Here is a 106,069-nt window from a genome sequence, read left to right as displayed (position 1 = left end):
GAAGCGGAGCAGGGAAAAGTCGCTGGTGCCGCCACCGAAATCGCCCACCAGCACCGTGGCGGCGCGGTCCAGCGTGGAAGCGAAGCGGGTGCCGGCGGCCTCGGGCTCCAGCGCCACGGTGATGTCGGGCCAGCCGGCGGCGGCGAAGCCGGCGCGCAGCCGGTCCTCGCCCAGGGCGTCGTCCGCCGTCTGTCCGACGAAGTGCACGGGGCGGCCGGCGACCACGTGGCTGGTGTCCGGCAGCGCGCCGCCGGGCAGGCTGCCCCGCGCGCTGTTCAGCAGGTCGCGCAGCAGCAGCGACACCAGCTGGTCCAGCCCGAAGGAGCGCCCGAGCACGCGGGTTTCCCCCAGGGAACGCTGCGCCAGGTAGCTCTTGATGGACATGATCAGCCGGGAACCCAGCGGGTCGTCCAGGTAGGCCTCGATTGCCCGTGGCCCGGCGGCGTGGCGCAGCAGGCCGCGCCCGCCCGGCCCGTCCTCCGCCCAGAAGCAGAGCACGGAGCGGAACACGTCCAGTTCGGCCGCGCCCACGGCGTAGCGCGCCGTGGCCACGCGGCCGTCGGGAAGCAGCGCGGCCACCACGCTGTTGGTGGTGCCGAAATCGATGCCGATGACCTGGGGCAAGAAAGGACGTCCGGGGAAAGGGCGGGGCGGCGGTTTGCCCCGGTCGGCCGCCGCGGGCAAGGCTGCGAGGCCGCGCGGCCGTTGCGTCCCGCGCCCGAACCGTCGCAAACACCCAACCCACCGAGCGGAGACGAGAAGCGGCATGAGCAACAGCGTGGCCCCTACCCCCGGCGCAGCCGTGAGCCAGGACCGGCAATGGGACCGGCTGATGCAGATGGCCGAGATCGGCGCCATTCCCGGCGAGGGCGTCAACCGCGCCTGCCTGACGCCGCTGGACCGCGAAGCGCGCCGGCTGCTGATCGGCTGGGCCCAGGCGATCGGGCTGAGCGTCTCGGTGGACCCGATCGGCAACCTGTTCCTGCGCCATGAGGGCAGCGACCCCGAGGCCGCGCCGGTGCTGACCGGCAGCCACATGGACACCCAGCCCAATGGCGGCCGCTTCGACGGCATCTGGGGGGTGATCGCAGGTCTGGAGGCGGTGCAGGCGATCCGCGAGAGCGGCACACCCATCCAGCGCCCGATCGAGATCGTCGCCTGGACCAACGAGGAGGGCGGCCGCTTCGCCCCGGGCTGCATGGGCTCCATGGCCTGGTCCGGCGACAAGCCGGCCAACACCTGGGACGCCGTGACCGACCCGCAGGGCGTGACCTTCAAGCAGGCACTCCTCGAGCACCAGCAGGCCGAGGCCGACCTGCCCCGTCGCACCCTCGGCCCCGCCGCCGGCGGCCCCAAGCCCGCCTTCTACCTGGAAGCCCATATCGAGCAGGGCCCGCGGCTGGAAGCCGAGGAGATGGATATCGGCGTGGTCACGGGCATCCAGGGCTCGCGCTGGTTCGTGGTGGAGCTGCGGGGCGAGACGGCGCATGCCGGCACCGCGCCGCTGGGACTGCGCAAGGACGCCGTGCAGGACATGATCCGCGCGATCACGGCGCTGAACGCGCTGATGACCGACCCGCAGGACGTGCTGCGCTTCACCGTCGGCCGCATCGAGGTGAGCCCCAACACCTCTAACTCGGTGGCCGACCTCGTGCGCTTCACCATCGACTTCCGGCACCCCGACAAGGACGTGCTGCTGATGAACGGCGACGCGGTGGAGAACACTGTGCGCGGCGCGGTGAAGCACTGCGAAGTCACGGTCACCGAGCGCTTCCACGCCCTGCCGGTGGAGTTCGATGCAGTGGTGCAGAACGCGGTGGAGGATGCCGCCACGGCTCAGGGGCTGAAGACCCTGCGCCTGCCCTCGGGGGCCTTCCACGACGCGCAGTTCATGGTGCCGATCTGCCCGACGGGCATGCTCTTCGTGCCCTGCCGCAAGGGGATCAGCCACAACCCGGCGGAATATTCCTCGCCCGAGCAGCTGGCCGCCGGCGCCCGCGTGCTGGCCGCCGCCCTGGCGGAACTGGCCAACCGCTGAACACGCCGCGCCGCGGGGGCCCGCAGCGCGGGTCCGCGCGGCGCGAAGCGGGCGCCGCTTCTTTTCAGCGTCCCGGCACCGTCGCTTCCACCTCGATGGAATTGTACCAGGCGGCGAGGTCGCGAATCTGCGCCTCGTCCAGCGTTTCCGCCACCACGCTCATCTGCTCGTGCCGGCGCGTGCCGTCGCGATAGGCACGCAGCTGCGCGGCCAGGTAGCTGCGGTTCTGCCCGGCCAGGCTGGGGGCGTCCGGCTGCACGGCGATGCCGTCATTGCCGTGGCAGGCGGCGCAGGTGCCGCCCGCCAGGCGCCGCCCGGCGCGCGGATCGCCCGCCGGGTCCTGCGCGCGGGCCGCCGGGGCGGCGCCGAGCAGCCCCAGCAGCAGCAGCGCGCCGGCCTGCCTCAATTCCGCTCCCCGTAGGAGATGCGGTAGATCGCGCCGGCGCTGTCGTCGGACACCAGCAGCGACCCATCGGCCAGCATGGCCACGTCCGCGATGCGGCCCATGTACTCGTTGTTCTCCTCGTCCAGCCAGCCTTCCGCGAAGGGCCGGCTCTCGCGCAGGGAACCGTCGGGGTTCAGGAAGCTGACCATCACCCGCGCGCCCACCGCACGGGTGCGGTTCCAGGACCCGTGCTGCGCGTCGAAGATGGCGCCGCGATAGGCTTCGGGAAACATGCGGCCGGTGTAGAACACCATGCCGAGGTCGGCGGCATGCGGCGCCATTTCCGCCACCGGCGGCACGGCGTCGGCGGGCGGCGTTTCGCGGGCGTATTCGGCCGTGCGCACGGTGCCGCCGCCGTACCAGGGGAAGCCGAAATTCTGCCCGGCGCGGGTGGCGCGGTTGATCTCGCCCGGCGGGCGGTCGTCCCCCATGCCGTCCACCTGGTTGTCGGTGAACCACAACTCGCCCGTGCCGGGGCGGAAATCCATACCCACGGAGTTGCGGATGCCGCGGGCGTAGACCTCGCGCTCCGAGCCGTCGCGGTTCATGCGCACGATGCCGCCGATGCCGTGCCGGTCGAAGAGCTCCCGCTTGGCCGGGGGCGGCACGTTGAAGGGCTGGCCCAGCGCGACGTAGAGCTTGTTGTCCGGCCCGATGCGGCAGACCCGCGCGGAATGGTTGAAGCTTTCCTCCGACGGCGGGATCAGCTGGCCCTGCGCCACCACCGTTTCGGCGGCCACGTCCGGCCCCTCGTAGAAGAACTCGGCGGCCGGGAAGGCCAGCACGCGGTTGCGCTCGGCGACGTAGAGCACGCCGTCGGCCGAGAAGCAGACGCCGTTGGGGATGGAGAACGGCACGGAGGGCGCGAAGACCTTCACCTCGTCGGCCACGCGGTCGCGGTCGCGGTCGGTGACGGCCCAGACGCGCTGCTTGCGGGTGCCCACGAACACCACGCCCGAGGACGGTCCCACCGCCATGTGCCGCGCATCCGGCACCACGGCGTAGAGCTCGATGCGGAAACCCTCCGGCAGGCGGATGCGGCGGAGGTTGCGGCGCAGCTGGTCGGCGCGGCGGCCGTCCTGCGGCACGGTCTCGATCTCGGCGGAGGTGCCGGTGGTGCGGAAGCCCTGCAGCCGCTCCAGGTTGGCGCCGTTTCCGGCCGCCGGTGCCGCGCCCGGCGTTCCCTGGGCCGGCGTTCCCTGTGCTGGCGTTCCCTGGGCCAGCGCCCCCGGCACGCTGCCCGGCAGCGCCGCGCCCAGGCCGGCCGCCAGCAGAGCGGCCGCGGCCCGCAGGCCGGTTCCACGGAACTTCGAGGTTCTCATCCGCCCGTTCCTCCCCGCCGCCCTTTCAGCAGCGGGCGGCTTGCCGCGAAGCCTGCGCTCGGCTGCCCGGCCGCCGCAAGCATCGCGTGCATTCGCGGGGTGCGGCGAAGCGCTCCCCTGGGCAGCGGCGAAGCGCACCCGCGGGGCGCAGCGGACTTCCCCCGTGGAGGGCGGCGACGGCGTCCGGGCCGGCGGCTCAGCCGTCCTCGCACCAGGATTCCGGGACGTGGCGGAAGGGCAGCGCGCGCAGGTCCAGCGTGGCGGGGCCCGGCGTGTCGCAGGCCACCATGGCCGAGCAGAGCGCCGCGAAGTTGTTGCGGAACTGCCCCTTGCCCTTCACCGCCAGCAGCCGCAGCTCGCCCGGCGCAATCCCGTGCAGTTCCAGGAAGGCCGGGTCCAGCGTGGCCGCCCGGCGGCTCGTGACCACGACGCGCAGTTGCCCCGCCCGCAGCAGGGCGGTGTTGCCCAGCTCCACCGTGGCGCCCCGCTCGAAGGAGCCGGTGTTGGTGAAGCGCCCGTCGGTCAGCCGCTCCACGGTCGCGCACAGCGGCACGGGGGGGCCGTAGGCGGGTGAGAGCCGGGCGCCGAAGCCGCGCTCCACCACCCCGCCTACCCCCGCCGCCTGCGCCGCCGCCACCGCGTTCGGGTCATGCAGGAAGGCGAAGAGGCTGGGAACCTCCGGCTGCACCTCGGCCAGGGCCCGCAGCAGCCCGGGCGTGTCCGCGCCGCCGCCAGAGCCGGGATTGTCCGAGGGCTCCAACACCGCCACCAATCCGGGTGGCCCGGCCAGCGCCTGCCGCAGCGCCTCCTGCGGGCCGGGCAGCCGCTCGGTGAAGCGGGTGCGGCGATCGGCGATCAGGCCGGCGAGGTGGTCGGCCCATTCCTCCGCCAGCGCCCGCCGTTCCGCCCAGACCATGGCGCCCGGCCCGGCATGCGGGCTGTCGCACCAGGGAAAGCCCCCCAGCACGGAAGCGTCCAGCAGCCCGTCCCGGCGCAGCGTCCGCGCCTCGGCCCAGACTTCCGCCATGGGGCCGGAATCGCTCTGCATGTGCAGGCTGCGCAGCAGGAAGGGCAGCTTGGTCAGCACCCCGTGCGGCCGCGGCATGCCCATCAGCCGCCGTTCCAGCATCTGCAGGGCGCGGTGCGCGGTTTCCGCGAGGTCGGTGTGCAGGTAGGCGCGGCAGGCGCTGGCCCCGTCCAGCAGCGCCATCGCATCCTCGCCGAGGTTGGCGTGCAGGTCGAAGCTCGCCACGATCGGCACGTCGGGCCCCACCGCCTCGCGCAGCTCGCGCAGGATGGTCAGCTCCACCGCCGGGTCGGACACACTGGTGCAGGCGCCGTGCAGCGCCGCGTAGACGCCGTCCCAGCCGCCGCTGCGCAGCCCCGGTAGCACGTCGGCGAACCAGGCGTGCAGCACCTCGTCCCCCAGCGGCCCGCCAGCCAGGGCCGAGGCGCAGCGCAGCACCCCTGCCTGCCAGTCCGGCCGGTAGCGCAGGAACTGCACCAGCCCGCCGAGCTCCGTGGCACGCCCGGCGGCCCGCGCCAGCGCGTCGCGCCCTTCGCACCATTCGCGCGCCCGGAACGCGTCCAGCCCGACCGGACCGGCCGCGAAGCTGTTGGTCTCGTACCAGAAGCGAACAACGGCGACGCGGGGCATGGTTCCGGGCCCTAGGGTGGGGAAGTCGAGGGCACCAGGGCCGGCAATCCTTGCGGCCAGGGTGCGTCGTCCCGCGTCGCGCGGGTGGATGGGGCCGGGCTACGGCGCGCCCCGGTGCTTCGCGTGGCTCAGGGCTGCTGCACCCCGAAGGTGTCGCAGCTCTGCACCGTGCCGCCCTGGAAGCCGCGGCGGAACCAGCGTGCCCGCTGGGCTGAGGAGCCGTGGGTGAAGCTTTCCGGCTGCACCGTGCCGCGCGACTGCCGCTGCAGGCGGTCGTCGCCCACGGCGGCGGCGGCGTTCAGCCCTTCCTCCAGGTCGCCCTCCTCCAGGATGCGACGGGCGCGGTCGGCCTGGTTGGCCCAGACGCCGGCGAAGCAGTCCGCCTGCAACTCGATCCGTACCTGCACCTGGTTGGCTTCCACGCCGTCGCCGTAGCGCTGCTGGATCTGGTTGGCACGCTGCAGGATGCCGAGCTCGTTCTGCACGTGGTGCCCGACCTCGTGCGCGATGATGTAGGCCGCGGCGAAGTCGCCCTGCGCGCCCAGCCGGCGCTGCAGCTGCGCCATGAAGTCCAGGTCGATGTAAACGCGCTGGTCGTTGGGGCAGTAGAAGGGGCCGGTCTGCGCCTGCGCCGCACCGCAGCCCGAGCGCGTGGCGCCGGAAAACAGCACCAGCGTCGGCTCGTGGTAGGTGCGGCCGGCACGGGAAAACTGTTCGCGCCAGACCTGCTCGGTTTCGCCCAGCACCTGGCCCACGAAGCGGCGCCCGGCATCCTCCTGCCCGGCGTTCTGCCCGGCATCCTGTCCCGGCGCCTGGCTGCGCGGCACGCCGGGGTCGACCCGCCGTTCCCGCGGCGCCGGCTGCACGCCGGGATCATCGCCGCCGCCCACCAGCCCGGTGAGGTCCACGCCGAAGAACAGGCCGAGCAGCACGATCACCACGCCGCCGATGCCGAGCCCGCCACCGGGCACGCGGAAGCCGCCGCCCCCGCCGCCGAAGCCGCCCCCGAAGCCGCCGCCCTGGCCGCGGCGATCCTCGACGTTCTGACTTTCGGGCCCGTCCAGGCGCATCCACCATCTCCCCAACGCGATCCGGCAACGTGCCGACACCCTGGGGGGTTGCCGCCGGCCGCCCGCCCCCATTCGCGCTGCCGCGAGGATCGCGGCCGTGGGCACGAGGACCGCTGCCGAAGCCTTGCGGACCTCTGCCGGACCGCATGATCGCCTCCGGGGTCGCGCGGCCCCGGGGCAGGGGTCCGCAAGGATCGCCGCTCCCGGGAGGCGGCGCTAACCTCGTCGCATGCCCAACCTGTTCCTGCTCATCGCCATCCTGGCGGAGGTCGCCGCCACCACAGCCCTGAAGCTGTCGGACGGGTTTTCCCGCCCCCTGCCCGCGGCCGTCACCGTGGCCGGCTACGCGGTGGCCTTCTTTTTCCTGTCGCTCTGCCTGCGCAGCATGCCGGTGGGCGTGGCCTACGCGATCTGGAGTGGGGTGGGCATCGTGCTGGTGTCGCTGATCGGGCTGTTCTGGTTCGAACAGCGGCTGGATGGGCCGGCGGTGCTGGGCATGGCGCTGATCGTAGCGGGGGTGGCCGTCATGAACCTGTTTTCCCGCAGCACCGGCGGCTGACCCCGCCCGGCGCGCCCCGCGGCGCCATCCGTCGCGCGAAGCCCTCCGGCGCCAGCCTGTGGCCCGGTCAGCCCTTTCCCAGGAACGGAAACTCCCCCGCCGCTTCCCACGGCCCGCCGCGGTAGCGCCACAGCAGCAGCCCCTCGCCGCGCATCTCCCAGGGCGTGAAGCCGCTCTCCAGCGCCGCCAGCAGGGCGCGCGCCTCGGCCGGGTCGACCTTGTTCTGCACCGTGACGTGCGGCCGGAAGCCCTGGCGGTCCTGCGGGGTCAGCCAGCCGTGCCAGGCATCGGCCAGCATCCCGCGCAGCTTGGGCAGCGCCGCGCCCTCCACCACGAAGGCCACGCCGCGCCCCAGCGAGCGCAACCCGGCCACCCGCAGCGGCATCGGCGCGGTGCCGGCGCAGAGCGTGCCGAGGTTGGCCGCCACCTCCGCTTCCGCATCGCCGGGCAGGGCGTGAAACAGCGTCAGGTGGGCGGAAAGATGGTTGCGCTCCGGCGGGAAATGCGCCCGCCGGAGCGCATCCAGCCGCGCGAAGCTGTTGGTGTCCATTCGCAGCGTCAGGATCAGCGGCGCCGGGCCTCGGCCCTCGTCCATGGGTCGGCGCTCACTTGCCGCCGTTCACGTTCAGCACCTCGCCGCTGATCCAGTCCGCCAGGGGACCTGCGAAGAACAGCACGGCCTTGCCGATATCCTCCGCCGTGCCGAGGCGGCGCAGCGCGATGCCTTCCACCAGCCGCGCCTTGCCGTCCTCGCCGTAGGATTCCAGCTGCGCGATCGAGGACGGGTTGGTGGGCGCGAAGCCCGGCGCCACGGAGTTCACCGTGATGCCGTAGGGTCCCAGCTCGTGCGCCAGCTGCCGCGTCAGCCCGACCAGCCCGTGCTTGGAGGCGCAATAGGCCTGGATCCCCGTGAGGGATCGTTGCAGCCCGGCGCCGCTGCTGACCGTGACGATGCGCCCGCGCCCCGCCCGCTTCATCCCCGGCGCCGCCGCCACGCACAGGTTGAAGGCGGCGTGCAGGTTGATGTCGAACAGCGCGTGCCAGTCTTCCTCCGGCACGTCCTCCACCGGGCGCATCACCTGGCCGCGCACGCCGCCGGCATTGCACACCAGCACGCCGATCGGCCCGCCGCTCGCGGCCTCCACGCGGCCGATCCAGCCGCGCGCCGCACCGGGGGCGCAAAGGTCGAAGGCTTCGGCCGTGATGCCGGTTCCCTCGGCCGTTTCCGCCAGTTCCGCCGCCGACAGGTCGCAGCCGAAGACGCGCGCGCCCAGTTCGTCGAAGGCGCGGGCGATCCAGCGGCCGAAGCCGTGCCCCGCGCCGGTCACCGCCACCGTGACGCCATCGAAGCGCAGATTCATCGGGAAAGCTCCAGCAGGTTGTTGTCCGACATCGGGCGGCGCCCGTCCTCGCATTCATGCACCATGGCCACCAGGGCCGTCACCGCCGGGCAGGCAATGCCGTGCTGCGCGCCGAAGCTCGCGATGGGGGCGATCTGCACGTCCACCTCCGTGCGGCGGTGCCGCACCCAGAGGTCGCGCCACACGCCCGAATGCGTCTTGGCGTTGGGACGGTTGAACGCCACCATCGCCGCCACGCTGTTTCGCGCTGCTTCCTCCGAGGCGCCGGGGGCGAAAGCCGCCGGGTCGAAGCCGTTGAAGCCCATCGGCCGCACGCCCTGGGCCTGCGCCACCGCCACGGCCTCGCCGCCCAGGCGGCGCCACAGCGGCAGCAGTTCCGGCCGCGCCAGGCAGTCGGCGATGCCGGCCTCGCCCAGCGCCTGGGCAAACAGCATCGCGCCGTAGCCCAGCTTGCCCCACAGGTAGCCCCAGATTTCCGGTGTGGTGATCGCCCCCGGCTCGAACTCGCTGAGGATCGCGTGCAGTTCGCGCAACCGCGGCGTGACCGCGCCGTCCAGCTCGCCCAGCACCATGGCGCCGCGGCCGCCATAGAGGATCAGCCCCGGCTCGATCCAGTCGGCGGAGAAGTTCACGAAGGCGCCCACCGTGCGCGCGCGGCCCACCACGCCTTCCAGGATGGTCTCGCACAGCCCGTTCTGCAGCGACAGCACGAAGCCGTCCTCGGCCAGATGCGGCAGCAGCGCGCGGGCTGCGGCTTCCGTGTGGTGGCCCTTGACGCACAGGAAGACCCGGCGGAAGCGGCCGCGCAGCGTGTCCGGCGTGTCGGCCGGCGCGTGCACGGTGAAGTTCTCGATCGGCCCCTCGATGCGCAAGCCACGCGCCGGGTCGGCAATGGCGGCGACGTGCGCGGCCTCGATGTCCACGAAATGCACGGGATGGCCGGCGCGCCGCAGCGCGGCGCCCACCGTGCCGCCGATCGCCCCCGCGCCCCAGATCAGGATCGGCTCGCTGTCCGCCATCATGCTCCCTTCCATTCCCAGCCACGGCAAGTGCCGTGGCGACCGCGGCGCTTGCCGTGGCGGCCCGGGCCACCGATGCTGCCGGCCGATGCAACGCTGGGGCCAGCCGGGGAATGACGTCAATGCGCGCCGCGGGCACGGCGCCCACCGAGCCGGAGGCGGCGCGGCGGCGCGGCAACCTGCGCGGCGCGCTGCTGATGTGCGCCGGCGCCCTGGCCTTCGCGATGGAAGCGCTGTTCGTGCGCTGGATGAACGCGCGCGGCATTCCCACCGCCACGCAGGTGCTGGCGCGTGCCACGGGGCAGCTGGTCTGGGTGGTGCCGGCGTTGATCGCGGCGGGGCCGGCGGTGTTCCGCACGCGGCGGCCGTTGCTGCACCTGTTCCGCGGCATCTCCTCCATGTGCACCTGGGGCCTGTACTACATCAGCATGGGGCTGCTCGACCTCGCCACGGCGACGGTGCTGTCCTTCACCAACGTGCTCTTCTCCACCAGCCTCGCCGGTCCGCTGCTGGGCGAGAAGGTGGGCGCCGCGCGCTGGGCCGGGGTGGTCGCGGGGCTGGTCGGGGTGGCGGTCATGCTGCGGCCCTGGGAAGGGGCGGAGAGCGGCATCCCGCCGCTGGGCGCCGCGGTGGCGCTGCTGGGGGCACTGACCTGGTGCAGCATCAGCCTGTCCTCGCGCACGCTGACGCGCACGGAACCCACCGTGACCATCGTGGCCTGGGTCGGGCTGGTCACCACGCTGGGCTCCCTGCCCTTCGCGATCTGGAGCTGGGAGCCGCTGGCCCTGGGAGATTGGGGGGTTCTGCTGGCCTTCACCGTGCTGACGCCCAGCCTGCTCTGGCTGCTGACGGAGTCCTACCGCTACGGCGAGGCCAGCGCGGTGGCGCCCTTCCAGTACCTGCGCCTGCCCGTGCTGGCGCTGGCGGGCTGGTGGCTGTTCGGCGAGGTGCCGGACGCCTGGGGCTGGGCCGGCTCCGCGGTGATCCTGTGCAGCGCCTTGCTGGTCACGGTGGCCGAGTTGCGGCGGCGCGGATAACGGTCCACCCGAAATGAGCAACCGCGACGCCCGCCGCCACCTCGCGGCCGATCCCGTGCTGGGCCCGGTGGTCAGGCAGGTCGGCCCCTGCCGCCTGAAGCCCGCCCCCGGCCGCGAGCCCTACGAGGCGCTGATCCGCGCCATCGGCCACCAGCAGGTGCATGGCCGCGCCGCGGAGGCCATGCTGAACCGGCTGATCGCCCAGACCCCGCACCACCCCTTCCCGCCACCCGAGGCGGTGCTGGCCCTGCCGGAGGGCGCGCTCCGTGCCTGCGGCTTCTCGGGCGCCAAGCAGGCGGCGATCCTGGATATCGCGCACAAGGCGGCCGCCGGCTGGGTGCCGACGCGCCGCGCCGCCGCGCGCATGACGGACACGGCGCTGATCGAGCGGCTGGTGGCGCTGCGCGGCGTCGGGCGCTGGACGGTGGAGATGCTGCTGATCTTCACCCTCGGCCGCCCCGACATCCTGCCGGTGGATGATTTCGGCGTGCGCGAAGGCTATCGCCTCGCCGCGGGGCTGCCGGCCCAGCCGAAGCCCAGGGAACTGGCCGCGATCGGGGAAGCCTGGGCACCGTTCCGCTCGGCGGCGGCGTGGTACCTGTGGCGCGCCGCCGACCTGTCCAAGGAAGGGAAGTTCCGGGCGCCGCAGGCGATTTGAGCCGGGCGGCGGCAGGTCTGTAGTGACGGTTCGCCTTACTTCCTTACTTCCGCTCGTAAACCCAAGGCGATACGGTCTGAAGCTGAGAAGGCCCAAGCCGAGCGTTTCATAGAGGCTGCTCGGCTAGTTGGTGTTGACCAAACCGAAGAAGCGTTTGAGCAAGCCTTCCGCAGAGTGACTGCGTCTCCTACGGAAGGGTCGGTGCCTCCGATAAGCGGGAAGAAAGGTGGTTCATAAATGTGCGGACGTGCTCGAGGACGCTGCGTGCCTGATAGGCGTCGTATTGCGCGCGGTTGTGGGAGACGTGGTTCCGCCAGCCATCCTTGAAGTAGGCGAACTCCTTGGCTGCTTGTGCAAGGAACTCTAGACGCTCGTTCTTCAGCGCCCCCTTGGGCAGGGTAGCCGCCTCCTTCTTTATGGCGCTCTCGATCTCGTTGATGATGTTATACCACTGCTGAAATTCGAAGGTCAGGCCAAGATCATCTGCAACGGTCCTAATGCCGTGTTCAAGAACCCGCATTAGGTGGAACACCGCCGCAGTCGGGTGGTGTAGCGCCCAAAGATCCACCGCAGCCTTGATCTCATGCTCGGCCGATGGGAAAGCCCGCACCGTGGGCGCCCATTCATCTGTCCACGCGAGTAGGACGGCGCCCTGTTCTTTCGGGTAGCGATAGATCAGGTGCCCCGACATTTCCGACTTGATGGTTTCCAGAAGCACGCGCGCCTCAGTCGCGAAGTCGCGCTGTGTAAATCGGTGATTGAGACGCTTGCGTATAACGGCGATGCGGGCCGGGACCGCCGACCACTCGAAAGGCCTGCCGATGCTCTCCGCGATACCCAGCCAGCCAAGCAGCTTCTCTCGCTCTACCGCCGTTATCTCCCCCTCAAGTTCGTCCAGGCTAATTGGGGCCACTCGCGCACGCACGACACTCTCAAGCATCAACTGCGCACACAACTCGCATAGACCGGAAAGCGACCCGTTGATCACGTCGGCAAGGCTCCACAACCAACCCAACTGAAATTCGCGCGACACAGCATCGAACATTGGCCCGCCCGTCTTATCCCTCCCTACGCGACTGCGCTACGGCAAGTGCAGTATTAGGAAGATAGTCTTAAAACAAGGCGTTGCTAGTCAAGGCGGCGCATGTGGCAGCCTCTGGGCTCCCTGACACACCCGGCCGGAAGTGCCACGGATGATCGACGGGATTCCGCGTCGCGGCGGCTGTCGGACCGCCACGGACACGCGGCGCGGATTCGCGACCCGAGCGCCCGTTGGGCCAGCGCCAACTCCCGAAAGAAGATGATGGTGGGAGGTCCGGAGGGAGGAAGAATTCCTTCTTCCTTCCTCCGGGCAGGACGGGCCACCGGCGGGCGTCAGCCCTCGTCCAGGAAATCCTGCACCAGTGCCTGGAACCCCGCCGGGTCCTCCACGTGCACCCAGTGCCCCGCCTTTTCCAGCACGGCGAAGCGTGCCTGCGGAAACAGCGCGCGGAACGCCGCCTCGTGCTCCGGCCGGATGTAGTCGCTGCGGCCGCCGCGGACCACCAGCACGGGGCCGTCGTATCGGGTGCCGGCCGGCAGCGGCGCCCAGTTCTCGATGTCGGGCAGGGCGGCAGCGATTTCCTCCAGCCCGATGCGCCAGCGCGGCGGTTCGGCGTCCAGCCGCAGGCTCTGCAGCAGGAAGCCGCGCAGCATCGGGTCGGGCACCGCGGCGGCCAGGGCGGCGTCCGCCTCGCGCCGGGACAGGCCGGGGCGCAGCGGTACGCCGCGCATGGCGTCGATGTAGTCGCGGAAGATCGTGGGCGGGTTGGGCACGGGCGCGATGTCGGCCACCAGCAGCCGCGACACCGCCCCCGGATCGGTCAGCGCCAAGCGCATCGCGATCTTGCCGCCCATGGAATGCCCCACCAGCGCCGCCGGCCGGGCGCCCAGGCCCCGCAGCGTTTCCGCGGCATCCGCGGCCATGGTGTCGAAATCCATCCCCGCGTCGTGCGGGCTGTCGCCGTGGTTGCGCGCGTCCATCGCCAGCACGCGGTGCCGCGCCGACAGTGCCCGCGACAGGGCGCCGAAATTGCGCGCCTGGCCGAACAACCCGTGCAGCAGCGCCACCGGCGGCCCTTCGCCGCCCTCCAGCACGTTCAGGCGCATCGCGTCCTCCTCATCCCCGCAGGGCCACCACCATGCTGAGCAGGATCAGCACCGCGCCGGCCGCGATGTCCCAGCCCAGCGGCTCCCCCAGCCATAGCGCCGAGGCCGCCAGCCCCACCGCCGGCACCAGCAGGAAACCCACCGCCGCCACCACGCTGGGCAGGCGCCGTCCGGCCTCCACCACCGCCCAGGTGCCGATCGGCGCGGCGAAGAGCCCCACGAAACCCGCCGAAACCCAGGCGCCCGGCCCGATGCCGCCCGCCGGTTCCCGCCACGCCGCCAGCGCCGCGACCAGCACCCCGCCGAGCCCGAAGGCGAAGGGGATCAGTTCCAGCATCGGGCGGCGCGGCGGCCGGGCGCGCACCGCCAGGATCGCCAGGCTCCAGCACAGTGCCGCGCCCAGCAGCAGCAGGTTGCCCGCCACCTGCGCGCCGTCGCGCCAGTTCACTGCCCAGGGGCCCAGCATCGCCAGCGCCCCCGCCAGCCCCAGCCCCGCCGCGAACCAGCGCTGCCGCGACACGCGCTCGCCCAGGATCAGCACCGATAGCGGCACCAGCCAGAATACCGTCAGGTTGCTCAGCACCGCCGTGCGCCCGGCCGTGACCAGCGACAGCGCGAGGTGGCTCAGCGCGAAGAAGGCGCCCAGCTGCAGCCCGCCCAGCGCCAGCACCGCCGGCCAGTCGCCCCGTTCCGGCCAGCGCAGCCGCCCGCGCCAGGCCACCAGCAGCCCCGTCACCACTGCCGCGAGGCCGGAGCGCGAGGCGGCGAACCACAGCGGCGTGGCATCCGCCAGCGCCACCTTGGTGATCGGCCACACACCGCCGAACAGCACCACCGCCAGCAGCAGCAGCCGCAGGTCGGCCCAGCGCAGCGCCGGGGCGTCAGCCGGCAGAACGGCCGTCCCGCCCGCACGCGGTTCCCGCCCCCGGCCGGACCCTGGCGGGCGCCACCCTGCCGAGGGGGCCGGGCCGGGCGGCGGTGCGCGTCATTCCGCCACCGTCAGCACGATCTTGCCGATATGCGTGCTGCTTTCCATCAGCGCATGCGCCTCGGCCGCGCGGGACAGCGGGAAGGTGGCGTGCACCGGCGGCAGGCAGCGGCCCTGCCTCAGCAACGGCCAGACCTGCTCTTCCAGGGCGCGGGCGATCTCGCCCTTCTGCGCGGTGGTGCGCGGCCGCATGGTGCTGCCGGTGACGGTGATCCGCCGCACCATGATCGGGCGCAGGTCGACCTTTTCCGCGGTGGTGCCGCCCAGGAAGGCGATCATCACCAGCCGCCCGTCCAGGCCCAGGCATTGCAGGTTGCGGGCGAAATAGGGCGCGCCGACCATGTCCAGCACCACGTCCAGCCCGCGCCCGCCGGTGAAGTTCTTCACCTCCGCCACGAAGTCCTGCTCGCGGTAGTTGAAGGCCGCCTTGGCGCCGAAGCGGCGGCAGGCTTCCACCTTGTCGGCCGACCCAGCGGTGGCCAGCACCGTGGCGCCGAAAGCTTCCGCCAGCTGGATCGCCGTGACCCCGATGCCGGAGGTGCCGCCATGCACCAGCACGGTCTCACCCGCGCGCAGCCGGCCGTGGCCGAACAGGTTGGCCCAGACGGTGAAATAGGTTTCCGGCAGCGCCGCCGCGCGCAGGGTGTCCAGCCCTTCGGGGATCGGCAGGCACTGCGCTTCCGGCGCCACGCAGTATTCCGCGTAGCCGCCGCCATTGGCCAGGGCGCAGACCCGCTCGCCGACGCGGAAGCGGCCGGTGCCGGCGCCGCAGGCCACCACCTCACCCGCCACTTCCAGCCCCAGCACCGGGCTGGCGCCGGGGGGCGGCGGGTAGCTGCCGCCGCGCTGCGCCACGTCCGGGCGGTTCACCCCGGCAGCCAGGACGCGGATCAGCAGCTCGTCCGCCTTGGGCTCCGGCACCGGGCCGCGGGCCAGGGCCAGCACCTCCGGCCCGCCGCCCGCGCCGTGCGCCACGTAGCTCATCTCCTGCGGCAGCGTCGCCATGGCCGGTTCCCTTTCCCCGAAGCGGCGGCAAGGTCGGCGGCGCGCCCGGGGGCGTCAAGGCGAGCCGCCCTGGCACACCGCCGCCCGCCCCGCCGGCGGGACCCCGCGGCGCCGTGCCGCCGGCGCATGGCCGCGCCCGCCCCCCCCCGCGCGGACAGGCTTGCACGGGGCCCGCGCTTCCGCTTGCATCCGCCCCGCCATGGAGGCCCGCGCGGGCCGGGGAGAACCGGCCATGCATCCCGTCGCGCGCCGTCCGCTCCTCCTCGCCGCCGCCCTGGGCGCCCTGTGCCCGGACCTCGCCGCGGCGCAGGGTGGCGGCGACGGCCGCGCGGAATGGCGCCTGGGTGCCCTGTTCCCGTTTTCCGGCCCGCTCTCCCTGCTGGGCGACGAGAGCTTCCGCGGCCTGGAACTGGCCATCGAGGAGCGCAACGCCGCCGGCGGGCTGCTGGGCCGGCCGATCCGCCTGCTCAAGGGCGACGCGGCCGACCCCACCCAGGCCGTGGCGGAGGTGCGCCGCCTGACCGGGGCGGAGCGCGCCTCGGCGGTGTTCGGCACCTTTGGCAGCGCGCTGGCGGCCGCTGCCTCGCAGGTCGCGGATGCCGGGGGCGTGCCCTACCTGGAGCTGGGCGCGGTGGCGGACGAGCTGTCCACCCGCGGCTATCGCTGGTTCTTCCGCTCCTGCCCGCGCGCGGCGGAGATCGGGCGGCTGGCCGCCGATGCCGTGCCGGAGGTGCTGGCGCCGGGCTGGGGCGTGCCGCCGGCCTCCCTGCGCGTGGTGCTGCTGCACGAGGACGCCCCCTTCGGCGCCAGCGTGGCGGAGGCGCAGAACGCCCGGTTGCGCGAGCGCGGCCTGCCGGCGGTGGAAAAGGTCGCCTATGCCCCGCGCTCCTCCGACCTGTCGCCGCTGGTGCAGCGCCTGCGCTCCCTGGGCGCGGAGGTCGTGCTGCACACCGGCTATCCCAACGAGGTCGTGCTGCTGTTCCGCGCCTTTCGCGAGGCCGGCTGGCGGCCGCGGGTGGTGGTGGGCGCCGGCGCCGGCTACAGCCTGGCCGACACCGCCCATGCCGTGGGCCCGGAATTCGAGGGCACGCTGAACGCCGCCTTCACCCAGTTCGAGGTGAACGAGGCCGCCGCCCCCGGGGCCCGGCCCTTCGTGGACACCTACAAGCGCCGCTACGGCGCCGAGCCGCGTTCCGGCCACAGCCTGGCCAACTACGCCGGCGCGGGGATCTTCCTGGATGCCATGACCCGTGCCGGCGGCACGGACAAGGACCGGCTGCGCGCGGCGATCCTGGCCACGGACATCGCCCCCGCCGACACCGCCACCGGCTGGGGCGCCCGCTTCGACGAGCGCGGGCAGAACACCCGCGGCCGCCCCTTCCTGTGCCAGTGGCAGAACGGCCGACAGGTCACGGTGTTTCCCGCCGCCGCCGCGGTGGCACCGCTGCGGCTGCGATAGCGCGTCACCCCTGGCGCGTGGCCCCTGGCAGGGGCGCTCCGCGCCGCTGGGCCGCGGGGTTCACTCCGCCTTGATGCCGGCCGCGCGGATGATCGGCTCCCATTTGTTCAGCTCGCTGTCCAGCCACTGCTGCGCCGTGGCCGGGGTGGTGTCGGACCGCGTGGTCATCGCCAGGTCGGACAGGCGCTGCTTCACGCTGTCCTGCGCCATGACGCGGTTCACCGCCTCGTTCACCGAGCGCACCACCGCCTCCGGCGTGCCGGAAGGCGCGAACACCATGTGCCAGGTATAGGCCTCGAAGCCCGGCACCCCGGCTTCCCCCACGGTGGGCAGGTCCGGCAACTGCGGCAGGCGCTGGGTGGCGGTGACCGCCAGCCCCTTCACCTCGCCGCGCGTCACGAAGGGCAGCGCGTTGTTGGCGATGGAGATCATCATCGCCACCGTGCCGTTCAGCAGGTCCGGCATGGCCGCGGATTCACCGCGATACGGGACGTGGTTCACCTTCAGGTCGCCGGCCTGCCGCAGGAACAACTCGGTGGCCAGGTGCAGCGCGGCGCCGTTGCCGGTGGAGGCGTAGTCGTACTTGCCCGGATTCGCCTTGAACAGCGCGATCAACTCCTGAAGGGAGTTCACCGGCAGGTCCTTGTTCACCATCACCAGCATCGGGATCACGCCGGTCAGCGCCACGGGGGTGAAATCCGCGATCGGATCGAAGGGCAGGCGCGGGAAGATGGCGCGCAGCGTGGAATGGGCGATGGTGGTGTAGAGCAGCGTCTGACCGTCCTTGGGCGCCTTGGCCACGAGGTCGGAGCCCACCACCACGCCGGCGCCGGTGCGGTTCTCCACGATCACGCGCTGCGGCAGGACCTTGCTCAGTTCGTCCGCCAGCAGCCGGGCGGGGATGTCGGTCGGGCCGCCGGCGGCAAAGGGCACCACCAGCCGCACCGGCTGCGTCGGCCAGGGCGCGCCCTGCGCCCGTGCGATCCGCGGCAGAACCAGGGACGAGGCGGCGGTGGCCAGCAGGGTGCGACGGTTCATGCAGGGATCTCCGCCCGGGAACGGTTCCGGGAAGGAAAATTACTGGACTTCCATTATCCCGGCGTCAACGGAAGGCGGCTGTGCCCCGTGCCGGACGCGTGCCGCGGCCGGCGCGGGCCATCGCAGCCCCCTGTTGCCGCCCACCTCGATGCCGCCCGCCCCGTCCCGCCGCACTGGTTCCGCTGCGCCCGCTCCCACGGCACGCATTCCCGCCGCGCCCGGCTTTGGCCCTGCCCCGGCTTCGCCGTCCTGACACGGCCCTGACATCGAAGCTGCACAGTTCGCCGCTAGGTTGCGCCGCCATGATCCGATACCGAATGCTTCCCCGTCCTTCGGCGCAGCGGCCGCGGGTGATCGGTGGCCAGACCTACTGGGTGCAGCCGGCCGGGGAAGCCGCCGCCCCCTGGCCCGGCCCGGCGCCGGGCCGCCCCAAACGGGCCGCCGCCAGTCGGCGCGAGCGGCCCCCGCCCGCCACGGCAGGCGCCGCCCCGCCCGCCCCCCTCGACCCGGTGCGGCCATGACGGCGAGCGCCTTCGGCTGGACGGTGGGTCAGGACCCCGGCGCCGGCTCGTGCTTGCGGCAGAAGGCAGCGATGTCGAGGTGGCGGAAGTCGTGCAGGGCTTCACGCAGCCGGTCGTGCGGCCAGTTCCACCAGGCGATGCGGTTCAGGGCGGCGATCTGCTCGGGCGCGAAGCGGAAGCGCAGCACGCGGGCCGGCACGCCCACGGCGATGGCGAAGTCCGGCACGGGTTTGGTGACCACGCTGCCGGCGCCGATCGCCGCGCCGTTGCCGATCGTGACGCCGGGCAGCACCACCACCCCGTGCCCGATCCAGACATCGTGCCCGAGCGTGACGTGGTGGTCGCGCCGCCAGTCGAAGAAGCCCAGGTCGTCGTCGCCCAGCCCGTAGGCGGAGGAGCGGTAGGTGAAGTGGTTCAGCGCCACCCGTTCCAGCGGGTGGTTGCCGGGGTTGATCCGCACCTGCGCCGCGATCGAGCAGAAGCGGCCGAGCGTGCTGTAGATGATGTCGCTGTCGTTGCCGACGTAGCTGTAGTCGCCGAAGCTGCTCTCCGCGACCTTGGTGCGCGGGCCGACCTCGCAGTAGCGGCCGAACCGGCTGTCGCGCACCTGCGCCGTGGGATGGATGGCGGGCTCGAAGCCCAGCTGCTTGTTCGCGGTGGCCGGATCGGCGCGGGGCGGCAGGAGGTCGGTCATCGGGTTCAGCCCCAGTTGCGCGCGGTGAAGTCCATGGCGAAGGACTGCGACGGCTTCCAGCGCAGGTCGCGGCGCATGCCCGTCAGATTGGCGGTCTGGTGCAGCACGGTGTAGGCGGGGTCCTCGCGCTCGCAGATCTCCAGCATCCGGCGCAGCGCCGCGCGGCGGCGGTCCGCGTCGGTGGAGGATTGCAGCGCGTCCAGCACGGTGGCCGCCTCGTCGTTGCGCCATTCGCCGCTGGCCCATTGCTGGCCGCTCGGCCCGAAGGCGGCCATGGCGCCCACGGGGTCGTTGAAGAAGGCGGTGTTGGAGTTGTCGCGCACGCCGCGCCCTTCGCCGGGCGCCAGGATCTGGCTCCAGTTCTCCTGCATGGCGATCTGCACGTTCAGCCCGACGGACTTCCAGCCTTCCGCCAGGATCTGCGCCGTGGGCGTCTGGTTCGCGTAGTAGTTGTTCAGCAGCCGGTAGGGGATCGCGTCGCCCTTGTAGTTGGCCTCGCGCAGCAGGCGGCGCGCTTCCTCGGGCTCGAAGCGCGGCACGTCCCAGTCGGCCAGCAGCAGCGGGCCGTAGAACTCGAACTGCATGCCCTTGGGCACGGCGGTGCGGCCGTCCCACAGGCTGTCCACGATGGCCTGCCGGTCGATCGCGTGCGTCATGGCGCGGCGCACGCGCGGGTCGCGCAGCACGGCGTGCGTCTTGTCGAAGGCCGTCACGCGGTGGTTGGCGATGCGCGCGCCGGCCACGAGGTGCCGCCCGTCGCGCTCGATGCCGGCGATCTGGTCGGGCGGGATATCGCAGGCGAAGTCCACCTCGCCGGCCAGCAGCGCGTTGACGCGCGACGCCACCTCGGGAACCTGCACGAAGCGGACGGAGCGCAGCGGCGGCCGTCCGGCCCGATGCTCGTCGAAGGCTTCCAGCAGCAGGAAGGAATCCGGCCGGTACTCGGCGATGCGGTAGGGGCCGGTGCCGACCGGGCGGCGCGCCCAGGAAAGCCAGTCCGGCGCCGCCGCGAAGGCGCGCTGCGACACGATGGAGCCGGCCGGGCGTGCCAGCCGCCCTTCCAGCGTCACGTCCGGCACGCGGTTCACCAGCCGCACGGTGCGGCGGTCCACGATCTCCATGCGCTCGAAGCCGGGAAAGGCGAGCTTCGCGATGGCGGGCACTTCGGCCGGCGGTTCCCGGGTGCCGCTGCCGGCGGTGCGCGACACGAACATGCCGCCGGCGGGGGCGGCGGTCTCGCCCGTGCCCCACATGTGTTCCGGCCCGAAGGAGAAGGCCACGTCCTCCGCGGTCACCGGCGCGCCGTCGTGGAAGCGGGCTTCGCGCAGCCGCAGCTCCAGCGTGCGCTCGTCCACCCGGCGCCAGCTTTCCGCCAGGGCCGGGCGCAGCCGCATGTCGCCGATCCAGTCCAGGTCGATCAGCGGCTCCAGGAAGCTGGCCACCACGCGGGTCATGACGTTGGACTGTTCGCGCAGCGGCTCCAGCGTGTTGGAGGTGCTGATCGACTGCACCGCCACCGTCACCGCCGGCCGCGCATCGGCCTGGGCCACCGCGAAGCGCGGCAGGGCACCCAGGGCGGCACCCAGGGGCAGGCCGAGGGCCAGCCGGCCCAGGCCGCGGCGCGACGGGCCGGCGGCACGGCGGGGCAGGTGGAGGCGGGGGGTGGTCATGGCGGCAGCGGCTCCCGGCGGCGACGGGGCACGACCCTAGCCCGGGGCGGCGGGCAGCGCGGATTGCAATCGGATGAATTCTCGCCGTCCGGCCCCGATCAGACGGAGCCCTCGACATTCATCCGAATGTCATGCCAGTTTGTCCGGATGATTGTATCCTCCCTCCCCGTCGGATCGGCATGGCCATGAAGCAGAACACCCGGTCCTCCTGGCGAAAGGTCGAAACGGTGCTGGACGCGGATATCCGGGACGGGAGGCTGGAAGCGGGCCAGCGCCTGCCGCCGGAGCCCAAGCTGATGGAGCGCTTCGGCGTCGGCCGGCACAGCGTCCGCCGCGCGGTGGCAGAGCTGGAAGCGCGCGGGCTGCTGCGCGTGCAGCAGGGCAGCGGCACCTTCGTGCGCGACGCCGGGATGCTGGACTACCGCCTGAGCGAGCGCACGCGCTTCTCGCAGAACCTGCTCGACCAGGGGCGCGAGCCTTCCGGCATCACGCTGGAGGAGGAGGAGATCGTGGCGCCGCCCGAGGTGGCCGAGGCGCTGCGCCTCGCCCCGGGCGAGCTGGTGTACCGCTCGCTGCGGCTGGGCCTGGCCGACGAGGTGCCGGTCAACATCTCCAACGCCTATTACCCCGTGCGCCGCTTCCCCGGCATCCTGGAAGCCCGCCGCGGCCGCCGCAGCCTCGGTGCCATTCTCGGCGCCTACGGCGTGGGCGACTACGTGCGCCTGCGCTCGGCCATCACCACGCGGCTGCCCACGGCGGAGGAAGCCCGCCACCTCGACCAGCCGCGCACGCAGCCGGTGCTGGTGGTGCGCAAGGTGGATGCCGACCTCGACGGCATTCCCGTCACCTGCTCCGAATCCGTCTGGGCCGGCGAGCGGGTGCAGCTTTCCGTGGACAACGCCCCGCCGCGGCCCCGGCGCGACGCCGCGCCGCGTGCCGAGGGGGCCGAACCGCATCCCGCCGCGGCGCAGGACGCCGCCGGCGCGCGCCCCGGCACCGTCGCGGCCGATGCCGCGCCGCAGGCCGGCACGGCCGGGAACGCTGCCGGGCGGCGCCGCGGCACGGCGGGGGAGGAGGCCGGGCGGCGGCCCGGCGCGCCCCAGGACAACCGCCGGTGACGGCATCTTCCAGCAGGCAGGACCCCATGTGGCTCACCGATTTCCAGCTCGTTCTGCCGGACCGGGTGATCCCGCGCGGCGCCCTGCGGATCGAGGACGGCCACATCGCCGCGGTGGTGGAAGGCACGGCGCCGGAGCCCGGACTGAACGGCGGCGGGCTGCTGCTGATCCCCGGCCTCGTGGACCTGCACGGCGACATGATCGAGAAGGAGGTGGAGCCGCGGCCCAACGCCGCCTTCCCGCTCGACGTCGCGATCCATGAGCTGGACAAGCGCCTCGCCGCCTCCGGCGTCACCACCGCCTATGCCGGCGTGTCCTTCGCGCAGGCCAAGACGCTCGGCCACCTGCGTTCGGAGGAGCGCGCCCGCGGCATCATCGAGGCGGTGGACCGGCTGCGCGCCGAGCTGCTGGTGGAGCTGCGCGTGCATGCCCGCTTCGAGGTCACCAACGACCGCGCCGGGCCGGTGCTGCGCGACCTGATCGCCCGGGACATGGTGCACCTGGTGTCGCTGACCGACCACACGCCGGGCCAGGGCCAGTACCGCCACATCGAGCAGTACGTCGCCTACCAGGTCGCCGCCTACGGCCGCGACGTGGCGGAGGTGGAGGCCCATACCCGCGCCCGCATGGCGGAACGCGAAGCGGCGCCGCTGAGCTGGGAGATCGCGCGCGACGTGACGGAACTGGCACGCCGGCGCGGGCTGGTGATCGCCTCGCACGACGACGACACGCCCGACAAGGTGCGGGTGATGCACGCGCTGGGCGCCACGGTCAGCGAGTTCCCCGTCACCGTGGCCGCAGCGGCCGAGGCGCGCCGCCTGGGGCTGAGCACGGTGATGGGCGCGCCCAACGCGCTGCGCGGCGGTTCCATGACCGGCAACATCGGCGCCCGTACCCTGGCGGAGGCCGGGCTGCTGGACGCGCTGGCCGCCGACTACCACCAGGGCGCCATGCTGCCGGCGGTGTTCAACTTCCACCACGACGGGCTGCTGCCGCTGCACGAGGCGGTGGCGCTGGTGACGCACAACCCGGCGCGCGCCGCGGGGCTGGAGGATCGCGGTGCGCTGGCGGTGGGGCAGCGCGCCGACCTGGTGATGGTGCAGCCGCCGGCGGGCGCGGGCGGCGCGCCGCGGGTACGCGCCACGCTGCGCGACGGGCGGCTGGTCTTCTCGGACGGCACGCGCCCCGCCGCCCGGCTCGCGGCCTGAGGAGGTGAAGGGCATGACGGCGGAAACCTCGACGGCGGAGGGCGCGGGCGGCATCGCGGCGCGCCAGCGCTGGATGGCGGTGCTGGCGCGCGCCGGCGGCGCGGCGCTGGCGGCGCGGCTGGAGCGGCTGCCGGCGCTGCCGCCGCACGCGCGGCTGCGCGGGCCGGAGATCGGGCTGGTGATGGTGCGCGGCCGCGCCGGCGGCGACGGCGCCGCCTTCAACCTGGGCGAGATGACGGTGACGCGCTGCACCGTGCGCGCCGCCGACGGCACCCTGGGCCACGCCACCGTGGCCGGGCGCGACCTGCAACAGGCGGAGCTGGCGGCGGCGCTGGACGCCGCGCTGCAGGACCCCGAACACCGCCCCGCCCTGCTGCGCGAGGTGGTAGAACCCCTGGCCGCCGCCCAGGCGGAGGCGGCGGAGCGGGAGCGCCGCAAGGCCGCGGCCACCCGGGTGCAGTTCTTCACCATGGCGAACATGCGATGAGCGGCCTCGACACCCCCGCCGGCCTGCTGCCCGGCTTCGCCGACCCGGTGCTGGATGCCCAGGGCTGCTTCCGCGCCGTGCTGGAGGCCATGTCGCGGCCCGGCCGCGTCGCGCGCCTTGCCGCGCCGCCGGCGCCGCCCGCCCCGCTGGGCGCCGCGGCCGGCGCCGTGCTGCTGTGCCTGGCCGATGCCGACACGCCGCTGTGGTGCGACGCCGGGGCGGCGGCAGAGAACTGGCTGCGCTTCCACTGCGGCGCGCCGCTCACCGCCGCCCCCGGCGCGGCCGCCTTCCTGCTGGCCTGCGGCGTGCCGCCGCCGCTGGCCGCCCTGGACCCCGGCACGGACGAGGACCCGCAGCGTTCCGCCACGCTGGTGCTGCAGGTGGCCGACCTGCGGGAGGGCGCGGGCTGGCACCTGCGCGGCCCGGGGGTCGAGCACGAGCACCGGCTGCAGGTGTCCGGCGCGCCGGCGGATTTCGTGCAGCAGTGGGCCGCCAACGCGGCGCGCTTCCCGCGCGGCGTGGACGTGATCCTCTGCGCCGGCGACCGGCTCGCCGCCCTGCCCCGCACCACCCGAATCGAGGAAGGCTGAACGCCATGGCCTATGTCGCCGTGAAGGGCGGGGAGCGCGCCATCGCCAACGCCCATGCCTGGCTGGCTGAGCTCCGGCGGGGCGATCCCGCCGTGCCGGAACTCGGCGTCGCGCAGGTGGAGGAGCAGCTGTCCCTCGCCGTGGACCGGGTCATGGCGGAGGGGTCGTGCTACGACCGCGGCCTCGCGGCGCTGGCGATCAAGCAGGCGCGCGGCGACCTGATCGAGGCGGTGTTCCTGCTGCGCGCCTACCGCACCACCCTGCCGCGCCTCGGCGCCACGACGCCGGTGGACACGGGGGCGATGCTGCTGCGCCGGCGCATCTCCGCCACCTTCAAGGACCTGCCGGGCGGGCAGATGCTGGGCCCGACCTTCGACTACACGCACCGGCTGCTGGATTTCTGCCTGGCCGCCGAGGGCGCCCCGCCGCCGCCCGCGCCGGAGGAGGCCGCGGCGGAGGATGGCTGCCCGCGCGTGTCCGGCCTGCTGGAAGCCGACGGGTTGATGCGCCCCGAGCCGGAGGGCGCCGCCGAACCGGCCGACCTGACGCGCGACCCGCTTGAATACCCCGCCGACCGGCCGCTGCGGCTGCAGAACCTGGCGCGCGGCGACGAGGGCTTCCTGCTCGGCCTCGGCTACTCGACGCAGCGCGGCTACGGCAACGGCCACCCCTTCGTGGGCGAGCTGCGGCAGGGCGAGGTCGCGGTGGAGTTCACCCCGCCGGAGCTGGGCTTCCCCGTGGAGATCGGCACGGTCGCCGTGACGGAATGCCAGATGGTCAACGAGTTCTCCGGCTCCCGGCACGAGCCGCCGCAGTTCACCCGCGGCTACGGCCTGGTGTTCGGCGCCGGCGAGCGGCGCGCCATGAGCATGGCGCTGGTGGACCGCGCCCTGCGCGCCCGCGAGCTGGGCGAGGACGTCGCGGCCCCGGCGCAGGACGAGGAATTCGTGCTGAGCCATTCCGACAATGTCCAGGCCACCGGCTTCGTGGAGCACCTGAAGCTGCCGCACTACGTGGACTTCCAGAGCCTGCTGGAAACCGTGCGCGCGGTACGCCGCACCGCCTTCGCCGCGTCTGCCGCCGCAGCCGCCCCGGCCGACGACGCCGCCCCCATCGCCCTGCAGGAAGCCGCGGAATGAGCGCCACCACCGCCGAGAGCCGCGCGGGCGGTTACAACTTCGCCTACCTGGACGAGAACACCAAGCGCATGCTGCGCCGCGCCATCCTCAAGGCGGTGGCGGTGCCGGGCTTCCAGGTGCCCTTCGGCTCGCGCGAGATGCCGCTGCCCTACGGCTGGGGCACCGGCGGCATCCAGGTGACGGCCAGCATCATCGGCCCGGACGACGTGCTGAAGGTGATCGACCAGGGGGCCGACGACACCACCAACGCCGTATCCATCCGCCGCTTCTTCAACGGCGTCGCGGGCGTCGCCACCACCGAGCGCACGGCGGAGGCCACGATCATCCAAACCCGCCACCGCATCCCCGAAACGCCGCTGCGCGAGGGCCAGGTGCTGGTGTACCAGGTGCCGATGCCGGAGCCGCTGTTCAAGCTGGAGCCACGCGTGGCGGAAAGCCGCCGGCTGCACGCCACCGCCGATTACGGGCTGATGCAGGTCAGCCTCTACGAGGACGTGACGAAGCACGGCCGCGTCGGCAGCGGCTACAGCCACCCGGTGATGGTGAACGGGCGCTACCTGATGTCGCCCAGCCCGATCCCCTCCTTCGACAATCCCAAGATGCACCGCTCGCCCGCGCTGCAGCTGTTCGGCGCGGGGCGCGAGAAGCGGCTCTACGCCGTGCCGCCGTGGACGGCGGTGCGCTCGCTGGACTTCGACGACCAGCCCTTCGTGCCGCTGCGCGCCGACGGCACCTGCGCGCTGTGCGGCAGCACGGACAGCTACCTGGACGAGGTGCTGACCGACGACCGCGGCGGCCGCCGCTTCATCTGTTCCGACACGGATTACTGCGCCGCGCGGCAGGACGCCGCCGGGGCAGCGGGGAACGCCACCACGCGGGAGGACGCCGTGACGGCACCGGAAGACGCCGTGACGGCGTCGGGGGACGCCATGACGGCGTCGGGAGATGCCGGCCGGGCATCGGGCAAGGCCGCGCCGGAGCAGGCGGCATGAGCGGCCCCATCCTCTCCGCCCGCGACCTGCGGCTGTTCTTCGGCCCGGTGCCGGCGCTGGACGGCGTGTCGCTCGACATCTGGCCGGGCGAGGTGCTGGCCATCGTGGGCGAATCCGGCTCCGGCAAGTCCACGCTGCTGCGCGCCCTGGCCGGCCAGGTTCGGCCCGAGAGCGGCCAGGTGCTGTACCGCGACGCGGCGGGCGAGCTGGCCGACGTGCACGGCATGGGCGAGGCGGCGCTGCGCCGCCTGACCCGCACGGAATGGGGCTTCGTGCACCAGAACCCGCGCGACGGCCTGCGGCTGACCGTGTCCGCCGGCGGCAACGTGGGCGAGCGGCTGATGGCCGTGGGCGCCCGCCACTACGGCGAGATCCGCGCCGAGGCGATCCGCTGGCTGCGCCGCGTGGAGATCGACCCGGCACGGGTGGACGACCTGCCGCGCACCTTCTCCGGCGGCATGCAGCAGCGCCTGCAGATCGCCCGCACCCTGGTGACGCAGCCGCGGCTGGTGTTCATGGACGAGCCCACCGGCGGGCTGGACGTGTCCGTGCAGGCCAAGCTGCTGGACCTGCTGCGCGCGCTGGCGGCCGATCTCGGCCTGGCCGTGGTGCTGGTGACGCACGACATCGCCGCCGCCCGGCTGCTGGCGCACCGGCTGATCGTGATGCGGCGTGGCCGGGTGGTGGAGCACGGCCTGACCGACCGCGTGCTGGACGACCCGCAGCACGCCTACACGCAACTCCTGGTTTCCTCGGTGCTGGCGGCATGAGCGACGATCGCGATTGGGCGCTGCGCGTCCAGGGGCTGGGCAAGCAGTTCCGGCTGCACCTGCAGGGCGGGCTGCGCATTCCCGTGCTGGGTGGCGTGTCGCTGGACGTGCGGCCCGGCGAATGCGTGGCGCTGTCCGGACCGTCGGGGGCCGGCAAGTCCACGCTGATGCGCTGCCTCTACGGCAATTACGGCGCCGGCGAGGGCAGCATCCTGCTGCGCCACGGCGGCGAGACCGTGGACCTCGCGGCGGCCGACGCGCGCACGGTCACCGCCGTGCGGCGCGACACGCTGGGCCATGTCAGCCAGTTCCTGCGCGTGATCCCGCGCGTGCCGGCGCTGGAGGTGGTGGCGCAGCCGCTGCTCGCCCGCGGCATGGCGCAGGAGGAGGCGCTGGGCCGCGCCGGGGCGCTGCTGCACCGGCTCAACCTGCCGGAACGGCTGCACGGGCTGCCGCCCGCCACCTTCTCGGGCGGTGAGCAGCAGCGGGTGAACCTCGCCCGCGGCTTCGTCGCCGACTACCCCGTGCTGCTGCTGGACGAGCCCACCGCCAGCCTGGACGCCGCCAACCGCGCGGTGGTGATCGCGCTGATCGCCGAGGCCAAGGCGCGCGGCGCCGCCATCGTCGGGATATTCCACGATGCCGAGGTGCGCGACCGCGTGGCCGACCGGCTGTTCGAGGTGGCCCCGATCCGCGAGGCGGCGTGAGCGCGCGGCCCGGCAGCGCGGCGCCCACCCTGGCAGAGGTGGCCCGCGACGCGCGCCGCGGCGCCGCCAGCCGCGCGGAACCGGCCGGCGGCCCCGCACCGGATGCCGCGGCGCCGGCACCGCGCGGCTGCCTCGTCGCGGTGGTCGGCCCTTCGGGCGCCGGCAAGGACACGCTGTTGTCCGCCGCCCGCGATGCCCTGGCCGGCGACCCGCGCTTCCTGTTCCTGCGCCGGTGCATCACCCGCCCGGCCGAGGCGGGCGGCGAGGAGCACCAGCCGCTGTCGCGCGAGGCCTTTCTCGCCGCGCGCGAGGCCGGGCAGTTCGCCCTGTGGTGGGAGGCGCACGGGCTGTTCTACGGCATTCCCCGCGCGATGGAGGCCGAGTTGGCCGCTGGCCGCGTGACCGTGGCCAACCTGTCCCGCCGCGTCCTGGCCGAGGCCGCCACGCGCCTGCCGCTGCACGTGCTGGACATCACCGCCCCGCCGGACCTCCTCGCTGCCCGGCTGCGCGGCCGCGGGCGCGAGGACGCGGCCGACATCGCCCGCCGCCTGGCCCGCGAAGCGCCGCTGCCGGCCGGCCTGCCGGTCACCCGCGTGCTGAACAACGGCAGCCCGGCCGAAGGCGCCGCCCGCGTGCTGGCCGCCCTGCGTGAGGCCGCCGACCGCCTGGCCGCACCGGCCTGATCCGGGGGGCCACGGTTCCTCGCTTCCGGCCGGCGCGGCTGGTTCCTCGGTGTTCAAGCGTTGGCCAGGGGCGCTGCCCCTGGTGCCCCACCGGACCTGCGACGCCGCTCAGAACACCCGCGCACCCCCGCGCCAGACCTGCCGCACCACGGGCATGTCGCCGGCCAGGCGGACGCGGACGAGGTCGGCGCGGCGGCCGGGGGCGATCTCGCCGCGGTCGTGCAGGCCCGCGGCCCGGGCCGGGGCGCGGGTGACGGTGGCGACGGCCTGCGGCAGGGTCATGCCCGGCACCTGCTCCGGCAGGCCGAAGGCGGCCAGCAGCAGGCTGCCGGGCACGTAGTCGGAGGACAGGATGTCCAGCATCCCCTCCGGCGCCAGATCCGCCGCCGCGACGTTGCCGGAATGGGATCCGCCGCGGATCAGGTTGGGGGCGCCCATCATCACCTGGATGCCGGCGTCGCGGCAGGCCGCGGCCGCTTCGGCGGTGGTGGGAAATTCCGCGAGCGCGACGCCTTCGGCGACGGACTGCGCCACGTCGTCCAGCGTGGTGTCGTCGTGGCTGGCCAGCGCGACGCCGCTGTTGCGGGCGAAGTCCAGCAGCGCCGGGCGGTTGGTGGCGGACCAGGCGCTGCCCTCGGCGATCTTGCGCGCCGCCAGGGCGCCGATCTCCGCCGGCGGCCGGCCGGAACGGCGGGTGTAATAGGCGTGGTACTTGTCGAGGTCGCGGAACTGCCGCTGCCCGGGCGTGTGGTCCATCAGCGACAGCAGGTGAACCGGGAAGCGCGCGGCGAAGCCCCGCAGAACGGGCACCACGTCCGGGGCCGGGACCTCGCAGCGCAGGTGCAAGCGGTGCTCGCAGCGGAACAGCCCGGCCTCCCGCGCCTGCGCCAGGGCTTCGGCCAGCCGCAGCAGCTCCGCCCCGGCACCGCCGCCGTCGCTGTCGGACCCGGCGCGCAGGGAGTCGAACACGGTGGTGATGCCCGAGGCCGCGATCTGCGCGTCATAGGCCAGCACGGCGGCCAGCGCGTGCCAGCGCACCCCGGGGCGCGGCGTGTGGTGGCTTTCCAGATGGTCGGTGTGCAGCTCCACCAGCCCCGGGAGGAGGAAGTCGCCCTCCAGGTCGAGGCCGCGCTCGGGCGGGCGTCCCTCGCCCAGTTCGGCGATGGCGCCGTCGCGGAGCGCGACCCAGCCGCGATGCACGCGGTCGGGCAGGATCACGGCGGCGTTGCTGAGCAGGCTGGGCTGGTCGGGCATGGTGTTCCCTGGGGTGGCGCCGGTCGCGGCGCATTCGGGTGGCGGAGGATGCGACAGCTGCCGCCGCGCGGCAGCGCCGGCGGGTCGCGGGGCTGACGGAGCGGCACCGGGGGCGGCGCGATGGCGCCCGGAGGCCGTCTCCCAGGGGGCGACGTTGGCGCGTCCCGCTCTCAGGAACCGGGTGCGGCGGCACCGTGGATGATCGCCGCCCGCAGCCGCGTGGACAGGGCGTCGATCGCCACCACCGTAGCCAGGATCAGCAGCACGATGGAGCTCACCGTCGGCCATTCCAGGGTGCGGATCATCTCCGACAGGTAGAGGCCGATGCCGCCCGCGCCGACGATGCCGATGATGGTGGAGGAGCGCGTGTTGGACTCGAACTGGTACAGCACCTGCCCGGCCATGATCGGCAGCACCTGCGGCAGCACGCCGAAGCGCACGCGGTGCAACCCGCCGCCGCCGGCGGAGGTCACGCCCTCCACCGCACGGCGGTCGGCGGCCTCGATGGCCTCGGAATACAGCTTGCCCAGGGTGCCGATGTCGGAACAGGTGATCGCCAGCACGCCGGCAAAGGGGCCGAGGCCGACGACGCTGATCCAGATCAGCGCCCAGATCAGCGCGTCCACGCCGCGCATCCCGTCCAGCGCCCGCCGCGACAGGAAGTGCACCACCCCGTGCAGCGTGGTGTTGCGCGCCGCCAGCAGCCCCAGCGGCAGGGCGATCACCGCCGCCACCAGCGTGCCCAGGAAGGCGATCGCCACGGTTTCCGCCAAGCCGTGCAGGATCAGCCCGGCCCGCGCCCAGGAGCCGGGGTCGGGCGGCAGCATCAGGGTCAGGAAGTGCAGCAGGTGCCCGAAGCCGCCGATCAGCCGCGCCGGCGACACCTCCAGCCGCCAGAAGCCGAAACCCAGCAGCGCCAGCCCGGCCAGCAGCGCCGCGCTCCCCGGCAGCCCGCCCAGCGGCGCGGCGCGGAAGCCCTGGGGATGCCGGGCGCGCAGGCCGGGAAGGTCGGCCAGGGCGGCGGCGCGCAAACGGCCGCTCATCGCCCCGCCTCCGCGCCGATCAGGCGATGGCGCAGCTGCTCGGTGACGAGGTCGATCGCCACCACGGTCAGGATGATGATCAGCAGCAGGGCGGACACGTCGTTGTAGTAGAATTTGCGGATCGCCTCGAGCAGGTCCTGCCCGATGCCGCCGGCGCCCACGAAGCCCATCACCGAGGCCTGGCGGACGTTGATCTCGAAGCGCAGCAGCACGTAGGAGCAGAAGTTCGGCAGCACCTGCGGCAGCGCCGCGAAGCGCACGATGGCCAGCCAGGAGGCGCCGGCGGCCGCGGCGGCTTCCAATGGGCGGGGGTCGACGTTCTCCACCGCCTCGGAGAACAGCTTGCCCAGCGCGCCGAAGGTGTGCAGCGCGATGGCCAGCACGCCCGGCAGCGGCCCCAGCCCGAAGGCGATCACGAACACCAGCGCGAACACGATATCCGGCACGGTGCGGCAGAATTCCAGCAGCCGGCGCGCGGCCCCCCGCAGCCAGGGGTCGGGCACCAGGTTGCGCGCCGCGGCGAAGCCCAGCAGCGCCGCGCCCACTGCCCCCAGCACCGTGCCGAGATAGGCGATCAGCAGCGTGTCGGCGAGCAGCAGGCCCCACTTCTTCAGGCCCCAGAGCCACTCGGCCGGGTCGGTCCAGACGCGCTGGCCGGGAGCGTTCTCCAACGTGGTGATGCGATCGAAATAGCCGAAGAAGCCGCCGATGTGCTGGAGGAGGCGCGACGGGTCCACCTCCGCCACGCGGGCGCTGAGGATCGCCAGCGCGAGGATGGCCAGCGCCACGAGCAGCGCGCGGCGCTGGCGGCCGCGCACCGCCGCGCCGTAATGGCCCGACAGCGCCGCCAGGCGGTGCTTCGGGGCGCTCGGCAGGGAAAGGGCCATGCGGGGGATGCCTGAAACAGGGCCGCCCGGGACGCGCGCGTCCCGGGCGGCAGCCAAGACGTTACTGGCGGCGCAGGCTGTCCACGAAGCGGTTCAGCTCGATGATCGGGTCGTAGGCCTTGTTGTCCACGGCCTGCAGCGGGCCCTGCTTGCCCTCGTAGATCGCGTTGAACACGTCCGGGGCGCGCTGCGGCATGTCCAGCACGGCGGTGCGGATGGCGGTGCGCAGCTCCTCCGGCAGGCTGTCCAGATAGGCCATGGGCGAGTTCACGATCTGGTCGGACTTGAAGATGATGCGGAAGTCCTCGGCGCGGACCATGCTCTTGCGCGCCATGCGCAAAAGGTTGCTCTCGTTCTCGTCGTTCCACCAGTTGGCGGCGATGTCCACCGTGCCCTGGTTCAGCGCGATGATCGCGTTCTCGTGGGAGCCGGTGTAGACCACGCGGCCGAAGAACTCGTCCGGCTTGATGCCCATCTTGTTGAGCGCGAAGCGCGGCACGTTGTTGCCGGAGGTGGAGTTCGGGTCCACCAGCCCGAGATTCTTGCCGCGCAGGTCCTGCACCTGCTGATAGGGCGCGTCCTTCTTCACGTAGAAGACGGAGAAGTAGCCCTTGGTGCCGTCCAGGTTGGTCTCGATGGCGAAGGCGGTGATCTTGGCCCCCGTCATCAGCGCCCGCGCGAAGGAGGAGGGGCCGTAGGAGGCGATGTGGATGTTCTCCGCGCGCTGTCCCTCGATCACCGCGGCGTAGTCGTTGGCGATGCGCAGCGTCACCTTGGTGCCGAGGCGCTCGCTCATGTAGCGGGTGAAGGGCGTGTAGCGGTCGGTGACGCCCGAAGCGTTCTCCGACGGGATGATGGCGAAGACCAGCTCCGGATAGCGCGACGCCCAGCTGTTCTGCGCCCGGACCACGGCCGGGGTGGCGAGCAGGACGGTGGCGCCGAGGAGCGCGCGACGGTGCAGGATCATGGTGGTTCCCTGTGTGGGGTGTGGGGTCAGTGCAGCAGGCCGGCGGGCGCCAGGCCGCCCAGCGGCGGGACGGCCGGGCGCGCGGCGGCAGCGGCAGCCGCGCCGACCACCTCCTCCGCTTCCAGCCCGTAGAGGCGGCGCGCCTCGGCCTCGCCGAGTTCCGCGGGCGTGCCGTCGAACACCAGCCGTCCGGCGGCGAGGCCCACCACGCGGTCGCAGTACTGCCGCGCCAGATCGAGCGAATGGAGGTTGCACAGCACGGTGATGCCGTAGTCGCGGTTGATGCGCGCCAGCGCGTCCATCACGATGCGGGTGTTGCGCGGGTCCAGCGAAGCCACCGGCTCGTCCGCCAGGATGAGCTCGGGCTCCTGCACCAGGGCGCGGGCGATGGCCACGCGCTGCTGCTGCCCACCCGAGAGCTGGTCGGCGCGCTGCGCAGCCAGCCCGGCGATGTCGAACTGTTCCAGCGCGGACAGCGCCACGGCGCGGTCGGCCTCCGGCCAAAGGCCCAGCAGGGAACGGTGCAGCGGCACGGTGTTCAGCCGGCCCATCAGCACGTTGGTCAGCACGTCCAGCCGGCCGGCCAGGTTGAACTGCTGGAACACCATGGCGCAGCGGGCGCGCCACTGCCGCAGCTCGCGACCGCGCAGGCCCCTCACCTCCGTGCCGTTCCACAGCACGCGGCCGGCGCTGGGTTCCACCAGCCGGTTGAGCATGCGCAGCAGCGTGGACTTGCCGGCGCCGGAACGGCCGATCACGCCCACGAAGGCGCCGGGCGCCACGGCCAGCGATACGTCATCCACCGCCGCGCGGCCGGAAAAGCGCCGCGACAAGCCCTCGATCTGCAGCATGTGCGCCCCGCGCCGTTCGACCTCCCCTTAGCGGCAGGGGCTGACGGATCGGTGACGCGCGCGTGACAGGTTGGAGACACCGGCGGCCGGCACGGGAAGGCGCGACGGTGCGGGCATCGGCAGGCCGATGCTCAGGCGCTCGCGCGCCGGAGCTCAGCCGGCGTCGGTGACGCCTTCCGTGCCGAAGAGCAGCACGCGGCTGCCCCCATCCAGTTCCAGCGCGGCCCGCGCGGCGGGATCGCGCGCGGCCAGCAGCAGCCCGGCCATCCCCGCCACCGCGCTCTCGCCCGCCAGCACCGGCGGCTGCCGACCGGCCAGCGCGTCGCGGCACCACAGGGCCGCCGCGTCCGGCACCGCCAGGAAGGCATGCGCCGCGCGTTCCAGCTCGGCCCAGGCCAGCAGCGAGGGCTCGCCGCAGGCCAGCCCGGCCATGACGGTGTCCAGCGCCCCGCCCACCGTCACGGGCGCCCCGGCGACCGCGCTGTCCAGCAGGCAGGCGGCGGCCTCCGGCTCCACCACCGCCAGCCGCGCCGCGCCGGCGCCCAGCATCCGCCGCGCCTGTACCGACACCGCCGCGGCGGCACCGCCCACGCCGCCAGGCACGAAGAGGTGGCTGGGCGGGGCCGGCATCGCCGCGATCGCCTCCTCCGCCATCAGCCGGTAGCCCTGCATCACGTCGCGCGGCACTTCCGTGTAGCCGGGCCAGGAGGTGTCGGAGACCACGAACCAGCCTTCCCGCTCCGCCACCTCCGCCGCCGCGCGCACGGCGGCGTCGTAGTTGCCGGGCACCTCCCGCACCTCGGCGCCCCAGCGGGCAATGGCGGCGCGGCGGGCCGGCAGCACGCCCGGATGCACGACGATGACGCAGCCGCAGCGGAAGCGATGCGCGCCCCAGGCCACGGAACGGCCGTGATTGCCGTCGGTGGCGCAGCACACCGTCAGCGCCCGCGTCGCCTCCTCGTGCGCGCCGCTTTCCAGCGCCGCCGACCCGGCCGCGCGCGCCACGCCCCGCCGCGCCAGCTCCGCCCCCAGCACCCGCGCCACGGCATAGGCGCCGCCCAGCGCCTTGAAGGAGCCCAGGCCGAAGCGCCCGCCCTCGTCCTTGTAGTGCACGCTGGCTACCCCAGCCGCGGCGGCGACCTCCGGCAGTTCCACCAGCGGCGTCGGGGCGTAGCCGGGCCAGGCCGTGATCTCCTCCCGCGCGCGGCGATAGCCGCCTTCCGGCAGCACCACGGTGCCGGGCACGCCGGGCTGCGGGTTGCGGTGCCAGCGGAACGGCCAGTGGACTGAGTGGACTGAAAGGTCGGGGATCATGCCGGCGGCGTATTGCACCGCGCCGCGCCCCCCGCCACACCCCTGGCGACGGTGTTTCGCGGGGACGGCGCAGGGCATGCAAGTTTCCATCCTGGGCGGGGGCGGCTTTCTCGGCCGCAAGCTGGCGGCGCGGCTGGCGCGCGACGGCGCGATCGGCGGGCGCCCCGTCACCGCCCTGCATCTTTTCGACCTGCACCCGCCGCCGGTGCCGGACGCCGCACCCTTTCCCGTCCGCGCCCTGGCCGGCGACCTCCTGGACCCGGCGGCGCTGGCGGCGGCGATGCCGCCGGGCACGGGGGTGGTGTTCCACCTCGCGGCCGTGGTGTCGGCCGCGGCGGAGGCGGATTTCGACCTGGGCATGCGGGTGAACCTGGACGGCACCCGCGCCGTGCTGGACCGCTGCCGCGCCCTGGTCGCCACCGGCGAAGCCCCGCCACGGGTGGTCTTCACCTCCTCCGTGGCCTCCTTCTCCGGCGGGCAGGATGGCGTGATCCCCGCCGATGGCCGGCAGCTGCCCGCCAATTCCTACGGCGTGCAGAAGGCGATGGGCGAGCTGCTGCTCGGCGACGCGTCCCGACGCGGCTTCCTGGATGCCGTGTGCCTGCGCCTGCCCACCGTGCTGGTGCGCCCGGGGCGGCCCAACCGCGCCGCCTCCTCCTTCGTGTCGGCCATCCTGCGCGAGCCGCTGCTGGACCTGCCCGCCACCCTGCCGGTGCCGGAGGATTTCGCCCTCTGGCTCTGCTCGCCCCGCCGCGCGATGGACTGGCTGCTGCACGCGGCCGCGCTGGACAGCGCGTCGCTGGGCCTCGACCGCGGGGTGAACCCGCCCGGGCTGACCGCCCGCGTGTCAGACATGCTGGGGGCGTTGGAACGCGTCGCCGGCCCCGCCGCCCGCGCCCGGGTGCAGCCGGCCCCCGACCCGGCGGTGGCCGCCATCGTGTCCGGCTGGCCCGCCGCCTTCGACCCTGCCCGCGCCCTGTCCCTGGGCTTTGCCCCGCAGGAGCCGCTGGAGGAAATCCTGCGCGCCTTCGTGGCCGACGACCTGGACGCGACGCGGGCGGAACGGGCCGCCGACCGCCCGCCTGCCGGCTGACGGCAACAGGCATTCACAGCCCGCCGGGTGACGCGGACGTGTAACAACCCTTCGCGATCTCGCTTGCTGCGCGTGGCCCCGGCGGCCCATATTGCACTGCACCATAATAATGCCCCCGCGGAACTGCGGGAAAGCAGAACCGGGAGACCAGCCGCCGTGGACCAGCCGCTTGATCGAGACCTGAGCGGCCCAGCCCGGGCCGCCGCGGCGCCGCCCCTGCCCGGAGCCGTGCCGGAAAACGGCGGCACCGTGCGCTGGCAGCCCGACCGCAGCGTCCCGCCCAACGCGCCCGACCCGTTGCCGCCCTTCTTCACCGCCCTCGGCCGCGGTGCGATGAACCGCTGCCCAGTTTGCGGCGTGGGCAAGGTCTTCGCCGGCTACCTGCGCGTGGTTCCCGCCTGTTCCCATTGCGGCACCCCGCTGGGCGAGCTGCGGGCGGACGACGCCCCGCCCTATTTCACCATTTTCATCGTCGGCCACCTGCTGCTGCCGCCCGTCTTCTGGGTGGAAGCCGCCTATGAGCCGCCGATGTGGGTGCACATGGCCATCTGGCTGCCGCTCTTTGCGGCCGCCTGTACCCTGCTGCTGCGGCCGGTGAAGGGCGCCACGGTGGGGCTGATGCTGAAGCTCGGCTTCGGTGGCGGCGAAAAGGTGAAGGCCGAGCTGGAAGCCGGCGAAACCGGCCCGCTGCGCGAGCCCCCGCCCCGTGGCTGAGGCCGGCCTGGCCAGGGCAGAGATGGCGACCGCGGAGATGGCGACCACGGACGGTGCCCCGCAAGGCGCGGCCAAGCAGGGCGCGGTTGCGGCCGGGCAGCGGCTCGACCGCATCCTGCTGCCCCCCAACCTGGTGCCGCACAGCCCCTATGCCGAGGCCGACCGTTCCCAGGCCGTGGCCGACCTGCTGGCCGAGAACAGCTTCGACCCGCCCGGCCTGCCGCCCGGCCCCTATGTCCTGCACCTGGACATCCGCGAGAACCGGCTGTGGCTGGACATCCGCGACAGCGCCGACGCCGCGCTGCACGCCTTTGCCCTGGCGCTCAGCCCCTTCCGGGGGCTGATCAAGGACTACCTGATGGTGGTGGAAAGCCACGAACTGGCCGTCACCCAGGACAGCCACGACAGCCGCATCCAGGCCATCGACATGGGCCGCCGCGGCCTGCACGACGAAGGCGCGGAACTGCTGCGCGAGCGCCTCGCCGGCCGCGTGTCCCTGGACTTCGGCACCGCCCGCCGCCTCTTCACCCTGGTCTGCGCCCTGCACAGCCGCGCCTGATCCGGGTGGCGTCGGCAGTGGTCCGGGGCGCGGGTGGCGCGGGTCGGGCCTGAATGTTCGTGCTTGGGCCAGAGGGGCGCCGCCCCTCTGGACACCCCGCGAGGAGCTTAGGCTCCTCGTGTCTCATGAGTGCCTCCGGCGGGGCGGGCCGGACACCGTTGTCCCCCATGACTACCGTCAGCCATCCCGCCCCCGCCGGAGGCACTCAACGTGGGGTCCGGGGAGTTCGTAACTCCCCGGCGGGGTCCAGGGGCAGCGCCCCTGGCCACGGTCGAACAATCTAGGCCCAACCACCCACCTGCTTCCGGAACCGCGACACCGCCCTGACCGGGCGGCACGGCGGCCTGGACGGCGGCGCATATCTCGCGGGGGCGTGATGGGCCATATGCACGGGCATGAAGATCGCCGGCATCCCCTATCGCAGCGTCTGGGTCGACGAGGCCGACGGCTGGAGCGTCCACGTCTTCGACCAGACCAAGCTACCCTGGTCGCTGGACATCCTGACCCTCACGGATGAGGCGCAGGTGGCCGAGGCCATTCGCTCCATGCAGGTGCGCGGCGCGCCGCTGATCGGCGCCGTGGCGGCCTATGGCCTGGCGCTGGCGATGCGGCGCGATCCCTCGACCGAGGCGCTGGAAGCCGTGGCGGCCGCCCTGGGCGAAACCCGCCCCACCGCGATCAACCTGCGTTGGGCGCTGGACCGCATGCTGGACGCGCTACGCAACCACCCGCCGGAGCGCCGCGCGGCGGCGGCCTATGCCGAAGCCGCGGCCATCGCCGACGACGACGCCGAAACCTGCCGCCGCATCGGCCAGCACGGCCTGCCGCTGCTGCAGGAGATCGCCGCCCGCAAGAAGCCGGGCGAGCGGATCAACGTGCTGACCCACTGCAACGCCGGCTGGCTGGCCACGGTGGATTACGGCACCGCCCTGTCGCCGATCTACCAGGCGCACGACGCCGGCCTGCCCGTGCATGTCTGGGTGGACGAGACCCGGCCGCGCAACCAGGGCGCCGCGCTGACCGCCTTCGAGCTGGGCGCGCACGGCGTGCCGCACACGGTGGTGTCGGACAATGCCGGCGGCCACCTGATGCAGCACGGGCAGGTGGACATCGTGATCGTCGGCACCGACCGGGTGACCCGCAACGGCGACGTCGCCAACAAGATCGGCACCTACCTGAAGGCGCTGGCGGCGCGCGACAACGGCGTGCCCTTCTGGGTGGCCATGCCGCATTCCACCTTCGACCCCGCGGTGGGCGACGGCGTGGCCGAGATCCCGATCGAGGAGCGCGCCCCCGAGGAGGTGACGGAAATGACCGGCCGCCTGCCCGACGGTAGGGTCGCGACCCTGCGCGTGGTGGCCGAGGGCAGCACCGCCGCCAACCCCGCCTTCGACGTGACGCCCGCGCGCCTGGTCACCGGGCTGGTCACGGAACGCGGCCGCTGCGAGGCCAGCGAAGCCGGGCTGGCCGCCCTTTACCCGCCGAAGTGACGGCGCGCTGCCCCGCCGCATGAGACGGCGGGACGGCACCTCTGCCAGGCGGCACAACGCGAACGGCCGGCCGTCCCTTCGGACCGCCGGCCTCGAACCCTGTATCTCGGAATGGCTGCGCCGGGCTGCCCGGCGGGAACACAATGCGGCGGCGCTGGATGGTGGCGCCCGGGATGCCCGGGCGCCGGGGCGCCGCGCTCAGGCCCCGCGCTGCGGGGCCCGCGGCCGCATTCAGGCCGTCAGGTAGGGACGGCTGACGTCCTGGGCGCGCCGCTCCAGCAGCACCAGCCCACCCACCAGGGACGCGCAGGCGGCCAGGGCGCCCAGGGCGGATGCGAAGGCGAGGCTCTCATCGGCGACGGAGCCGCCGAGCATGGACCCCACCAGGGCCAGGATCAGGCTGAAGCCGAGAACGACGAGAAGAATGGCGAAACGATTCATGCTGGCCTCCTGGTGGCCGGAAGCGCCGCGACACCGCGGCCTTGGCAGCATGAAGCTCCCCACTCGCGGCGCTGTGAGGACGGATTTGTGGCACGAATGGGGCTTTCCCTCGTGCCTGCTTTTTTCCGTCCGGCCCTGCCTCAGCCGCCGGAAGTGGCTGCCCCGGCTCCCTCCGGCGAGCGGCGTTCCTGCCCGGTCGGGCACAGGTCCAGCAGCACGCAGCGGCCGCATTGCGGGTTGCGGAAGAAGCAGCAGCGCTGCCCGTGCAGCATCAGCACCTCGTGGTTGTCGTAGACCTGCTGCGCGTCCCATTCCTCCGGCAGCATGGCTTCCAGCACGCGATGCGACGGCCCCACCGCCAGGGAGGCCGGGATCAGCCCCAGCCGCGTCGCCACCCGGTGGTGGTGGCTGTCCACCGGCAGGGCCCGCCGACGCAGGCCGCTGAAGGACAGCACGGCGGCGCTGGTCTTGGGGCCCACGCCCGGCAGCGCTTCCAGCCAGGCGCGGGCTTCCGCCACCGGCATCCCGGCCAGTTGGTCCAGCGCCAGCTTGCCGCAGCGCTCCGTCACCGCGCGCAGGGTGCGCTGCAGCGCGGGCGCCTTGGCTTCCGGCCAGGTGCAGGGGGCCAGCGCCTCCTGAACCGACTCCACCGGGGCGTCACGCACGCTTTCCCAGTCCGGGAAGCGCTCCCGCAGGTTGCGGAAGGCGCGGGCTCTATCCGCTTTCCGTCCCGTGCGGCTCCACGGGGACCCAAAAGCCTTGATGGCGCCTCGCGTTTCGGCCATTCGGTTGTCCCATCCGGACCCGCCGGACCCGGGTACAACCCACGGCGCGCCGGGTATTTTCCCGGGTACGACAGCGGAGAGAGGACAGCATGCTGACCGACAAGCAGATCCGCGCCGCCACGCCGCGGGAGAAGCCCTACCGGCTGGCCGATGGCCAGGGGCTGCACCTGCAGGTGATGCCAGGCGGGTCGAAGCTCTGGCGCTACCGCTACGAGATCGCGGGCCGGGAGAAGATGCTCGCGCTGGGGAAGTACCCGGCCGTGAGCCTCGCCGCGGCGCGCCAGGCCCGCGCCGACGCGCGCGCGACGCTGGACGCCAGCCGCGACCCCGCGGTGGAGCGGCGCGTGGAGCGGGCCGGGCTGGCTGGCCAGGGCGCGACCACCTTCGAGACGGTGGCGCGCGCCTGGCACACCCAGCAGGCGCCACGCTGGGTGCCGAAGCACGGCGCCATCGCGCTAGCCAGCTTGGAGAACGACGCCTTCCCCTCCCTCGGCCGGCTGCCGCTGGCGAAGATCACGCCGCCCCTGGTGCTGTCGACATTGCGCGCGGTGGAGAAGCGGGGCGCCAACGACAGCGCCCACCGGCTGCGCCAGCGGATCAGCGCCGTGTTCGTCTACGCCATCGCCTCGGGGCTGGCCGAGAACGACCCGGCCGCGGTGGTCACCAAGGCGCTGGCGCCCATCGAGAAGGGGCGCCGGCCGGCGGTGGGCAGCCTCAAGGATGCCCGGGAAGTCCTCACCGCCACCGAGGAGCAGGACGCCTTCCCGGTGACCCGGCTGGCGCACCGCTTCCTGGCCATGACCTCCGTGCGGCCGGGCGAGCTGCACGGCGCGGCCTGGGGGGAGCTGGAGGGCATGGACGGGCCCGAGCCGCTGTGGCGCATCCCGGCCGAGCGGATGAAGATGAAGAAGGAGCACTTGGTCCCGCTGACCCGCCAGGCGGTAGAGCTGATCGGCGTCCTGCGACCGCTGACCGGCCGCTTCCCCTTCATGTTCCCGCACGCCTGGGATGGCGCGAAGCCCATGGGGGCGGACGCCCTGACGCGGCTGCTGCACCGCGCCGGCCTCCGGGACACCCACGTCGCGCACGGCTGGCGCGCGGCCTTCTCCACGGTGATGAACGAGCGCTTCCCGGCCGACCAGCCGATTATCGAGCTGATGCTGGCGCACTCGAAGCGGGACAAGGTGGCCGCGGCCTACGACCGGGCGCTGCACATGCCGCGGCGGCGGGAACTGGCGCAGGCCTGGACTGACCTGCTGTTGGAAGGGCTGCCGGGGCCGGAAACGCTGCTGGCCGACCGGCAGGTGGTGCACGGGGAGACGGTGGAGCGCTTGCACGCTCCGCCGTCAGTTATGCTCCGGGTGCCGCTTCGGATGCGGTCGCCGGTGCGGAAGAATGCGGTGCTGCGGCGCAGTTAGTGCGTTACAGATCTACCCTGCATCTACCTGCACCTTGATTGCGGCCTCCCAAACACCGGCCGACCTCTGCCGGGAACGCGGCGCCTCGTACAGGGGCGCCGTGTCGGCTCGCTCAGGCGCCTAGCCAAACCCAAGCATCGTGGGTGGCGTCAGCGGTGTTGAGGCGGTTCTCCGGGCTTTCGGAGAAGCCTATCAGCACGGTCTCGCGCGTCACCCCCTGGTTGAGCAGATCTACGTAGTACTTCAGCTCCGTCACTATCGGATCACGGCCGAGCACGTTCTCGTAGAGCAGGTCCACGAACTTGGCGCTGTCGAGGGCACCGTAGCGACCAGTAAACTCGGGCGAAGTGGTGAAGCTGCGGGCGATCTCCTGCAAGCTTTCGCCCGCCTGGAGGCGACTGACGTAGAAGCCCACGCCGCCCGCCTCTGGTGTCCGGTTCAACGCCGCCTCGTACAGCCGGTAGGCGCGTCCATAGTCGAGATCGCCGGCGGTACCGAGGTTGCGCTCGATATACTCGGGGCTGTCAGCAAAGTTGAGCAGCACATCGCCGCGGGTTGCGCCGCCGGCCAACTGGGCGAGGTAGTAGTTGGTTTCGATGACCGAGGGCGCACGATCGAGCACGTTGAGGTAGAGCTGCCGGACGAAGCTGGGATCGCCGAGCTGGCCGTAGTTGGCAAGGAATTCCGGTGAATTGGTGAAGTTCTGGGCCACTTCGTGCATCGTGCTGGTACCGCCATCGAGGCGATCGACGTAGAAGTCCAGCCCCGCCGCTTCGGGACCGCGGTCCAGGGCGGCGTGGTACAGCCGCGTCACGTCCTGGGCGACGCCCGAGGCGTCGAAACGAGCGACACCGTTGGAAAATAGCACGTAGGTTGCATCGAGGAAGGCGCTAGCGCCATCGCGGCCGCCCACCGTATCCTGCAGAAAGAGTGAGCCCTGCGGCGTGATTGAGATCTGGTACTCGTCGCGCGTGCCGACGGTGAAGACGTCGCTGGACAACCCGCCACCGTTGCCCAGGCCAACGCCGACGCTGAAGCCCCCCTGCCCGTCGCTCTGGAAACCGAGTGCGGTGCCGTTAGCAAAGGCGTCGGTGGACACGCCTACCGAAGCAACGACCTGGCCCCCGTTCAGCAGCTGGACGCTGTTATTCTGAAAGCGTGCGGACGTAGCAGCGTCGACGCCTTGGAAGGTGATAACGTCGTCGTTGTCGAAGCCGGCGATGCCCGACAGGAAGTTCGCCCCCGGCGTGGTCCCATGCCCCAGTTCCTCACCCACCACCAGTCGGCCACCCGTGCCGGTGAAATTGATGTCGAGGATGAGGTGCGTGCCGAGGGTGTCAGAGATCTCCAGAATGCCCTTATCGCCGATTTCCAGACGCACCGGCAGCGACTGCGAAGCGGTGCCGTCGAGGTCGAGGTAGGCATTGCGGACGATGGTGATCCCGGACAGGCCCAACGCAGCGCTTTCGAGCTGCACCGTGACCGGATCGTCCGCCGCAGTGCCAGCGTTGCGCTCGACGATGAGGATGCCGAGCGCACCACTGCCAATGGGGAAGATCCCGGAGCCGTTCTGCACCGTGGTGCCGGAAGAACTGAGCCGCAGCTCGGACAAGCTCGGCACCAAGAGGCTCGACGGACCGCCGATGGCTACGAGGTCGCCTACCACCCGCACGCCCGAGGTGCCGTCGCGCAGCTCCCCGGTAACAAGGTCGCGCACGAGGCCGGTGGCAGGATCGGTGAGGGTATTGGCGCCCGCGTCGAGCACCCGCCCAGCAGGGAGAGCGAACTGGCCTGTCGTGGGATTGCCGAGAGCGGTCAACAGGTTGGTAAAGGTGCCGAGCAGGCTTCCGGGGTCGTTGAGCAGGTTGGTGCCAGGCTGGATCAACCCACCGGCCGGGTGGAGCACGTACCCGGTGATCGGGCCGAGCAGGCCGTTCACTCCCGCGTTGCTCGGCACCACCGGCAGCAGCAGGCCGGTCACGGGATCAAGCAGGCCGGACACCGGCGTACCCGCGGGTAGTGAAGCAAGTGGCGTAATGACGCCCGTGACATCGACGATCCCAGTGATCAACCCGACCACGCCCGTGGCGGGGTTCAGGATGTTGCGGAGTGGCGCGGCAACCGTGCCGATTGTTCCTGACATAAGACGACCTTCTCTCGGCCGACGCGCAGCCGGGACATGCCGACAAAGCCTCGGATTGGGACGAGCTGACGATGCAGAGCATGACGGACGGGCACTTTGACGACCCGGTGGACGCCGCCTCCCGCCGGGCTAAAGCCGTTGCGAAACGACGGTTCGGAGCTGTATCGGCTTCGTTATGCAACGTCTAGTAGTAAAATTAACTTCTTTACCCGTCGTGATATACCCATGCTGTTACTTAGCAACTACGCACGATTGCTGCAGTGCGAGCGGTAATCCCTCTTGCCAGCGGGTCACCTCGGATTGTGGCCAGCGCACCTGCCCTGCCCCAAGGGCGCGCGGTGCAGGGAACGTCCCCTCCTTGATCCGCCGATAGATCGAGGACCGGGTCAGCCCGGACTGCTTTTCGACCTCGGCGATGCGCAGGAGGTAGTCGACCTCAGCTTTGGCCATCCTTCCCCTCCCCCTTCCGTTCCGCGTGCTGTCGCTCAAGATCGGCCAGCCGCGCCTGCTGTTCCGGTGTCGGGTTCTGGATGTGGCGGTAGTAGCCCAGCAGCAGGCCCGCCCCCAGGGCGTCAGGCTCCATGGCCGCCCTCCAAACTCTTCGCGAGAAGTCCGAGGTGAGCCAATCTGCCGAGGCTCAAACTAGGGAGAGTGCGTTGCGAAGGTCTATCATGGGAGTTCTGGCGGCCGGACTGGCTGGCTGTGTCGCTCAGCCACCCAGTCAGCAAGGGACAACTGCCGCGGTCACATCGCCAACGAGGTCTGATTTTGTGACCGAGCGAGGACAGCTGACGCCGGTGCTGCGAGCCATGGACGGGCGCAGCCAGGAGTGGGTCACAACAACCCGAGTTATTTACTTTGCGACGGCCTGCGACCTTCGCACACAAGCATGGAGTACCGCTGCAATCAGCGGGCTCACCGACCAAGTAGCCGCCGTAGCCGTTCGGGCTGGCGCAGGTGATACACAGCTCATCAAAGAAGCCTTCCGCTACGGCATGGGCATAGTGATGGGCGCCCATCAAACCATGATGCTCGAGTACCCTTCTCGCGATGAACGCGCTTGCCTCGACACGGGCAGATCTGCGTTGCTCCGCACGATCGACACTGCCCTCGGAGTGCCGGGAGCCGGTCCGCGCACTTAGCTCAACTTTCACGCCGCCACCGCCTGGGCGCGCAGCTGCGCCTGCACCTTGCGACCCATCTCCGTGAGGCGGCAGCGCGCCGGCTGAAGCTTGCCGCGCACGTAGCCGGAGAGCTGCACCTCCTCCACCAGTTCCACCGTCACGCCCGCCTGCAGCTTCACGGCTCGCATGCAGGAGGCCGATACCTGCGGGCGAAAGCCGGAAACCTCGCCCGGGCTGCCGTCCCCGGGCAGCGCCAGCAGCACCTGGCGCTGCAGCGGCGGCAGACGCTTGATCACCAGCCGGGCCAGATGCGCGTCGAAGTCGGCAGCCTTCATGCGGGGCTCAGGCATGGCCACGCAGCTGCTGCAGCAGTTCCCGGGCAGTGGTGAAGCAGGGGCAGTCCAGCACGTCGCCCTTGCAGCCACTCTGGCAGCCGCTCTGCGCCTGGATGACCTGCAGGGCGCCCTGCCCGTGGGCGTCGTCCAGTTCCTGGGTCGGCGTCGCGTGCGGGACGAACACCATGCTCTGGTGCCCGAGCCGTGACACCAGGTAGAGCCAGCCACCCGGGACCGGGGCGCGCCAGCCTTCCCCTGCTCTGTCCGGGCCTTTGCCAAGGCTCTGCCAGTCCAAGCGATCACTCATATCCGCCCTCCCGGCGCTTGCGCAGCTCATCCAGCAGTCGGTCCATGGTCTGCCAGAGCGGCTCATCGCCCTGCTTCTCGCGGTGGACCAAGGCGGCGGCCTCGCGAGTGACGTTCAACGTCGCCCGCGTACGCTCCGGCCGCGGGGTGCGCAGCGCCAGCAGGGCACGGTCCACCGCCGCCACCGGCAGGGACAGGGTCGCAGCGATCTGCGCCGGCTCCTGACCCTTCTTTCGCTCGCGGCGGATGGCGGCGACCACCTCCTCGGCCAGACCCAGGTCGGGGCGCAGGCGGATGGTGCGGTGGGACGTGTCGCCGGCGTGGTGCCCGGGCGGCGTGCTGGTGAAGGTGTCAGGCATCAGTGCATCTCCCGCTTCGAGGGCATGACGGGGTGCGCCCCGCCGGGCGGCGGGATCAGGTTCACCACTGGCAGGCGCGGCCGCAGCTTGACCACCAGGGCCAGCCACGCGGCGTGGTGCCGGTACTCGCACTCGATCACCAGGACGCGCGACTTCATCTGCGCGGCCATGACCATCATCTCGTAGTGGAATGGCTGTCCGCCGGTGGCATGGATGAAGACGTGCTCCGCCCAGCGGATCAGCTTGCGGGCCTGGGGCCAGCCGTCCGGGCCGCGGTCGGTCGGCGTGTCGCCGGCCAGCAGCGCGACCACCGGGCGACGCGTGTCTTTGAGGTAGCGCATCAGCATGGGCTCGCCGTCGGTGGCGGCGACCAGGCTGACGATCTTCTGGCGCGCCGCCTGGAACAGCGGGATGCGGTAGGTCTCGCCGGCGGCCTGCAGCTTGGCGATCAGATCGGCCATCACAGCGTCGCCAGTCAGCTCCACAGCGTTGCCGAAGATCCGGGAGCCCGGCACGGTCTCAACCATTCGAGGTCTCCTTCGGGTTCCAGTCGGCCGGCGGCTCCGGCTTCGGGTCGATCGGGCCGAGCCAGGTCACGCTGTCGGGCAGTCCGTGGAAGGCACGCCAGCGGGCGGCGCGGCGCTCGCGCTCCTCGGGTGTCATGCTGGGCGGCAGGGGCCTGGTCGGCTTGCGCGGCCAGTGGCGGGGCGTGCAGGCGGAGCTCACGGCCGCACCTTCCGGTGCAGGCCCAGCACCACGCGCTCGATCACCTCCCCGAGCGGCTGAAACGGTTCCGGCGCCTTCCAGTCCGGGCAGAGCGTCAGCGGCTGCGCGCTGAACTCCGCGTCGTCTTCCTCGTCGGGCTCGGGCTCCAGGTCCTCCGCCCCGGCGTCCAGCGCGTCGAGGCGGTCGATCAGGCGCTCGATCTGCGCCTCCAGGCGGGCACGGCGGCGCGCCAACTCCATGGACATGCGCATCAGGCGCCTGCCAGCCCGTCGCGGTGGCTTTCGTCCACCGGCACACCCAGCACGGCGTTCACATCAATGCCGTGCAGCCCTGCTAGAAAGCGCACGGACCGAAGCAAGCCGCGCATGGCATTCAGCCACCGTGTCTGGACCCCTGGGTCAGCTTCGAAAGCGTCGAGCAGGTCCAGTTCCTGCAGCGCTTGGCACGCGATGGCGACCGCCTCGGTAGCGTTCGTCGGAACCGCCTGCACGAACTCCATCTCGGCGGCCCACATGGCCTGCTGCGTGGCGAGGGTGCTGTCCTTGCCGCCTTCCCGCTCGCGCCGTTCCTCCTGGTGCAGGCGGACCAGGTCGGCCAGCATCTGGCCGGCGGGCGATGGTTTCAGAGCGGCCGGCAGCGCGATCGCAGGCACCGCTTCGCTGGCCAGGCGCAGCAGGTCGTTGACCAGGTCCCAGGCCCAGTACTCGGCCGGGGTGTTGTCCGGGTTCTCGTCCCCGCGCAGCCCCCGCGCCTCGGCCTTGGCCGCCCGCGCTTTGGCCAGCATGCCCGCCAGGGTCTGCGGCACGGCGGCATGGATGGCGTCGCGGGTCCGCTCGTAGGCCTGCCACAGCGGATCGACCTCGTATTCGAGGATGCCGCCGTCGCGGTTGTAGTTGTCCATGTTGGTGATGTGCTGCGCGCAGAGCGCGACCAGCTCGGCGTCGGCGTCGGCCGGCGCAGGCGGCTTGAGCTGCGCGACGAGCTCGCGTTCCACGCGCCGCAGCACGGCCAGGATCCGCGTCGGATGGGGGTAGCCGTTGCCCCGCACACCATGGTCGTCGCCGACGAGGCGCAGCATGCGCTGCATGTCGCGCGGCGACAGGTCCGGCGCCTTGGCCAGCTTGCGCAGCAGCCGCGCCTCGATGTCGTTCCAGCGGTCGGCGGCGGCGTCGGCGGCCTCGTTCGACGGGTAGTCGTTGCAGGACGGGTCGGGGCCGATGAAGGCCGCCAGCTCGTCGAAGCAGGCCCAGATCTCGGCCGCCGTGGTGGCGTGGCGGGACGCCTTGTCCACCGCCCGTAGCCGCGGCAGCGGGTCCCACTGCTTGGCCTTCCGGCGCTTCGGCAGCAGGTGCGCGACGCCGGACTGGCGGATGGCCTGCTGGCCGTCGGTGCCGACCGGGGCGAAGCGCTCCACGATGGCCTGGACCACCGCCTTCTTCGCCTCGCCCACCCGGTTTGCGACCCCGAGCTCGACGTCCTCGCCGCCGAGGGTGACGCCGTAGTGCGCCTCGTCGAAGGTCGGGCTGCGGACCCAGGCGGCGTAGCCCGCGACCGCGGCGCGCGTGGCGTCCGTGGCGTCGAGCCGCGACCAGGCGCGCTCGGGGATGACGGGGAGCGGCTGGGCGGGTGCCGGGTCCAGCGCCGCGCATTCCTTCTCGAACAGGGCGCCGGCCGCGTCCGGCGCCATGCCGCCGGCGACGCGCTCGGCCAAGTTGGCGAGCGCGTGGACCTGATCGGCCGACATGGTGCGCGCCAGGCTGAGCAGCTGCTCGCGGCGCGTGGCGAGGTCGGGGGTGGGGGCGAGGCCCGCCGCTACGGGGACCGGCGGGGGCGGAGTGAAGGCGGCGGTCGGGGTGGTGAGGACGGTTGACACAGGTGGCTCCCTGGGGTGGGTGCCACCTCATAACCGTGAATTGCGGCTAGTTCAACCGCTATTACCGGTTAGAAAATCATGCTCGAGCCTTTTGATGAGGTTTGACAGGCGATCCCGTTCACGCCGGACCAGTCTGTCGATCGTTGAGGAAATCTCGTGTGCAGGGATGTCAACCGTGATCTCCCTGAGCAACTGCATGCCTACAGTAGTGAGTACTGGCACTGGTAGTCGTACTCCCTCCCTAAACGACGCAGAGTAAAGTCGCACAACGAGTTTATAAAGTATGCTGTCGGTCGCAACGACTTGCTGAAGCGCCTCGAGATCTTTAGTCGCGAACTCTGGGTAGTCACCAACATCAAGATTAGGCGATGGCCTTCCGAACACGATGTCTGCTGGATGCACAGACAGTACTTCAGCAATTTTCCTCACAACATCGAACGTGGGCTCGGATCTACCGGTCTCATAGTCTGCTATCGCTGACTGCGACACACCTGCGGCATCCGCAAGTTGAGCTTGTGACAGCTTGGCTTCGGTTCTCAGGTTAGCCAAACGGATAGACCATTCCGGTCTTGGCCCCCGAGTGGTTCGCCTACTTTCTTTGGATACACTCATCTACCTTGCCTAACCGGCAAAGGCGGTTGACGTCCAACGGCGTATCGCGGTAACGATCAACCGTGATGTCCCATGAACGAACAGCTGTGTCGGCAATCATTGCCGCGTTTGGCGGCCAGAATGCCTTGGCACGCCAACTTGGCCGGCGACAGTCGGTGGTCTGGGGTTGGGCCAAGAATGGCCGAGTGCCCTCGAAGCGCATTCCCGAGATCATCGCTGCTGGGCTCTCTCTCAACCCGCCAGTTCAACTTACCCCCTCCGACTTCTTCGACCTTCGGGGAGTAGAGGTTCCGCAACAGCCGTGAGCGCCTCGCACACCACGTTGGTGGCTCTTGCACCCACCCATCCCGCTCCCGGGTGCATCACCGCGAGCATCACGCCCTCGCCGTCGCGCTGCACGTGCCACCCCGTCCCCACCGCGATCCGGCTACCGTCGAACATCACCGGCAGCCGCCGCGGCACCATTGCGGCTCGGCAGGCGGCGAGGTCCCAGATCAGCGCCTCCACCTCGGCCGCGTCGAGCCGCACGCCGGCGACGCTGGCGCAGGTCCCGTCGCGGCTGACGAGGCAGGGGATGGCTCTGGAGGCCATCTACCCCTCCCCGTCCCGCTCGCGCGGCCCGTCCAGTGCTCTCGCCAGCGCCGTCACCATCTCCAACGCCAGCTCCTGGGCCAGCGGATCGGGGTGCATCGGCGGCTCGGTGCGCAGCAGGTCCGCCACCTCGCCCGCGTCCACCACGTCGGCGTCGTCCAGCACCAGCACCAGCGCCGCCATGGCCAGCGTCACCGCCAGCGGCAGCGCCGTGTACGCCTCCGCCAGCAGCGGCACCCGGTTCAGGTTGCGCAGCACGCGCAGCCTTCCCTGCCTAGGCCGCGGCACGACGGCGCACCTCCACCCCCGGTGCCACCCGGGAGCAGAGGCGTGCCGTGCCAGGGTCCGTTCCGTCTCCTCCGCATCCGTTCGTCACGTGTCCGGTCCTCACACCCGGAACAGTGGCGAGGGGATCGTTCGAGGTGTCGAACAAGTCGTTTCAGAGGTCAGACATGTCGTGTTCAGCCGCGCATGAGATGCACGAGCTGGTGCACGAGGCCGCCCGGCCTGCCGTGCCCGGGGAGCGCGTCGGCGCGGCCATCGCCCGGGCCGCCAAGGTGCTCGGCCTGCCCTACGCGCGGGCCCGGGCGCACTGGTACCGCCTGGCGCGGCAGGTCACGGCCGAGGAGGCCGACACGCTGCGCGCGCGGCGGCGGCAGCTGATGATCGAACGCGCCCAACAGCTCGAACACGAGGCCGCGGCGCTGCGCGCCCGGTACAGCCAGCAGGATGCTGCATGAAGGCATGGATCGGCTTCGCGCTGGAGCGCGCCTGCGACTGGATCGGCCAGCGGCGGGCCGCCCGCAGCCAGCAGGACGCGCGGGAAGCGCAGGCCTGGTTCCGGCGCGCCGAGCGCTGGCGCCAGTGGCGCAAGGGCGGCTGAACCATGACCGGGCGTGACGACCTCAGCACGGCCATCCGGCTGCGGGTGCTGGAGAACGGCTACACGCCCATCCCCATCACGGCGCCGGATTACCAGCACCCCAAGGTGAGGAGCCCGGGGAAGCAGCCGTTTTTCCAGAAGTGGACGGAGGTCAGCCGCGAGACGGTGACGCCGGAGGTGGTGCGCGCCTGGCCGAGGGTGATCCACAACCATCCCAACACCGGCCTGCTCTGCGGCGAGATGATCGGCGTGGACATCGACGCCCTGGTGCCGGCGCTCTCGGCCGAGCTGCAGGCGCTGGCCGTGGGCATGCTGGGGACGACGCCCATGCGCCGGATCGGCAAGGCGCCCAAGGCGCTGTTCGCCTATCGCGTGGCCGCGCCGATGACCAAGAAGGAAACGCCGGAGCTGGTCCTGCCGGACGGCACGGTGGCCCAGGTCGAGGTGCTGGCGAAGGGGCAGCAGTTCGTCGCCTACGGCGTCCACCCCGACACCGGGCTGGAGTACGAGTGGCCCAACACCGGGCCCGACGTTCTGCCGCTGCGCGACCTGCCGGTCACCGACGAGGAGCGCATCGGCACCTTCCTGATCGCGGCCGAGGCGGTGATCCGTCGTGCCGGCGGGCGAACCAGGAAGGAGATCGAAGCGGCCCAGGCGCCCGCTCAGCCGGCGGCGGCACCGCGCCCCGCCACCATCGGGAACAGTCGCCCAGGCGGCTCCGGCAACGAGTTCTTCCTGGCGGTCAATGCCCGCGCCGCGGCGGATATCGGCCGGTGGATGACGGCGATCTTCGGCGCGAAGGCCAGGGAGCAGGCCGGCACCGGCGCCTGGCGCGTGTCCTCCGCCGACCTCAACCGCGGGCTGGAGGAGGACCTGTCCTACCACCCCACGGAAGGCGGCATGGACTGGGGCACGCGGGAAAGCTGCAGCCCGATCGACATCGCCATGCAGCACGGCGGCGCGCCGGATCCGGCCGCGGCTGCCCTGTGGCTCTGCGAGCAGCTGGGCGTGGCACCCGAGAGCCTGGGCTGGCGGGGGCGGCAGGGCAGCCGGCCGGCACCCGGCGCCGAGGAGGCCGAGGAGGCCGAGGAGGGCTTCACGGCCCCGCCGCCGGGCGAGGAACAGGCCGGGCGGGTTCAGGGGCGCCGGCCGGCTGCCGGCTCCGGGCCGAGCTGGCAGGCGCCGATCGACTTCCTGGCCGAGGACGAGATCACCGGCCCCCCTCACCTGCGCCAGGAGCACATCCCGGCCGCCCTGTGGGGCTTCGTGAAGGACACGGCCGAGCGCATGGGCGTGGACCCGGCCTCGGTGGCCCTGGTGGCCATTGTCACCTGTTCCGCCGCGGTCACGGATGACTGGGAGGTGCAGCCCAAGCGCCACGACACCCAGTGGACCGAGCAGCCCCGGCTCTGGGGCGGGATCGTCGGCTCCCCCTCCGTGCTCAAGACGCCGGTCCTGCGGGCGTGCACCGGTCCGCTGGACAAGGCGGAGATGCTGGCCCGCGAGATCTTCGAAGGGGCGATGGCCCGGTACAAGGCCGACCACAAGGCGTGGAAGGATGCCAAGGGCGAGACCGTCGACGAGCCGAAGCGGCCGCGGGCCACGCGGTGGGTGGTCGAAGGCACCACCGTGGAGGCGCTGAGCGAGGTGCTGCGCACGGACGGCGAGGCCAAGTACGCGGCACCGGCCAAGAAGGTGCTGGTGCGTGCCGACGAACTGGCCGAGCTGATCGGCAGCTTCGACAAGTACAAGGGCGGCGGCAGCGGCAGCTCCGACCGCGGCGCCTACCTCCGGCTCTACAACGGCGGTCGGTACAACATCGACCGCGTGATGCGCGGCTCCTTCCCGATCCCGAACTGGTCGGCCTGTATCGTCGGCGGGATCCAGCCGGACCTGTTCCGGTCCGTGGTGAAGGAGGCCAAGGAAGACGGCCTGATGCAGCGGTTCATGTTCTGCGTGCCCGGCGACACCGGCACCGGCGTGGACCGCGTGCCCGACGCCGGGGCGCTGCAGCGCTACGCGGAGCTGATCAAGGCCCTGACCGCGCTGACGCCCGCGCGGACGCAGCTGGGCAGCGTCACGGGCCCCGTGGTGCTGCACGGCGACGCGCACCAGCACCGGGAGGGGTTCAACGACCTGACCCGGGCGCTGAGCGGCATGCCGGACACGCCGGGCCGGCTGGTGGCCGCCTACGGCAAGTGGACGGGCCTGTGGGCACGCCTGGCGCTCACCTTTCACCTGATTGAGGCGGCCGACGTGATCGCACGCACCGGTGAGCGGCCGCCGATGCAGGTGCTGAGCGAGGCGACGGCCAGGATGGCTTCCAACTACATGGAGGACATCCTGCTGCCGCACCTGCTGCGGGCGGATGCGCTCCTGTACGTCACGGAACAGAGCGGCCACGCGCACTGGATCGCGAAGTTCATCATGGCCCAGGGCAAGCCGCGGGTCACGGCCCGCGACGTGGTGCGCGCCTACGGAGCACTGCGGGCACCGGAGCAGCGCCGCGAGCTCGGCGAGGTCATGACCGGCCTCGTCACCTTCGGCTGGCTGTTACCGGAGCATCCCGACCTGCCGGCCCGCGAGGAAACCGCCTGGCTGGTCAATCCCATGGTGCTGGAGCGGTTCGCCGCGCGCGGTGCCGCGGAGCGGGAGCGGCGGCAGCGGACCCGCGAGGAGATGGGCGAGCTGATCAGGAAGCGACAGGAGAAGCGGCGATGATGTCGCAAGTGTCGCAGGGGGGTTCGCGACAAATCCGACAGGAGGGAGCCGCAAAAATGGCGGATATCCGCCAACCAGCTTTCGTTTGCCCCGCGATGTCGCAAATGACGCCTCGTTGCGTAGAGAACAGAAGCATTTCTCCTCCTCCTCTCTCTTATTTTTCCTGTTTTTATATGCGGAGCCCGTTTCCTAACGACAGTTGCGACATGGTTGGCGAGGGCTCGCTGTGAGCGGGCCGTCTCGGGCGTGGCGGCTCAAGCGTGAGGCTGCTATCGCGGCTGCCTTGCCGCGCATCTGGCAGGTGGCCGCTGTCGGCTCTCTCAAAGGTCGCGGTGCAGCCGTGCAGGCGAAGGTCATCGCCGCTCTCCTGGAGAACGGCCATCCCAAGGCGCGCTCATACAGGGTGGCATCCGTACTCATCAGCCAAGTGCGCGCCGATGCCCGCGCCGGCAAGCCTGCCCCACAACCCAGCCCGCAGCTGGTCAGCCGAAAGGACGTGACATGACCCTGACCCTCCTGGGCCAGCAGGTGCCGCTTGCCGACATCCAGGCCAACGCCCTGGCCATCATCGAGCGCCATCGGGACGAGGAGCCGATGCTCTATTGGGGCGGGCTCTACGACATGCGGGAGAACCGCCAGCGGGCGTGCCGTGACGGCCTGACAGCGGAGGAGCGGCTGGCGAAGCTGCGGGCCGAGATGACCGAGGCCTGGCCGGTTGCTCAATTGATCCGAGCCGCCGAGTTCATCGCGCAGGCCCCGCGCATCGCCAGCATGAACCGCAAGCGCGGCTCCTACGGCTGGAAGCATGTGGCGGAGCGCTTTCACAAGGCGCGGGACCGCAGTGCGGACTACTACGTCGGCGAGGGCATGTTCATCATCGCCGCCAAGGCGATGGGGCTGCGGATGGAGCAGCCGATCGGCCACCAGCACTTCCGCTTCAACCTCAGCGAACGGTCGGTCACCAGCATTCCGGAGGTGCGGTACGGGTGATGGTGGAACTGGAAAAGCCGGAAAGCCGAGTTATCGCCTCTGTCCTGGCGCCGGAGTTCCGGGCGGCGCGGGTGGAACGCGAGGCGGCAGCCATCGAACGCGCTCGCCGTGTTGCTCCGCTGGAAGGCCACCCTGAGCATAAGATCGAGGAGCTGCGCCGCGGCGACCAGGGCCCGGTGCACCAGCGGAACCGCAGAAGGCTTGAAGTGGTTGACGCCACCGACCCCGTGGCCGGAGTGCCGATCCGCCGCGCCAGGCTGCGGGACCCGATGCGGCGCCTCGTGCTCCGCGACCACTGGCCGTACCGCCTCTACGTGGCGGCCGCGACCTTCCGCGACGACTGTGAGGTGGCGGCTGGCGGCGGCGCTGGCAGTCTGGCCGATGCCCTGGACAAGGCGCGCCTCGGGCTGCCGATCGTCACCACCTCGCTGCCCTGGCAGCGCAGTAACGCCGAGGCGCCTGGACAGATCGCAGCCCAACAGCGGTTGAAGGAGGCGTGGCGCGTGGTCGGCATCGTTGCTGGCGGCGTGTTCTCCTGGGTGGTCGTGAGCAACGGGTCGCTGGCCGACTACGACGAGTGCAAAGGGCTGAGGAAGGGCGAGGGCGGAAAGACACTGAAGGCCGCGCTGGAGCGGCTGGCGGATTTCTACGACGTGGGTGATGTGGAGATGCCCCCGAAATGGGATTGACCGCCGGGGTCATACTGTGCCAGGAAACGTCATCCTGTGTAGTTGCGCCCCGGCGGCTTCGGCTTCCGGGGCGCGGTGCGTTTTGGGGGTGTAGGCGCTAATTCGCTCGGTCGGGGCCGTATGCAGCGATCAGTTTCGCGCTGTCCCAGTAGGACCGATGGAGGCGGATCAGCCCCTCCTCGATCCTGAAAATCGTGCATCCTTCCAGGCCGACGGGATCCTGCCATTCGATGGCGGCCCACTGTCCCATGTAGATTTCATTGCGGATCAGGAGAGACATGCCGAGGGTGGCGAACGTCTTCGCGAGGCGGCTTCGAATTTCGTTCACGCCGAAGCTGGTGCCACCCGGAGCCAGTTCCATAACGGCGTCCGGGGAGTAAAGGTGCATGATCTCCCCTAAATCCCGCCTGTTATAGGCCTGTACCCAGAGGCGCACGGTTGTAGTGGCGGCCACGAGCAGCGTCCGATCGCGCGGGCTTGGCTGAGCAGGATGCGCTGTCCCGCGCCCTGGCGGGCAGTGTGACAGTTACGGTGCAGGACCGATTAGGTTGCAGGCGCAGGGTAAGCGGGCCGAGGCGGAGCCCAGGAGTGACTTATGCCGAAGCCCAAGGCTGCGAAGCTGAGCTTCCTGGCGCCGCGGCTCACCGCCATCGACACCCGCACCGCGCAGCCCGCACCCAAGGTCGCCGACCCGCACTACGCCACCCCTGAGCACCAGGCATGGCGCGCCGCCGTGATCCGGCGCGCGGGCGGCATGTGCCAGGCGCCCGGCTGTGGCCGCACTGGAGTGCGCCTCTTCGCCGACCACGTCCGCGAGCTGCGGGATGGCGGCGATCCCCTCGACCCCGCCAACGGCCAAGCGCTTTGCGGGGCGCATCACACGGCCAAGACGGCGTCCGAGCGGGCGCGACGGCAGGGCGAGCGGTATCACCGCCCCCGACCCGCCTGAGCCCCCCCCCGGGGGGGGGTATCGAAAGTCTGGCGGCCGAGGGGGTCCCTAACCGCACCGGGGGTCACGCAGAGAATTTTTCCCCTGCACATGGATTTCGGGTGCGAACCAGCGGTTCGCGGGAGCCACCGATGACCGACCGCGCCGAGACCGACTGGGAGGCGGTCGAAGCCGAATACCGGGCTGGCCAGCGGGCTATCCGTCAGATCGCCCGGCGGCACGGCCTGTCCGACACGGCCATCCGCAAGCGGGCCAAGGCTGGCGGATGGGTTCGCGACACTGCGAACCTGCCTGTCGAGGCCGAGCAGGAGCATATCCCGGCGAGGGCTGCGGTGGCATTCCAGCCCCCGGCGCCGCGCTCTGCCGTCTCCTTGGACGGCGGCGGCGATGAGGCACTTGCCCTTGGCGCGGATTTGGCTCTCCGGCTGCTGAGCGAGCTCGATCTGGCGACCTCGTGCCAGGACGAAATCGAGGACGCGATCAACGACGAGACGCGTAACGACAAGGACGGCCAGCGCCGCGCCTTGATGATGAAGGCGGTCAGCCTTCCTGCGCGGGTCATGACGCTTAAGACGCTGGCGCAGGTGGTGGCCGTCCTTAGGGACGCCGGCCAGGGCGCCGAGAAGGGCAAGAAGCAGCAGCGGCAGGAGAATGCCCAGAAGGCAGCCTCCGGCCGCTTCGCGCCGCCCGCCCCGCCTAAGCTGGTGGTGAACAACGGTTCATGACGCGGCCGACCTGGACCACGTCCTGCCCGGACTGGCCAAAACGCATCGTCGCCGGCCGCTCGCTTATCCCTTTCGCGCCCCTGAACAAGGCCGAGGCGGACGCGGCATTGGACGTATTCAGGTCGCTCCGCGTGGTGGACGTGGCGGGCTCCCCGACCTTTGGCGAGATCGCCGACCAGTGGGTCCTAGACTTCGTGGCCGCCATCTTCGGCGCGGTGGACGAGAGCGGACTGCGGCTCATCCGCGAGTTCCTACTGTGCATTTCGAAGAAGAACGGCAAGAGCACCCTGGCTGCCGGCATCATGCTGACGGCGCTGATCCGAAACTGGCGCCTGTCGAACGAGCTGTTGATCCTGGCCCCGACCATCGAAGCCGCGCAGAACAGCTTCAAACCGGCAGCCGACATGATCCGGCACGACCCGGAACTACACGCGGCGGACGGCGGGTTCCTGCACATCCAGGACCACATTCGCACCATCACGCACCTGACGACCAAAGCGACCCTGAAGGTGGTAGCGGCGGACGGCGCGACGGTAGTGGGCAAGAAGGCCGGCTTCGTGCTGCTGGACGAGCTCTGGGAGTTCGGAAAGAAGGCGCACGCTGACGGGATGCTGCGCGAGGCGACGGGCGGGCTGATCTCGCGGCCCGAGGGCTTTGTGATTTCGATCACGACCCACTCTGACGAGGCGCCGGCCGGGGTGTGGAAGGACAAGCTGACCTACGCCCGGAAGGTCCGGGATGGGGAAGTGAAGGACCCGAAGTTTCTTCCGGTCCTGTACGAGTTCCCGCCAGCGATGCTCAAGGCCGAGGCCTACCTGGACCCGACCAATTTCTACGTCACGAACCCGAATATCGGCAGTTCGGTCAGCCAGGAGTGGCTGGAGGATGAGCTTCGCAAGGAGATGGAGAAGGGGCCGGACACCCGGAACACCTTCCTCGCGAAGCACCTGAACATCGAAATCGGCGTCAAGCATGCCTCGGACGGCTGGGCTGGCGCGCGGGTTTGGACCCGCGGCGAAGGCGGGCCACGGACGCTGGAAGAGCTGGTCGAGCGTAGCGAGGTCGTAGCGCTTGGCGCCGACGGCGGTGGCCTTGATGACCTTTTCGGCTTCGGCGCCGTCGGGCGTGAGAAGGGCACTCGCCGCTGGCTTGGCTGGGCACACGCGCTGATCTCGCCCGAGGGATGGGAAATCCGCAAAGCGAACCGCCCACACTACGAAGACTTCGTACGTGAGGGCAGTCTGACCCGAGTGGATGGTCTGCCCGACGACCTGAACTGGATCGTGGCGCAGGTCGAGATGGTCAAGGACGCAGGCGTGCTGACGATGCTGGGCGTAGACCCGGCCGGCATTGGCGGCTTGGTCGAAGCCTTGGCTGAAATCGGCGTAACCGAGGAAGCCGGCACCTTGGTGGGCATCGCGCAAGGTTTCCGGCTGATGAATGCGGTGAAGACCGTCGAGCGAAAGCTGGCCGATCGAACGCTCGTGCACTCTGGGTCGAGCCTGCTCGCTTGGTGCGCGGGCAACGCGAAGGTGAGGCAGACCTCGACGGCGATGCTCATCGAGAGGGCGGCGTCCGGGTACGGGAAGATTGACCCGCTCATGGCGCTTTTCGATGCCGCGGCGATCATGAGCAAGAACCCGGAAGCGGCCCCACCCCTCGATATGGCGGCCATGGTCGTCTGATCGGAGCTTCAATGCAGCACCGCACATCGGTTTCGGACGGCGCGGGACTGGATTTCGTCATCTCCGACGGCAGCCGCGACCGGCACGGAACGCGGATAAACCCAGCCGGCTGGGAACTGACCAACTTTCAGCGCAACCCGATCGCCCTTTTCGGGCACTCCAGCGGGTTCCCGATCGGGCGCTGGGAGAACATCCGCATGGAAGGCGGCAAGCTGCTCGGCCGGCTGGTGCTGGCGTCCAAGGGCACGAGCGCCCGGATCGATGAGCTGGTGAGCCTGGTCGAGCAGGGCATCCTGCGCGCCGTCTCGGTGGGTTTCTCGGTCCTGGAATACGGCGTCCCGGGCAAGAGCCCATACGACTACATGAAGCAGGAACTCGCAGAGGTCTCGCTGGTGTCGGTCCCGTCCAACACCAATGCGCTCGCCAGGGCGCGCGGCCTGAACATCTCACCCGAAACGCTGTCCCTGGCCTTTGGCGAGCATGCCGATGCCGGCCTGGGACGCTCTGCTGACGGCGGGCACGCCGAACTCGAAACCGCGGACCGGAAGCGTGCCCGAGCGGGCCTTCCGCCGCTGCCGAAGGCACCCACGATGAACACCATCTCCCAGCGCGTTGAAGAGGCGCAGCTGCGCCTTGTCGCGCTCCGCGACCAGCTCACCGACCACCTCGGCTCCATCGGCGGCGAGCCCGACGACGCGGCCATGACGGTCACCGAGGACCTGAACGGCCGCATCGCCGCGCAGGAGCGGACCCTGGCCTCGTTCAAGGAGGCCGAGGCGCGCCTGGCTGCCACGAGCGAGATCACGACCCGCGAGAACGAGCCGCGCCGCCCCTTCGCCGCCCCCGCCGCCCCCAAGGTGCCGCCCAAGAGCTACGCCTATCGCGCCGCCACCCTGCGGGTCCTGGCACATGTGACGCGCCGCCCGATCGATGAGCTGCGGCAGGAGCGGTACGGCGACGATGAGCCGACCAAGATCATCACCGACGTACTGACCCGTGCGGCCAGCGCGCCGGCCACCACCGCCACCTCGGGCTGGGCCTCGCAGCTGGTGACGACGGTGAACGCCGACTTCATGCAGGACCTGATGCCGGCCTCCGTCTACCCGGGCCTGTCCGCCCGTGGCCTGCGCCTGAACTTCGGCCGCGCGGGCGTGGTCAACATCCCCTCCCGCAGTGCGACGCCGACCGTCGCCGGGTCCTTCGTGGGCGAGGGCTCTGCGATCCCGGTGCGCCAGGGTGCCTTCAGCTCGCAGAGCCTGACGCCGAAGAAGATGGCGGTGATTTCGACCTTCACCCGCGAGATCGCCGAGCACTCGACCCCGGCCATCGAGGGCCTGATCCGCGATGCGATGCAGGAGGACACGGCGGTCGCCATCGACACCGTGCTGCTGGACGCGACCGCGGCTTCCACGATCCGCCCGGCCGGCATGCGCAACGGGGTGACTGCCATCACGGCCATGACCGGCGGCGGTTTCACGGCGCTGGTGGCCGATGTGAAGGCGCTGATCGGCGCCCTGATCACCGCCACGAACGGCAACGTCCGCGCGCCGGTGTGGATCATGAACCCGGTGCAGGCCGTGTCCATCAGCCTGACGCAGAATGCCGGCGGCGACTTCCCCTTCCAGGCGGAGCTCTCCAACGGCCTGCTGCAGGGCTACCCCGTGATCCAGTCGCCGACCGTGGCGGCCGGCATGGTGCTGCTGGTGGACGCGGCGGACTTCGTCAGCGTCACGGGCGACGAGCCGCGCTTCGACGTGTCGGATCAGGCGACCCTGCACATGGAAGACACCACGCCGCTGGCGATCAGCGCGACCGGCACCCCGAACACGGTGGCCGCGCCGATCCGGTCGCTGTTCCAGACCGACACGCTGGCCGTCCGCATGATCCTGCCGATGAACTGGACCCTGCGGCGCGCCGGCGTCGTGGCTTGGACCCAGAGCGTCAGCTGGTAGCCGACGCGGGAGGCGGGGCTTCGGCCTCGCCTCCCTGATCTCCCGCACCCCTGAATGGAGGCTCAGACCATGCTGGACGAACCCGAAGACCTCACCCCGACCCCGACGCAGGCGGAGAACGATCGCGCCAAGCTCGCCGGGCGCGATCCTGCTGCGGCCATGGAGCCGCCCAAGGCCGATCAGGACAAGCCCAAGGCGGAGACCGGCGCGAAGGCCAGCCGCGAAGCCAAGGCCGAAGGCGGCGCGAAGTACGAGACCCGCTAAATGGCCGGCTGGCTGACGCGGGCGGTCCAGTCGCTGACGCGGTCGGGGGAGGGCGCCTCTCGCCCGGGCCCGTACCTGCTGAAGGATGGCTGGCTGTCCGCGACGGCCGGGCGGTACCTCAACTTCTGGCAGACCGGCTACTCCGTCCAGCCCTATGGCGAGGGCGGTGCCATGGTGGAGGCCTGCGTCTCTGCTTATGCGCAGACGGTAGCGATGTGTCCGGGCGACCACTGGCGCAAGCTGGAGAATGGCGGCCGCGAGCGCGTCGCCGGTTCCGCGCTGAGCCGTGTCGTCCGCCGGCCAAACGACTATCAGTCGATCTCCGACTTCCTGCTGAACCTGACACGGCGCCTCTACGCCCAGGGCGAGGCCTTTGCGCTGGGCGTGCGGAACGAGCGGGGCGAGATCGCCGAACTGCACTTGATGCGGCAGGGCACCGCACTGGTGGCCGAAGATGGGTCGGTCTTCTATTCCCTGAGCGGCAACGAGGTGGCGGAGCGCCGCTTCGACCTCTCGGCGCCAGTCCCTGCCCGGGATGTCCTGCACGTCCGGCTGCATACGCCGCGGCACACACTGAAAGGCGTCAGCCCCATCCTGGCGACCGCCCTGGACCAGCAACTGGCCGGAGCGGCGCTGAGCCAGCAGGTCGCCTTCTACCTCAACCAGGCGCGGCCCAGCTTCATGCTGGAAACCGACGAGAAGCTGACCCGGGAGCAGGCGCGCGACCTGCGCGCCGGCTGGGATGAGCAGACCAAGGGCGAGAATGCGGGCGGTACCCCGATCCTTTCCTGGGGCCTCAAGGCCAAGGCAGTCACGACTTCGGCGAAGGATGGTGAGCTCGCCGAGATACTCAGGATGAGCGAGCAGAACGTCGCCCTGGCTTTCCGCATGCCTCTGCAAGTCCTGGGGCTCGGTGGGACGACCTTCGCCTCGACCGAGCTGCTCATGCAGTCCTGGATCGCCTCCGGCCTGGGCTTCGCGCTGAACCACATCGAGGAGGCGTTTGGCCTCCTGTTCCGCCTGCGTGGCATGCCGGACGAGTATCTGGAGTTCGACACACGCGCGCTGCTCCGCAGCGCCTACCGGGACCGGATCGAGGCTCTCTCTCGCGGCGTGCTGAGCAGCATCTACAGCCCCGACGAAGCCCGGGCCTCCGAAGACCTTCCGGCCGTCCCTGGCGGCCACGGCGCCATGCCGCGCGTGCAGCAGCAGGTCGTCCCCCTGAGCTACGGCACCGACATGCGCCCACCGCAACCCGCATCGGCCCCGCCGACGCCTTCCGACGAGGATGCCGATGCAGCAGGCCGCGACTTCGGCGGGCTCGACCGCAGCCTCGCCGCCGAGCTTCTTACCGCGGCAGACGAGGCAGATCGACGTGTCACTGCCTGATGCGCTGCGGGACGCTCTCGGGCAGGTCATCGCGAACGAGCGCCGCGAGTGGCGCCGCGAGCGCGACCTGATCGAGGCGCAGGCGCGGGCCGCCATCGCGGAACTGCGGGCTGAGACGGTGGCGCTGCGTGCGCAGGTGGAAGAGATGGTTTCCGCACGCCTCGCGACCCTGCGGGACGGCAAGGATGGCGCCGACGGCCGGGACGGCAAAGACGGCCGGAATGGTGTGGACGGCAAGGACGGGCAGGACGGTCCTCCGGGTCGCGATGGTGCGGACGGGCGCGATGGCGCAGATGGGCCGCCGGGCGAGCCTGGTCAGCCCGGCGCTCCCGGTGAACCGGGAAGAGACGGCATCGATGGCAAGGATGGCCGCGACGGTGTTGACGGTGATCGCGGTCCACCAGGAGAGCCTGGTATCGCCGGTGAGCAGGGCCCGCGTGGTGAGGACGGGGCGCCGGGCCGAGATGGCGCTAGTGGCGAGCCTGGCCCCAAGGGGGAGCCCGGCGAACGCGGCCAGCCCGGCGAGCGAGGCGAAGCGGGCCAAGAAGGCGCACCGGGTCGGGACGGGGTCGATGGCCGCGATGGCCAGGACGGCGCCCAGGGTGAGCGCGGCGCTCCTGGCCCGATAGGCAAGCTGCCAACCGTCCGCGCATGGCGCGATGCCGTGCACTACGAGGGTGACGTGGTGACCCTGGGAGGCTCGGTCTATCAGGCGCAGCGGGACACCGGCCGCGAGCCGCCGCACGAGGACTGGCTCTGCATTGCGGCGGCCGGCCGCGATGGTGCGGATGGCCGCACCTTCACCATCCGCGGCACCTGGGCCGAGAGCGAAGCCTATCGGCACCTCGACGTGGTGGCGCTCAACGGTGCCTCTTTCGCGGCGCGCCGTGACGATCCCGGGCCGTGCCCTGGCGAGGGCTGGCAGATGATCGCAGCGCAGGGCAAGCGCGGGCAGTCAGGCGAACCGGGCCGCGCCGCGCGTGGAGAGCCCGGCCCGCCCGGCCCGCCGGTGGTCGCACTGGACGTGGACGCCGAGGGCATGCTGACCTTGACCAACGCGGACGGGTCGGTCGCGTCCCTCGACCTCTATCCTCTGCTCAGCAAACTGGCCGGCTGATGCTCACCATCGTCACCCCCGCCAGCAACCGCAAGCTGACGACGGCCAGCACTCTCGCTGACGAACTTGGTAGCGTCAGCGTGGTCGAGTTCGTGCGGATGGATCGCCTGATCGAGCGCGCTTCGGCCATGATTTCCCGCTACTGCGACCGCGGTTTCGCTCGCGAGGTGCTGCGGCAGGAGTTTCGGCAGCCGCTTCCGAACAGCATCCGCCTCGCCAGAAACCCGGCTGCGGTGACGGCCGTGGCCATTGATGGCGTGGCTCTGGCATCCAGCGACTGGCGTTTGGATGCTGATGCGCAGGTGCTCTACCGCGTCTCGCCGCAAGGCGCCGAGGTCAACTGGTGCGGCTGGCGGACGGTGGTGGATTACACGGCTGGCTATGTCCTACCTGGCGATCCCGGGTACGCCGCCGCTCCGCCCGACGAACGCCTGCCGGCCGATGTGGAGCACGCCTGCATCATGCTCTGCACTGCGCTTCGCTCCAGCGCTGGCCGTGATCCCATGCTCAGGTCCGAGAGCACCGAAGGGGTGGGCTCCACTTCCTGGATCGCGACCGCCGAGATGGGCGCGTTGCCGCCGCAGGTCGCAGACATGCTGGCGCCGTACCGACGCCTGACGGTCGGCTGACCATGAGCCACCACCTTGAAGCCCGCCGGCGGACGATCCTCACCCGCGGTCGGCCCATGACGCTGCGCCGCGAGCGCGCCGGGCAGGCTGCCCTCGTGGTGGAGGTGACCGGCTTCGCCCGCGCCTACCGCCCCGAGGAATTCCAGGGCGGTGTGCAGGCCAACGACCAGCAGGTGGAGATCCTGAACGACGAGATCGCGGCCGCGGGCTGGCCAGCACCGCCGGGCAATCCCGACCGGCTGGTGATGGACGGCCGCACCAGCACGGTGAAGGGCGCCCGCCCGGTCTACGCCGGCGCCGAGCTGATCGGCTGGTCGCTGTGGGTGAACGGGTGATGGGTGACGCGCACGCCATGGACGATGCGGCTATGCGAGAGCAGGCCGGCGCACCGATCACCGAAATCCGCGACCTCTACGATGTAGCCACCTACCTACGGGAGGAGGCGATGCTGGAATTGAACAACTGGCCCATTTCGACCGACGAATGGTCGCGCAAGAAGCGGGCGGCGGCGCTCCTGGCGATGCTGGGTGTGGTTGAGGCGGCAATCGACCGATGAGCAGCCCCGAGGTCTGGGCCGATGCTCGCGTGCTGATCACGGCCGGCGCCGCGGCGCTGAGCCTGCCCGTGGCCTGGCCGAACGAAACCTTCTCGCCCCCCGAGCCGCTCGGCCCCTTCCTGGCGGTGGAGGTGTCCGGCGACGGCGCCGAGCCGCTGGAACTGGGCGGCGGCGTCTGGGTCGAGGATGGCGCGATCCACCTGCACGTCATGGTGCCGACCGGCTGGGGCATCACGCAGGGCCTGCAGCTGCGCAAGGCGCTGGCCGACGGGTTCCGCGGCCTGCCGCCCCGGGCGGTGGTCTACGACCGCTTCACCCTGGACCCCGGCGGCATGGACGAGGACGGCAACTGGTTCCGCCTCAGCCTGCGCGTCGCCTACCGCTACCAGGACATCGGCATTCCAGCCTGACGGAGGGCCCCATGGCCAACAAGCGCACCACCGACACCCCCGCCGAAACCCCCGCCCCCGAGCCAGCGCCCCCGGTCACTTTCGCCATCTACGAGGGCGACAAGAAGGTCGGCGAGCAGACCCTCGACGCGGCCTTCGCACCGGTCCTGCTGGCCGGGCAGCGCGCCGAACTGGTCGAGCCCAAGGCGGCCGACTGATCCCGGGGCCGCCGGCCTCATCCCCCACCACCAGGGCGCTTCGGCGCCCTTTTTCATGAGGGCATGCCGCCATGGTGGCCACCACCTCCTACCAGGCGGGCGTCGAAACGTCGCTCGTCCAGATGGCTTACGTGCAGGAAGCCGCCTGGGGCGTCACGCCCACGGCCAAGCTCCAGCAGATACGCTTCACCGGCGAGAGCCTGCGGGGGCAGAAGACCCGCCAGCGTCCGGACGAGATCAACCCGTCCCGCGTGCAGTCGGCTCCGGTCACCACCGAGGAAAGTGCCTCCGGCGGCATCAACTTCGCCCTTAGCTACGGCACCTACGATGACCTCCTGGCCGGCCTGCTGTGCAACGATTGGGCGACCAACGTCCTGACCAATGGGCTGCTGTTCAAGTCCTTCCTGATCGAGAAGAGGTTCTCGGCGACGCAGCTGCTGCAATACAGCGGCGCGATGGTGGGTAGCGGCACGCTGGACATCCGCCGCGGCGCCTTCGTCTCCGGCTCGCTGAACGTGATGGCCAAGGAAGAGAAGAAGGCCATCACCTCCGCCTCCACCGGCGGGACCTACACCGCGGCCACCACCGGCCGCGTGGTGGACCCGGTGGGCGGCATCCGCGACGTGCAGATCGACGCTTCCGCGATCCAGGCCGTGTGCAACAGCATCTCGCTGAACATCACCAACGACGGCGCTGCCGCCGACTACGGCCTGGGTTCGGCCGCGGCTCAGGGTATGCGCATGGGCACCTTCGGCGTGAGCGGGTCGGTGGAGTTCTACTTCCGCGACTTCACCCTCTACGACCGCTTCAAGGCCGAGACCGCAGGCGTGTTCTCCTGGCGGACGCTGGACGCCGCCGGCAACGCCTACAAGTGGGAACTGCCCGTCGCGACCATGATGAACCCGACGGTGAATGCCGGCGGGCCGAACCAAGCGGTGATGGCGCGCTACGACCTGGAAGGCTCTGCCGACACCAACGGTGTGGCCCTGCGCATCACCCGCACGCCGATCACCTGATCGCTGCCCGGGCGCCGCGGCGCCCGTATGGCGTAGGGGCCGGCGATGCCTGCGGGGGCTCGCCGGCCCCGCCTCCCCGCATTCCCCGCACCTTCCCGCAGAGGATTTCCACCATGGCCACCCTTGCCAGCCTCACGGCCGCCGAAACCGCTGATCCGGAAGGCGACTGGATCGCCCCCGGCGGCGATGCCGACGACATCGAGGTGCGTACCGTCGGCTTCTCCGACGCCTACACCGATGCCCAGGCCCGCCGCCACCGCCGCCTGGCGCAGGCCTATGGCGGCGATGTCACGGCCGTGCCGGTCGCGCTGATGCGCAAGGCCAATCTGGACTGCCTGCTGCAGCACAGCGTGTTCGGCCTGCGCAACCTCAAGGGCGAGGACGGCCAGGACCTGCCGTTCGAAGAGGTGAAGCGCATGGTCTACGAGCCGCGCTTCCGGCCGCTAGCCGACGCCATGTTCGCCGCGGCCCGGCTCGCCACCGCGCGCCGCAAGGCGGATATCGAGGACGCGGAGGGAAACTCCGAACGGCTCTCCGGGAACACCTCGAATGGAGCCAGTACGCCGACCTGATCGGCGAACTGGAGGAGGACGAGCGGCCGGCCCTCACGGAGGTCGAGGGCTGGCTCGCCTGGGTGTGGCGGGCCTGGCACGCGCTGCACGATGAGCGATCAACCACGGTGAGCGGCGTTGCGGCGCCGATGGGCGGAATGATCCTGAAATCCCGCCCGGGACGCATTCCCTGGTCGGCGGTGGACCGCTGGTGCCGGCGGCAGGGCTACGGCCGCGAGGACCAGGACCTGCTGTGGCGCCTGCTGCGCGTCATGGACAGCGAGTTCCTGGCCTGGTGGACGGCGCGGGAGAGCAAGGTGTGAGCGGTTCGGTGTTCCGGCGGCAGGTCAGCGTGTTCGTGGACCGCAGCCTGACCCCGGCGGCGCAGTCCGCGCGCCTCGCCGCGGTGGCGATCGAGGGCCGGGAAGAGCTGATCCGCTCCGGCCGGGCCTCGCCCTCCTACAGCACCACCGTGGACGGCCGCGAGGGCGCCCCGGAGGCGCAGGTGCGGCCGGACGGGCGGATCGTCTACCGCTTCAACCTGCTGGGCGAGGCGGCGGTGTTCGCCATGAGCTTTCTGCGCTCCCGGGCGCCGTCGCGCTCGGGCCGGTTCAAGGACAGCTTCGTCTACGCGGTGGGAGAGGGCTTCACCGGCGGGCCGGCGCGGGGCACTTGGCACAACGGCGCCAAAGTGGCGGCCAGCTACGGTACGGCCCGGATCATCCGGACGGAGAGCTTCGACCCGCAGCGGCTCGATGCGGCGGAGGTGCTGCTGTTCAACCAGCAGCCTTACAGCCGCAAGGTGGACGTGCAGATGGCAGGCAGCAGGCGGCTCCGCTTTGAGGTGCCGCCGGGGATGTTCGATGACGCGGCGGCCGCGGTGCGGCGCCGGTTCCCGACGATCGACGCGCGCCGCATCTACACGGTGCTCTTCCCGGGCGGCTGGCGGCTGAAGACGGGCCAGAACGCTGGGAAGCAGGTGCAGAGCCCGGCGCTGGTGATCAGCACGCGGGGGTAGGGACGCGAGCGGCTTCCGAGGCTGGTGGCGCAGGCGATGGTGCGGGAGGGTTAGGTGGGCGGGTCATAAGAAGCAGGGCCGGGCGGCCTGTGCCCAGGGAGTTAAGGCTGGCGGCATAGGGTCGTTCCTTGCCTAGGCGTCTCAAAACCAGCAGCATCGAGTTAACTTGCTGGTCAACGGAGGCGTCACCATAGTGCGCGCGACAGACAGGGGGAGCCATGGCCGACACCAAGCCTCGCTCCGGCAAGAAGGTGCCTCAAACGATCCAGGAAGAACTGCTGGACGTCCTCGCCGAGGTGCCGGCCGCATTGCGGGAAGCGCACGACCGATCCAAGGCTGCCCGCGAGCAGCACGCGAAGCGTGTGGAGGAAAGTCGTGAGTGGATCAGAGGAGGCTCAAGGCCCCTCAAGGGCCGTTTCCGCTTATGATTTTCTCTATCACGACGCGAGGCGCGTAGGTTCGTTTCTCGCACAGTTCTCTGACGAAGGCGTTCTTCAGCAGGCTAAGATGATGCGGAGTAATGCCACCACCACAGGAAACAAGCGTACCGGTGGCGGCAAATTTTCGGTCAAGGTTATCTCCGGCTCTGGAGGTTTCGAGGACGTCGAGGGGTCTGAGGAGAGGGAAAGTGCTGAGCGGGTTTATGATCCGCTTTGGGCAAATGCGCTCACATTACTAGAATTTTTAACTGACAAAGGGTTTATGCGCAGAGGTCTGATTGACGCAAAAATCGGCGATGTAGTTCTGGTCACAGGTCAGCTAATTGTAGCTGATATGGCGCTGGTCAAAACTTTGTACGCGATACCGGAAGTGCGTGAAAATTTCATTAAAAGCACCCTCGCTTCAACGCCGGCGGAGGCGGCTGGAGACGACCCGCAGCGAAACGCCGAGGTGGTTTTTAAGATAGTATCCCAACTGCCCTACGGAACTCAGGCGCGAGTTATTACAGTTGACAGACAAGTTGTGTGGGCGCCGTTGCGGAGCGAGGCTCTGGTAACGAGCGCTACAGATCTTGCTCTGTCACATGGGCTTCGAGTGGCTGGCACTTGGGCAATGCTGGGCATTTTGGATGCTCTTCCCGAACACGAGACGCCCTTCGAAGCTGAGGCTCCGCAGCCTGATGCGATTACCGAGTATGGCCTGCTTGGCGGCCCGCAAATTAGGGATCTCTTGTTGATATCGCCAAATTTGCGTTCGCTTGGCCGGCCATTTCACGCGTACGGAATGACACCGATCCTGATCTTTCGAGAAGTTCAACCAGTGTCCGCTTGATACAAGGACAGGGAATACCGGGCGGAGAGTTAAGGCGCCGGCCTGCTCTGTAGGTAAGCGTTGATGCAGTTCTGACGCGCTTGCGCACCGGCGACGGAAGCTTCCAGGTTTAGGATCGACCGAGGATTATAGTAGGCCGCCTCGATCTGCGCTCCCTGCGCGCGGCACATGGCCTCAGCCTGCACGTCTCGTTGCCGCTGCCCCTCGCGCGCTTGGTTGGCCAACTGCCCTCTGCGCCGGGTCTCCACAGCTTGGGAGAGCCGAGCCTCCTCCGCCGCGATCTGTTCCTCGGTGGGCCTCCGTGTCGCGCTCGTTCGGCGCCCCGGGGCGGGTTAGGGGCGTGGTGGTTAGTCGCAGCGGAGTGGGACGGGAAAGCCTGCCCTGCTCAGAATACCCACCAGATGACAGCGCCGATCATGACCCACAGCAGCACCGAGATAGGCAGCGCGTAAGCAAGACCCCGGGTTAAGGACCCGGCGGGTTCAGCTTTCTGCTCAGCGGGCGTGCAGCTTTGAGGGAGAGCATCGGGGCGCGATGGTTCGCCGAGCGTGCTGCTGACCGGCGACGGCATCCTGGCACTCTCGCTCTGTTCCCTGTTCCTTTGAAATTAGTTGTGCTGCGTGGCTGTCAATGCAACCCGAAACGGTGTCGCGCTACCCGTGGCTCATCGTGGTGCTGGTCTGAGGCGCGGGTGCAGTGGGGTGGGTTAGGGACCGAGGTGCGCCATTATTCGTCCCACGCTTCCGGCCTCGGTGCCGGCCGCTCTCGGGGAAGAGTTGGATCTCGACGCTGGACAGGCTCGGCGCTGGGAGTGGTGACTTCGTAAGGGGCCGCTGAAGCGGCGCGACGAGTTAGGTTGGCCGGCCTGGAAGGTTGGTCAGTTCCGGCACTCAGACCTATGGCCCGAAGGTCCAGCAGAAGATCAAGGACCGCCATGAGCCCGAACAGAGCTGCGGCGGTGGCAGCTGCATAAATGCCCGCCACCAGAGAGGGGATGTTCCACTCGCGCCAGGCGGCAGAGCCTTCGCGGATCGACTGTACCAGCCCGGCTGGCGCTGCGGCGTAGAACTGCATTCCGGCGTAAACAGCGAGGGCGAGTGCCGTGAGCAGCAGCAGCCAGTAGGCCAGAGGTCTGGGGATGGTCACGTGGTGCTCGCTTGCTGGAGGGGTGGCGGGGTCGGTTAGGGGCGGTCAACTAGCCCGGCGGGAACGCAGCGACATTCGACCCAGGTTGGTCTGCCGAACCGTTGCCGCCGGCGGAGGGATACCCCCTCTGGACCACCTCCAGAATGTACGAACCGTGCTCCCTGGCTTCCTCGGGAAGCAGGCTGTTGGCGAGATGGAAAACCTGCTCGATGTCGCCGGCCGACAGGACGCCTCTTTCCTGCAGCGTGCCGGTCAGGACGCCCAGGTAGGAGGTCAGCGCCACGAGCTGCTGGGTCTGCTGAGACCATTCGGACATCGGGCGGGCTCCGGGGTAGGGGGGCTGGGGCTAGGGGCGGAGGTCGGCTCAAGGTGAGTTATTCTTTGTCGCCGATGCGACTGGCTGCGATTGCAGTCCTCTAAGGTCCGAGTAAGCCAGCATTTCTGTTGTGATTAAGGTCTCTGCATCTTTATAGAATGCAGCTAAAGAATATTCTTCTTCGGGTATTTCCTTGGCTTTGCCGCGGAAATAACGCCTGCGAAGAGCCCGAAGTCGCAGAAACGCGCTCCTGTTATGACGCCACACTGAGGCCGGCCGAAAATAACTGTCGCAGGTGGTAAGGATGGCGACAGCCGTTGCAACGATGGTTGTGACCGCAGTCCACTTGCCTGGCAAAGAACTAGCCGTTAATGCCGGCACGATAGCGCTCAAGATAATTAGAGCAAGTCGCAGGATAGTATCTGTCTTTCGGTGCTTTGATGCTGCCTTGTCAAAGAAATTTATATAATCATCTACGAATGCGAGAACCTCAGCTTCCCCCATCGGTTTCGCTTCCGGAGCTACAGCCATCGTTAAGTTTCCTTCGTCTGGTTGTGCCTGATAGCGCCGTCTGAGGGAGGCGGGGTCGGGTGGGTTAGGCTAGGGGCGATGCGTCTCGACCTGCCGGGTGTCTCGGTGACCGCATCGCTCGCAAACGATAGTGTGGACCTTGGTTCCGAAGATGCCGAATGTCGGGTCATCTTTGACCTCAATCACCCGCATTGGCGAGCCGCATAGCGGGCAGTGATCTGGTGGCGACTTCCGCCCTTCGAGGGTAGCAACCTTCGCTTCCAGTTCCGCGACGCGGCTCCGCAAACGCAGCAATTCCGCCCACTCGGGCAACTCCTGAAGGGCCTTCCGAATGTCCGAAGCTGAGACCACAGCACTCGCACCTCATCGTTGGTTCGTGGGAGAGAATGGCCTGACCTGCTGGCGGGCGGAAATGACCCGCATCGAGGTGGTCAGGACGGCTGAGGGTAAGACGTTGCGGCTGCTGCGCGATGGTGACGTGCTGGCCAGCGCGCAGCTCACCGTGGAGGGGGCCAGGGCGCTCGCTAGGCTGCTGGCGGACTAGGTGGGCGGGGGCTGCTCGGCTTTGCGGGCTTTCAGTTGGCCAGGCAGGGTGAAGGCGTAGGTCAGGAACACTTCGGTGAAGGCTTGGAGGGCTTTGGCCTCGGCTTCGGTGAACTCTGTTTCCTCGTGTGCGGCGTCGTTGCCAAGGGACCGAATTTCATCGGCCCACTCGCGCATCGTTGGTGTTACGCCAGTCTCAATCGGTAGGTTTTCAATCCTCCTCTGAAGGGTGCCTTTCCCTTCAGGGTGAAGGAGTTTAAGGCCGTTTTCGAGAGATTTTCTGAACATGATGCCGGCGGCTTCCCAGTGACGGCGCAGAATATTGTCTTGGGCTTGCGCGAAAGCGCGCTTCACATTTTCTGGTAAAAACTTTGGCAAACTGGGCTCTTCCGGCTCAGGCCAATACCGAACGAGCCGAGCATCACTCTTGTGGCTGTTAGCGCCTATCCAATTCAAAATGCTTGCGCCCTGAACTAGCGCAACCACTCCTGCATCACAGTTTCCGCAAACCATTAGGGCATTGAAGATGTTGTGGCCTTTCTCCTTCTGCTTCGCCGCGACAACGTTGAAGCCGGAGGCTTCAGTCCCGCAAAATGGGCAGTGCGCGCTGAAGGTGGCCGGCATGGATCGTCCTTGCGATAGGGCGTAGCAGGGTGGGGTGGGCTAGGGGCGGGCTAGAGTGCCGGCCTGCTCTGTATGTAAGCGTTGATGCAGTTCTGACGTGCTTGCGCACCAGCGACGGAAGCTTCCAGGTTCAGGATCGACCGAGGATTATAATAGGCCGCCTCAATCTGCGCCCCCTGCGCGCGGCACATGGCCTCAGCCTGAACGTCTCGCTGCCGCTGCCCCTCGCGCGCTTGGTTGGCCAGTTGCCCTCTACGTCGGGTCTCCACAGCTTGGGAAAGCCGGGCCTCCTCCGCCCCGATCTGTTCCTCGGTGGGCCTCCGCGTCGCGGTCGTTCGGCGCCCCGGGGCGGGTGGAGGCATCTCCGCCTCGATGTTGGCCACGGCGGCGCGACGCACGGCAGCGGTGTAATCGGGCGATCCAGTGAGGGCTCGCTCTAGCAGTTCGTTCTCACGGGCCGCTTTGGCGGCTTCCCGCTCCCGACGGGCGCGCTCTTCGGGGGTATTCGCCCGCTCTGCCGCCTCTGCCTCTCGCTGACGACGCGCGTCAGTTTCCGCCCGAAGTGCCGCCACTTGCTCCGCAGTCATAACGTACAGAGGCGGCTGTGCTTGGGGCGCGCACGCTACAACGGCGACGCACACCACAGTGACGCTCAACAGTTTTCGCACCTTCGCCTCCATCCCGGAGACGAGACGCTACTGCGAGTGAAGGTTGTGTGCGAGGCGCTAGCGTTCGCTTCGAAAGGGCTTGCCGTCCTTGCGAAGCAAAATTCGGGGTCCCGGTTTCTTTGGGGTGACTGCTGGGTCAGGAGAGCCGGGAGGCTTAGGCGGCGGTGGAGCGTCAGCTTCGGCAGGCTGCCCCAGCTTCATTCGCACTTGGTCAGACGGCTCGCGATCCTCACTGTGGCTGATGAGACGCGACATACGATCTTCGAAGTTTCTGATCTCCTGCTCTGCGAGTTGCTTAACGAGCCGCCACTTTCGTAGATCTTCTGGGTTAGTCATCAAGCGTTCTAGCGTTTGCGTCGCCTCAATGAGGTGGCCGGCCAGATACAAAAGGCCGTTTTGCTGCGTCATTATTAGGGTTCGTTGGATCTCGATCATCTCTCCGGGGGCAAAGGAAGCCTCTAGTCGCGCCACTACCTCAGCATTGAGTGTTCTGGCTTCCACTGAAGCTTGGCCGAGCAAGCGTTCATGCAGCTCTCGTGGGAGGCGAAACGTAACTCGGTGTTGGCGGTCGTCGCTCTCGCTCATGCAGCAGACCTACGTCACATTGCTGTCGATTTCTATTGTGTGAGCCCTGCTGTCGATGTAGCGTCCGAATGACAGCAAACGGCTGTCAGAAGAGGAGGCCATGCAGCAGGACCGTCACCGACTACAGCTTCGGGTCCCGCCCCATCTTCAAGAGTGGATCGCGGGGCAGGCGGCTCGAAATTTCCGAAGCGTCAATCAGGAGGTTGTCGCCCGCCTTGAACGAGAGCGGGAGCAGGACGCTCAAGCTACCCGCCCCGAAACGGGCGGTCAGTCGGCGGCAGGGCAAGCTTCGCGGGCGTAGCCCGCCGCCGACTTCCACACTCTGCCCACACCGTGTCTCACCGCGGTGTTGGGCCTCACATCGAAAGGGATCTTCGACATGAGTTCAGCGGAACATAGGGGCCTTGTCCCCGTGATGGAACAGGTGATCGGGGGAGCCCGCGTCCAGACGGTGGACGCCCGAGACCTTCACAGCGCCCTGGGGGTGCGGAAGCGCTTCACAGACTGGGCGAAGCAGCAGATCAATCGTCTGAGGCTTCACCCGGATCGCGACTATCGAGGTGAGGTCAGTCCCCTGGAGGGGATTAATTCGGGGCGCGGCCGCCCCGAGGCGACCTACTGGTTCACCCTCGACGCGGCGAAGCACGTTGCCATGATGGCTAACACCGAGAAAGGCTTCGAGGTCCGAGAGTACTTCATCGAGTGTGAGCGGCGTGTCCACGGCGAGGCGATCATTCCGCCAGCGCAGGCGGTGGTGGACCCTCTACCCAGCGCCATCGCACAGGACCCGGCTTGGGCTGCGTGGCTCTCGCTGCCGAAGGATGAGCGGACCTGCCGTCAGCAGGATGTGAAGCTTTACCGCCAGATGGGTGGCCCCGCTCTGATGCGCTGGGCGGCCTGGAACTGCGGCCTTCCGATCCCGCCCCACTACCTCCTGGGCGTGCGAGAGCAGTTCGAGATGGAGTTGCAGCGTCGCGCTGGCGGGCAGGGGAGTTCCATCCTGATCTCGGTGAACCAGGGTGGGGGGAACGCCTGATGGCCCCGGACCCGAAGCTTCAGTCCCATCAGCGGCCGGACGGCATTGTGCCGTGTGCGCTGCAGGCGGCTAGCGCGCCGCCGAAGACAACGGAGCCCTCGAAGGAGCCGACGCTGCCGCCTGTGCCACAGCCGGACAAGCTGCGGGCGAAGCTGGTGTTCGGTCTCATCGCGACCAGCTCGACCAGTATCGTCGCCGGCCTGCGCGCGGACGGCCTCATCGCTGATGCGGAGAAGCTGGCACGCTACATTCTGACTGGAGAGATGCCGGCTTCCGCCAGGGAGGACGCGCACTGATGCCCGCCCTGTCCCGCCGCGCCGCCCTGACCGGGGCGGTTGCGATGGTGCCGGTCGCTATGGCGAACGCCGCCCCGCCGCTGATCTGGCCCGAGACGCGCACGCTTCGGGCGGCGGACGACAGCATGGCGCCGTTCATTCGCCAGGGTGACCTCGTGGTGGTCACCTCCGTCGAGAGCTTCCGGTGGGATGGCTGCTACACCCTGCGGGAGGAGAGGGGCGCCGCCGACGTGTGGCGGTGCCAGTCTGTGGGCCGTCAGGGCATTCTGGTGAAGAAGGACAATCCGGATCATCCGTATAGCCGGGTCGTCATGAGCGCCGCGGAGTTCGCGGCGGCCGTGGTGGGGCAGGTCGGAGCCGTGGGCCGGATCACCGACGCTTCAGTGTTCTGTCAGGCCTGAGCCGAACCACCATCGCTGAGTAAGGAAGGGCGCCTCCGGGCGCCCTTTCCGTTATCAGGCCGTCTCGCCCCCAAGGTGATACGGCCGCAGCAGAACTTCCGCCGGGATGTGCCACTCGTTCGCGAGCCTCCAAGCCTGCTCCATGCTCAACGGGCGCTTGCGGCTGAGGAGTTCGGAGGCGCGGGAGCGGGAGCCGAGCAGACGAGCCAGGGCGGACTGGTCGTAGCCGGCCTGCTCCATGCGGAACTTGATAGCATCCACGGGGTCGGCGGCTTCGATCGGCCAGCGCTTCGCCTCGTAGCTCTCGATAAGGGCGGCCAGAACGTCGAAGCGGTCACCCTCGGGGGTGCCGGGCTCAGGCTCCTCTGCGAAGTAGCGCTCGATCTCCTTGAGCGCCCAATCGTAGTCGGCTTCGGTCTTGATGGGGCGGATGTCCATTAGACGGTCTCCGGGTTGATGCGGTCGTACTCGGCGTGGGTGCCGATGAACTTCACCAGCACGCGCTGGAAGCGGTACGCGACCATGACCACCAAGCGGTACTTGTTCCCGCCGATGTCGAAGATCACGCGGTTGTCGGCCACGAAGTCGGCGCTGCGGAACATGGCTTTCACGTCGGCCGGGCCGGTCCAGGTGGCCTTGTCCACCAGGGCATACCAAGCGCGAAGCGGACCCTCAGCCTGCGGGTGGGTTTCCCAGAACTCCCGCAACGTCCGCTTGGCGATGATCTGCATGGGCACCTTGTAGCATGCCGTTCCCAATCAGGGAACAGAAATGTTCCCTATTCGGGAACTACCTCGCACAGACACCCTGAGCCGAGGAGGACCGCATGGCCGCTGAAGCCCTGTCTGCCCTCCTGAGCCGGCCCCACCCCAACCGAGAGGAGGCGTAGACCATGGCGACCGTCTCCCAGGTCACCGAAGCTGCGTTCGTGGCCCGCTTCGATGACGCAATATCGGCTGGCGCCAACGCCGCCACCGCGGCCATGGCCAAGCTGGCCAGTGCCACCGAGGCTGTCGAGGAGCGGGTTACCCGATCTGAGCGCAGTGCCCGCTCGTGGGTCGGCCAGAATGACCTCGTCACGCAGGCCGCCAACCGCGCCGCCAAGGCTGAGCGGGACCTTACCTCCGCCCGAAAGGCCCTCGCTGACGACCTCGCGGCCGGAGGGGACAAGGCCGCAGCTGCGACCCGTGCGCTGGGTGCGCTGAGCGAGAAAGCGGCGACGGCACAGAGCCGTTACGCCGCCCTGCGCAGCGCCGGGTCCGACGTGACCAAGGGGATGGAGGAGCAGAGCGCCGCCGTAGTGAAGGCCACCAACGCCTTCGGCTTGGCCGGCTATCAGATCCGCAACCTAACCGCCCAGGCCGTGGATTTCGCTGTCCAGGTCGGTTCCGGCGGTGGCCTGTTCACGCCTTTGCTCCAGCAGGGCCCACAGGCCGTGGACGCCCTTGGCGGCGTCAGCAAGGCCATCTCCATCCTCGGCCAGGTCCTGACGCCGACGCGCCTCCTGGCCGCTGGCTTCGCTGCGTCGCTGCTCCTGGCTGTCACGGCGGGCGAGAGCCAGGAGCGGGCCATGGCGGCCCTGTCCACCCGGCTCAAGGCGACCCGGGCTGACTATGCCGCGCTCACTCAGTCGATCGAGAGCAATGCGCGGGCGCTCGCCGGCAGCACCGGGCTCTCGACGGCCGATGCGCGCGAGGCAGGTGCGATCCTGGGCGGCGTCAGCACCTACAGTGGCACCCAGCAGGACCTTCGGCGCCTTCAGACCGTGGCAGGCGACGTTGCCGCCATGATGGGGGTTACCGTCCCCCAGGCCGCCGAGAAGATGGCCGCCGGTTTGCGTCGGCCGGGCGAGGCGGCCCGTCAACTCGCCGCGCAGGACCTGCGCACCCTAGACGAGCGCACGCTGCGCAGCATCGAGAGCCTGGACAACCTGGGGCGGCGCGCCGAGGCCAGCGCGCTGCTGATGGATGCGCTCTCCCGCGCCGCTGGCAACGCCCGGGACGCGCAGACGCCGTTCCAGCGGGCGCTGAGCGACCTCGACGCTGCTGTGACGCGAGTGTGGAACGGCATCCGCCCACTGATTGCCGGTATCGGCACCGAGTTGGTGAACGGCATCGCCGCCGCGGTGGATGGCATCGCGAGGCTGATCGGCCAGATCGACAGCCTCGGCCGCGCCTTCGGCGAGAGTGCCATCGGCCGCTTCCTGCTCTCCACCGACAGCGGCCCGGCCGCGCTGCTGAACGGCCTCGGGCGGGTGCAGGCCAACGTCGCATCCTCCAACAGCGGCCCGCTGGTAAACACTGCTTCCGCCGCCGAGATACGGGCTCGGGTGGAGTACGATGCAGCTCAGCACAACGTCCCGCGCGATTTTGCGCTCGCTGTCGCCGGGCAGGAAAGCAACTTCCGGCAGATCGACAGCAGCGGTCGGACGCTGACTTCTTCGGCTGGCGCTCTCGGCACGATGCAAATCATGCCGGCCACGGCGGCGGCTCTCGGGATCGACGCCAACGATGCCGCCCAAAACATCGCTGGTGGCATCCGCCTTCTGGCTCAGCTGCTGGAGCGGTATGGCGGCGATCAGAGCCTCGCTGCCGCTGCCTACAATGCCGGTCCGCGCCGGGTAGACAACTACATGGCCGGTCGTGGCAGCTTGCCGCAGGAGACCTGGGACTACATTCGCCGGGTGGCGCCCGATCGCACCCAGAATGGTCAGGTCGTAGCGTCGGGCGGTGTTCTCGCGTCGCGTGCCGAGACACTAGGAATTGCGGACGAGCGGGCGCGTGCCGCCAACGTTGTCTCCGATCAGACCCGAAAGATTAGTGAGCAAATCGCGCAGACCCGCGCAGCGCTCGCGGTCCCTAATCTCGACCTCGATAGTCAGGAGCGTCTGAATGGGCTGCTTCGTCAGCAGCTGGCCTCTTACGAAGCATTGAAGTCGCCAGAGCAGCGCCGCCGCGAGCAGTTCCAAGACTATGTCGACGTGATGACCTTGGCTGAGGGGGCGTCGCGGACCCTGCGCCAGGCGGAGCTTGAGGAAGCGCGGGCCGCGCAGGCGGAAGGTCGCTCGCCGAACCTCACTCAGGCACGCGCTGACGCGCAAACAAAGCTGAACCTCGCGCTTTCCGAGACGGTGGCACATCTCAACCGCGACACTGATGCTCAGCAGGCGCGAAACGAGGCGGGCCTGCGAGGCATCGCCGCTCAACGTGACGCTGAAATCGCCACCAAGGCGCAGGCAGAGGCGGTGAACTACGCGGAGCGGACGGGGGCGAACTACACGGCCACCGTCGCGCAGCTCACGCAGGCCTACAAGGACCAGCAGGCCCAGGCCGGCGCTGCCTCCCTCGTTGGTTCCGTGCAGGATATGGAGGCCGCGAACAAGCAGCTCCAGCTGGAAACCAGCCTGATCTCGGCTTCCACGGCGGAACGCGAACGCGCCCTGGCTGTGGCGCAAGCACAGCGGCAGATCGACAAGGCAGGCGCCGACGGCACTGACGTGGCCGACCGGATGCGCGCCGCTGCCGCCGCCGGTGCTGACTTGCGGAGCGAGAACCGCCAGCTGACGAACAGCTGGAACGCCCTGGCCAACATCGGCGAACAGGCCTTCGACCGCATCGGCGACGCAATCACGCAAGCCTTCGCCAACGGCAGCCTGAAAGCGATCGACTTTCGCAACGTCGCCAAGGCGGTGCTGAGCGAGATCATTCAGCAGGCGTTGCGCCTGGCGGCGATCAACCCGTTCCTCAACGCCACCTTCGGCGGCGACCGCGCCACGCTGGGCGGGATTGCGACGGTGGCGGGTGGCGAGCAGGGAGGTGTTGCTGGCGGCGGCTCGGGCGCCGCCGGCAACGCCCAGCAGGCCAGCACCGCCTACAGTGCCTATAACCGGCTCAGCGGCATGAACCCCGGCGATTACATCAGCGGGGCCAAGTCGTTCAACACGGGCATCGGCTTCGCCGACAGCTTCCTCAACACCCCGATCGCCGGCTACAGCGCGGTGTCGGGCATCGGCGCCTCCTCGGCGGCGGCAAACGGTTTCGGCTACGCAGGCGGGGCCACCGCTTCTCAGGCGGGCGTGGCTGCGGTCCCAGGCGGGCTTTCCAACGCAGGAACCGCGGCCTCGGCGGGGGCGACTGGTGGGCTCACCTACGGCGCCGCCGCGGCTGGTGCCCTGGGCATCGCGGGCGGTGCCTACGGGGTCTACAGCGGCCTTCAACGCGGCGGCCCGGGCGGCTACACTTCGGCCGCCGGCGGCGCCGCCACGGCAGGCCTCAGCGCCGCCGCTTTGGCCGGCATGGCCGTGCCGGTCTACGGCTGGATTGCCGCAGCTGTCCTGACCATCATCGGCGCCCTGCTGCCCGGGCAGAAACCCTCCAACCGCGAGGGCAACTCCTGGGTGGACCTGAACGGCGGCGAGAACGGCGCGACGCAGTTCGTGGCCGGCGGGGCCACGGGCAAGAAGCTCTCCGAGGAGAACCGCGCCCAGGCAGCGGCCGCCTCCAAGGCCTTCTCCGACTTCGCGGACCAGCTCGGCACCAAGCTGGGCGGGATGAACATCGGCGGCCAGTTCAGCGTCGGGTTCGGCGACCGGGACGGCATCTATGCCAAGTTCGGAACCGAAAAGAAGGAATTCGAGGTCAAGGACGGCGACGAGAAGGCCGCCTACGAGGAGATGGCCAAATACGTCATGCAGCGGATCGTGGGCCTCGCCCGCGAGCAGGCGACCGGCGACTACAAGGCCATCCTGGACCGCAGCGGTGACGACCTGAACGAGTTGCAGAAGAACCTCGACTTCTACGAGGGCGCCTACAAGCAGCTGAGCAAGACGGCGGAGGAGGCCGCCTCTACCACCACGCAGTTCGCCCAGGCCCTGGACGCCACCCGGGCGCCCTACGCTGCAGCCATCGAGGAAGCGTCCCGGCTGGGCTTGAGCATCGACAAGCTGGCCGACCGCCAGTCCGAGGCGGTAACCAAGCTCCTCGACCAGCGCCTGGACGCGATCATCGGCATCCAGAACACCGACCGCGACCGGGTCCTGGCGGCCGGCGGCGCCTCCTCCACGACCATCGCCCTGCAGTACCGCAGCGAGGCGGTGACGGCCGACATCAAGAACCTCACCGAGCAACTGCGGCAGATGGGGCTCTCCGCGGACGAAAGCGCCGAGACCATCGCAAAGCGGCAGGGTGCCCTCGACGCCGAGACGGCCGCCATGCAGCGCCAACTGTCGATGGCTCGGGTCACCAACGACAACGGCCTATGGGATCGCATCCAGCAGGCCAGCGGCTTCGGCGACCAGCCGGACCAGATGGCCTGGGCCTACGAGCGCAAGGCTGCCCTGGAATGGCAGCAGGCGCAGGTGGACGGCATCACCGACCTGACGCTGCTGTCCCGCGCGCAGGCGGAGGAGCGCTTGCAGATCGAGCGGGACGCCAACGCCCGACTGCTTCAGGCGGCGCGCGATGCTGCGGCCCAGCAGATCAGCGCCACCAGCAGCCGTTACTCGCTGGTGGATCGCTTGCAGAACGCGCTCTACGGCAGCGACGATCCCGCGGTGCAGTTGGAGCAGTTCGACCGGCGCGCGGCGCTGGAGCGCTGGCAGGCGGCGAATGACGGGGCCGCCGACCTCGTGCTGCTGGAGGAAACGCTGGCGGCAGAACGGCTGGTCGTGGCGAAGCAGGGCGGTGCCCAGCTGGCGGCGGAACAGAAGGCACAGCAGGACCGCGCCGCGCAGGCGGTGACCGGCGTCATCTCGTCCCTGGCGGACTACGCCCAGAGCTTGCAGACCTCCGACGCCTCGCCCCTGTCGGCCCGGGACCAGTACGACCTGACGGTGGGCCAGTTCAACGCCGTCTCCGGCGCGGCCATGGCCGGCGACTACAACAGCCTGTCCAAGCTGCAGGGCTACAGCGAGAGCTTCCTGGCTGCCTCGCGGGCGGTGAACGGATCGGGCGCGGCCTACGCGGCCGACTTCCAGCGGGTCGTTTCCGCACTGGGCGAGGTGGGGAAGGTCAGCCCCGACACCCTGACGGCCTCCTTCATGGCGACCGAGACCAGGGCACAGACCGACACCCTCAACACCACCCTCACGGACGGCTTCACCAAGCTCGTGGACCGGATCGCGAAGCTGGAGGCGGTGTTGATGCAGGCAGGTAACCGGCCGGTGCGCAACGTGGCATGACCGCCCTTCGCCCCCTCGGCTCCGCCCCCCTCGGCGCCCGTCTCCGTCGCGACCCGACCGGCCGCCCGGTCGGCGTGGCCGGGCCGGAAGAAGGCCCCCTGTTCTTCGCGGTGGAAATCGAGGCGCTGCAGCCCGGCACTGCTGCGGTGGCGGAGAACCGCGGCATGGCGGCTCGGCCCATGGGCGCACTCGCCCGGCGGCTCGCGTCGCGCGAGGTGACCACCACCCTGCGCGCCTCGGACGTGGGCTACCGGACCCGCGCCGCGGATGCCCCGGGGGTGGTGGTCTATCCGCCTCTGTTGGACAGCGGCTTCCAGGTGGATCGCGAACTGGGGCTGGCCCCGGCGGAGGCGGCGCAGAGCTTCGCCTGGGGCACGGCCACCCTGATCAACGCCGAGCGGCGCTGGGATGGCGTGGCGCGGGGCTTCAACGCCGACGGTCGCCGGGCGCGCGTCCTGGCCGGGCGCCGCACGCTGGATCCGGTGCGCGAAATCTGGCTCGACCCACCCTATGCCGAGATGCGCGAGGTGTTCGCCGGCATCGCGCAGCCCTGGAGCCTGACCGAAGAGCAGTTGCAGGTGCCGCTGCGCGATGCCGGCTACTGGATCGAGCGCCCGCTGCAGATGGCCCGCTACGCCGGCACCGGCGACTACGAGGGCACCGCCGATATGGCCGGGCAGCTCAAGCCCAAGGTCCGGGGTGGAGCTCCCGGCGCGCCGGTGCGCCAGGTCACGCCACGGCTGATCGACCCGGTGCGGCAGATCTACCAGGTCAGCGACGGCCCGATCACGGTCGCGGCCCTCTACGAGGCGGGCGACCCCACCAACATCACGCTATCTGGCGATGTGTCCGACCTGCTGACCGGGCAGCCGCCGCTGGGGCAGTACCGCACCTGCAACGCCCGTGGCTGCTTCCAGCTCCGCTCCAAGCCGGCCGGCCCGATCACGGTAGACTGCACCGGCGCCTTCCCCCTCGGCGGCATGGCGAGCACCGCCGCGGCGATCGCCCGGTTCCTGCTGCTGGAGGAGATGCAGCTGCCGGCGGCATTCCTGGACGAGGCCTCCTTCCTCGGCCTTGACGCCGCCTTCGCCTTCCCGGCCGGCTGGTGCTGGACCGAGGAAACCGATGGTGCCCAGGCCGTGGCGCTGCTGCTGGCCTCGGTGGGCGCGCGCATGGCGCCGACCCGCACCGGCCGGTTGCGGGCGCTCCCCCTGGCCCGCCTGCCCGCCGGCGCCCGGCCGGTGGCCACCTATACGGCGACGGAGATCATCAGCGTGGTGCCGCGGCCGCTGCCGGCACCCCTCTGGCCACCACCGGCCGCTTGGCAGGTGGGCTGGGGGCGAAACTTCACGGTGCAGAACACCGGCCTGGACCCGGACGTGCAGAACACCACGCTGGCAGCCGACTTGGCGCAGGAATGGCGGCAGGCGAGCGCCTCATCCACGGACGTGCTGCTGGGGTGGCGCCGGCCGAGCCAGCCGCCACTGGTGCAGACGGCTCTGACCCGCTTCGACGGCGCCGGTGCGCTGGCGGCTTCCCTGCGGGACCTGTGGTGCCAGCGCCGGCCGGTGGAAGCCTACGACGTGACCCTGCCGGCGGGCATGGCGCTGCGCCACGAGCTGGGTGAGGCGGTGGTGATCGCCTACCCGCTGGGGGACCTCGACGGCGGGCGCCTCGGCCAAGTGGTGGGCGACAAGATGCGTGCCGGAGAACCCACCGGACAGTTCACCGTCCTGCTGGAACCGCGGGCCTAGGAGACGAGCACGCATGGCGATCGCGGGGCTGGGCTGGACCGACCGCAGCCGGACGGGCCGGCTCACGGCCAGTTCCGAGGTGAGCGGCCTGGGGGTCGGCAATCTGCAGAACGACCACGGGTCGGCTTCGATGGGCTGGCAGACGGTGGGAACTTCCGGCTGGTTTCGCATCGAGACGGACAGCGCCGATAATGGCTGGCAGGCATTCCTGCTGGCCCGAACCAATCTAACGCCTTCGGCCACGGTGCGGTGGCGCGTCGGCAACGATCCGACCTTTGCGACGTGGAATTGGGATACCGGCGTGCAGCCGGCAGGCGTGGCGCGGGGCATCGGCCAATCTCTCACCGTAGCGCCGCTGCAGCTGGTCACGCAGGTTCCGGCGAGCCTGGGCCTGCTGACGGAGGACGGCTCGGTCATCGTGACCGAGGCGGGCGGGACTATGGCCACGGCACTGCGCGGCCGGTACTGCCGCTGCGACATTGCCGATACAGGCAACCCCGACGGGTTCCTCAACGTGCCGCTGGCCTATGCTGGTCTGCTGGTGCAGCCACGACGCAACATTGGCTGGGGTACCACGCTGGGCCGCAACCAGGCAGGTAGCACGGTACGCAGCCGCGGCGGCTCCTCCTTCACGGAGTTGCAGTGGATGGCGCGGCGCTGGGCCGTCGAGTTCGCCTCGCTCGGCCCGAGCGAGGTCTGGCCGTTGGTGATGGACCTCGACGGCTACGCCCGGCGTGGGAGGAACGTGCTGTTCGTGCCCGACCCGGACAGCCCGGACCGCAACCGAGAAGCCGTGTTCGGCCAGCTCACACCCACCGCCGATGTGGCCTTCCCCTTTCAGACGATGGAGCGCCGCAGCTGGCGCGCCACCATCGAGGAGCGCCTGTAGCATGCCCCGCAACCTCGTCCTGGAGACGGCGAACAGCCCGGGAAACAGCACCGCCATCGCCCTTGCCGGCGCGCCCACAGGCTACCGCCCCTGGCTCGTCGGCGCCGGCGCGGGCGCACGCGAGGACTACGTCATGCGTGGTGCCGATGGCCTGTGGGAGGTCGGCAGCGGATATGTCACCGCCGGATCGCCCAACACCTTCACCCGCGAAACGGTGATCGACGGCTCCGCGGGGCCTGGCAACCGGGTGAACTTCACGGGGCAGGTGGACATCTACTCGGACCTGGTCGCCGGTCCGGACGGCAAGCTGCGCAACGCGGTCCTGCCCGAGCCGCTGCTCACGCAGCTCAACCTCACCGTGGCGCAGAGCATCCCGACCGGCGTCGAGACGACGGTCTCCTGGAACAACGCGCCCTTCAACACCCTGGGCGGCGTGAATGGCGCTGCGCCCTATACCGCCGTCACCGTCCCGGCCGGCGGCACCGGCTGGCACAGGGTGACGCTGGTCTGCAACTTTGACCCAGCCACCGCCGGCACGGTGCGGCGGGTGAAAGTCTTTCGCACCACGAACGGCACCCCTGACGCGGTTCTGCTGGGCGAGACCCCGGCCTCGTTGGGCACGGGCTGGCTGCCGGTTCTGACGCGGCCGCTTCAGCTGGTCGTAGGCGAGGTCATTTCCGTGACAGCGTTTCACGACCGCGGTGCGGCGCTCGCCTTCGTGGGCAACCTGACCTTGGAGCGCATCCGGGGATGAGCGACCACCTGGGCTGGGCGTCGGTCACCGCCCCGCCGGAAGCCGACCTTCCGGCCATCGCGGCAGCTGCCGGCGGGACGCAGCGGCTGCGCTACGAGGGTGGCCAGCTCTACGTCGAGGGCGTGGAGCAGGCCGCGCTGGACGCCGCCCTGGACAGCGTCGGCACGGACCCGCCGAGCATCGCATCCCCGGTGCGCACCATCAGCCCCCGCGAGTTCCGGCTGCGCTTCACGCCCGCCGAGCGCGGCGCGGTAACGCTGGCGGCATCCCGCGCGCTGGAAGCCGACGATCCGACCCTGCAGGTGTTCCTGGACGACCTCGCGGCCTCCTCGGTGGTGGAGCTCGATCACCCCGACCTCGCCGCCGGCATGGACGCCCTGGTGGCGCGCGAGCTGCTGAGCCGTGCGCGGGCCGACGAGATTTTGGAGTAGCGGCATGGCCGATGTGAAGATCAGCGACCTGCCGGAGGCGGCGACGGCTGGGGATGCCGACCTGCTGCCCATCGTGCAGGGCGGCATCACCAAGCGCAGCCTTGTGGCGAAGCTCCGCGCAGGCCTGGCGCTGCAAACGGACCTCGCCGGGGCGCTGGCCAGCATTGCCACGCTCACCAGCGCGCAAAGCGGTCTCGCAGCCAGGCTGGCAGCGGCCGAGACGGCGATTGCGTCGATGCAGGATGGTGGTGGCACCGCGCCGCAGCCCAGCGGCTGGCAACTCATCGCCTCCCGCACCGGCACCCAGGTCACCACCCCCGTCGCGGTCACCAACTGGATGCCCACCGGCGCGGTTGGCATGGCCATCCTGATCAACGAAACCATTACCGGCACGGTCCAGAACGTCTCGGAGCAGGTGCGGGTCCACTTCGAGCAGACCGACGGCGGCCGGCTCAACGTCTGGGCCAATAACAACGGCAACGGGCACGACCTCATCGGCTTCGTGAGCACCGGCCACGACAATTACCAGGACGGCGTTGGCCCGGACTACGTGGTCGGGCAGACCCGCCGGATCGCCATCTTCGTCTCGGCCACGCAGGCCTATTTCGGCCCGCAGTTCTTCAACCCAAGCGACGAGTTCGGCTACGAGACGCGCAATCTCGTCTCGCCCGTGACCCTCACCCTGGGGCACCCGAGCTACAACGCCACCATCGAGGTCCGCACCGCCCCCCTCTACGTGATGCCCACGAAGCAACAGCGCCTGGCGGTGTATGCGCAGGGCACGGCCGGCTATGCCCCGCCCGGGCCGGAAGCGGTGGACACGACCCCGAACCCGCCCGTGGTGAACGGCGATTTCTCCACGCTGGCGGTGAACTACGACATCCTCGCGCCCTACGTGCAGACCGCGCGCCACCCGACCGGCACGACCGATCCGACCGCCTCCGTGCTGCCGCTGGGCGTCACTGCCGGCACGGGCGGCCTGACCAACAAGCTCAACGCGGTGTTCACGCCCGGCGGCACGATGGACACGCGCGCCAAGCTGGAGGCGCGCACCGAGTTCCTGGGCATCTTCGGGGACCTCAGTGGCCCCTTCGCGGATGGCCGAGATGGGAACTACGGCAATTATCGCGCTCGGTATCGCGAGTTTCCCGAGAACGACCCCCGCAACCTGCACGTCTTCACCTCCCAGGGCTTAAAGCTGAAGGCTCGCGGCACGGGCAAGAACTGGGCGAATGTGGGTGACGGCGGCGAACTCGAAGCTGCCTGCGTGCGCTTCCTCACCAAGTTCACCAAAGGCAGCATCATCGAGTTGCGAGCGCGGTTCCCGGTTGCGGCTGGGAACTGGCCGGCTGGCTGGTTCGTGCCGGGCGAGCAGGAGCCGGTCAGCAATCCGACCGACTACCCGACCGTGCGCTATCAGGACGGCTACAATGCGGGTGCCGCGGGTAAGCCGTTCTTCGAAGTCGACATCTTCGACAACTTCGGTTGGGACGGCGAGGACAGCCGCTTCCGCTACTGGTTCATGACCCCGGGATATGCCCCGAGCGGCCAGCCGAATTACCACCAAATGGCCGAGCCCTACGCCACCAGCAGCGGCATCGCGACGAAGGATACCACCGGCAAGGGTGGCTTCATCCTGAACTATGACAACAGCGCGGCCATGCACACCTACTCGGTGGAGTGGCGCACCGATGACCTCCTGATCCTGCGCATCGATGGCGTGGTGGTCTGCGTGAAGAAGTATGTCACCGAGCCCATCGTCAACAGCCACCTGATCCTCAGCAACGAGGCCGGGCCGAAGTTCAACCCGCAGATTATCGCCAATCTCGTGAACAACGGCGGGATCGAGGACGGCTGGTCGTACACCTACGAGCATGCCCGGATCTGGTCGGGCAAGAGCAACATCGTCCTCTCCGGCGCGCCCTACAACATCTCCGGCGCCGCCTGACCGCTTAGCGGGGGCGCTCCGCCCTCACCCTTTCGCATCCGTGCCACCAGCCCTGCCATCGCGGGGCACTTCCGCTTGGAGAGCCACCATGGCCACCGTGACGGCGCTGGGCGGCGCGGCGCCGGCGCCTGCCGAGCCGACCTTCGTGCGCGGCCGGTTCGCTCTTCCGATCCGGGCTAGCGGCGAGACCCGGCCGACCGTCAGGAGCCGCGGCTGGTTCGTCTGTCCTCGCCCAGGAGTGTCCGCCTTGAGCCTTTCGATCGTGACACGGGTCTACCAGGGGCAGTCCGTCACCCGGATCGCGACCTTCGTGGACGCGGCGAATGCCCCCGTCGACGTGACCGAGCCCCGCTTCTTCTGGACCAGCCCCACCGAGATCATGGTGGTGACGCCGCCCGAGGCGGTGGTGCGCCTGGGGGTCGGCACCTACGCCTCGGCCATGTGTCCGGTCCTGGCTGGGCGCTGGTCGGTGGTGGCACGCTGTACGGGGCCGGCTGCGGCGGTGGATCTCGGCCTGATTGAGGTGGTGTCGATCCCTGCGGGGGCGCTGCCGCCGCCACAGCCCTTCGTCACCACCGACGACAGTCTGTTCCTGATCCTGTCGCCTGACGGCGCTCTCGTAACGCGCTGAGGAGCCGCGCCATGTCTGGAATTCTTGGCTCCCGGGGCATCTCCGGAGTGCTGGACGAACTCGGCCTGCCGCAAGGCATCGCCAAGGCGCTGCGCCGCGCGCCGCCCGTGCTGGCCGATGTTGGCGCGCTCGCCTGGGACCGGCCCTTCGTGCTGGTCGGCGCCGGGCAGTCCAATGCCGCCGGCGCCGATCCGAACGGCGACAAGACGGTCGAGGCCGGGATCCGGATCGTCTCCGGGACCTCGGGCAGCGGCCTTTCCGTGGTGCCCGCGGCCTTCGGCGCCGCGCCGCTGAACAACGGCGCCAGCGGCAGCGCCAGCGCCGACCCCGCGCAGTGCTACAACAACAGCGCGGTGCACTTCGCCAACCATCTGCGCCGCTCCGGCCGCATCGCGGCAGACCGTCCCATCCTGATCCTGCCGAACTGGTTCCCTGGCGAGAGCCTCGGGAACTGGGTGGGCAGCGGCACCGCCTCCAAGAACTGGGCCGGGCTGCTGCAGGTCCTGGCGGCAGCGCAGGCCTGGTGGTCCGCGCAGGGCTACCCGGGCGTGGTCACCATCGACCACGTGATGTGGACGCAGGGCGAGGCGGACAGCACCAGCGCGGCCACCGGCTACCACACCCGCGACCTCTATGCCGCGGGCTTTGCCACCCTGCGCGCGCAGTTCGCGGCGCTGCCCGGCTGGACGGCCGGCACCACCATGACGGTGCAGGAGCTGTGGGGCTGGGGGCGGCAGCCCGCGGGCATCCCGAGCAACGCCCGCAACGACTTCTTCCGGACCCTGGCCGCAGGAACTGATCGCGGGGTGGCCCTGGTATCCTCCCAGGGGTTGCTTCCTTCCCTGAGCAATGGGCCTACCCACGCGCACGGCTCCTCGTTGGTCGAGATCGGTCGCCGTAACTTTGCGGGCTGGGCCCGTATGAGCCTCGGAGCTGGCCATGCTCCGCCCATTCCCACCGCCGGCGACGGCTCGCCCGATGTGCGCTCGCACGAGATGGCGCTGACCACCAGCGACACGACCTACCTGGGCCTGGATGACCTGCGCGGGGGCTTGCGCATCTCGGCCGCCGGGGCGCCGACGGTCTACCTGCCGCTGGGCGCGGTGGCCGCCGGCACGCCGCCCATCCTGCTGCACGTGTGGAGCGCCAGCGCCGGGCCCACCCTGGTGTTCCCCGACAACGGTGCGCTGACCATCAACACGGGCGACGGCGCGGTGCCGAACCTCAGCCTCGGCGTGGGGCTGTACCGGCTCTGGGTGTCTCGCGGCGCCTGGTACTGCGAAACGGTGTCGCTCGGTTCCAGCTCTGCCGCAGCGGCCTACAGCCCCGGTGCCGGGACCGCACTGACGCCGGGCGCCATCACCACCGCCCAGGTGCAGGCGCGGCTGGTCTACGCCTGCTCGGCCGGTGCCTACACGCTGCCCAACCCGAACGGCATGGGCGCGGTGGAAATCGGGCTCTTCGCCTCGGGCGGGGACATCACCGTAGCACCCGGCACCTCCGGCGGGCTCTGGCTTCCGGACGGTACGCTGGCGTTCTCGGGCGGCGCCACCATGACCATCCCGGCCGGCAAGCTGGCGGTCTTCGCGCCGATCGCGAACTCGCGTTGGGGGATCATCGGCGGCACGGCGGTCACCCCCGCGGCAGCCGCGGGCATGGCCGCCGAGACATCGGGCAGCTTCGCCCCGACGCTGACGGTGGAGACCACCCAGGGTGACCTGGCGGTGACCTACGCCACGCAGATCGGCCGGTGGTACCGCCACGGCAACCGCATGTTCGTGGAGGTCTTCCTGACCTGCACGCCGACCTTCACGGCGGCGCAGCTGGCCGGCGGCTGGCTGATCACCGGCGTGCCCGTGGTGGCGATGAGCGGCATCGTGCCGAAGAGCCCGCTCTACCATTCGTCGTCGCTGAGCTACCCGACGGGCAAGGTCGGCCCCTTCGTGCTGCAGCAGAACGGCAACTGGCGCATCCGCATGCAGGGCAGCGCCTCGGGCGGCACGGACCTGCCCATCGCCAACATCGCGAGCGGGTCGGCGCTGAGCCTGGAGTTCCGCGTCGACTACGAGGTTGCGGCCTGATCCTGGGCACTTCGCGCTCTGCCACCACCCATCCCGGAGGCCACCATGGCCGAGACCACCACCTCCACGCCCCGTGGCGGCGCCCTGGCGGCTGCCTACTCGCGCGAGCTGCTGCTCGCCAGCACCGCGATGCGCGCCTCGGCCGCGGCGCAGACGGCCCTGGCCGATGCACTGGACGCCATGCTGGCGCCTGCGGCCGACCCGGCGCCTTTGCCGGCGCCGCAGGACCCCGCGCCGACGCCGGTCCCTGAGCCCGCGCCTGTGCCCGAGACCGTGCCGCCGCCCGTAGAGCCCGCGCCGGTCCCGATCCCGGTGCCCGACCCCACGCCCATCTCTCCGCCGGCCCCCACGCCTGCCGGCAGCGACCTGACCACCATCCGCCTGTCCAACGTCGGCGCCGGCCCGCTCCCGGCCGGCATCGCCTCCTTCGCCACCGTGTTCGCGCCGGGGGAGGTCCCCGCCGGCCACGGCCTCGCCGCGCGCCTGAACGGCACGGCAGCCCAGGCGCAGATCGACGTGCAGAACACCCACGCCGACGGCTCGGCCCGCTTTGCCCGCGTGGCGGTGTCGCGCCCCGAACTGGCCCCGGGCGCCTCGGTGGAGGTCGCGCTGGCAGCCGTGCCAGCCCAGGAGGGCGCCGCCATCACCGCCTCTCTCCCCGAAGTCGCGGTGGAGGTGACCCGCGGCGGGCGCACGGAGCGCGTCGTGCTGAGCGCGCTGGCGGCCACCGGGTATCCCCGGCGCGGCGCGCTGGCGCGGTCCGCGCGTCACACCGCGCTGCTCGACGGCTCCATGCGCCTGGTTGCCGACCTGTCCAGCTACCGGGGCGGCGACGGGTTCGGCCTGGACCTGCAGGTGAACAACGACCGCGCCATGGAGCTGACCGGTGGCAGCAACGTCACCTACGACCTGCGCGTGCTGATCGACGGGGCGGAATTGTTCAAGGCCGCCGGCATCGCCCATGCCCAGTACCAGAACAAGCTGCTCCGCTTCCCGGCGCCGCACGACGGCGGCCAGGGCCTGCGCGCCCCCGAGGGCGGGGTGCTGCACATCCGCCACGATGTGGCCCGGCTGGCCCGGCTTGGCGCGGTGTTCCCGTTCGACGTATCGCTGACCGTCCCGGAGAAGGCGCTCGCCGCCTATGCCGTGGCGATGGCGGCCCCGGACTGGGGTGCGTACTGGGGCAAGCGCGGCATCGCCCCCTATATGCCGACCACCGGCGGGCGCGCCGATATCGGCCTGGTCACCGCCCACGTCGCGCGCTGGGTCATCTCCCAGGACCCGCGCGCCGCCGCCTACGCCCTGGGGCAGGCCGAGGCCGGGTTCTCCATCCCTTGGTTCTACTGGGATGAGCGCAACGGCACCTGGCTGAACACCGACAACTACCCGCAGATCACCGCCAATGGGCGTCAGGCGATGGTCAAGAAGGTGGACCGTCTCGCCGCCGGGCTCACCCAACACGCCGACTACGCGGCCACCGGGTGGAACCCCGATGCCGCCCATCAGCCCGACCTGTTCGCGGTGCCCTATCTGCTCACGGGCGAGCCCTGGCTGCTCGACGCGCTGAATGCGCAGGCGTCGTGGAACATCGCCACCGGCTGGAACCAGGCGCGCAAGAACGAGCAGGCGCTGATGTTCATCAAGCCGCAGGTCCGCAGCGCGTCCTGGGGCATCCGCACGCTGGAACAGGCGCGCTATCTCTCGGCCGACGGCTCGCCCGAGCAGCGCTGGGCGCAGGGTGTGGTGGAGCGCAACTGGCGCAACATCCTCGACCAGATGCCGGCCTGGATGGCACGCCACGGCGAGATCGGCGGCTTCGTGGACCCGGAGGACTACACGGCCTATTCCGGCGGGGTCGCGACCTGGCAGCAGAACTACCTGATCCCGGTGGTGGCGCTCGCGGCCCAGCGCGGCAGTGCCGACGCCCGCTCCGTGCTGGAGCAGCTCGGCGACTGGCTGGTGCGCTCCTATCGCGACGACGTGCCCGGCTACAACTGGCGCGACGGTGCGGCGATGAACTGGCTGGTCGCGGAGTGGCTGCCCGCGCAGAAGGCGGAAGGCACTCAACCAGCGCTGCCGGCGCGGCAGGGCAAACTGTTCACGACCTACGCTGAGGTCGGCGCGGCGATGGAGATCACGAAGCGTTCCAACGGCGCCGGCTGGAGCAAGGGGGAACCGCAGGGAGGGCTGGCCTCGCTGGCCAGTGTCATCCTGACGCTCGGCCCGGACGCCGCTCTGTCGCGGCGGGCGCGTGCGACCTACGAGCGCATCGTCGCGGCCGGTCCTGCCGACAGCACCCGCGCCAAGGTGGGGGAGAACCCGGCCTTCGCGGTGATGCTGCCCGGTGGGTATGTCGGTGGGTAGCGGGATGCCGCTGCCGCACGACACGGGCAAGTGGCGGCGCCGCGACTGCGCCCGGCCCGCTCTGACCATTCAGTCCTAACCCGACACGGAGGCCCGCATGGCCAAATTCACCCCCACGCCCGTGGCGGCGGGGACTGCATCCGCCTGGCAGTGGCTCGGCGGCAGGGTGTTCCTGCATTCCTACGGCAGCGGCTCGGTGCGCGTCGAAACCAGCACGGACCTCGGCGAGGCCGACGATACCAAGACCAACATCTCCAATGAGGGGACCGTAACGGTCGGCGAAGTCCAGCCTTGCGTCTTCCCCATCACGGGCTGCTGGGCGCGGGTGTTCTGCGTCTCGGGCAGCAACGTCAGCGTGGGGTGGTCGGCATGAGCGTCCTGGAGAAGAAGGGCGGCGCCGATCAGACCGCGCGCGATGCAGCAGCGGCCGCCCTGCAGGCAACCAGCCTGCCCGTCGCCCTCGCGGGCGTGCCGGGTGTGAGGCTCGCGTTCGAGTACCTTCCCGCCCGCGATGGCCTCGCGCTGCTGACCGGCGGCCCGACCGTCGCAGGCTATGCCGCCAATGCCGCCGCGAACCCGTCGCGCATCTGGCAGCCGCGGCTGGACACCACGGACGGCACGCCGAACCTGGCCAAGGGCACGGATATGTCCAACACCGGCATGGCCTGCTGGCTGGCCGACCCCGAGTATCCCTGGTCCAACGGTTACACCCCTTTCGCGATCGTGGATGGCAACCTGCGCATCCGCGCCCAGCGCACCGCCATGCTCGGCTTCCAGGCGGGCGAGATCCCGAATGATCCCGCCACCGGGCAGTCCTATGCCTACGTCTCGGGGGCGCTGAACACGAAGTATCGGCTCTCGACGCGGCACGCCTACATCGAGGTCATCGCGCGATACCCGTCCGGCAAGGGCTCCTGGCCCGCCATCTGGACCTTCCCCACCGACGATCGCCACCCGCCCGAGCTGGACCTGATGGAGCATGTCGGCGGCTCCCACCCCGTCACGACCTATCAGGCCAATGTCCACACCGGAAATCCCAACAACCGCGCACAGAGCCCCACGCTGGTGAATGCCGGCGTGGACCTGACCCAGGGCTTCCACAAGTTTGCCGTGGACTTCAGCGACAGCGCGGTGAAGTTCTACCTCGACGACACGCTGGTTGCGTCAAAAGACGTGACGGCGTTCCCCGAGACGGATGCCCTGCACTACCTGCTGCTGAGCATGCAGGTGGGCTCCAACATCCCCGGCTGGGCGCCCCGCCCCGACGGCACGACGCCCGACATCCTGGACCTGCTGGTCCAGTCCGTGCGGGTCTACCAGAAGCCCGGCCCGAAGGGGCTGCGCCTGTCCGCCACCTCCTACCTCGACAATCTCGCGGTCGGCGGCGTGGTCGCGGCCATCACCACCGAGAACACCGGCCTCAGCGGCGGCAACGTGGTGACGGAGGTGGCCGACCCCGACGCGATGTTTGCCGTGTCGGGGAGCAACCTGGTGCTGTCCCAGGTGGTGCCCGCCACCACCAAGGATAATCACGAGGTGACACTGAAGGCGACCGACACGCTCGGCCGCACGCAGCAGAAGAAGTTCAACATCAAGGTCATCACGGGCGCGCCGATCCAGGCCAACTACATCACCCAGCAGTCCTTTGCTGACGCGAGCTGGATCAAAGAGGCGCTGACTGCCCCCAACGCTACCACCGTGATGGAGACCACGCTCAATCAGCAGCACGACCTGTTCCGTGGCGGCATCACTCGCGCGGCGGGGGTCAAGACCTTCAACCACTGGGTCGAGGCCGTGCCGAGCCTGGGCCGCAGTTGGCTGCACCTCTCGATCTACGACAGCAGCTTCGGCAGTCTGGCTACTGCTTGGTTCAACCTCGCCACGGGCACCATTGGCTTCGCCGCGGCCACTGGTGCGTGGTCGAACTGCGTGCCGTTCATCGCCGACCTGGGCAGCGGCAAGCTGCGCTGCGGTTTCAAGTTCACCACCGACGCGGCCACGACCGGCTTCGGCGTGAAAATCAACCTCGCCCTGGCGGAGGGCAACGAGAGCTACGCCGGCGAGACGCCGAAGGGGATGCTGCTGTCCAACCCGTGGCTCTACAACGTCGCGGCCGGCGCGGGCGGTAGCTGATGCCCACCCACCCGCCGCGAGGAAGGGCGGCCGCATGAGCACCCCCCGGATCGTGAGGAACATCATGGCCTTTCTCCATGGGTTCCTCGCGCGCGACCGCTACCTGACGGAAGCGCTGGCGGGGCTGGTGACCTTCGCCACGGGCGTGCTGGCCCTGATGTCGATCGACGCCATGAACACCCGCGTCTCGCTGGCCGGGTTCCGGGACATGCCCTGCCCGGAGGCGTGGGTGATCCTGTTCTCGTTGCCGGGCGTCTGGTGTTCAGCAAAGCTCTGGTGGGAGGGTGAGCGGTACGAGGGCATCGCGTCTCTCGTGGTCACGCTCTCCTTCGTGGTGCTGGCCGGGCTTAGCCTCGCGCTGGACTTCGGCAACTGGCTGTTCTGGACCTGCTTTGCGCTTCAGCTCGGCAGCCTCAAGGGCTACGCGTTGATCCAAGAATGGACCTATCTGCGCTGGTCCATGGCGGTGCTGGGCACGTTTTTCTGGGTCAATTTCACCATCAGCCTCGCCCAGAACGTCCCCTGGGGCCTGATCCTGCTTCTGGCGCCCTGCGCCGGCTTTGCCGCGGCCAACCTGCTCTCCGTGTCCCGCCTGTCGGGAGTGCGGGGGAATGCCTGAGTGGATATCCAGTCTCGAATGGTGGCGCTACGCCTGGGGGCCGCTTCTGGCGGGCCTGCTCGCGTGGTCCGCAACAAGGTGGAAAACCAAGACCGACGCGCGGGGCGGGCTGGACGGGCGGCTCGACGGACGAATGGATCGGCTGATCGAGGCGCAATCGGACGAACTGGGGATTGCCCGTAAGCAAGTCCGTGAGTGCGAGGAACGCTGCGACCAATGCGAGGCCGACCTCAAGCGCTGGATGGCTGCCGGCCAGGCCATGGAGGACTTCGCCCGTGACCAGCGGCACGCGGCCAACAACGCTTTGACGGTCTACATGGGGATGGCGTTACAGGCAGGGGCCAAGGGGCTGCCCGCGCCCGAGCCGATGGCCAAGGTACCATCGCTGCTGACGCTGCTGCCGCCAGCCGTCCCCGCCGAATAGCCCCGCCGACGTGACGGCGGGGTAGGGGCTGCGGGCCGGGCTGGTTACCGGCTGTCTCGGCTCAACTCTCTCCCTGATGCTCAGGGCACCCGGCGCTTTCACGGAGCGGGACTGTCGCCGATTTTCGTGCATCGCCAGCGGGTCCATCCCCGCCGCCGCAGCCCGCAGAGCCTACACCACCCGGCCCCGCGGTGCACGGGGAAGGTGGTGCGGCTTGTGTCTCGACGGCGATAGCCAAGCCGGTTTGCGTCTCGCGACCCGCCTTTCCTGATCGACAACCGCAGCCGGACGGCATCCGGCAACCCAAGGAGATACCGATGAAGTACCTGCTGGACCGGGCCAGGGAGCCCGGGACGATGCGCTCGCTCGTGTGGGTGCTGGTGGGCCTGATGGGCTCGCAGGCCACGGACAGCGACGTGGCGCAATGGGCCGCGATTGGCACGATGGTGCTGGGCCTCGTCTCCGCCCTGATGCCGGAGAAGAAAGTGGACACCGCCGCGGTGGCGGAAGCCGTGGCCCCGGCGGCTGCCGATGCCGTGGTGGACAAGCTGGCCTCCGTGGCTCCGGTGGGGAGCGGGCTGCGGCAGGCAACCACCGCCGCGGCTGAGGTCGGGCACAATGTCACTGTAGCGGCGGGCACCCGCGCTTCGGGCCGGCTGATGGGGGACAGCTGATGTCCGACCCCTTTCTCGCCTACATCGAGCCCGTTCTCGGCAAGGAGGGCGGGTTCTCGGACCACCCCTCCGATCGCGGCGGTGCCACCATGTGGGGCATCACCGAAGCCGTGGCGCGCGCCTTCGGCTATCAGGGTCCGATGCGCGGGATGCCGCGGAACACGGCGATCGACATCTACCGCGCCCGGTACTGGACGCAGCCGAGCTTCGATCGCATCGCCGAGATCGACGCCCCGCTCGGCGCGGCGCTGTTGGACATCGGCATCAACATGGGCCAGGCCGCCGCCGGCAAGATGCTCCAGCGCCTGCTCAACGTGCTGAACGGCCGGGGCGTTTTCTACGGCAACCTGACGGTGGACGGCGCATGCGGAGCCATGACCCGGGCGGCGCTGAACAGCCTGATCCAGAAGCGCGGCCCGCGAGCGCGGGTAGTGCTTCTCCGCGGCGTGCGAGCGCTCCAGGCCGGGCGCTACGTGGAGATCTGCGAGGCCAACCCGACCCAGGAGGATTTCGCCTGGGGCTGGCTCTCGGGGCGGGCTTTCGCCGACGACTAGGGCACCGGCACCGGCACCTGCACCTCGGGCCGGCGTGGCGCGGCGGCGTAGACGCCATGACCCGGGTCGCCGCCCCGGGATGGCGGGCGTAGCCGAACAGCGAGCTAAGTTTCAGATGGCTTGGAAGGCGCCGAGGCGAGTTCGCCATCCGAGGCCTCCGCCTCAGCATGGTTCCCGCTTGGTTGCCGGATCCAGATTTCAGGATGCTGGCGCATGCTCTGCTCGATCCGATGGCGGATGCGGCTGATCTTTTCGAAGCTCTCCGCCAGCGCCTCGTAGGCTGAGCATAGGTCTGGATCTGCTGCATATTCAGCAGCGCTTTTACGCGCCACTTCGGCAAGGGCTCGGTACCCGGCCGCATCCACCTTCGAGACCATCAGATGCCCTCGCGCCGCGAGCGCCTACTCAAAACCGATGCGCAGTGTACTGACTAGATGCGTTCGGCTAACAAGTTCGCACAGCCACTCACATTTCAGGCATGTTTCTCCCCAGGGCGCACTGCGCTCCAGCAACAGCACTGGCAGGTGCTGCAGCGCGCCCTGGTGGGCCAGGGCTACGTGCTCACCGCCGACAGGGTGTTCAGGAAGGTGACCGAGGTCGCGGTGTAGCAGTTCCAGGGACAGCTAAAGCCCCAGCAGTGGGGCAGAGGAACAATCCTGTGAATGTCCGGAGTTCCTGGACGTGCTATTTCCAGCGCCGCATATCGTGCGGAAGTGAGTTGAATTGGGTTCAGTGATCGACATTGCGGTCGCGCGGAAACGTCTTCGGCCGCATCCTCAGTGTGCCGCCGGCAATCATGGGCCCAGCAGCGCCGGCATCCGCCATTCCCGGCGGATGAGCGACAAGGCGCTTTATGCGTTCCATGATGCCTGCAGCCGAGGTTCCCTGCTCGAAGCGTGGCGGTTGCTGGTTGAGGCCGCGGCAGCCGCCCAGACCTCCAGGGGCACCGATGCGGCAGAGCGGCGGCGAGATAGAAATCCGATCATCGCTGGGCACGAACGCCTGCGCTCGCTGATCGCGAGCAGCTAGCTCACGGCAGCGCCCCGCACCTCCCGCAGCAACGGCCGCCGCGGCGGCTCAACCCGCTTCGGCCGGACCTGCACCGCGCAGCGTAGCGGCAGCCAGTCGCCCTCGCCGCTCAGCCCCACGATCTCGGGCTCGCAGCCGCACGCCTGGCAGCGCAACCGGTCCAACACCGCCCCGACGGTGAGGTCTGGCCGGGCGTCTAGGATCGGCGCCACCGGCACCCGCCGGAACGGGCAGGAGCCGGGCGGGCACTCCACCGAGAAGTGGTAGGCGCGGAACTCGGCCAGGGGGCGCGCCAGCGCCTCGCTCCCTCGGCGGATGCCCGCTGGCTCCTGCGGCTCCGGCATGGGCTACAGGCGCCCGTGGGCCGTGGTGAAGGCGTCCCGGGCCGCCACCATGGCCGCCATCGCCTTGCCCGCATGGGCCAGCGCGGCCTTCTGCTCCGGCTCGATCTCGTCATTCGCCTCGGCCGCGGCCTCGACACCCTCGGCCAGCTGCGCGGCGACTTCTTCCAGCCGGTCTCGGACCTCGCCGCGGTCCACGTCCTCGCCGGCCAGCCAGCCGGCTACGATATCTTCCACCGTGCGCCGCACCCGCTCAGGCGCGGCACCCTTGCTCGCCAGTTCAGCGATGCGCGCCAGCGCAGCCGGCCCGGGCTTCGGGCCAGCCCTCGGCCGCGGTGCGGCAACCTTCTTCGCGGCCATGGGCCGTCTCTCCTACGTTGCTCAGAACGGTAGGAATATACCCCATGTTCGCACTGTGTTCCACGCCTCAGTGGTTGCGAAGGGTGTCAGGCTTCCTCGCCTACACGCCGGCGCAGGACCTCCCGGACCGCCTGGGCGATGAAGCCCGAGCGGGTGTTGCCCTCCGCCTGGGCTGCGGCATCCAGGCGGGACAGCAGCCCCTCATCCATGGTGATGTTCGCTCGCACCGCACGCCCGGGCAGCTCAACCGGCACCAGCGCGCGGCCGGCAATCACCAGGGTGGCATCTGCCAGCCAAGCCGGCAGAGGATCGTCCAGCCGCGAGGGGGCTGGCAGCGGGTCGCCGTCCGCCGTCATGCCCTCGACGTGAAGGGCTAGCGCCTCGGCTGCCTGGACAGCCGCGTCCTGCATGTCGCCGCCGGCGCTGACGCAGCCGGGGAGGTCGGGGAAGATCACTCCGAAGCCATTGCCGGCGGCCTCGAAGAGGGCGGGGTAGTAGCGCAGGGCCATTGTCAGGTCCTCCTCAGTTTCGTGCCGCTCTGATGCTCGATCGACCGCAACACGCCGGGGCTCAGGTCCGTCGCCCCGTGCATAGGGACGGTGACCTTGCCGGCTCGGGTCGGGTGCTTGAGGTGCAGGTACGAGCCTTTCTGCGAATGCTCGACCCACCCATCGGCCTTCAGGATCTTCAGGGTGTCGCGAGCGTTCATGCGTATTTTATGCACACTTACGCACGGCACCGTCGAGACGATATACGTATTTAGTGTGTATAAATCCCTGGAGCACTCCAGGGTTTCCGCAGCACCTAAGAAGTGGTGTGCGCGAGGCGCTGATCCGCCGGGTCACTTAGACCGGGTACGGCGCGGCGGGCGTGGTACACTCGCCAAGCGTTGGTACGCCTGCCTGCCCCTAGCACCAAAAATCCCGGGTATATCCCCGGGTATCTTCAAGCATCCCTGCGAGAATACAATGTAAAAACAATTCTCTAGCTTCAGACGCGATTAGGCGCGGGCGCTGTCGGCGTTGCGGGTGCGGTGCGACAGCAGCGAGGACACCAGCTCGTCCAGCGGGTCGAGGTCGCCGAAATAGCTGATCGGGCAGCCATAGGCGCGGCAAAGGCGCCCATGCACGACCACCAGCAGTTCCTGCCCGGGCGGGGCGGCGACGGTGGGCTCGGCCAGGGAAAGCTGGGGCAATCCGGTGCACTCCGGGGAAACCGTCACAACGCCCTGCCCCGCCGGCCGGTTTGATCCCCGGCCCGCCCTGGTGCATCAACGCCGGCAACGAGGCGCCGCCACGGCGCCCTGTCCGGGAAGCCTCCACGCCATGCCCTCGCCACCATCCCCCGCCCGCACCGTCCGCCGCCGCGCCCTGCTCGCCGCGGCCCTGCCCGCCGCCGCCCTGCCCTTCGCCGCCCGCCCTGCCCGCGCGGCGGACGGCTTCCCGTCCCGCCCTATCAGCATCGTGGTGCCCTTCGCCCCCGGCGGCGGCACGGACGTGCTGGCGCGGCTGCTGGCCAAGCACATGGGCGAAACCTGGAACCAGCCCGTGGTGGTGGACAACCGCGCCGGCGCCGCCGGCCGGCTGGGGGTGGAGCTGGTGCAGCGCGCCGCCCCGGACGGCCACACGCTGGTGATGGCCTCCACCGGCGCGCTGATGGCCACCGCCGGCACCACCCGCCCCTTCGCGGTGCGCGAGGTGCTGGCCCCCGTCACCCTGGCCGCCGCCCCGGCCTATCTCGTGGTGGCCAGCCCGGCGCTGGGCGTGACCGACCTGCGCGGGCTGCTGGATGCGGCCAAGCGCAACCCCGGCACCATCGGCTTCGGCTCCTCCGGCGCCGGCTCCGCCTCGCACCTGGTGGGGGAGCTGTTCTGCTCCACCGCGGGGGTGGAGATGCTGCACGTCCCCTATCGCGGCACCGGCCAGGCGCTGAACGACCTGCTCGCTGGGCGCATCGGCGTGATGTTCGCCCCGCCCCCCACCGTGGCCGGCGCGGTGGCGGACGGCTCGCTGCACGTGCTGGGCCTGACCTCGGAAACGCGCTCGCCCCTGTTTCCCGGCGTGCCCACGGTCGCGGAGGGCGGGCTGCCCGGCTATTCGGCGGTGGGCTGGTTCGGCCTGCTGGCGCCGCGCGGGACCCCCGCCCCGGTGGTGGAGGCGATCCAGGCCGTGGCCGCGCGGGGGCTGCAATCCCCCGAAACCCGCGAACGGCTGGCCAGCCTCGGCGCCGTGCCGGAACCGCTGAGCCCCACCGCCTTTGCCGACTACATCGACGCCGATGTGGGCAAGTGGCAGCGGCTGATCCGCGACCGCGGCATCACGATGGAATAAGGACGCCCATGCTCAAGCTCGTCACCTTTGCCCCCGCCGGCGCCCCGCCGCGCCTGGGCCTGCTGCGCGACGGCGCCGTGGCGCCGCTGGACACCGCGCTCGACATGACGGCGGCCCTGGCCCTGCCGGAAGCCGAGCTGCGCGCCCTGGCCGCCGCCGCCGGCCCCGAACTGCCGCGGGATGCCGTGCGCATCCTGCCGCCGGTGCTGCACCCGCCCAAGATCTTCTGCGTCGGCAAGAATTCCCGCGTGCACCGCGAGGAACTCGTGAAGCAGGACATGTTGCGCGAGGACCCGCAGGAGCCCACCGGCTTCGTGAAGCTGCACGCCACGATGGTGGGCGAGGATGCCGCGGTGGAACGCCCCGAGGGCATCACCACCCTGGACTACGAACCCGAGCTGGCCTTCGTGATCGCCCGCCGCGCCCACCGCGTCGGCCACGCCGATGCCCTGTCACACGTGGGCGGCATCACCATCCTGAACGACCTCACCGCGCGCGAGATCCAGAAGCAGGAGGTGATCAGCGGCACGCGCTTCTGGACCGCCAAGAACATGCCGGGCTTCTGCCCCGTGGGTCCCGCCGTGGTGCCGATCTGGGAAGTGCCGGACCCCTACGACCTGTGGCTCACCTGCGACGTCAACGGCGAGCGCCGCCTGCGCGTCAGCACGGCGGAGCACATCTTCCGCATCGCCGACATCATCGCCCACTTCTCGCGCTGGATGCCGCTGGAAGCGGGGGACGTGATCGCCACCGGCGCGCCGCGCGGCACCGCCATCTCCCACCCCAACGCGGCGGAGCTTTACCTCCGCCCCGGTGATACCTGCGTCGCGGGGATCGAGGGGCTGCTGCAACTCACCACGCGTATCGTGGCACCCGGCGTGAACTGAGAGCCGGTGACCCGGGAAGGCCGGGGGAGTGAACTCCCCCGGTCCCCCTCCTTTTCTCAGGAGTTAAGGGCGCGGGTGGCCACGGGCACACCCGCAGACTCCCGAAAATAGAAGGGGGTCCGGGGGGATACTACCCCCCGGCTTGCCTGCTTTTCCTGTTAAACCAACGCCTCAGCGCTGCCGCCAGGGCAGCCCCTCCGCCTTCCAGCCCGCTACCTGGCCGCGATGCCCCTCGGCATCCGGCGGTCCCTCGAAGCCATCCGCCACGTTCCAGGCATGCGGGAAGCCGGCCGCCTGGGCCGCCTGCGCCGCGGCCAGCGACCGCGCGCCGGAACGGCACAGGAAGTACAGCTTGCTCAGCGGCGTTGCCCCCGCCTTGCGCAGATGGTCGGCGAAAGCGCCGTTCACCTGCATGGAGGGGTAGACCTGCCAGGGGATCAGCACGGGCTGCTTGCCGGCCTCCGACAGTTCCGGCAGGCCGACGAAATTCCATTCCGCATCGGTGCGCACATCCACCAGCAGCGCGTCCGGGTCCTGGCGGAGCGCTTCCCAGGCGTCGCGTGGGGAAACATCCTCGACGGGCATGCGGCATCCTCGTGTTGTTGCGAAGCAATCTGGTCGTGCGGGGGAAGCGCGTCCATCCCGCGTGCCGCCGGGTCGCCGTGCCGTGATCCCGGACCACCCCCGCCCCGTGGCGCGGCCCTTGCTTGTCCCCCGCCCGGCCCGGGCGCGCATGCGGCGTTTCCCGGCCCCGGAGGACCCCCCGATGCGCCCCGACCAGGCCCCGACGCCCCCGACATGACCGGCAACCAGAGACCCTTCGTCGAGATCGCCGACGTCGCCATGCGCTATGGCGGGGTGGAAGGCACGCTGGCGCTGAAGAACTGCTCGCTGGACGTGGCCCGCGGCGAGTTCGTCGCCGTGGTCGGCCCCTCCGGCTGCGGCAAGTCCACGCTGATGCGGCTGGTCACCGGCTTGTGGCCGGCCTCGGCCGGGTCCGTGATCGTGGCGGGGCGGGAGGTGGCGGGGCCGCTCTCCATCGCGGGGATGGCCTTCCAGAACCCCACCCTGCTGCCCTGGCGCTCGGTCCTGGACAACGTGATGCTGCCGCTGGAGGTGGTGGAGCCGCACCGCCGCCGCCTGCGCGGCGAGCGCTCCATGTATGAGGAGAAGGCCCGCCGCCTGCTGTCCATCGTCGGTCTGAGCGGCTTCGAGGGCAAGCAGCCCTGGCAGCTTTCGGGCGGGATGCAGCAGCGCGCCTCGCTGTGCCGGGCGCTGATCCACGACCCGCAGCTGCTGATGCTCGACGAGCCCTTCGGCGCCCTGGACGTCTTCACGCGCGAGGACCTCTGGAGCGAGTTGCAGACCGTCTGCGAGACCCTGAAGCCCACCGTGATCCTGGTGACCCACGACCTGCGCGAGGCGGTGTTCCTGGCCGACCGCGTCCTGGTGATGAGCGCCCGCCCCGGCCGCATCATCGCCGAGCGCACCGTGCCCTTCGGCCGCCCGCGCTCCCTGGACGACATGTACACCAAGCCCTTCCAGGACCTCGTGCACGACCTGCGCGAGCACATCAGCGCCGCCCGCCGCGGCGAGGACCCCGCCGCCCCGCCGGCCGCCATCCCCCCCGGCGCCGCCCCCCTGGTGGAAGCTTCCCATGCCGCATGACGGCCCCCCCGGCACTGCCACGCTGACCCTGCCCCCGGCCGCCCCCAACAGCACAGGCGGCGCCGTGACGCCTGCCCCGGGCGGCACCTCGCTGGCGGCTGCCCGCGCCAGCGCCTCCCGGTCCACCGGCACCTCCTCCAGCACGGCTGCCAGCCCCGCTCCCAGCCGGGTCGAGGCCATGGTGGCCGCCGCCCGCCGCCGGCGCCGCCTGCAAACCGCCCTGCCCTGGCTGATCATCCTGGGCAGCTTCCTGCTGTGGGAGGTGGTTTGCCGCGGCTTCGCCATTCCGCAATTCGTGCTGCCGCCGCCCTCGGACGTCGCGGCCAGCATGGTGAGGTGGTGGCAGCCGCTGCTGGAGAATTCCTGGCAGACGCTGATGACCACGCTGGTGGGCTTCGCCTTCGCCATCGTGTTCGGCCTGCTGCTGGGCGTGGCGATCGGCTCCTCCTCCCTGCTCTATGCCGGGTTATATCCGCTGCTGATCGCCTTCAACTCCGTGCCCAAGGTCGCCGTCGTGCCGATCCTGGTGATCTGGTTCGGCATCGGCACCGTGCCGGCGGTGATCACCGCCTTCCTGATCTCGTTCTTTCCCATCGTGGTGAACGTCGCCACCGGCATCGCCACGGTGGAGCCGGAGCTCCGCGACGTGCTGCGCGCGCTGGGCGCCCGCCCCTCCGACATCATCCGCAAGGTCGGGCTGCCGCGGGCGATGCCCTACTTCTTCGCCTCGCTGAAGATCGCCATCACCGTGGCCTTCGTGGGCTCGATCATGGCGGAAACCGTGGCGGCCAACAAAGGCATCGGTCACCTGATGATCCTCGCCTCCTCCCGCTTCGACGTGCCGCTGGTCTTCGCCGGTCTGATCGTCACGGGCATCATGGGCGTGGCCATGTACGCCATCGCCGTGGCCATCGAGCAGCGCACCACCGGCTGGGCCATGCGCGGCCAGGACGGCCCCCAGGTGGTCCCCGGCGGCTGACCCGGACCGCGCCCCGCCTGCGGGGCGCGGGTCCATTCGGAGCGGTTGGTGCCTGCTGTTCTGACGTTGGCCAGGGGCGCTGCCCCTGGACCCCGCCGGGGAGTTTGAACTCCCCGGACCCCACTTTGAGTGCCTCCGGCGGGGGCGGGTTGGGGAACGTCGTCCATCATGGCCGCCATCAGCCATCCCGCCCCCGCCGGAGGCACTCATGAGGTCGAGGAGCCTAAGCTCCTCGCGGGGGCTCCAAGGGGGCAGAGCCCCCTTGGCCCAGGCCTGAACATCCAGGCACCCCGCACACGACATGACCCTCCCGGCCCGGCAGCGGCGCCCCTGCCGTCGCCGGGCGCTGCGGTCTATCCTGGGCCGACGATTCCGCTTCGGAGACCACTCGTGCCGGACGCCCCGGGAGAGCGGGAGCCGCGCCGCACGCGCGACCCCGAGGAGACGCGCCGCGACATCCTGGCCGTGGCCACCGCCGAATTCGCCGCGCACGGCTTGCGCGGCGCCCGGGTGGACGAGATTGCCGCCCGCACCCGCACCACCAAGCGGATGATCTACTACTATTTCGGCGGCAAGGAGCAGCTCTACGCCGCGGTGATCGAGGCGGCCTATGGCGGCATCCGCGACCTGGAAGCGGCGCTGCAGCTGGATTCCCTGCCGGCGGCGGACGCGATGCGCAGCCTGGTGGAAGCCACCTTCGACCATCACGCCGCCCATCCCGAGCTGGTGCGGCTGGTGGTGGCGGAAAACATCAACGGCGGCCAGGCCATCGCCGGCAACGCGGCCGTGGCCCGCCGCAACGAGAGCGTGATCCCCACCATCCGCGCCCTGCTGGAACGCGGCGTGCGCGAGGGCGCCTTCCGCCCCGGCGTGGACCCGTTGGACCTGCACATGCTGATCAGCGGGTCCTGCTTCCACCGCGTGTCCAACCACCACACGCTGCGGGTGCTGTTCGGCTTCGAGCTGGATGACCCGCGGCGCGCCGCGGCGCAGCGCCGCATGGCGGTCGAGGCGGTGCTGCGCTTCCTGGCCCCGCTGCCCGGCGAACTCCCCTCCCCCGCCGGAACATCGCAGGCCAGCGAGGCTGATCCACCCAGCACGCCGAGCCGTGCCACGCCGCCGCCCGGCGCGACGTGAGCGGTCCTGCCGCGCCGGGCACGGTCGACCCGGCATGAACGGTCCTTCCGTCCCGGGCGCAGCCCGGCCTGGCACGGACGGTTCCGCCGCGCCGGGCACCGTCTGGCCCGGCACGCCGATCGAAGTGCTGCTGGCCTTTCTCAAGCTCGGCCTTACCGCCTTCGGCGGCCCGGTCGCGCATCTCGGTTATTTCCGCACCGAGTTCGTGAACCGCCGCCGCTGGCTGGACGAGGCTGCCTATGCCGAGCTGGTGGCGCTGTGCCAGTTCCTGCCCGGCCCGGCCTCCAGCCAGACCGGCTTCGCCCTGGGCCTGCTGCGCGCCGGGCCCTGGGGGGCGCTCGCCGCCTGGGCCGGCTTCACCCTGCCCTCCGCCGCCCTGCTGGTGCTGTTTGCCGAAGGCGCGGGCGCCCTGTCCGCCTCCGCCTGGGGCAGCGGATTGCTGCACGGGCTGAAACTGGTGGCGGTGGCGGTGGTGGCGCAGGCCGTCTGGGGCATGGCGCGCACGCTCTGCCCGGACCGGCCGCGCGCGGCGATCGCGCTGGGCGCCACCGCCCTGGCCACCTTTGCCCCCGCCGCGATCGGCCAGGTCGCCGCCATCGCCGGGGGTGCGGCGCTGGGCCTCGCGCTGCTGCGCGACGGCGCCGCCCCACCCGCCGCGCCGCTGCCGGCCGTGCCGGTGTCGCGCCGTGTCGGCGTCGCCTGCCTGCTGCTCTTCGCCCTGCTGCTGGGGCTGCTGCCGCTGCTGCACGGCCTGGGCGGCGGCGTCGCGGTGTTCGAGGCCTTCTACCGCTCCGGCGCGCTGGTGTTCGGCGGCGGCCACGTCGTGCTGCCGCTGCTGCGCGACGCCGCGGTTGCCCCCGGCTGGGTGGCCGAGGATGCCTTTCTGGCCGGCTACGGTGCCGCTCAGGCGGTGCCGGGCCCGCTCTTCACCTTTGCCGCATTCCTGGGGGCCGTGCTCCGCCCCGGGCCGGGCGGGGCGCTGGGCGCGGTGCTGCCGACCCTGGCGATCTTTCTGCCCGGGCTGCTGCTGGTGCTGGGCGCCCTGCCCTTCTGGGCGGCGCTGCGCCGCCGTCCCGCCGCCGGGGCCGCGCTGCGCGGCGCCAATGCCGCCGTGGTCGGCCTGCTCGGCGCCGCGCTCTACGATCCCGTCTGGACCGGCGCCGTGCTCCGCCCCACCGATTTCGTGCTGGTCCTGGCGGGCTTCCTGCTGCTGACTCTGTGGCGAGCCCCGCCCCTGCTGGTGGTGGCGCTGGGCGCCGCGGCCGGCACCGGCCTCGGCCTCGGCCTAGAGGCTGTTGTGGACTGAGGGGAGGTCCAGATTTGCGGGATGACCCGCAAGGCTTATCCGTCCGAGGTATCCGATGAGGAATGGGGTCTGGTCGCACCCTACCTCGTGCTGCTGCCCGAGGCGGCGGGGCAGCGGCGGCACGCTCTGCGCGAGGTGTTCAACGGGCTGCGCTACGTGGTCAAGACAGGC

General features: G+C 70.5%; 122 protein-coding genes (1 of these 122 cut by a window edge). 71 read left to right on the top strand and 51 right to left on the bottom strand.

Annotated features, from left to right (window positions below):
* Positions 1-624, bottom strand: the 5' end (the start) of a protein-coding gene (locus tag ACLIBK_RS14645; RefSeq protein WP_415388012.1) for an Hsp70 family protein. Its footprint begins 666 nt before the window's first position; only the first 624 of its 1,290 coding nucleotides appear in the window; its start codon is at positions 622-624; the stop codon falls past the left edge of the window.
* 142 nt (positions 625-766) lie between these two features.
* On the opposite strand from ACLIBK_RS14645, the gene ACLIBK_RS14640 reads away from it, so the two are divergent.
* A complete protein-coding gene (locus ACLIBK_RS14640; protein WP_415388011.1) occupies positions 767-2,038 on the top strand; it encodes a M20 family metallo-hydrolase in 1,272 nt (423 codons plus the stop codon).
* A gap of 64 nt (positions 2,039-2,102) precedes the next feature.
* Here ACLIBK_RS14640 and ACLIBK_RS14635 read toward each other — a convergent pair whose 3' ends face one another.
* The 4 genes from ACLIBK_RS14635 to ACLIBK_RS14620 form a co-directional block, all read right to left on the bottom strand.
* Positions 2,103-2,444, bottom strand: coding sequence for a c-type cytochrome (locus ACLIBK_RS14635; RefSeq protein ID WP_415388010.1), 342 nt, complete (start codon positions 2,442-2,444; stop codon positions 2,103-2,105).
* Complete coding sequence (locus ACLIBK_RS14630) at positions 2,441-3,805, bottom strand: PQQ-dependent sugar dehydrogenase (RefSeq protein WP_415388009.1); 1,365 nt, start codon at positions 3,803-3,805, stop codon at positions 2,441-2,443. Before ACLIBK_RS14630 ends, ACLIBK_RS14635 begins: the two co-directional genes overlap by 4 nt.
* Positions 3,806-4,001: 196 nt before the next feature.
* Complete coding sequence (locus tag ACLIBK_RS14625) at positions 4,002-5,462, bottom strand: M81 family metallopeptidase (protein ID WP_415388008.1); 1,461 nt, start codon at positions 5,460-5,462, stop codon at positions 4,002-4,004.
* 128 nt (positions 5,463-5,590) lie between these two features.
* Positions 5,591-6,532, bottom strand: a complete 942-nt coding sequence (locus ACLIBK_RS14620; RefSeq protein ID WP_415388007.1) for a neutral zinc metallopeptidase — start codon at positions 6,530-6,532, stop codon at positions 5,591-5,593.
* A gap of 229 nt (positions 6,533-6,761) precedes the next feature.
* Between ACLIBK_RS14620 and ACLIBK_RS14615 the strand changes: the two genes are divergently transcribed.
* Positions 6,762-7,091, top strand: coding sequence for a DMT family transporter (locus ACLIBK_RS14615; RefSeq protein ID WP_415388006.1), 330 nt, complete (start codon positions 6,762-6,764; stop codon positions 7,089-7,091).
* Between the two features lie 67 nt (positions 7,092-7,158).
* Here the strand turns inward: ACLIBK_RS14615 and ACLIBK_RS14610 are convergent, their stop codons facing one another.
* From ACLIBK_RS14610 to ACLIBK_RS14600, 3 genes are read right to left on the bottom strand one after another with little or no spacing between them, the layout of a single operon-like run.
* On the bottom strand, positions 7,159-7,686 hold the full coding sequence (locus ACLIBK_RS14610; protein ID WP_415388005.1) for a 2'-5' RNA ligase family protein: 528 nt from the start codon (positions 7,684-7,686) through the stop codon (positions 7,159-7,161).
* 10 nt (positions 7,687-7,696) lie between these two features.
* Positions 7,697-8,452 carry an SDR family NAD(P)-dependent oxidoreductase gene (locus ACLIBK_RS14605; protein WP_415388004.1) on the bottom strand — a complete coding sequence of 252 codons (756 nt, stop codon included), beginning with the start codon at positions 8,450-8,452 and terminating at the stop codon, positions 7,697-7,699.
* Positions 8,449-9,474, bottom strand: a complete 1,026-nt coding sequence (locus ACLIBK_RS14600) for a ketopantoate reductase family protein (protein ID WP_415388003.1) — start codon at positions 9,472-9,474, stop codon at positions 8,449-8,451. The genes ACLIBK_RS14605 and ACLIBK_RS14600 overlap by 4 nt, the downstream gene beginning before the upstream one ends.
* Before the next feature lie 119 nt (positions 9,475-9,593).
* On the opposite strand from ACLIBK_RS14600, the gene ACLIBK_RS14595 reads away from it, so the two are divergent.
* On the top strand, positions 9,594-10,508 hold the full coding sequence (locus ACLIBK_RS14595; protein WP_415388002.1) for a DMT family transporter: 915 nt from the start codon (positions 9,594-9,596) through the stop codon (positions 10,506-10,508).
* A gap of 13 nt (positions 10,509-10,521) precedes the next feature.
* Complete coding sequence (locus ACLIBK_RS14590; protein ID WP_415388001.1) at positions 10,522-11,166, top strand: DNA-3-methyladenine glycosylase family protein; 645 nt, start codon at positions 10,522-10,524, stop codon at positions 11,164-11,166.
* A gap of 187 nt (positions 11,167-11,353) precedes the next feature.
* Here the strand turns inward: ACLIBK_RS14590 and ACLIBK_RS14585 are convergent, their stop codons facing one another.
* The 4 genes from ACLIBK_RS14585 to ACLIBK_RS14570 form a co-directional block, all read right to left on the bottom strand.
* Positions 11,354-12,211 (bottom strand): hypothetical protein, encoded by an 858-nt coding sequence (locus tag ACLIBK_RS14585; RefSeq protein ID WP_415388000.1) that lies wholly within the window; start codon positions 12,209-12,211, stop codon positions 11,354-11,356.
* Positions 12,212-12,540: 329 nt separating this feature from the next.
* On the bottom strand, positions 12,541-13,314 hold the full coding sequence (locus ACLIBK_RS14580) for an alpha/beta fold hydrolase (RefSeq protein ID WP_415387999.1): 774 nt from the start codon (positions 13,312-13,314) through the stop codon (positions 12,541-12,543).
* A gap of 10 nt (positions 13,315-13,324) precedes the next feature.
* On the bottom strand, positions 13,325-14,158 hold the full coding sequence (locus tag ACLIBK_RS14575; RefSeq protein ID WP_415388030.1) for a DMT family transporter: 834 nt from the start codon (positions 14,156-14,158) through the stop codon (positions 13,325-13,327).
* Between the two features lie 141 nt (positions 14,159-14,299).
* The gene (locus tag ACLIBK_RS14570) at positions 14,300-15,307 is read right to left on the bottom strand and encodes an NAD(P)H-quinone oxidoreductase (RefSeq protein WP_415387998.1); all 1,008 of its coding nucleotides are present in this window, start codon (positions 15,305-15,307) and stop codon (positions 14,300-14,302) included.
* A gap of 232 nt (positions 15,308-15,539) precedes the next feature.
* On the opposite strand from ACLIBK_RS14570, the gene ACLIBK_RS14565 reads away from it, so the two are divergent.
* Positions 15,540-16,766 carry an ABC transporter substrate-binding protein gene (locus ACLIBK_RS14565; RefSeq protein ID WP_415387997.1) on the top strand — a complete coding sequence of 409 codons (1,227 nt, stop codon included), beginning with the start codon at positions 15,540-15,542 and terminating at the stop codon, positions 16,764-16,766.
* Positions 16,767-16,826: 60 nt separating this feature from the next.
* Here the strand turns inward: ACLIBK_RS14565 and ACLIBK_RS14560 are convergent, their stop codons facing one another.
* The 3 genes from ACLIBK_RS14560 to ACLIBK_RS14550 form a co-directional block, all read right to left on the bottom strand.
* Complete coding sequence (locus ACLIBK_RS14560) at positions 16,827-17,804, bottom strand: Bug family tripartite tricarboxylate transporter substrate binding protein (RefSeq protein ID WP_415387996.1); 978 nt, start codon at positions 17,802-17,804, stop codon at positions 16,827-16,829.
* A 549-nt stretch (positions 17,805-18,353) separates the two neighbouring features.
* Positions 18,354-19,019, bottom strand: a complete 666-nt coding sequence (locus ACLIBK_RS14555) for a chloramphenicol acetyltransferase (protein WP_415387995.1) — start codon at positions 19,017-19,019, stop codon at positions 18,354-18,356.
* Between the two features lie 5 nt (positions 19,020-19,024).
* Complete coding sequence (locus tag ACLIBK_RS14550; protein WP_415387994.1) at positions 19,025-20,689, bottom strand: ABC transporter substrate-binding protein; 1,665 nt, start codon at positions 20,687-20,689, stop codon at positions 19,025-19,027.
* A 185-nt stretch (positions 20,690-20,874) separates the two neighbouring features.
* Here ACLIBK_RS14550 and phnF point away from each other — a divergent pair, with 185 nt between their 5' ends.
* Genes phnF through phnN form a run of 9 tightly spaced genes read left to right on the top strand, consistent with a single transcriptional unit; the run spans position 20,875 to position 28,383 of the window.
* Positions 20,875-21,807 (top strand): phosphonate metabolism transcriptional regulator PhnF, encoded by a 933-nt coding sequence (phnF, locus tag ACLIBK_RS14545; protein WP_415387993.1) that lies wholly within the window; start codon positions 20,875-20,877, stop codon positions 21,805-21,807.
* On the top strand, positions 21,804-23,015 hold the full coding sequence (locus tag ACLIBK_RS14540; RefSeq protein WP_415387992.1) for an alpha-D-ribose 1-methylphosphonate 5-triphosphate diphosphatase: 1,212 nt from the start codon (positions 21,804-21,806) through the stop codon (positions 23,013-23,015). The genes phnF and ACLIBK_RS14540 overlap by 4 nt, the downstream gene beginning before the upstream one ends.
* Positions 23,016-23,028: 13 nt before the next feature.
* Entirely contained in the window at positions 23,029-23,502 is a 474-nt protein-coding gene (gene phnG, locus ACLIBK_RS14535) for a phosphonate C-P lyase system protein PhnG (protein ID WP_415387991.1), read from the top strand.
* Positions 23,499-24,092 (top strand): phosphonate C-P lyase system protein PhnH, encoded by a 594-nt coding sequence (gene phnH, locus ACLIBK_RS14530; RefSeq protein WP_415387990.1) that lies wholly within the window; start codon positions 23,499-23,501, stop codon positions 24,090-24,092. The genes phnG and phnH overlap by 4 nt, the downstream gene beginning before the upstream one ends.
* 5 nt (positions 24,093-24,097) lie before the next feature.
* A complete protein-coding gene (locus ACLIBK_RS14525; protein ID WP_415387989.1) occupies positions 24,098-25,231 on the top strand; it encodes a carbon-phosphorus lyase complex subunit PhnI in 1,134 nt (377 codons plus the stop codon).
* Positions 25,228-26,223: an alpha-D-ribose 1-methylphosphonate 5-phosphate C-P-lyase PhnJ gene (locus ACLIBK_RS14520; protein ID WP_415387988.1), complete on the top strand. Its 996-nt coding sequence runs from the start codon at positions 25,228-25,230 to the stop codon at positions 26,221-26,223. Before ACLIBK_RS14525 ends, ACLIBK_RS14520 begins: the two co-directional genes overlap by 4 nt.
* On the top strand, positions 26,220-26,993 hold the full coding sequence (gene phnK, locus ACLIBK_RS14515; protein ID WP_415387987.1) for a phosphonate C-P lyase system protein PhnK: 774 nt from the start codon (positions 26,220-26,222) through the stop codon (positions 26,991-26,993). The genes ACLIBK_RS14520 and phnK overlap by 4 nt, the downstream gene beginning before the upstream one ends.
* Positions 26,990-27,700: a phosphonate C-P lyase system protein PhnL gene (gene phnL / locus ACLIBK_RS14510; RefSeq protein ID WP_415387986.1), complete on the top strand. Its 711-nt coding sequence runs from the start codon at positions 26,990-26,992 to the stop codon at positions 27,698-27,700. Before phnK ends, phnL begins: the two co-directional genes overlap by 4 nt.
* Entirely contained in the window at positions 27,697-28,383 is a 687-nt protein-coding gene (gene phnN, locus ACLIBK_RS14505; RefSeq protein WP_415387985.1) for a phosphonate metabolism protein/1,5-bisphosphokinase (PRPP-forming) PhnN, read from the top strand. Before phnL ends, phnN begins: the two co-directional genes overlap by 4 nt.
* 108 nt (positions 28,384-28,491) lie before the next feature.
* Here phnN and ACLIBK_RS14500 read toward each other — a convergent pair whose 3' ends face one another.
* The 6 genes from ACLIBK_RS14500 to ACLIBK_RS14475 all read right to left on the bottom strand — a co-directional run bounded on the left by ACLIBK_RS14500 (position 28,492) and on the right by ACLIBK_RS14475 (position 34,717).
* A complete protein-coding gene (locus tag ACLIBK_RS14500; protein WP_415387984.1) occupies positions 28,492-29,637 on the bottom strand; it encodes an alpha-D-ribose 1-methylphosphonate 5-triphosphate diphosphatase in 1,146 nt (381 codons plus the stop codon).
* Positions 29,638-29,807: 170 nt separating this feature from the next.
* The gene (phnE, locus tag ACLIBK_RS14495) at positions 29,808-30,680 is read right to left on the bottom strand and encodes a phosphonate ABC transporter, permease protein PhnE (protein WP_415387983.1); all 873 of its coding nucleotides are present in this window, start codon (positions 30,678-30,680) and stop codon (positions 29,808-29,810) included.
* Positions 30,677-31,567, bottom strand: coding sequence for a phosphonate ABC transporter, permease protein PhnE (phnE, locus tag ACLIBK_RS14490; RefSeq protein ID WP_415387982.1), 891 nt, complete (start codon positions 31,565-31,567; stop codon positions 30,677-30,679). The genes phnE (ACLIBK_RS14495) and phnE (ACLIBK_RS14490) overlap by 4 nt, the downstream gene beginning before the upstream one ends.
* 61 nt (positions 31,568-31,628) lie before the next feature.
* The gene (phnD, locus tag ACLIBK_RS14485) at positions 31,629-32,534 is read right to left on the bottom strand and encodes a phosphonate ABC transporter substrate-binding protein (protein WP_415387981.1); all 906 of its coding nucleotides are present in this window, start codon (positions 32,532-32,534) and stop codon (positions 31,629-31,631) included.
* A 26-nt stretch (positions 32,535-32,560) separates the two neighbouring features.
* Positions 32,561-33,385: a phosphonate ABC transporter ATP-binding protein gene (gene phnC, locus ACLIBK_RS14480; protein WP_415387980.1), complete on the bottom strand. Its 825-nt coding sequence runs from the start codon at positions 33,383-33,385 to the stop codon at positions 32,561-32,563.
* A 153-nt stretch (positions 33,386-33,538) separates the two neighbouring features.
* On the bottom strand, positions 33,539-34,717 hold the full coding sequence (locus ACLIBK_RS14475; protein WP_415387979.1) for a diaminopropionate ammonia-lyase: 1,179 nt from the start codon (positions 34,715-34,717) through the stop codon (positions 33,539-33,541).
* 58 nt (positions 34,718-34,775) lie between these two features.
* Between ACLIBK_RS14475 and denD the strand changes: the two genes are divergently transcribed.
* The 4 genes from denD (at position 34,776) to mtnA (ending at position 38,555) form a co-directional block, all read left to right on the top strand.
* Positions 34,776-35,792: a D-erythronate dehydrogenase gene (denD, locus tag ACLIBK_RS14470; RefSeq protein WP_415387978.1), complete on the top strand. Its 1,017-nt coding sequence runs from the start codon at positions 34,776-34,778 to the stop codon at positions 35,790-35,792.
* 156 nt (positions 35,793-35,948) lie between these two features.
* Positions 35,949-36,506, top strand: coding sequence for a DUF983 domain-containing protein (locus tag ACLIBK_RS14465; protein ID WP_415387977.1), 558 nt, complete (start codon positions 35,949-35,951; stop codon positions 36,504-36,506).
* Between the two features lie 37 nt (positions 36,507-36,543).
* The gene (locus ACLIBK_RS14460) at positions 36,544-37,065 is read left to right on the top strand and encodes a UPF0262 family protein (RefSeq protein WP_415387976.1); all 522 of its coding nucleotides are present in this window, start codon (positions 36,544-36,546) and stop codon (positions 37,063-37,065) included.
* Between the two features lie 395 nt (positions 37,066-37,460).
* Positions 37,461-38,555, top strand: coding sequence for an S-methyl-5-thioribose-1-phosphate isomerase (mtnA, locus tag ACLIBK_RS14455; protein ID WP_415387975.1), 1,095 nt, complete (start codon positions 37,461-37,463; stop codon positions 38,553-38,555).
* A gap of 231 nt (positions 38,556-38,786) precedes the next feature.
* On the opposite strand, the gene ACLIBK_RS14450 is transcribed toward mtnA, so the two are convergent.
* A complete protein-coding gene (locus ACLIBK_RS14450) occupies positions 38,787-38,996 on the bottom strand; it encodes a hypothetical protein (RefSeq protein ID WP_415387974.1) in 210 nt (69 codons plus the stop codon).
* A gap of 140 nt (positions 38,997-39,136) precedes the next feature.
* Positions 39,137-39,661, bottom strand: coding sequence for an endonuclease III domain-containing protein (locus ACLIBK_RS14445; protein WP_415387973.1), 525 nt, complete (start codon positions 39,659-39,661; stop codon positions 39,137-39,139).
* Positions 39,662-39,870: 209 nt separating this feature from the next.
* Between ACLIBK_RS14445 and ACLIBK_RS14440 the strand changes: the two genes are divergently transcribed.
* Positions 39,871-41,199 (top strand): tyrosine-type recombinase/integrase, encoded by a 1,329-nt coding sequence (locus ACLIBK_RS14440; protein WP_415387972.1) that lies wholly within the window; start codon positions 39,871-39,873, stop codon positions 41,197-41,199.
* 112 nt (positions 41,200-41,311) lie between these two features.
* Here ACLIBK_RS14440 and ACLIBK_RS14435 read toward each other — a convergent pair whose 3' ends face one another.
* The 11 genes from ACLIBK_RS14435 to ACLIBK_RS14385 all read right to left on the bottom strand — a co-directional run bounded on the left by ACLIBK_RS14435 (position 41,312) and on the right by ACLIBK_RS14385 (position 48,677).
* Positions 41,312-43,342 carry a DUF4214 domain-containing protein gene (locus ACLIBK_RS14435; RefSeq protein WP_415387971.1) on the bottom strand — a complete coding sequence of 677 codons (2,031 nt, stop codon included), beginning with the start codon at positions 43,340-43,342 and terminating at the stop codon, positions 41,312-41,314.
* 231 nt (positions 43,343-43,573) lie between these two features.
* Positions 43,574-43,792 carry a helix-turn-helix transcriptional regulator gene (locus tag ACLIBK_RS14430; protein WP_415387970.1) on the bottom strand — a complete coding sequence of 73 codons (219 nt, stop codon included), beginning with the start codon at positions 43,790-43,792 and terminating at the stop codon, positions 43,574-43,576.
* Positions 43,779-43,925, bottom strand: a complete 147-nt coding sequence (locus ACLIBK_RS14425) for a hypothetical protein (protein ID WP_415387969.1) — start codon at positions 43,923-43,925, stop codon at positions 43,779-43,781. Before ACLIBK_RS14425 ends, ACLIBK_RS14430 begins: the two co-directional genes overlap by 14 nt.
* Before the next feature lie 567 nt (positions 43,926-44,492).
* On the bottom strand, positions 44,493-44,801 hold the full coding sequence (locus ACLIBK_RS14420) for a hypothetical protein (protein ID WP_415387968.1): 309 nt from the start codon (positions 44,799-44,801) through the stop codon (positions 44,493-44,495).
* Between the two features lie 7 nt (positions 44,802-44,808).
* Positions 44,809-45,108: a hypothetical protein gene (locus ACLIBK_RS14415; protein WP_415387967.1), complete on the bottom strand. Its 300-nt coding sequence runs from the start codon at positions 45,106-45,108 to the stop codon at positions 44,809-44,811.
* Positions 45,101-45,466: a hypothetical protein gene (locus tag ACLIBK_RS14410; RefSeq protein WP_415387966.1), complete on the bottom strand. Its 366-nt coding sequence runs from the start codon at positions 45,464-45,466 to the stop codon at positions 45,101-45,103. The genes ACLIBK_RS14415 and ACLIBK_RS14410 overlap by 8 nt, the downstream gene beginning before the upstream one ends.
* Positions 45,466-45,993 (bottom strand): hypothetical protein, encoded by a 528-nt coding sequence (locus tag ACLIBK_RS14405; RefSeq protein ID WP_415387965.1) that lies wholly within the window; start codon positions 45,991-45,993, stop codon positions 45,466-45,468. The genes ACLIBK_RS14410 and ACLIBK_RS14405 overlap by 1 nt, the downstream gene beginning before the upstream one ends.
* Entirely contained in the window at positions 45,986-46,192 is a 207-nt protein-coding gene (locus tag ACLIBK_RS14400) for a hypothetical protein (protein ID WP_415387964.1), read from the bottom strand. Before ACLIBK_RS14400 ends, ACLIBK_RS14405 begins: the two co-directional genes overlap by 8 nt.
* Complete coding sequence (locus tag ACLIBK_RS14395) at positions 46,189-46,443, bottom strand: hypothetical protein (RefSeq protein WP_415387963.1); 255 nt, start codon at positions 46,441-46,443, stop codon at positions 46,189-46,191. The genes ACLIBK_RS14400 and ACLIBK_RS14395 overlap by 4 nt, the downstream gene beginning before the upstream one ends.
* Positions 46,443-48,065, bottom strand: coding sequence for a hypothetical protein (locus tag ACLIBK_RS14390; protein WP_415387962.1), 1,623 nt, complete (start codon positions 48,063-48,065; stop codon positions 46,443-46,445). The genes ACLIBK_RS14395 and ACLIBK_RS14390 overlap by 1 nt, the downstream gene beginning before the upstream one ends.
* Before the next feature lie 51 nt (positions 48,066-48,116).
* Positions 48,117-48,677, bottom strand: coding sequence for a helix-turn-helix domain-containing protein (locus tag ACLIBK_RS14385; protein WP_415387961.1), 561 nt, complete (start codon positions 48,675-48,677; stop codon positions 48,117-48,119).
* 65 nt (positions 48,678-48,742) lie between these two features.
* Between ACLIBK_RS14385 and ACLIBK_RS14380 the strand changes: the two genes are divergently transcribed.
* A complete protein-coding gene (locus ACLIBK_RS14380) occupies positions 48,743-48,982 on the top strand; it encodes a carph-isopro domain-containing protein (RefSeq protein ID WP_415387960.1) in 240 nt (79 codons plus the stop codon).
* On the opposite strand, the gene ACLIBK_RS14375 is transcribed toward ACLIBK_RS14380, so the two are convergent.
* Both ACLIBK_RS14375 and ACLIBK_RS14370 read right to left on the bottom strand, forming a co-directional pair.
* Positions 48,927-49,268, bottom strand: coding sequence for a hypothetical protein (locus ACLIBK_RS14375; RefSeq protein ID WP_415388031.1), 342 nt, complete (start codon positions 49,266-49,268; stop codon positions 48,927-48,929). The two genes, ACLIBK_RS14380 and ACLIBK_RS14375, sit on opposite strands and share 56 nt — an antisense overlap.
* Positions 49,269-49,526, bottom strand: a complete 258-nt coding sequence (locus ACLIBK_RS14370) for a hypothetical protein (protein WP_415387959.1) — start codon at positions 49,524-49,526, stop codon at positions 49,269-49,271.
* Positions 49,527-49,720: 194 nt separating this feature from the next.
* Here ACLIBK_RS14370 and ACLIBK_RS14365 point away from each other — a divergent pair, with 194 nt between their 5' ends.
* The 5 genes from ACLIBK_RS14365 to ACLIBK_RS14345 all read left to right on the top strand — a co-directional run bounded on the left by ACLIBK_RS14365 (position 49,721) and on the right by ACLIBK_RS14345 (position 54,551).
* The gene (locus tag ACLIBK_RS14365; RefSeq protein WP_415387958.1) at positions 49,721-50,008 is read left to right on the top strand and encodes a hypothetical protein; all 288 of its coding nucleotides are present in this window, start codon (positions 49,721-49,723) and stop codon (positions 50,006-50,008) included.
* A complete protein-coding gene (locus tag ACLIBK_RS14360; RefSeq protein ID WP_415387957.1) occupies positions 50,005-50,151 on the top strand; it encodes a hypothetical protein in 147 nt (48 codons plus the stop codon). Before ACLIBK_RS14365 ends, ACLIBK_RS14360 begins: the two co-directional genes overlap by 4 nt.
* A 3-nt stretch (positions 50,152-50,154) precedes the next feature.
* Positions 50,155-52,872 carry a DUF3987 domain-containing protein gene (locus ACLIBK_RS14355; protein ID WP_415387956.1) on the top strand — a complete coding sequence of 906 codons (2,718 nt, stop codon included), beginning with the start codon at positions 50,155-50,157 and terminating at the stop codon, positions 52,870-52,872.
* Positions 52,873-53,373: 501 nt separating this feature from the next.
* The gene (locus ACLIBK_RS14350; RefSeq protein WP_415387955.1) at positions 53,374-53,862 is read left to right on the top strand and encodes a hypothetical protein; all 489 of its coding nucleotides are present in this window, start codon (positions 53,374-53,376) and stop codon (positions 53,860-53,862) included.
* Positions 53,862-54,551, top strand: a complete 690-nt coding sequence (locus ACLIBK_RS14345) for a DUF6456 domain-containing protein (RefSeq protein WP_415388029.1) — start codon at positions 53,862-53,864, stop codon at positions 54,549-54,551. Before ACLIBK_RS14350 ends, ACLIBK_RS14345 begins: the two co-directional genes overlap by 1 nt.
* A gap of 97 nt (positions 54,552-54,648) precedes the next feature.
* On the opposite strand, the gene ACLIBK_RS14340 is transcribed toward ACLIBK_RS14345, so the two are convergent.
* Entirely contained in the window at positions 54,649-54,987 is a 339-nt protein-coding gene (locus ACLIBK_RS14340; RefSeq protein ID WP_415388028.1) for a nuclear transport factor 2 family protein, read from the bottom strand.
* A 159-nt stretch (positions 54,988-55,146) separates the two neighbouring features.
* Between ACLIBK_RS14340 and ACLIBK_RS14335 the strand changes: the two genes are divergently transcribed.
* From ACLIBK_RS14335 to ACLIBK_RS14310, 6 genes are all read left to right on the top strand, one after another.
* Positions 55,147-55,500, top strand: a complete 354-nt coding sequence (locus ACLIBK_RS14335) for an HNH endonuclease signature motif containing protein (protein ID WP_415387954.1) — start codon at positions 55,147-55,149, stop codon at positions 55,498-55,500.
* Positions 55,501-55,631: 131 nt separating this feature from the next.
* Positions 55,632-56,225, top strand: coding sequence for a terminase (locus ACLIBK_RS14330; protein WP_415387953.1), 594 nt, complete (start codon positions 55,632-55,634; stop codon positions 56,223-56,225).
* Complete coding sequence (locus tag ACLIBK_RS14325) at positions 56,222-57,910, top strand: terminase large subunit (RefSeq protein ID WP_415387952.1); 1,689 nt, start codon at positions 56,222-56,224, stop codon at positions 57,908-57,910. The genes ACLIBK_RS14330 and ACLIBK_RS14325 overlap by 4 nt, the downstream gene beginning before the upstream one ends.
* 11 nt (positions 57,911-57,921) lie before the next feature.
* A complete protein-coding gene (locus ACLIBK_RS14320) occupies positions 57,922-59,862 on the top strand; it encodes a phage major capsid protein (RefSeq protein ID WP_415387951.1) in 1,941 nt (646 codons plus the stop codon).
* 69 nt (positions 59,863-59,931) lie between these two features.
* Positions 59,932-60,126 (top strand): hypothetical protein, encoded by a 195-nt coding sequence (locus tag ACLIBK_RS14315; RefSeq protein WP_415387950.1) that lies wholly within the window; start codon positions 59,932-59,934, stop codon positions 60,124-60,126.
* The gene (locus ACLIBK_RS14310) at positions 60,127-61,515 is read left to right on the top strand and encodes a phage portal protein (protein ID WP_415387949.1); all 1,389 of its coding nucleotides are present in this window, start codon (positions 60,127-60,129) and stop codon (positions 61,513-61,515) included.
* Here the strand turns inward: ACLIBK_RS14310 and ACLIBK_RS14305 are convergent.
* Positions 61,505-62,185: a hypothetical protein gene (locus ACLIBK_RS14305; protein ID WP_415387948.1), complete on the bottom strand. Its 681-nt coding sequence runs from the start codon at positions 62,183-62,185 to the stop codon at positions 61,505-61,507. The genes ACLIBK_RS14310 and ACLIBK_RS14305 overlap by 11 nt on opposite strands.
* On the opposite strand from ACLIBK_RS14305, the gene ACLIBK_RS14300 reads away from it, so the two are divergent.
* The 12 genes from ACLIBK_RS14300 to ACLIBK_RS14245 all read left to right on the top strand — a co-directional run bounded on the left by ACLIBK_RS14300 (position 62,180) and on the right by ACLIBK_RS14245 (position 68,281).
* A complete protein-coding gene (locus tag ACLIBK_RS14300; protein ID WP_415387947.1) occupies positions 62,180-62,632 on the top strand; it encodes a hypothetical protein in 453 nt (150 codons plus the stop codon). The two genes, ACLIBK_RS14305 and ACLIBK_RS14300, sit on opposite strands and share 6 nt — an antisense overlap.
* Positions 62,632-63,261: a hypothetical protein gene (locus ACLIBK_RS14295; protein ID WP_415387946.1), complete on the top strand. Its 630-nt coding sequence runs from the start codon at positions 62,632-62,634 to the stop codon at positions 63,259-63,261. The genes ACLIBK_RS14300 and ACLIBK_RS14295 overlap by 1 nt, the downstream gene beginning before the upstream one ends.
* A 2-nt stretch (positions 63,262-63,263) precedes the next feature.
* Positions 63,264-63,596 (top strand): hypothetical protein, encoded by a 333-nt coding sequence (locus ACLIBK_RS14290; RefSeq protein WP_415387945.1) that lies wholly within the window; start codon positions 63,264-63,266, stop codon positions 63,594-63,596.
* Complete coding sequence (locus ACLIBK_RS14285) at positions 63,596-63,817, top strand: hypothetical protein (protein ID WP_415387944.1); 222 nt, start codon at positions 63,596-63,598, stop codon at positions 63,815-63,817. The genes ACLIBK_RS14290 and ACLIBK_RS14285 overlap by 1 nt, the downstream gene beginning before the upstream one ends.
* Positions 63,814-64,227 (top strand): phage tail terminator-like protein, encoded by a 414-nt coding sequence (locus ACLIBK_RS14280; protein ID WP_415387943.1) that lies wholly within the window; start codon positions 63,814-63,816, stop codon positions 64,225-64,227. Before ACLIBK_RS14285 ends, ACLIBK_RS14280 begins: the two co-directional genes overlap by 4 nt.
* 11 nt (positions 64,228-64,238) lie before the next feature.
* The gene (locus tag ACLIBK_RS14275; RefSeq protein ID WP_415387942.1) at positions 64,239-64,424 is read left to right on the top strand and encodes a hypothetical protein; all 186 of its coding nucleotides are present in this window, start codon (positions 64,239-64,241) and stop codon (positions 64,422-64,424) included.
* Positions 64,425-64,495: 71 nt separating this feature from the next.
* The gene (locus tag ACLIBK_RS14270; protein WP_415387941.1) at positions 64,496-65,440 is read left to right on the top strand and encodes a phage tail tube protein; all 945 of its coding nucleotides are present in this window, start codon (positions 64,496-64,498) and stop codon (positions 65,438-65,440) included.
* Between the two features lie 113 nt (positions 65,441-65,553).
* On the top strand, positions 65,554-66,012 hold the full coding sequence (locus tag ACLIBK_RS14265) for a hypothetical protein (RefSeq protein WP_415387940.1): 459 nt from the start codon (positions 65,554-65,556) through the stop codon (positions 66,010-66,012).
* Between the two features lie 107 nt (positions 66,013-66,119).
* Complete coding sequence (locus ACLIBK_RS14260; RefSeq protein WP_415387939.1) at positions 66,120-66,314, top strand: hypothetical protein; 195 nt, start codon at positions 66,120-66,122, stop codon at positions 66,312-66,314.
* Entirely contained in the window at positions 66,311-67,009 is a 699-nt protein-coding gene (locus ACLIBK_RS14255; protein WP_415387938.1) for a hypothetical protein, read from the top strand. The genes ACLIBK_RS14260 and ACLIBK_RS14255 overlap by 4 nt, the downstream gene beginning before the upstream one ends.
* A gap of 218 nt (positions 67,010-67,227) precedes the next feature.
* Positions 67,228-67,437, top strand: a complete 210-nt coding sequence (locus tag ACLIBK_RS14250) for a hypothetical protein (protein ID WP_415387937.1) — start codon at positions 67,228-67,230, stop codon at positions 67,435-67,437.
* 79 nt (positions 67,438-67,516) lie between these two features.
* Positions 67,517-68,281 carry a hypothetical protein gene (locus ACLIBK_RS14245; RefSeq protein WP_415387936.1) on the top strand — a complete coding sequence of 255 codons (765 nt, stop codon included), beginning with the start codon at positions 67,517-67,519 and terminating at the stop codon, positions 68,279-68,281.
* Positions 68,282-69,476: 1,195 nt separating this feature from the next.
* Here the strand turns inward: ACLIBK_RS14245 and ACLIBK_RS14240 are convergent.
* Both ACLIBK_RS14240 and ACLIBK_RS14235 read right to left on the bottom strand, forming a co-directional pair.
* Positions 69,477-69,743 (bottom strand): hypothetical protein, encoded by a 267-nt coding sequence (locus tag ACLIBK_RS14240; RefSeq protein ID WP_415387935.1) that lies wholly within the window; start codon positions 69,741-69,743, stop codon positions 69,477-69,479.
* Positions 69,744-69,791: 48 nt separating this feature from the next.
* Complete coding sequence (locus tag ACLIBK_RS14235) at positions 69,792-70,274, bottom strand: DUF4231 domain-containing protein (protein ID WP_415387934.1); 483 nt, start codon at positions 70,272-70,274, stop codon at positions 69,792-69,794.
* 376 nt (positions 70,275-70,650) lie between these two features.
* Between ACLIBK_RS14235 and ACLIBK_RS14230 the strand changes: the two genes are divergently transcribed.
* Positions 70,651-70,818, top strand: coding sequence for a hypothetical protein (locus ACLIBK_RS14230; protein WP_415387933.1), 168 nt, complete (start codon positions 70,651-70,653; stop codon positions 70,816-70,818).
* Here the strand turns inward: ACLIBK_RS14230 and ACLIBK_RS14225 are convergent.
* Entirely contained in the window at positions 70,815-71,441 is a 627-nt protein-coding gene (locus tag ACLIBK_RS14225) for a DUF4145 domain-containing protein (protein WP_415387932.1), read from the bottom strand. The two genes, ACLIBK_RS14230 and ACLIBK_RS14225, sit on opposite strands and share 4 nt — an antisense overlap.
* A gap of 725 nt (positions 71,442-72,166) precedes the next feature.
* Positions 72,167-72,694, bottom strand: a complete 528-nt coding sequence (locus ACLIBK_RS14220) for an Arc family DNA-binding protein (RefSeq protein WP_415387931.1) — start codon at positions 72,692-72,694, stop codon at positions 72,167-72,169.
* Between the two features lie 100 nt (positions 72,695-72,794).
* On the opposite strand from ACLIBK_RS14220, the gene ACLIBK_RS14215 reads away from it, so the two are divergent.
* The 4 genes from ACLIBK_RS14215 to ACLIBK_RS14200 all read left to right on the top strand — a co-directional run bounded on the left by ACLIBK_RS14215 (position 72,795) and on the right by ACLIBK_RS14200 (position 74,427).
* The gene (locus ACLIBK_RS14215; protein ID WP_415387930.1) at positions 72,795-72,995 is read left to right on the top strand and encodes an Arc family DNA-binding protein; all 201 of its coding nucleotides are present in this window, start codon (positions 72,795-72,797) and stop codon (positions 72,993-72,995) included.
* Positions 72,996-73,109: 114 nt separating this feature from the next.
* A complete protein-coding gene (locus ACLIBK_RS14210) occupies positions 73,110-73,730 on the top strand; it encodes an antA/AntB antirepressor family protein (RefSeq protein WP_415387929.1) in 621 nt (206 codons plus the stop codon).
* Positions 73,730-74,026, top strand: a complete 297-nt coding sequence (locus ACLIBK_RS14205) for a hypothetical protein (RefSeq protein ID WP_415387928.1) — start codon at positions 73,730-73,732, stop codon at positions 74,024-74,026. Before ACLIBK_RS14210 ends, ACLIBK_RS14205 begins: the two co-directional genes overlap by 1 nt.
* Entirely contained in the window at positions 74,026-74,427 is a 402-nt protein-coding gene (locus tag ACLIBK_RS14200) for a hypothetical protein (protein ID WP_415387927.1), read from the top strand. Before ACLIBK_RS14205 ends, ACLIBK_RS14200 begins: the two co-directional genes overlap by 1 nt.
* A gap of 54 nt (positions 74,428-74,481) precedes the next feature.
* Here the strand turns inward: ACLIBK_RS14200 and ACLIBK_RS14195 are convergent, their stop codons facing one another.
* Positions 74,482-74,865 (bottom strand): helix-turn-helix domain-containing protein, encoded by a 384-nt coding sequence (locus ACLIBK_RS14195; RefSeq protein ID WP_415387926.1) that lies wholly within the window; start codon positions 74,863-74,865, stop codon positions 74,482-74,484.
* On the bottom strand, positions 74,865-75,158 hold the full coding sequence (locus tag ACLIBK_RS14190) for a type II toxin-antitoxin system HigB family toxin (RefSeq protein WP_415388027.1): 294 nt from the start codon (positions 75,156-75,158) through the stop codon (positions 74,865-74,867). Before ACLIBK_RS14190 ends, ACLIBK_RS14195 begins: the two co-directional genes overlap by 1 nt.
* Before the next feature lie 161 nt (positions 75,159-75,319).
* Between ACLIBK_RS14190 and ACLIBK_RS14185 the strand changes: the two genes are divergently transcribed.
* From ACLIBK_RS14185 to ACLIBK_RS14115, 15 genes are all read left to right on the top strand, one after another.
* Entirely contained in the window at positions 75,320-80,605 is a 5,286-nt protein-coding gene (locus tag ACLIBK_RS14185; protein WP_415387925.1) for a transglycosylase SLT domain-containing protein, read from the top strand.
* Positions 80,602-82,359 carry a hypothetical protein gene (locus ACLIBK_RS14180; RefSeq protein WP_415387924.1) on the top strand — a complete coding sequence of 586 codons (1,758 nt, stop codon included), beginning with the start codon at positions 80,602-80,604 and terminating at the stop codon, positions 82,357-82,359. Before ACLIBK_RS14185 ends, ACLIBK_RS14180 begins: the two co-directional genes overlap by 4 nt.
* Positions 82,360-82,372: 13 nt before the next feature.
* Positions 82,373-83,248 carry a hypothetical protein gene (locus ACLIBK_RS14175; protein WP_415387923.1) on the top strand — a complete coding sequence of 292 codons (876 nt, stop codon included), beginning with the start codon at positions 82,373-82,375 and terminating at the stop codon, positions 83,246-83,248.
* A 1-nt stretch (position 83,249) separates the two neighbouring features.
* Positions 83,250-84,002: a hypothetical protein gene (locus ACLIBK_RS14170; RefSeq protein WP_415387922.1), complete on the top strand. Its 753-nt coding sequence runs from the start codon at positions 83,250-83,252 to the stop codon at positions 84,000-84,002.
* On the top strand, positions 83,999-84,433 hold the full coding sequence (locus tag ACLIBK_RS14165; RefSeq protein ID WP_415387921.1) for a hypothetical protein: 435 nt from the start codon (positions 83,999-84,001) through the stop codon (positions 84,431-84,433). The genes ACLIBK_RS14170 and ACLIBK_RS14165 overlap by 4 nt, the downstream gene beginning before the upstream one ends.
* A 4-nt stretch (positions 84,434-84,437) precedes the next feature.
* Entirely contained in the window at positions 84,438-86,381 is a 1,944-nt protein-coding gene (locus ACLIBK_RS14160) for a hypothetical protein (RefSeq protein ID WP_415387920.1), read from the top strand.
* Between the two features lie 247 nt (positions 86,382-86,628).
* Positions 86,629-87,012, top strand: a complete 384-nt coding sequence (locus ACLIBK_RS14155) for a hypothetical protein (RefSeq protein ID WP_415387919.1) — start codon at positions 86,629-86,631, stop codon at positions 87,010-87,012.
* 11 nt (positions 87,013-87,023) lie between these two features.
* A complete protein-coding gene (locus tag ACLIBK_RS14150; protein ID WP_415387918.1) occupies positions 87,024-89,093 on the top strand; it encodes a hypothetical protein in 2,070 nt (689 codons plus the stop codon).
* 45 nt (positions 89,094-89,138) lie between these two features.
* The gene (locus ACLIBK_RS14145) at positions 89,139-91,457 is read left to right on the top strand and encodes a hypothetical protein (protein ID WP_415387917.1); all 2,319 of its coding nucleotides are present in this window, start codon (positions 89,139-89,141) and stop codon (positions 91,455-91,457) included.
* Between the two features lie 97 nt (positions 91,458-91,554).
* A complete protein-coding gene (locus tag ACLIBK_RS14140; RefSeq protein ID WP_415387916.1) occupies positions 91,555-91,830 on the top strand; it encodes a hypothetical protein in 276 nt (91 codons plus the stop codon).
* Positions 91,827-93,590 carry a family 16 glycosylhydrolase gene (locus tag ACLIBK_RS14135; RefSeq protein WP_415387915.1) on the top strand — a complete coding sequence of 588 codons (1,764 nt, stop codon included), beginning with the start codon at positions 91,827-91,829 and terminating at the stop codon, positions 93,588-93,590. The genes ACLIBK_RS14140 and ACLIBK_RS14135 overlap by 4 nt, the downstream gene beginning before the upstream one ends.
* A gap of 34 nt (positions 93,591-93,624) precedes the next feature.
* On the top strand, positions 93,625-94,209 hold the full coding sequence (locus ACLIBK_RS14130; protein ID WP_415387914.1) for a hypothetical protein: 585 nt from the start codon (positions 93,625-93,627) through the stop codon (positions 94,207-94,209).
* Entirely contained in the window at positions 94,202-94,633 is a 432-nt protein-coding gene (locus ACLIBK_RS14125) for a hypothetical protein (protein WP_415387913.1), read from the top strand. Before ACLIBK_RS14130 ends, ACLIBK_RS14125 begins: the two co-directional genes overlap by 8 nt.
* Positions 94,634-94,950: 317 nt before the next feature.
* Entirely contained in the window at positions 94,951-95,307 is a 357-nt protein-coding gene (locus ACLIBK_RS14120; RefSeq protein WP_415387912.1) for a hypothetical protein, read from the top strand.
* Positions 95,307-95,861 carry a glycoside hydrolase family 108 protein gene (locus tag ACLIBK_RS14115; RefSeq protein WP_415387911.1) on the top strand — a complete coding sequence of 185 codons (555 nt, stop codon included), beginning with the start codon at positions 95,307-95,309 and terminating at the stop codon, positions 95,859-95,861. The genes ACLIBK_RS14120 and ACLIBK_RS14115 overlap by 1 nt, the downstream gene beginning before the upstream one ends.
* A gap of 104 nt (positions 95,862-95,965) precedes the next feature.
* Here the strand turns inward: ACLIBK_RS14115 and ACLIBK_RS14110 are convergent, their stop codons facing one another.
* The gene (locus ACLIBK_RS14110; protein WP_415387910.1) at positions 95,966-96,238 is read right to left on the bottom strand and encodes a hypothetical protein; all 273 of its coding nucleotides are present in this window, start codon (positions 96,236-96,238) and stop codon (positions 95,966-95,968) included.
* Positions 96,239-96,593: 355 nt separating this feature from the next.
* Here ACLIBK_RS14110 and ACLIBK_RS14105 point away from each other — a divergent pair, with 355 nt between their 5' ends.
* Positions 96,594-96,890, top strand: a complete 297-nt coding sequence (locus tag ACLIBK_RS14105; protein ID WP_415387909.1) for a hypothetical protein — start codon at positions 96,594-96,596, stop codon at positions 96,888-96,890.
* On the opposite strand, the gene ACLIBK_RS14100 is transcribed toward ACLIBK_RS14105, so the two are convergent.
* From ACLIBK_RS14100 to ACLIBK_RS14080, 5 genes are all read right to left on the bottom strand, one after another.
* Positions 96,887-97,234 (bottom strand): hypothetical protein, encoded by a 348-nt coding sequence (locus tag ACLIBK_RS14100; protein WP_415387908.1) that lies wholly within the window; start codon positions 97,232-97,234, stop codon positions 96,887-96,889. The two genes, ACLIBK_RS14105 and ACLIBK_RS14100, sit on opposite strands and share 4 nt — an antisense overlap.
* Before the next feature lie 3 nt (positions 97,235-97,237).
* On the bottom strand, positions 97,238-97,591 hold the full coding sequence (locus ACLIBK_RS14095; protein ID WP_415387907.1) for a hypothetical protein: 354 nt from the start codon (positions 97,589-97,591) through the stop codon (positions 97,238-97,240).
* Between the two features lie 86 nt (positions 97,592-97,677).
* On the bottom strand, positions 97,678-98,100 hold the full coding sequence (locus ACLIBK_RS14090) for a type II toxin-antitoxin system HicB family antitoxin (RefSeq protein ID WP_415387906.1): 423 nt from the start codon (positions 98,098-98,100) through the stop codon (positions 97,678-97,680).
* 2 nt (positions 98,101-98,102) lie between these two features.
* Entirely contained in the window at positions 98,103-98,300 is a 198-nt protein-coding gene (locus tag ACLIBK_RS14085; protein WP_415387905.1) for a type II toxin-antitoxin system HicA family toxin, read from the bottom strand.
* A gap of 291 nt (positions 98,301-98,591) precedes the next feature.
* Positions 98,592-98,786, bottom strand: coding sequence for a hypothetical protein (locus tag ACLIBK_RS14080; protein WP_415387904.1), 195 nt, complete (start codon positions 98,784-98,786; stop codon positions 98,592-98,594).
* 130 nt (positions 98,787-98,916) lie between these two features.
* Here ACLIBK_RS14080 and ACLIBK_RS14075 point away from each other — a divergent pair, with 130 nt between their 5' ends.
* Positions 98,917-99,921 (top strand): Bug family tripartite tricarboxylate transporter substrate binding protein, encoded by a 1,005-nt coding sequence (locus tag ACLIBK_RS14075; protein WP_415387903.1) that lies wholly within the window; start codon positions 98,917-98,919, stop codon positions 99,919-99,921.
* An 8-nt stretch (positions 99,922-99,929) separates the two neighbouring features.
* Positions 99,930-100,808: a fumarylacetoacetate hydrolase family protein gene (locus ACLIBK_RS14070; protein ID WP_415387902.1), complete on the top strand. Its 879-nt coding sequence runs from the start codon at positions 99,930-99,932 to the stop codon at positions 100,806-100,808.
* Positions 100,809-100,979: 171 nt separating this feature from the next.
* On the opposite strand, the gene ACLIBK_RS14065 is transcribed toward ACLIBK_RS14070, so the two are convergent.
* Positions 100,980-101,393 (bottom strand): rhodanese-like domain-containing protein, encoded by a 414-nt coding sequence (locus tag ACLIBK_RS14065; protein WP_415387901.1) that lies wholly within the window; start codon positions 101,391-101,393, stop codon positions 100,980-100,982.
* A gap of 213 nt (positions 101,394-101,606) precedes the next feature.
* Here ACLIBK_RS14065 and ACLIBK_RS14060 point away from each other — a divergent pair, with 213 nt between their 5' ends.
* The 5 genes from ACLIBK_RS14060 to ACLIBK_RS14040 form a co-directional block, all read left to right on the top strand.
* Positions 101,607-102,476, top strand: a complete 870-nt coding sequence (locus ACLIBK_RS14060; protein ID WP_415387900.1) for an ABC transporter ATP-binding protein — start codon at positions 101,607-101,609, stop codon at positions 102,474-102,476.
* Positions 102,466-103,455 (top strand): ABC transporter permease, encoded by a 990-nt coding sequence (locus ACLIBK_RS14055; protein WP_415387899.1) that lies wholly within the window; start codon positions 102,466-102,468, stop codon positions 103,453-103,455. Before ACLIBK_RS14060 ends, ACLIBK_RS14055 begins: the two co-directional genes overlap by 11 nt.
* A 390-nt stretch (positions 103,456-103,845) precedes the next feature.
* Entirely contained in the window at positions 103,846-104,592 is a 747-nt protein-coding gene (locus ACLIBK_RS14050) for a TetR/AcrR family transcriptional regulator (protein WP_415387898.1), read from the top strand.
* A gap of 34 nt (positions 104,593-104,626) precedes the next feature.
* Entirely contained in the window at positions 104,627-105,898 is a 1,272-nt protein-coding gene (chrA, locus tag ACLIBK_RS14045) for a chromate efflux transporter (protein WP_415387897.1), read from the top strand.
* Positions 105,899-105,919: 21 nt separating this feature from the next.
* The coding region (locus ACLIBK_RS14040) for a transposase (RefSeq protein WP_415388026.1) at positions 105,920-106,069 on the top strand (150 nt) is incomplete at its 3' end.

Origin of the sequence: Roseomonas sp. BN140053 (genome assembly GCF_047690175.1) — a bacterium.
Taxonomy (GTDB): domain Bacteria; phylum Pseudomonadota; class Alphaproteobacteria; order Acetobacterales; family Acetobacteraceae; genus Roseomonas.
Note: the sequence above shows the minus strand (reverse complement) of the source record. Positions and strands in the feature narration are given on the sequence as shown.

Excerpts from the sequence above, each read along its gene's own strand:
- ACLIBK_RS14135 (WP_415387915.1), top strand. The coding sequence starts at position 91,827 with ATGAGCGTCCTGGAGAAGAAGGGCGGCGCCGATCAGACCGCGCGCGAT.
- ACLIBK_RS14450 (WP_415387974.1), bottom strand. The coding sequence starts at position 38,996 with ATGAATCGTTTCGCCATTCTTCTCGTCGTTCTCGGCTTCAGCCTGATC.
- ACLIBK_RS14345 (WP_415388029.1), top strand. The coding sequence starts at position 53,862 with ATGGTGGAACTGGAAAAGCCGGAAAGCCGAGTTATCGCCTCTGTCCTG.
- ACLIBK_RS14245 (WP_415387936.1), top strand. The coding sequence starts at position 67,517 with ATGATGCGGAGTAATGCCACCACCACAGGAAACAAGCGTACCGGTGGC.
- ACLIBK_RS14420 (WP_415387968.1), bottom strand. The coding sequence starts at position 44,801 with ATGAAGGCTGCCGACTTCGACGCGCATCTGGCCCGGCTGGTGATCAAG.
- ACLIBK_RS14335 (WP_415387954.1), top strand. The coding sequence starts at position 55,147 with ATGCCGAAGCCCAAGGCTGCGAAGCTGAGCTTCCTGGCGCCGCGGCTC.
- ACLIBK_RS14180 (WP_415387924.1), top strand. The coding sequence starts at position 80,602 with ATGACCGCCCTTCGCCCCCTCGGCTCCGCCCCCCTCGGCGCCCGTCTC.
- ACLIBK_RS14205 (WP_415387928.1), top strand. The coding sequence starts at position 73,730 with ATGGCCCCGGACCCGAAGCTTCAGTCCCATCAGCGGCCGGACGGCATT.
- ACLIBK_RS14605 (WP_415388004.1), bottom strand. The coding sequence starts at position 8,452 with ATGAATCTGCGCTTCGATGGCGTCACGGTGGCGGTGACCGGCGCGGGG.
- ACLIBK_RS14330 (WP_415387953.1), top strand. The coding sequence starts at position 55,632 with ATGACCGACCGCGCCGAGACCGACTGGGAGGCGGTCGAAGCCGAATAC.
- ACLIBK_RS14120 (WP_415387912.1), top strand. The coding sequence starts at position 94,951 with ATGAAGTACCTGCTGGACCGGGCCAGGGAGCCCGGGACGATGCGCTCG.
- ACLIBK_RS14295 (WP_415387946.1), top strand. The coding sequence starts at position 62,632 with ATGCTCACCATCGTCACCCCCGCCAGCAACCGCAAGCTGACGACGGCC.
- ACLIBK_RS14060 (WP_415387900.1), top strand. The coding sequence starts at position 101,607 with ATGACCGGCAACCAGAGACCCTTCGTCGAGATCGCCGACGTCGCCATG.
- ACLIBK_RS14160 (WP_415387920.1), top strand. The coding sequence starts at position 84,438 with ATGGCCGATGTGAAGATCAGCGACCTGCCGGAGGCGGCGACGGCTGGG.
- ACLIBK_RS14095 (WP_415387907.1), bottom strand. The coding sequence starts at position 97,591 with ATGGCCGCGAAGAAGGTTGCCGCACCGCGGCCGAGGGCTGGCCCGAAG.
- ACLIBK_RS14125 (WP_415387913.1), top strand. The coding sequence starts at position 94,202 with ATGCCTGAGTGGATATCCAGTCTCGAATGGTGGCGCTACGCCTGGGGG.
- chrA (WP_415387897.1), top strand. The coding sequence starts at position 104,627 with ATGAACGGTCCTTCCGTCCCGGGCGCAGCCCGGCCTGGCACGGACGGT.
- phnE (WP_415387983.1), bottom strand. The coding sequence starts at position 30,680 with ATGAGCGGCCGTTTGCGCGCCGCCGCCCTGGCCGACCTTCCCGGCCTG.
- ACLIBK_RS14350 (WP_415387955.1), top strand. The coding sequence starts at position 53,374 with ATGACCCTGACCCTCCTGGGCCAGCAGGTGCCGCTTGCCGACATCCAG.
- ACLIBK_RS14210 (WP_415387929.1), top strand. The coding sequence starts at position 73,110 with ATGGAACAGGTGATCGGGGGAGCCCGCGTCCAGACGGTGGACGCCCGA.
- ACLIBK_RS14615 (WP_415388006.1), top strand. The coding sequence starts at position 6,762 with ATGCCCAACCTGTTCCTGCTCATCGCCATCCTGGCGGAGGTCGCCGCC.
- ACLIBK_RS14415 (WP_415387967.1), bottom strand. The coding sequence starts at position 45,108 with ATGAGTGATCGCTTGGACTGGCAGAGCCTTGGCAAAGGCCCGGACAGA.
- phnH (WP_415387990.1), top strand. The coding sequence starts at position 23,499 with ATGAGCGGCCTCGACACCCCCGCCGGCCTGCTGCCCGGCTTCGCCGAC.
- ACLIBK_RS14070 (WP_415387902.1), top strand. The coding sequence starts at position 99,930 with ATGCTCAAGCTCGTCACCTTTGCCCCCGCCGGCGCCCCGCCGCGCCTG.
- ACLIBK_RS14250 (WP_415387937.1), top strand. The coding sequence starts at position 67,228 with ATGGCCGACACCAAGCCTCGCTCCGGCAAGAAGGTGCCTCAAACGATC.
- ACLIBK_RS14265 (WP_415387940.1), top strand. The coding sequence starts at position 65,554 with ATGGCCACCCTTGCCAGCCTCACGGCCGCCGAAACCGCTGATCCGGAA.
- phnL (WP_415387986.1), top strand. The coding sequence starts at position 26,990 with ATGAGCGACGATCGCGATTGGGCGCTGCGCGTCCAGGGGCTGGGCAAG.
- ACLIBK_RS14185 (WP_415387925.1), top strand. The coding sequence starts at position 75,320 with ATGGCGACCGTCTCCCAGGTCACCGAAGCTGCGTTCGTGGCCCGCTTC.
- ACLIBK_RS14560 (WP_415387996.1), bottom strand. The coding sequence starts at position 17,804 with ATGAACCGTCGCACCCTGCTGGCCACCGCCGCCTCGTCCCTGGTTCTG.
- ACLIBK_RS14500 (WP_415387984.1), bottom strand. The coding sequence starts at position 29,637 with ATGCCCGACCAGCCCAGCCTGCTCAGCAACGCCGCCGTGATCCTGCCC.
- ACLIBK_RS14640 (WP_415388011.1), top strand. The coding sequence starts at position 767 with ATGAGCAACAGCGTGGCCCCTACCCCCGGCGCAGCCGTGAGCCAGGAC.
- ACLIBK_RS14325 (WP_415387952.1), top strand. The coding sequence starts at position 56,222 with ATGACGCGGCCGACCTGGACCACGTCCTGCCCGGACTGGCCAAAACGC.
- phnK (WP_415387987.1), top strand. The coding sequence starts at position 26,220 with ATGAGCGGCCCCATCCTCTCCGCCCGCGACCTGCGGCTGTTCTTCGGC.
- ACLIBK_RS14235 (WP_415387934.1), bottom strand. The coding sequence starts at position 70,274 with ATGGCTGTAGCTCCGGAAGCGAAACCGATGGGGGAAGCTGAGGTTCTC.
- ACLIBK_RS14170 (WP_415387922.1), top strand. The coding sequence starts at position 83,250 with ATGCCCCGCAACCTCGTCCTGGAGACGGCGAACAGCCCGGGAAACAGC.
- ACLIBK_RS14395 (WP_415387963.1), bottom strand. The coding sequence starts at position 46,443 with ATGCGCATGTCCATGGAGTTGGCGCGCCGCCGTGCCCGCCTGGAGGCG.
- ACLIBK_RS14130 (WP_415387914.1), top strand. The coding sequence starts at position 93,625 with ATGAGCACCCCCCGGATCGTGAGGAACATCATGGCCTTTCTCCATGGG.
- ACLIBK_RS14100 (WP_415387908.1), bottom strand. The coding sequence starts at position 97,234 with ATGCCGGAGCCGCAGGAGCCAGCGGGCATCCGCCGAGGGAGCGAGGCG.
- phnC (WP_415387980.1), bottom strand. The coding sequence starts at position 33,385 with ATGCTGCAGATCGAGGGCTTGTCGCGGCGCTTTTCCGGCCGCGCGGCG.
- ACLIBK_RS14110 (WP_415387910.1), bottom strand. The coding sequence starts at position 96,238 with ATGGTCTCGAAGGTGGATGCGGCCGGGTACCGAGCCCTTGCCGAAGTG.
- ACLIBK_RS14195 (WP_415387926.1), bottom strand. The coding sequence starts at position 74,865 with ATGGACATCCGCCCCATCAAGACCGAAGCCGACTACGATTGGGCGCTC.
- ACLIBK_RS14220 (WP_415387931.1), bottom strand. The coding sequence starts at position 72,694 with ATGAGCGAGAGCGACGACCGCCAACACCGAGTTACGTTTCGCCTCCCA.
- ACLIBK_RS14555 (WP_415387995.1), bottom strand. The coding sequence starts at position 19,019 with ATGACCGACCTCCTGCCGCCCCGCGCCGATCCGGCCACCGCGAACAAG.
- ACLIBK_RS14430 (WP_415387970.1), bottom strand. The coding sequence starts at position 43,792 with ATGGCCAAAGCTGAGGTCGACTACCTCCTGCGCATCGCCGAGGTCGAA.
- ACLIBK_RS14435 (WP_415387971.1), bottom strand. The coding sequence starts at position 43,342 with ATGTCAGGAACAATCGGCACGGTTGCCGCGCCACTCCGCAACATCCTG.
- ACLIBK_RS14590 (WP_415388001.1), top strand. The coding sequence starts at position 10,522 with ATGAGCAACCGCGACGCCCGCCGCCACCTCGCGGCCGATCCCGTGCTG.
- ACLIBK_RS14405 (WP_415387965.1), bottom strand. The coding sequence starts at position 45,993 with ATGGTTGAGACCGTGCCGGGCTCCCGGATCTTCGGCAACGCTGTGGAG.
- ACLIBK_RS14620 (WP_415388007.1), bottom strand. The coding sequence starts at position 6,532 with ATGCGCCTGGACGGGCCCGAAAGTCAGAACGTCGAGGATCGCCGCGGC.
- ACLIBK_RS14240 (WP_415387935.1), bottom strand. The coding sequence starts at position 69,743 with ATGTCCGAATGGTCTCAGCAGACCCAGCAGCTCGTGGCGCTGACCTCC.
- denD (WP_415387978.1), top strand. The coding sequence starts at position 34,776 with ATGCAAGTTTCCATCCTGGGCGGGGGCGGCTTTCTCGGCCGCAAGCTG.
- ACLIBK_RS14385 (WP_415387961.1), bottom strand. The coding sequence starts at position 48,677 with ATGAGTGTATCCAAAGAAAGTAGGCGAACCACTCGGGGGCCAAGACCG.
- ACLIBK_RS14375 (WP_415388031.1), bottom strand. The coding sequence starts at position 49,268 with ATGGCCTCCAGAGCCATCCCCTGCCTCGTCAGCCGCGACGGGACCTGC.
- ACLIBK_RS14085 (WP_415387905.1), bottom strand. The coding sequence starts at position 98,300 with ATGAACGCTCGCGACACCCTGAAGATCCTGAAGGCCGATGGGTGGGTC.
- ACLIBK_RS14275 (WP_415387942.1), top strand. The coding sequence starts at position 64,239 with ATGGCCAACAAGCGCACCACCGACACCCCCGCCGAAACCCCCGCCCCC.
- ACLIBK_RS14630 (WP_415388009.1), bottom strand. The coding sequence starts at position 3,805 with ATGAGAACCTCGAAGTTCCGTGGAACCGGCCTGCGGGCCGCGGCCGCT.
- ACLIBK_RS14315 (WP_415387950.1), top strand. The coding sequence starts at position 59,932 with ATGCTGGACGAACCCGAAGACCTCACCCCGACCCCGACGCAGGCGGAG.
- ACLIBK_RS14285 (WP_415387944.1), top strand. The coding sequence starts at position 63,596 with ATGGGTGACGCGCACGCCATGGACGATGCGGCTATGCGAGAGCAGGCC.
- ACLIBK_RS14090 (WP_415387906.1), bottom strand. The coding sequence starts at position 98,100 with ATGGCCCTGCGCTACTACCCCGCCCTCTTCGAGGCCGCCGGCAATGGC.
- phnF (WP_415387993.1), top strand. The coding sequence starts at position 20,875 with ATGAAGCAGAACACCCGGTCCTCCTGGCGAAAGGTCGAAACGGTGCTG.
- ACLIBK_RS14520 (WP_415387988.1), top strand. The coding sequence starts at position 25,228 with ATGAGCGCCACCACCGCCGAGAGCCGCGCGGGCGGTTACAACTTCGCC.
- ACLIBK_RS14225 (WP_415387932.1), bottom strand. The coding sequence starts at position 71,441 with ATGCCGGCCACCTTCAGCGCGCACTGCCCATTTTGCGGGACTGAAGCC.
- ACLIBK_RS14440 (WP_415387972.1), top strand. The coding sequence starts at position 39,871 with ATGCTGACCGACAAGCAGATCCGCGCCGCCACGCCGCGGGAGAAGCCC.
- ACLIBK_RS14600 (WP_415388003.1), bottom strand. The coding sequence starts at position 9,474 with ATGATGGCGGACAGCGAGCCGATCCTGATCTGGGGCGCGGGGGCGATC.
- ACLIBK_RS14270 (WP_415387941.1), top strand. The coding sequence starts at position 64,496 with ATGGTGGCCACCACCTCCTACCAGGCGGGCGTCGAAACGTCGCTCGTC.
- ACLIBK_RS14145 (WP_415387917.1), top strand. The coding sequence starts at position 89,139 with ATGGCCGAGACCACCACCTCCACGCCCCGTGGCGGCGCCCTGGCGGCT.
- ACLIBK_RS14200 (WP_415387927.1), top strand. The coding sequence starts at position 74,026 with ATGCCCGCCCTGTCCCGCCGCGCCGCCCTGACCGGGGCGGTTGCGATG.
- ACLIBK_RS14565 (WP_415387997.1), top strand. The coding sequence starts at position 15,540 with ATGCATCCCGTCGCGCGCCGTCCGCTCCTCCTCGCCGCCGCCCTGGGC.
- ACLIBK_RS14525 (WP_415387989.1), top strand. The coding sequence starts at position 24,098 with ATGGCCTATGTCGCCGTGAAGGGCGGGGAGCGCGCCATCGCCAACGCC.
- phnE (WP_415387982.1), bottom strand. The coding sequence starts at position 31,567 with ATGGCCCTTTCCCTGCCGAGCGCCCCGAAGCACCGCCTGGCGGCGCTG.
- ACLIBK_RS14140 (WP_415387916.1), top strand. The coding sequence starts at position 91,555 with ATGGCCAAATTCACCCCCACGCCCGTGGCGGCGGGGACTGCATCCGCC.
- phnD (WP_415387981.1), bottom strand. The coding sequence starts at position 32,534 with ATGATCCTGCACCGTCGCGCGCTCCTCGGCGCCACCGTCCTGCTCGCC.
- ACLIBK_RS14215 (WP_415387930.1), top strand. The coding sequence starts at position 72,795 with ATGCAGCAGGACCGTCACCGACTACAGCTTCGGGTCCCGCCCCATCTT.
- ACLIBK_RS14280 (WP_415387943.1), top strand. The coding sequence starts at position 63,814 with ATGAGCAGCCCCGAGGTCTGGGCCGATGCTCGCGTGCTGATCACGGCC.
- ACLIBK_RS14075 (WP_415387903.1), top strand. The coding sequence starts at position 98,917 with ATGCCCTCGCCACCATCCCCCGCCCGCACCGTCCGCCGCCGCGCCCTG.
- ACLIBK_RS14460 (WP_415387976.1), top strand. The coding sequence starts at position 36,544 with ATGGCGACCACGGACGGTGCCCCGCAAGGCGCGGCCAAGCAGGGCGCG.
- ACLIBK_RS14165 (WP_415387921.1), top strand. The coding sequence starts at position 83,999 with ATGAGCGACCACCTGGGCTGGGCGTCGGTCACCGCCCCGCCGGAAGCC.
- ACLIBK_RS14190 (WP_415388027.1), bottom strand. The coding sequence starts at position 75,158 with ATGCAGATCATCGCCAAGCGGACGTTGCGGGAGTTCTGGGAAACCCAC.
- phnG (WP_415387991.1), top strand. The coding sequence starts at position 23,029 with ATGACGGCGGAAACCTCGACGGCGGAGGGCGCGGGCGGCATCGCGGCG.
- ACLIBK_RS14355 (WP_415387956.1), top strand. The coding sequence starts at position 50,155 with ATGACCGGGCGTGACGACCTCAGCACGGCCATCCGGCTGCGGGTGCTG.
- ACLIBK_RS14320 (WP_415387951.1), top strand. The coding sequence starts at position 57,922 with ATGCAGCACCGCACATCGGTTTCGGACGGCGCGGGACTGGATTTCGTC.
- ACLIBK_RS14625 (WP_415388008.1), bottom strand. The coding sequence starts at position 5,462 with ATGCCCCGCGTCGCCGTTGTTCGCTTCTGGTACGAGACCAACAGCTTC.
- mtnA (WP_415387975.1), top strand. The coding sequence starts at position 37,461 with ATGAAGATCGCCGGCATCCCCTATCGCAGCGTCTGGGTCGACGAGGCC.
- ACLIBK_RS14580 (WP_415387999.1), bottom strand. The coding sequence starts at position 13,314 with ATGCGCCTGAACGTGCTGGAGGGCGGCGAAGGGCCGCCGGTGGCGCTG.
- ACLIBK_RS14570 (WP_415387998.1), bottom strand. The coding sequence starts at position 15,307 with ATGGCGACGCTGCCGCAGGAGATGAGCTACGTGGCGCACGGCGCGGGC.
- ACLIBK_RS14290 (WP_415387945.1), top strand. The coding sequence starts at position 63,264 with ATGAGCCACCACCTTGAAGCCCGCCGGCGGACGATCCTCACCCGCGGT.
- ACLIBK_RS14115 (WP_415387911.1), top strand. The coding sequence starts at position 95,307 with ATGTCCGACCCCTTTCTCGCCTACATCGAGCCCGTTCTCGGCAAGGAG.
- ACLIBK_RS14610 (WP_415388005.1), bottom strand. The coding sequence starts at position 7,686 with ATGGACGAGGGCCGAGGCCCGGCGCCGCTGATCCTGACGCTGCGAATG.
- ACLIBK_RS14410 (WP_415387966.1), bottom strand. The coding sequence starts at position 45,466 with ATGCCTGACACCTTCACCAGCACGCCGCCCGGGCACCACGCCGGCGAC.
- ACLIBK_RS14380 (WP_415387960.1), top strand. The coding sequence starts at position 48,743 with ATGTCCCATGAACGAACAGCTGTGTCGGCAATCATTGCCGCGTTTGGC.
- ACLIBK_RS14310 (WP_415387949.1), top strand. The coding sequence starts at position 60,127 with ATGGCCGGCTGGCTGACGCGGGCGGTCCAGTCGCTGACGCGGTCGGGG.
- ACLIBK_RS14595 (WP_415388002.1), top strand. The coding sequence starts at position 9,594 with ATGCGCGCCGCGGGCACGGCGCCCACCGAGCCGGAGGCGGCGCGGCGG.
- ACLIBK_RS14550 (WP_415387994.1), bottom strand. The coding sequence starts at position 20,689 with ATGACCACCCCCCGCCTCCACCTGCCCCGCCGTGCCGCCGGCCCGTCG.
- ACLIBK_RS14055 (WP_415387899.1), top strand. The coding sequence starts at position 102,466 with ATGCCGCATGACGGCCCCCCCGGCACTGCCACGCTGACCCTGCCCCCG.
- ACLIBK_RS14065 (WP_415387901.1), bottom strand. The coding sequence starts at position 101,393 with ATGCCCGTCGAGGATGTTTCCCCACGCGACGCCTGGGAAGCGCTCCGC.
- ACLIBK_RS14360 (WP_415387957.1), top strand. The coding sequence starts at position 50,005 with ATGAAGGCATGGATCGGCTTCGCGCTGGAGCGCGCCTGCGACTGGATC.
- ACLIBK_RS14150 (WP_415387918.1), top strand. The coding sequence starts at position 87,024 with ATGTCTGGAATTCTTGGCTCCCGGGGCATCTCCGGAGTGCTGGACGAA.
- ACLIBK_RS14425 (WP_415387969.1), bottom strand. The coding sequence starts at position 43,925 with ATGGAGCCTGACGCCCTGGGGGCGGGCCTGCTGCTGGGCTACTACCGC.
- ACLIBK_RS14585 (WP_415388000.1), bottom strand. The coding sequence starts at position 12,211 with ATGTTCGATGCTGTGTCGCGCGAATTTCAGTTGGGTTGGTTGTGGAGC.
- ACLIBK_RS14175 (WP_415387923.1), top strand. The coding sequence starts at position 82,373 with ATGGCGATCGCGGGGCTGGGCTGGACCGACCGCAGCCGGACGGGCCGG.
- ACLIBK_RS14365 (WP_415387958.1), top strand. The coding sequence starts at position 49,721 with ATGTCGTGTTCAGCCGCGCATGAGATGCACGAGCTGGTGCACGAGGCC.